We start from the raw sequence: 115,343 nt of genomic DNA, 5'->3' as shown, positions 1-115,343 counted from the left end.
TGCCGCTTCGGAAATGATCTGGTCCGACGCCGGGTAGACGTAATCGGCGAACTGGATCTCGGCCACCGGCCGCAAACCGTAAGCGCCCATGCCCACGGCGACGCCAACGATCCCGCTTTCGGAGATCGGCGCATCGAATACCCGGGAGGTGCCGTACTTGTTCTGCAGGCCTTCGGTGCAACGGAACACGCCGCCGAAATAACCGACGTCCTGGCCGAACACCACGACATTGTCGTCACGCTCAAGCATCACATCCATGGCCGAGCGCAGGGCCTGGATCATGGTCATGGTGGTCGTGGTCATGGCGGTTTCCAACTGAATATTATTGTTGTGATCGTTCATGTCAGATCCCCAACTCCTGACGCTGGCGCTTCAAGTGCTCCGGCATCTCTTTGTAGACGTCTTCGAACATGGTCGCGGCGCTCGGAATCTGGCCGCCGGCGAGGGTGCCGTACTGCTCGGCTTCTTTCTGTGCGGCGATCACTTGAGCTTCCAGCTCGGCGCTGACGGCGGCGTGTTCCTCTTCGGACCACTGACCGATTTTGATCAGGTGCTGCTTGAGGCGCGCAATCGGGTCGCCCAACGGGAAGTAGCTCCAGTCGTCGGCAGGACGATATTTGGACGGATCATCGGAGGTGGAGTGCGGGCCGGCGCGGTAGGTGACCCATTCGATCATGGTCGGGCCGAGGTTACGGCGCGCACGTTCAGCGGCCCAGGCGGAAGCAGCGTAAACCGCGACGAAGTCGTTGCCATCGACCCGCAGGGAGGCGATGCCGCAACCGACGCCGCGCCCGGCGAATGTGGTGGCTTCACCGCCGGCAATCGCCTGGAACGTGGAGATCGCCCACTGGTTGTTGACCACGTTGAGGATCACCGGCGCACGGTAGACGTGGGCGAAGGTGAGGGCGGTGTGGAAGTCCGATTCAGCGGTAGCACCGTCGCCGATCCAGGCCGAGGCAATTTTGGTGTCGCCCTTGATCGCCGAGGCCATGCCCCAGCCCACGCCCTGGACGAATTGAGTGGCGAGGTTGCCGGAAATGGTGAAGAAACCGGCGTCCTTGACCGAGTACATGATCGGCAACTGACGGCCCTTGAGCGGATCGCGCTCGTTGGACAGCAGTTGGCAGATCAGGTCCACCAGCGGCACTTCGCGGGCCATCAGAATGCTTTGCTGACGGTAGGTGGGGAAGCACATGTCGTCGATGTTCAGAGCCAGGGCCTGGGCGCTGCCGATGGCTTCTTCGCCAAGGCTCTGCATGTAGAACGACATTTTTTTCTGCCGCTGGGCGACCACCATGCGGTTGTCGAAGATCCGCGTCTTGAGCATGGCGCGCATGCCTTTACGCAGGATCTCGACTGGCACGCCTTCGGCCCATGGACCGAGGGCATTGCCCTGGTCGTCGAGCACGCGAATCAGGCCCTTGGCCAGATCAGCCGTGTCGGCCGGTTCTACATCGATTGGGGGTTTGCGCACCAAGCCTGCATCGGTCAGATGCAGGTAGGAGAAGTCGGTTTTGCAGCCGGGGCGGCCCGAAGGTTCGGGAACGTGCAGGCGCAGCGGTTCGTACGCTTGGTTCATGGCTTCTACGCTCGATCTTGTGAATTTCTTGTAGTGAGCTGGCAGTCATTCTTCGGTAGAAGAAATCTTGTCCTACAACAATCATAGGCCGGGCCCAGAAGAATATTTCTCTGTGTTTCGTTGCGCTTGAGGTTATTTAAGGATAAAAATTCTGCATAAACATAAAAAGCAGGTGGTTTTGTCTCATGCGCAAACTGGACCGTACCGATATCGGCATTCTCAACAGCCTTCAGGAGAACGCGCGCATCACCAACGCCGACCTCGCGCGCTCGGTGAACCTGTCGCCGACGCCGTGCTTCAATCGGGTCAAGGCGATGGAAGAATTAGGGCTGATTCGCGAACAGGTGACGCTGTTGGATGCCGATCTGCTGGGGCTGCATGTGAATGTGTTCATTCACGTCAGTCTGGAGAAACAGGTGGAGGAGGCGTTGCAGCATTTCGAGGAGGCGATTTCGGATCGCCCGGAAGTGATGGAGTGCTATTTGATGGCCGGCGATCCGGACTATTTGATCCGCGTGCTGGTGCCGACTATTCAGTCGCTGGAGCGCTTCATGATGGACTTCCTCACCAAAGTCCCTGGCGTCGCCAACATCCGCTCGAGCTTTGCGCTCAAGCAGGTGAGGTACAAGACGGCGTTGCCATTGCCGGCGAATGGGTTGACCCTCAACAACTAAACGCAAATCTCCTGTAGCAGCTGTCGTTGTGGCGAGGGGGCTTGCCCCGTTGGGTGGCGAAGCCGCCCCCTGCAATCTATCAGACCAACCGTGTTGTTCGGATTTGCGACTGCTGCGCAGCCGAACGGGGTGATGCGGCATTCCGACAAGCCCCCTCGCCACAAGGTGGTGCTCGACAGCTGCTAAAGGGTTTACGGCGTTTAGAGTTGGTTCAGGGGGATTTTCAGGTAGGTCACGCCATTGCCTTCCGCCGGCGGCAAATTCCCTGCCCGCACATTCACCTGAATCGCCGGCAGCAACAGCGTCGGCATGCACAACCCGGCATCGCGTTGGGTGCGCATGGCGACGAAAGAGCCTTCATCGATGCCATCGTGAATGTGGATATTGTTTTTGCGCTGCTCGCCAACCGTGGACTGGCATTGCGGGGCGCGGCCCTCGGGCGGGTAATCGTGGCAGACATAGAGGCGCACGCTGGCGGGGAAGGCCAATAGTTTGCGGATCGAGGTAAACATCTGGTTGGCGTTGCCGCCGGGAAAGTCGCAACGCGCGGTGCCAACGTCTGGCATGAACAACGTATCGCCCACCAGAATCACATCGCTGTCGATCAAATAAGCCATGTCTGCCGGAGTATGCCCGGGAACGTGCAGGGCCGTGGCCTTGAGGTTGCCGATCCGGAACGACTCGTCCGGCGCAAACAGGTGATCGAACTGCGAACCGTCGACGCTAAATTCCGGTTCCAGATTGAACAAGGTTTTGAACACCCCCTGAACCTTGCTGATCGACTGACCAATCGCAATCTTGCCCCCCAGTTCCCGACGCAGATACGGTGCGGCCGACAGGTGATCGGCATGGGCGTGGGTTTCCAGCAGCCACTGCACCTGCAACTGGTGTACGCGCACGAAGGCGATGATCCTGTCGGCCTGAACCGTCGCGGTTCGACCGGCTGCCGGGTTGTAATCGAGTACCGGGTCGACAATCGCGCATTGCCCGCCATCCTGTTCGTAGACTACGTAGCTGTAGGTCGATGAGGCGGGGTCGAGGAAGGCTTCAATCAAGGCGGGCATGGTGGCTGTTTCTTTTGGGACAGGCTTTGAGGGTAGTTTCATTTTCCCTGCGTTGACCAGCCCCGCATCAAATCAATTAATGAAAAAAGCTGTGCGGGCTCTATCCTGTCACTCAATCGATACCGGGCGTTCCCGGCTTTTTTTCGCGGATCATGAGTGTTTTATGTTGTTGGCAAGTTTTTTTGGCCTGGTCATGGGCCTGGTACTCGGCTTGACCGGTGCCGGTGGCGGCATCCTTGCAGTGCCGGCCCTCGTGCTTGGGCTGGGTTTTAGCATGACTCAGGCCGCTCCCGTCGCCTTGTTCGCGGTGGGCAGTGCGGCGGCGGTCGGGGCGATCGACGGTTTGCGCCATGGCCTGGTGCGCTATCGCGCGGCGTTGTTGATTGCACTGCTCGGCGCGGTGTTTTCGCCGGTGGGTATCTACTTCGCCCATCAGTTGCCGGAAAAGGTCCTGATGATTCTGTTCAGTCTGCTGATGGTCATGGTGGCCTGGCGGATGTTGCGCCGGGAAAAGCACGACGATGGCCCCAGCGACCACGGCCATGCCAACTGGGGCCAGAAAAACTGCATGCTCGATCAGCAGACCGGGCGTTTTTCCTGGACCGCCAAATGCACCGCGACCCTTGCGGCGCTCGGTGCGGTGACCGGTGTGGTTTCGGGGTTGCTCGGGGTGGGTGGCGGCTTTCTGATAGTGCCTGCGTTCAAGCAGCTGACCGATGTGCAGATGCGCGGGATCATCGCCACATCATTGATGGTGATCAGCCTGATTTCGGTGATCGGGGTGATCGGCGCGTTTCACGCCGGGGTGCGGATCGATGGTTTGGGTGTGGCGTTCATTGTCGCCAGCATCGTCGGGATGATCCTGGGGCGAAAGCTCTGCGCGCGAGTGCCGGCCCGGGCGTTGCAGATGGGCTTTGCCAGCGTCTGCGTGGTGATCGCCGTTTACATGCTGTTTAGAGCGCTCGCCTAGCGGCCCCCGATTCTGATCGCGCACCGGCCAGTTTTGGGGACTGCTGCGCAGTCCAGCGGGAGCAAGCTCCCTCGCCACAAAAGTGTCAGCCATCAAACGATCAATCCGCCGGCTCTCATCCCATCGAACCACCCACCCGCTACCCAAGTAGCATACGTCCCCGCCCGCAGGCTTCGTACACTCGTGCCTCATACAGGCGCACCGGCGAGGGGCGAGGATGCAGCAGGTTCAGAACGACGGTGTAGTCAGTGCCATGTCCCAGGCCACCGATGCCCAGCAAGCGGCCCAGGATCTGGCGCGACAACTCTTGCACCCGCATCTGGGCTTTGTGCTGTTCTTCTGTTCCGCCGAGTACGACTTGCAGGCGCTGGGCCAGGCGTTGCAACAGAGCTTCGGCGGCATTCGGCTGGTGGGCTGCACCAGTGCCGGCGAAATCACCCCCCAAGGTTATGGCCGCAGCTGCGTGACGGCGGTGGGCTTCGATCATCGGCACTTTTCCATCGCCACCGAACTGATCGACGAGATGGAGCATTTCAGCCTGATCGATGCCCAGCAAATGGTCGAGCGCCTGGTCAGTGGCTGTCGCAGCAACACCCTGGCGCCGATCAAGGGCAACAGCTTTGCCCTGACCCTGCTCGATGGTTTGTCCAGCCGTGAAGAGATGGTGCTTGCTGCCTTGAGCGCGGCGTTGGGCGACATTCCGCATTTCGGCGGTTCGGCCGGCGACGACAACTACCTGACCCACACCCACGTGTATTTCGGCGGCGAGTTTCACAGCGGCGCGGCGGTGGTGGTGCTGGTCAACACCTGGCTGGACTTCGAAGTCTTCACCACCCACCACATCCTGCCCAGGGCCGAAAAACTGGTGGTCACCGCTGCCGACAGCGCTTCGCGCCGGGTGTTCGAGCTCAACGCCGAACCGGCGGCCGAGGAGTACGCCCGGCACATCGGCGTGCCGGTGGCCGAACTCGACTATCGGATCTTCGCCGCGCACCCGTTGGCGGTACGGATCAACGATCAGTATTACGTGCGGGCGATCCAGCAGGTTCATCCAGACCTGAGCCTGAGTTTCTACTGTGCGGTGGAAAACGGCATCGTCCTCACCGTCATGACACCCGGCCCCATGCTGCCGAATCTGCAAAGCCTGTTCGACGGTTTGCAAGAGCGTCTCGGGGACCTTCTGCTGACCATCGGCTGCGACTGCTTTCTCCGGCGTCTGGAGCTGGAAGACAGCGGCAGCCTCGAACAGATCGGCGCGTTTTTGCGGGACCAGCGGGTGATGGGTTTCAATACCTACGGAGAACAGTTCAATGGCATGCACATCAACCAGACCTTCACCGGGGTTGCCATTGCCCGAGGCCGCTCCCCTGGACAGCGCTGACCTGCAGGCGCAGATCGCCAGCCTGCGGCACGAAAACCTCAAACTGCAGCGCATCAATGGCGCGCTGATCGAGCGCATTGAATCCGGCATCACCCGGGGCAACGACCCGTACGCGGCATTCCAGCATTCGGTGGTGCTGGCTGAACAGGTGCGTGAGCGCACCGACGCCCTGAACCAGGCCATGGCCGAACTCAAGGCCGGCAATCATTTGCTCAGCGAAGCGCGGCTGCGGGCTGAAACCGCCCATCAACACTTGATCGACGCCATCGAAAGCATTTCCGACGCCTTTGTGCTGTTCGACGCCAAGCAGCGGATCGTGCTGTTCAACAGCCGCTTCAAGGCGTTTTGGAACAACAGCCGGGTGCGGATCAATGCCGGCATGCGCCTGAGCGAGGTCAAACGCTTGATGACCTCGACCGGGTTGTTCAGCGAAGAGCCCCGGGGTCATGTCGACGAAAACCTGCTCTACCGCCTGCACAACGGGCGCTGGTTGCAAGTCAGCGAACGGCCGACCCAGGAAGGCGGACGGGTGATCCTGTTCACTGACATTACCGACGTCAAACTCAGCGAAACCTTGCGCCGCGAACAAGCTGTGGCGCAGAAATCACACTTGCTGCAACGGGCGGTCGACAACCTGTCCCAGGGGGTGGCGATGGTCAACGCCGAGGGCATTCTGGAGCTGTGGAACCGGCGCTTCCTGGAACTCAGCGGCCTGGCCCCGGTGGCAGCCCATCGACCGTTCGCCGAAGTGATCGCCGACAGCGAACTGAACCTGCTGACGCCGGCCAGTCGCGACCGGAACGGGCGGCTGCTGCAGGAGTGCGAACAGCGCCTCGATGATGGCCGGGTGCTGGAAATTCGCACCCATCCGTTGCCCACGGGCGGTTTCGTCAACACCTTCAGCGACATCACCGAACGCTACCAGCACGCCGAAGCCCTCAGTGAAAGCGAGCGCTGGATTCGCCTGATCACCGACCATGTGCCGGCGCTGATCGCCTACCTGAATGCCGATCTGGTCTATGAATTCACCAACAAAGTCTATGAAGAATGGTACTGCTGGCCCCGGGGCGTGATGCTCGGGCAGAGCCTGCGCGAAGTCCACAGCGAGCAGCACTATCAGCGCCTCGAAGCGTACGTGGCCCGGGCGTTGGCCGGCGAGAGTGTGACGTTCGAATTTGCCGAAACCAACATCAACAATCAGGAACGCTACATGCTGCGCTCCTACGTGCCCAATCGCCTGGCCAGCGGGGAAGTGGTGGGGATTTTCGTGTTGATCCGCGACATCACCGAGCGCCGCCGCACCGCCGAGGCGCTGCATCAGGCCTATCAGAATCTTGAATTGCGCGTGCGTGAACGCACCACCGAGCTGACCACCCTCAATGACCAGTTGCTGCGGGAAATCGACGAGCGTCGCCGCGTCGAGTCACGCTTGCGCGAGGCCAAGCTTGAGGCCGAGCAGGCCAACCTGTCGAAGACCAAGTTTCTCGCCGCCGTCAGCCACGATCTGTTGCAGCCGCTCAACGCCGCACGGTTGTTCACCAGCGCGTTGCTGGAGCGCAGGGAGCCGGTGGTCAACGAGATTCTGGTACGCAATGTCAGCAATTCCCTGGAAGACGTGGAAAACCTGTTGGGCACGCTGGTGGATATTTCCAAACTCGATGCCGGGGTGATCAAAGCCGATATAGCCTCGTTTGCCTTGTGCGAATTGCTGGAAAACCTCGCCGCCGAATACACCCAAGTGGCCCGCAGCGAAGGCCTTGAGTTGCATTTCATTGCGTGTTCGGCGCTGGTGCGCAGCGACATTCAGTTACTCGCGCGGATCCTGCGTAATCTGCTGAGCAATGCCATTCGCTATACCAGCAGCGGGCGGGTGGTACTCGGTTGCCGACGTCATCACCAGCGGCTGACGATCGAAGTCTGGGACAGCGGCATGGGCATTGCCGAAAACCGTCTGGAGGAGATTTTCCAGGAGTTCAAACGCGGTGACGTGCAGCGCCCGGATCAGGATCGCGGCTTGGGGTTGGGGCTGGCGATTGTCGAGAAAATCGCCCGTATTCTCGGCCACCGGATTCATGTGCGTTCGTGGCCGGGCAGGGGCTCGATGTTTTCCGTCGAAGTGCCTTTGAGTGCCACGGCGCCCAAGCCTCAGGCGAGCCTGCTGATGAGCGAACCGATGCTTGAGCGCCTGCGCGGTGCACGGGTGTGGGTGCTGGATAACGACGCGGCGATTTGCGCCGGGATGCGCACCTTGCTCGAAGGTTGGGGCTGCCGGGTGGTCACGGCGCTGTCGGAGGAGGACCTGGCGCGGCAAGTGGATAACTATCATGCCGAAGCCGACCTGCTGATCGCTGACTATCACCTGGATGACGAGAAAAATGGTGTCGACGCCGTGGCCCGCATCAACGCCCGTCGTGCCTCACCGATCCCGGCGATGATGATCACCGCCAACTACAGCAATGAGCTCAAACAGCAAATCCGCGAACTGGGCCACACCCTGATGCACAAACCGGTGCGGCCGATGAAACTCAAGACGGCGATGAGTCATTTGCTCGGCCCATCTAGATAACACCGTACTTGTGGCGAGGGAGCTTGCTCCCGCTGGGGCGCGAAGCGGCCCCCTACAAACTTTCAAATACACCGAGCCGCCTGGATTTACGACTGCTTCTCAGCCGAGCGGGAGCAAGCTCCCTCGCCACAGGTCAGCTTTCAGACCGGGTTGAGGCAGTCAGCGCCGCAAATACGACCCGAAATCAATATCCCCGGCACTCAATATCGCCTGCACCCGATTGTGCACATTGAGTTTGCGCAATATCGCCGAGACGTGGGCCTTGACCGTGGTTTCGGCGATTTCCAGGGTGTAGGCGATCTGTTTATTCGATTCGCCCTTGGTCATGCGTTCGAGTACCAGCAACTGCTTGCGGGTCAGTGCCTGGAGCAGTTCGGGCGGGAAGCTCGGGGTATCGTTCATCCGGCGTTGGGTGCCGCTTTTTTGTGTGCGGATGATGTCCGGCGGCAGGTATACATTGCCATTGAGAATCTGCTGAATGGCCTCGGTCATCTGTACCCGCGGCGAGGACTTGGTGATGAACCCCACCGCGCCATAAGTGATGGCTTGCAGCACGATTTGTTTGTCCTGTTCGGCCGAGACGATCACCACCGGAATGGTTGGCGCCTCGTTGCGCAGGTTGATCAGACCATTGAGGCCATGCATGCCGGGCATGTTCAGGTCGAGCAGGATCAGGTCCAGGTCATCATGTTCCTGGGTCAGGGCCAGGGCACTGTCGAGGTCGGCGGTTTCCATGACCTCGCTGCCGGGAAACCCATCGCTGATGACGTTATGAATCGCTTCGCGAAACAGCGGGTGATCGTCGGCAATCAGAATTTTGTACATGGCCTTTCACCTCATTATTTTTTTGATCCGGGTGTGGCAACAACACGCAAGCGCTCACGTCAGGGAAAGGGCTCGGGCCGGGCCGGCGTCACGGGCAGATTCGCCGCTTGCCATGCATCCAGCCCGTCGCGGTACCAATACAGTGTTTTATAGCCCATGGTGGCCGCGCGTTTTACCGCGTTCCAGCTCAACCAGCAATCGGAGCGGCAGTAAAAGACCAACGGTCGGGCCCGATCGCCCGCCGTCAATTGCTGCAGGTAGCGCGCGAAATACGCCTGCCAGGGCGGCGTCAGGTCGCCGTCACCGGTATTGGCCAACCAATGGCTGCCGGGCAGGTTTTCGTGAGGCTGGTCTTCGATGAAACGGCCCTGTAGCCATTGCCGGCGGTAGACATCGATCAGCACCGGATGCGGGGTTTGCTTGAGCAGGTTTTGCAGGGCGGGTGTGTCGATGATGCTCGCGCCCCGGAGCTGAGTCGGGGTCGGGCTGCGGTACAAGCCGATGCGATAACCGTCGGCGGAGAACAGCGCTGTTTCGGCCTGTGCGGCGCCCAGCAACAGGCTCAGCGACAGCGCAGCGAGAGAAGGGCGCAACAGAACACGTCGGGCACGCGGCATGGGGGGCAGTCCTTATAGTTATGAACCCATTACATGCCAGTAGCGGTGCGTTGTGAATGCGACGATAGACAGGTAAACCCGTACTAAAGTAGTAATTTTGCCCGGATTGCCACAGGGATTAGTGTTGTCAGCTGGATTTGCGCAGGGCCGCGTGCTGCGGGTTGAAGGTGAGTACGGCGAGCAGAGCGAATATCAGTGTCAGCCCTATACACACCGTCAGCGCCACCGGGTTGAAGCGTTCATACAGCGCAAACCGCACCAGTTCCACCGCATGGGTGAATGGGTTCAAGGCGCACAGCCAATACAGCCACTCGCTGGAGTCGCGCATTTTCCACAGCGGATACAACGCCGACGACAGGAAAAACAGCGGGAAGATCACGAAGTTCATCACCCCGGCAAAGTTCTCCAACTGACGAATCGCATTGGACAGCAACAGCCCCAGCGCGCTGAGCATCAACGCCACCAGCAGCAACGCCGGCAACGCCAGCAACAGGCCCAGGGCCGGCGGTTGCACGCCGTACAACCAGGCAATCGCCAGAAAGGCGTACACCTGCAACAGCGAAATCAGCGACGTTGCCAGCAATTTGCTGCACAGCAGGAAGGTCCGGGGCAGGGGGCTGGTCAGCAGCACGCGCATGCTGCCCATCTCCCGGTCGTAGACCATCGACAGCGAACCTTGCATGCCGTTGAACAACAGGATCATGCAGGCCAGGCCCGGGATGATGTAAACCTCGTAGGGAATGTAGGTGTCGTAGGGCTCGATGATGGCGATGCCGAGTGCCGCGCGAAAACCGGCAGCGAACACCAGCAGCCACAGCAACGGCCGCACCAGGGCGCTGAGAAAACGCGTGCGCTGCAACACAAAACGCAGCCATTCGCGCAGTACGATACCGCTGAAACATTGCCAGTAAGCGTTCATCTGACGGCTGCTCCTGAAGAAGTCAAAGTAGTCAGGCGAGTGAAGGCCGAACTGAGATCGCCGCCATGTTCCAGGCTCAGCGCCTCAGCCTGTCCGCTGGCCACCAAACGGCCTTGATGGAGGATCAGCAAGTCGTCACTGGGCTGCACTTCATCCAGCAAATGAGTGGTCCAGAGTACGCTGATGTTGTGCTCGCGGCATAGGCTACGGATGTGTTGGTTGAGCGCCAGGCGACTGGCCGGATCGAGGCCAACGCTGGCCTCGTCGAGCAGCAGCAGGCGTGGCTCATGCAACAACGCGCGGGCGATTTCCACCCGCCGACGATGGCCGCCGTTGAGTTCACGCACCCGTTCGCGACGGCGCTCGGTCAGGGCCTGGCGCGCCAGTTCGGCATCGACTCGAAGCCCGGTCTGGCGCCGGGACAGACCATGCAGCGCGGCGTGGTAACGCAGGTTTTGCTCGACGCTGAGGTCCAGGTCCAGCGTGCTTTGCTGAAACACCACGCCCAATTGCTTCAGCGCCGGCCGCGCTGCGTTACGCAAACAACAACCGCCGACCCGGATGTCTCCGCGCTGCACATCATAGAGGCGGGTGAGCAGCGCAATCAGCGTCGACTTGCCCGCACCGTTCGGTCCCAGCAACGCCGCAAAACGCCCCGGTGCCAGGCTGAAACTGACCTGGCGCAAGGCCTCGCGCGGGCCGTAGGCGAAACTCAAATCGCTGACGTCGAGAGTGTTCATGGCGTTACCACCACGCCCCACGGATAGCGTCCGACTTTCACCGACTGGGTGACTTTGAGGCTGGCCACATCGATCACCGACACGTCGCCGCTGACGCCATTGGTGGCCAGCAATTGCCGTTGGTCCGGGGTGAACGACATCTGCCAGACCCGCCGGCCCACCAGCAGATAATCGAGGATTTCGAAGGTTTTGGCGTCGATTACCGCTACATGATTGGCCGGGCCAAGGGCGACGAAACCGTACTTGCCGTCGGCGCTGAGTTTGATCCCCACCGGCTGGACCTTGTCCGGGTGCACGCCTTTGATCTGGAAGGTCAGGGTCTTGAGGACCTTGCGGCTGGCGACGTCGAGAATCGTCACCGTGCCGCCGATTTCTGCCGAAGCCCAAAGCTGCGAACCGTCCGGGTTGAACTCGACGAAACGCGGCCGCTGGTCCACCAGGGTGTTGTCGGCCAGGGTCTGGGTGCCGGTGTCGATCCAGTGCAGCATGTTCGTGGTTTCACTGGTGTTCACCGCCCATTTGCCATCGGGGCTGACGGCCATGCCTTCGGGCTCGACACCGACACTGATCTGCCCGAGCACCTTGGAGGTTTCGGTGTCGATCACCGTCACCAGTGCATCGTCCTCGTTGGAGACATACAACCAGCGATTGTTCGGATGCAGGGCGAATTGTTCAGGGTCTTTGCCCGAGGGCAGCTCCTTGATGATCTTGCGCGTGGCGACGTCCATTACCTGGACCCGGTCCGAATCGCTGGCGCAGATGTACAGCAGCTTGTTGTCGTGGGACAGCAACAGACCACGCGGGCGCTGGCCGACGGGCAGGGTGTCGGTGACTTGCAGGGTCTGCATGTCGATCAGGCTCAGGCTGTTGTCCTTTTCGTTGGAGACCCAGGCGGTGCTGGCCACGGCATGCCCGGTGGCGAGCAGCAGGGCGCATGAAAGCAGGGTGCGGCGCATGGCGAGTTCCTTGTTGTTGTCGTTGTTGTGGAAAAAGGATCAGGGAAAGCGGCAGCTGACCTCGGCTTTGTCGTAACCCAGGCTGTCCATTTCATTGAAGGGGTGCAGGAAACCGTCTTGCGGCGAAGTGCTGACCAGTGCCCGGGGCTGCACGATGGGGATCGGCTGGCGCAACTGGCCGTTCCACGAGCGATAACTGAGCTTGCGACCCTTGAAGCCGTCCAGCGGCGATTGATCGCTGATCTCAAGCGCACGGATCGCCATCGGCTCCGTTTGGCGCAATTTGCCCACGGCGCTGGCGATGCTGCGCACAGCGATCCAGGCGGCGAAATCCCGGTCATTCATCCAGCGTCCGGTCAGGGCTTCGAAGCGTTTCTGCAACTGCGCGGCGCCGTAGGTTTCCACCGTTTTGTGCCAGCCCACCGGGGTCAGGCCCTGGGTGCCGGCGACCGGCCGTGGGTACCAGGTCTGATAGGGCACGTATTCACCGAAATCGCCACGTTCATCGGCCACCAGCACCACGTCGTACTCGGCAGTCTGGGTGAACAGCGGCATGTCGGCCTGGGCGCTGCGCCGCTGGTCGTTATCGAAGCTCCAGGCTTTCTCTGCCACCAGTTTCAATCCGAAGCGTTTGGCTGCCCGGCGCAGGGCCGCGGCATAGGCTTGATCGTCTGCGGTCGGGCCGACGATCAGCAACGCCCGTTGCCATTTACGCAGCACCAGAAATTGCGCCAGCGCATCGGCCAGCATCGCCCGGCTTGGCAGGCTGTGCAGCACGTTCGGCAAGCAATCGGTGCTGCGCAGGCTGTCATCCGGGCTGCCGGCGTTGAACAGCAAACTGTCGGGTAGCACGGCACTGAGCCGGCGCAGGGTTTGCACTGGCGCATTCACCACAAACAGACGCAGGCCTTGTTTGTGTTGGGCCTTGGCTGCTTCGATCAACGCATCCGGACTATCGACGCTGGCGCTGACCAGGTTGTAGCTGTGGTTGAGAAAACGCCCGGTGCTATTGCTGTCGGTGATCGCCAGTTCCGCGCCTCGTAGCCCGGCATCGGCTGGTTCGGGAATGATGTTCGACAGCAACGGCCCGGGGTCGGGGCGATAACCCAGGTAGCCGATATGCACCTGCAACGGCGCATCCGCCGCCTGACTCTGGGTCGCCACCCCGGCAGCGCAGGCAATCGCCAGCAGGTAGATCAAGGCATAAGGGGCAAGCTGGCGCATAAGCTTCTCCATCACAGGTAGCGTCAGCATAGGAACCCTGGACGAGCGGGGAAATATGCAGAAAGTACCGATGGGCCAGTACCAAGGTAGTAACGACGCCTGAAACGCACCTGGGCTGTTCGCCACAAGCCCTACTACCAAGGGACTAGATCGCGGCCACCAAAGCAGCATGGGGCTGACGCGATGCCGTTCCTAAGATGAGTGCCATGGCCTCTGTGAAGAGGTTTTGCGTGCAATCTTGAGGGCATAACAATGACAACAAAACGCAACGCCTTGCTCGTTGCCGGACTGCTGGCCGGCTTCATCAGCGCAGGTTCCGTCTGGGCCCACGGTAATGTGGTACCCCAGGCCGTGGAAACCAAGGGACTGACCCCGATCAAGGATGCCGGTGTGCAGGTCAATGCCGATGGTTGGGCGGCGGCGAACCCGTATCGTTCCTCCCCGGAGCACGATAAAGCCTTGGAAATCGGCTCTTCAGCCTACAACCAGAACTGCGCGGCCTGTCATGGCCTGGAGGCCAAATCCGGCGGCATAGCCCCTGATTTGCGCATGCTCGACGTCGGCGAGGCCGGTGATGAGTGGTTCGTCGAACGCGTGCGCAACGGTGCTGTGCGTGATGGCCGGGTGTACATGCCGAAGATGGCTGACTACTTGAGTCAGGAAGCCTTGTGGGCGGTACGCACCTACCTGGACAGCGTTCACGTCGAGGAGTGACCCATGCGCCTGTTCGCGGTGTTGATCAGTGCTGTGTGGTTGTGCTGCCAGGCAGCGCAGGCACAGGTCCGGACCTATGACGAAATGATCGCCGCCGCCGAGCTGAAAGTCGCGATCTACAAGGACTTTGCGCCCTACAGTTTTGAAGACGCCGGCCAGCCTCGCGGAGTCGATGTCGAACTCGCCCAGGCCTTGGCCAAGGCCATGGGGGTACGCCTGAAACTGATCTGGGCGCCCGCCGGGGAGAAGCTCGACGACGACCTGCGCGATTACATCTGGCGGGCCAGTCAGCTGCACAATCAGCAACTGGCCGACCTGATGATGCGCGTCCCCTACGACCGCGATTACTCACAGAAGCGCAATGAGCTGGGCGAACTGGAGAACGGCCATGTGGTGATGTTCGGGCCGTACCAGACCGAGCAATGGCAAGTGGCTTATGACCGTCGTCGGCTGGACTCGGTGGCCAGCGTCGCGGTGTTCCAGCAGCACCCGATCGGCGTCGAAGTCGACAGCGTGCCGTCGTTTTACCTGACCTCGGTGTTCAACGGCATGCTCGCCGCCAAAACCCACCATTACCCCGGCGTGGCCCAGGCGTTTACCGCGATGAAGGCGGGTGAAGTCGACGCGGTGATGGCTATGCGCGGCGAGATCGACTGGCAAGTTCATCAGGCCGCCGACCCGCAAGTGGCGCTGGCGGAAAACGCCTACCCGAACATGGGCAAGCAACGCTGGGAGATCGGCATGGCGGTGCATGAAAGCAACCGGCAACTGGCCTATGCGGTGGAAGAGGCGCTGGAAGCATTGATTAGCGAGGGTGCAGTCAAAAGCATTTATGCCCATTACGGCCTGCGCTATGACGTGCCCGAGATGTATCAACAATGAACTGGCGCGCGCGTTGGCTGTTGGCCTGTTGGTTGCCCTTGGCCGCGCAGGCGGTTGAGGTCGATCCGGTGCCGTCGGTGATGTGGGCGTTCTATCACAAGCAGATGCTTGGCGACGCGCCGTTCGTGTTCGACGAGCGGGTCAAGCTGCTGGCACCGCCGTTCGCCGAAGACGCCCGGCAAGTGCCGCTGGAAATCGACGCCAGAGCGTTCAACGGCGAGGTGGTGCGAATCCTCGCTTGGGCCGAACTCAATCCGCTGCCGAAAATCGTCGACTTCGAGCCTTTGACCGGGGTGCTGCCGTGGCTGTCGATCCGCATCCGCGTCGAACAGGCCACGCCGTTGCGCGCGGCGGTGTTGACCCGTGATGGGCTGTGGCATGTCGGCTCGACGCTGATCGATGCGGCCGGCGGCGGTTGCACAGCGCCGAGTGTGGTGCGCACCCAACCGGGTTGGGAAGAACACATCGGCGAAGTGCTCGGCGGTCGCTATCCCCGTGGTGAATTCAGTCGCGTGCGTTTGCAGGTGGCGCATCCGATGGACAACGGCATGGTCAGCGGCATCCCGGAATTCTTCCTCAACCAGGCCGAGCTGCGGGACCCAGACGACCGGGTGTTGGCGCGTCTGGAACTGTTCCCGGCGGTCAGCGAAAACCCCAACCTGGCTTTCGACATCGAAGGCGCAGGGCAGACGCGCCTGATACTGCGCGACAACAGCGGCAATCAATTCGATGCGGCCATACCCTGACCCAAGGAGCGTGTGATGCGCTGGATGCTGCTGTTGTTCATCTGTGTGAGCCTGCCGACCCTGGCCGATCCTGATTACACACTCAAGCCCCGGCAGATTGCCGAAGACACCTGGTTGCTGGAGGGCAGCACCGATAACTTCGCCAAGAACAACGGCGGCAACATCGTCAACACCGCGTTCATCGTCACCGGGCAAGGGGTGGTGGTGATCGACACCGGGCCATCGAAGCGCTACGGCGAAGCCCTGCGCAGAGCGATTGCCGCAACCACCGATAAACCGGTGATCCAGGTGTTGCTGACCCATCACCATCCTGATCATGTGCTGGGCAATCAGGCTTTCACCGATGTGCCGATTGGTGCACTGGCTGGCACCACCGAGCTGTTGCGCCAGCAGGGTGATGCGATGGCCGAGAACATGTATCGACTGGTGGGTGACTGGATGCGCGGCACCGAAGTGGTGTTGCCGACGCAGACGCTGACGCCTGGTATGCAAAGTTTTGGGAACCACGATCTGCGGCTGCTGAGTCTGGGTGGGCACACCGGCGCGGATCTGGCTATTCTCGACCAGAAAACCGGCGTGCTGTTTGCCGGGGATCTGGTGTTTTATCAACGGGCCCTGACCACGCCGAATAGCCCGGGGTTGTCGATGTGGCTGGCGGATATCGCCACACTTCAGGGGTTGCCGTGGACGCTGATTGTGCCCGGGCATGGGCCCGTGGCAACGGACAGCAAACCGTTCGAGCAAATGCGCGATTACCTCTCCTGGCTCGATCAACTCATGCGCGACGGTGCGGCGAACGGCAGCGACATGGCCGAGATGATCCGCAGCCCCATCCCCGAACGTTTCGCCGGGATCAACCTGAGCCGCTATGAGCTGATTCGTAGCGTCAGCCATTTGTACCCGCGTTACGAGCGGGGGCAGATGAAGCGGGTGGATTCCGGCACGCGCCAGTGACGCTGATCGTTCATCTCCTCCGACCCGCTACCAAGGAACTAGAAATCTCCGCACTGCGGGTAATTGTTGCAAGGGCGGCGGCGCCCAAGAATCTGCACCAGACCGGGAAAATTTCCCGGGTATAACAAAAACCGCAGAGGTAGCCGCCATGACCCAACCCGCACGTCGCCAACCCTTCGTCTTGAGCGTGCTGCTCAGTGCCATGCTGTTGTCCGGCCAGGCATTGGCCGCAGTCTCCGATCAAGACATCCTCCAGGATCCGAAGAATCCGGAACAGGTCGTCACCAATGGCCTGGGCGTCCAGGGTCAGCGCTACAGCCCGCTGGACACCCTCAATGTCGACAACGTGAAGGATCTGCGCCCGGTCTGGGCCTTTTCGTTCGGCGGTGAAAAACAGCGCGGCCAGCAGGCGCAGCCGATGATCAAGGACGGCGTGATGTACATGACCGGCTCCTACTCACGGGTGTTCGCCGTGGATGCGCGCACCGGCCGCAAGCTCTGGCAATACGATGCGCGCCTGCCCGATGACATCCGCCCGTGCTGTGACGTGATCAACCGTGGTGTCGCGCTGTATGGCGACCTGGTGATCTTCGGCACCCTCGACGCCAAGCTCGTGGCCCTGAACAAGGACACCGGCAAAGTGGTATGGAGCAAGAAAGTCGCCGACCACAAGGAAGGCTATTCGATCAGCGCCGCACCGTTGGTAATCAACGGCAAGCTGATCACCGGTGTGGCCGGTGGCGAATTCGGAGTGGTCGGCAAGATCGAAGCCTACGATCCGAAAAACGGTGATCTGCTGTGGACCCGGCCCACCGTCGAAGGCCACATGGGCTATGTCTACAAGGACGGCAAAGCCGTAGAGAACGGCATTTCCGGCGGCGAAGCGGGCAAGACCTGGCCGGGTGATTTGTGGAAAACCGGCGGCGCCGCGCCTTGGCTGGGTGGCTACTACGACCCGGAAACCAATCTGCTGCTGTTCGGCACCGGCAACCCGGCGCCGTGGAACTCGCACCTGCGCCCGGGCGACAACCTGTACTCGTCGTCGCGCCTGGCGCTGAACCCGGATGACGGCACCATCAAGTGGCACTTCCAGAGCACCCCTCACGATGGCTGGGACTATGACGGCGTGAACGAACTGGTGTCGTTCAACTACAGCGAAGGCGGCAAGGAAATCAAAGCCGCAGCCACCGCGGACCGTAACGGTTTCTTCTACGTGCTGGATCGCACCAACGGCAAATTCATCCGCGGCTTTCCGTTCGTGGACAAGATCACCTGGGCCAGTGGCCTGGATAAAAACGGCCGGCCGATCTACAACGAGGCCAGCCGTCCGGGTGCGCCGGGTTCCGAGGCCAAAGGCAGTTCGGTGTTTGTAGCGCCTGCGTTCCTGGGGGCGAAAAACTGGATGCCGATGGCCTACAACCGCGACACCGGCCTGTTCTACGTGCCGTCCAACGAATGGGGCATGGACATCTGGAACGAAGGCATCGCCTACAAAAAAGGCGCGGCGTTCCTTGGTGCCGGTTTCACCATCAAACCGTTGAATGAAGACTACATCGGCGTGCTGCGCGCCATCGACCCGAAAACCGGCAAGGAAGTCTGGCGCCACAAGAACTTCGCACCGCTGTGGGGCGGAGTGCTGACCACCAAGGGCAACCTGGTGTTCACCGGTACGCCGGAAGGTTTCCTGCAGGCATTCAATGCCAAGACTGGCGAGAAAGTCTGGGAATTCCAGACCGGTTCCGGCGTGCTCGGCTCGCCCATCACCTGGGAAATGGACGGCGAACAATACGTCTCGGTGCTGTCCGGTTGGGGCGGCGCGGTACCGCTGTGGGGCGGCGAAGTGGCCAAGCGCGTCAAGGACTTCAACCAGGGCGGCATGCTCTGGACGTTCAAGCTGCCGAAGGATCTGGTCGCCAAGCACTGATCTAAATACCTACACAACCTGTGGCGAGGGAGCTTGCTCCCGCTCGGCTGAAGCAGTCGTAAAACCAGCCAATGCGGTGTGACAGATGAACCGCAGCGTCTGGGTTTGGGAGCGCTTCGCACTCCAGCGGGAGCAAGCTCCCTCGCCACAAAAACCTGCTGATACCGAGGCGTTTTCTACTACCAAATAACGAGAGCCCCCCTGCCAACGGCGCATTCGTCTGGCGCATGGGGCTCTCTACTATCGGTTCATCGCCTGTTGGCCTGACAGGCATCGACCCAGACAGAGGCCCATCATGATCTACGCACAACCTGGAACACCCGGCGCCATCGTTTCCTTCAAACCACGCTACGGCAATTTCATCGGCGGCGAGTTCGTTGCCCCAATCAACGGCGAGTACTTCACCAACACCTCACCGGTCACGGGTGAAGTGATCGCCGAGTTCCCGCGCTCCAGCGCTGCCGACATCGAAAAAGCCCTCGATGCCGCCCATGCCGCCGCCGATGCCTGGGGTAAAACCTCGGCCCAGGATCGTTCGCTGGTGCTGCTGAAAATCGCTGACCGTATCGAGCAGAACCTGGAAATCCTCGCCGTCACCGAAACCTGGGACAACGGCAAGGCCGTGCGCGAAACCCTCAACGCCGACGTGCCGCTGGCTGCCGACCACTTCCGTTATTTCGCCGGGTGCATCCGCGCCCAGGAAGGCGGCGCCGCCGAGATCAACGAACTGACCACCGCCTATCACTTTCACGAACCGCTGGGCGTGGTCGGGCAGATCATCCCGTGGAACTTCCCGCTGCTGATGGCCGCCTGGAAACTCGCCCCGGCCCTGGCTGCCGGCAACTGCATCGTGCTCAAACCCGCCGAACAAACGCCGCTGTCGATCATGGTGTTCGCCGAGCTGATCGCCGATTTGCTGCCGGCCGGCGTACTGAACATCGTCCAGGGCTTCGGTCGCGAAGCCGGTGAGGCGCTGGCCACCAGCAAGCGCATCGCCAAGATCGCCTTCACCGGTTCCACCCCGGTGGGCGCGCACATCATGCATTGCGCGGCGGAGAACATCATTCCAAGCACCGTCGAACTGGGCGGCAAGTCGCCGAACATTTTCTTCGAAGACATCATGAAGGCCGAACCTGCGTTCATCGAGAAAGCCGCCGAAGGCCTGGTGCTGGCGTTCTTCAACCAGGGCGAAGTCTGCACCTGTCCGTCCCGGGCGCTGGTGCAGGAGTCGATCTACGAGCCGTTCATGGCCGAGGTGATGAAGAAGATCGTCAAGATCAAGCGCGGCAACCCGCTGGACACCGAGACCATGGTCGGTGCCCAGGCGTCCGAGCAGCAATACGACAAGATCCTCTCGTACCTGAAAATCGCCCAGGAGGAGGGCGCCGAGCTGCTTACCGGCGGCGCGGCCGAGCGTCTTGAGGGCGACTTGTCGAGCGGTTATTACATCCAGCCGACCCTGCTCAAGGGCCACAACAAAATGCGCGTGTTCCAGGAAGAAATCTTCGGTCCGGTAGTGGGGATCACCACCTTCAAGGACGAAGCTGAAGCCCTGGCGATCGCCAACGACAGCGAATTCGGCCTCGGCGCCGGCCTGTGGACCCGCGACATCAACCGCGCCTACCGCATGGGCCGGGCGATCAAGGCCGGACGCGTCTGGACCAACTGCTACCACCTGTACCCGGCCCACGCCGCGTTCGGTGGCTACAAGAAATCCGGTGTCGGCCGTGAGAACCACAAGATGATGCTCGACCACTATCAGCAGACCAAAAACCTGCTGGTGAGCTACGACATCAATCCGCTGGGGTTCTTCTAACCCCATAAGCACACCACAAACCCTGTGGGAGAGAGCCTTTGTAGCGAGGGGCTTGCCTGTGGCGAGGGAGCTTGCTCCCGTTGGGTCGCGAAGCGGCCCCAAAAGCTTCGCGACTGCTTCGCAGCCGAACGGGAGCAAGCTCCCTCGCCACAGGCAAGCCCCCTCGCCACATTAGCCCGTTCCCACATTGGTTTTGTATGGTTCCAGGATCTGCGCGACACCCCCTACCAACGCACGCCGCCACCTCCTTCGAAAGTAGCATTCGGGCACTCGGCGCCCCGTGCATTAATGGCTTTACCGGAATTGCCCGGCACAAGAAGAGGATTGACCCCATGTGGCATAAACCCGCGTTTACCGATCTGCGCATTGGCTTCGAAGTGACGATGTATTTCGCCAACCGTTGATTGATCGCCCGGCCAGCCGATGCGTTGGCCGGGCCCGCCTTCTGGAGCATCCCATGCACATTTGCGTCCTCGGTTCCGCCGCTGGTGGAGGTTTTCCGCAATGGAACTGCAACTGCCGTCAATGCGCCGCCATGCGCAGCGGCAAGCTGCGCGCGCAATACCGCACGCAGTCGTCCATTGCCCTGAGCGACGACGGTGTGGAGTGGGTGCTCTGCAATGCTTCACCGGACATTCGCGCGCAACTCGAGAGTTTCCCGGCAATGCAACCGGCCCGTCGGTTACGTGACACGGCGATCGGCGGCGTCGTTCTGCTGGACAGTCAGATCGACCATTGCACTGGCCTGTTGAGCCTGCGCGAAGGCTGCCCGCATGCGGTCTGGTGCACCGAGCGGGTTCATCAAGACCTGAGCAGCGGCTTTCCCTTGTTCACCATGCTCAAGCACTGGAACGGTGGCTTGCAGTGGCAACCCATCGACCTGGACCGCAAGCCGTTCAACATCGCAGCCTGCCAACATCTGCAATTTCGTGCGATTCCATTGGTCAGCAATGCGCCGCCGTATTCGCCCAACCGTGGCAACCCGCAACCGGGGGACACCATTGGCCTGTTCATCGAAGACCTGCGCAGCGGTGCATCGGTGTTCTATGCGCCGGGCCTGGGGCAGGTCGACGCCGAAGTATTGAGCTGGATGCAGCGCGCCGACTGCTTGCTGCTGGACGGCACGCTGTGGCGCGACGATGAAATGCGCGTGTGCGAAGTCGGCCAGAGCCTGGGCCGCGAAATGGGCCACCTGCCGCAAAGCGGCCCCGGCGGCATGCTCGAAGTGCTGGAGGGCTTTGGCCGCCAGCGCAAGGTGCTGATCCACATCAACAACACCAACCCGATTCTCGATGAAGACTCGGCCGAACGGGCGTTGCTGGAGCGGCTCGGGATTGAAGTGGCCTATGACGGCATGAGTATTGAGCTGTAGCGGATGGCCCCATTGCGAGCAGGCTCGCTCCCACAGGATTTGTGCACACCGCAGAACCCTTGTAGGAGCGAGGCTTGCCCGCGAAGGCGCCAGGCCAGACACCGCAAAATCGGGAGAACCGTAATGACCGACACCCCCATGACCCCCGCCGAATTCGAACAGGCGTTGCGCGCCAAAGGCGCCTGTTACCACATCCACCACCCATTCCACCAAGCCATGTACGCCGGGCGCGCCACCCGCGAGCAGATCCAGGGCTGGGTCGCCAATCGCTTCTACTATCAGGTGAACATTCCCCTGAAGGACGCGGCAATCCTCGCCAACTGCCCGGACCGCGAGGTGCGTCGGGAATGGCTGCAACGGATTCTCGACCATGATGGTGCCCCCGGCAGTGAAGGCGGCATCGAAGCGTGGCTACGATTGGGCGAAGCCGTGGGGCTGGATCGCGAACAGATCCTCTCGCAAGAACTGGTGCTGCCCGGCGTGCGTTTCGCCGTGGACGCCTACGTCCATTTCGCCCGCCGCGCTTGCTGGCAGGAAGCAGCCAGCAGCTCGCTGACCGAACTGTTCGCGCCGCAGATCCATCAGTCCCGGCTCGACGTCTGGCCCACCCATTACCCGTGGATCGACCCCACCGGTTATGACTATTTCCGCAATCGCCTGAGCCAGGCGCGGCGTGATGTCGAGCATGGTTTGCGCATTACCCTGGCGCATTACGTCACTGGCGAAGGCCAGCAACGCATGCTGGAGATTCTGCAGTTCAAACTCGATGTGCTGTGGAGCATGCTCGATGCGATGAGCATGGCCTATGAGCTGGACCGTCCGCCGTATCATACCGTCACCACCGAGCGGGTCTGGCACCGGGGGATTGCCCTGTGAACGCGGTCGAACAGCGCCCCGGTCCACCGCTGTGGTTGTTGGCGGAGTTGACCTATCGCTGCCCGCTGCAATGCCCGTATTGCTCTAATCCGCTGGACTTTGCCCAACAGGGCGAAGAGTTGAGTACAGAAGAGTGGATTCGGGTATTGCGCGAGGCGCGGGAGATGGGCGCTGCGCAACTGGGTTTTTCCGGTGGTGAACCGTTGGTGCGCCAAGACCTGGCCGAGCTGATCAAGGCCGCGCGGGACATGGGCTACTACACCAACCTGATCACCTCGGGCATCGGCCTGACCGAGCAAAAAGTCCGCGACTTCAAGATCGCCGGGCTGGACCATATCCAGATCAGTTTTCAGGCCGCCGATGAAGCGGTGAACAACCTGCTCGCCGGCTCACGCAAGGCCTTCGCCCAGAAACTGGCGATGGCCCGGGCGGTGAAGGCCCAGGGTTACCCGATGGTGCTGAACTTCGTCACCCATCGGCACAACATCGACCAGATCGCGCAGATCATTGAACTGTGCCTGGCGTTGGAGGCGGATTTCGTCGAGTTGGCTACCTGCCAGTTCTATGGCTGGGCTGAACTCAACCGCGTCGGCCTGTTACCGACCCGCGAGCAGTTGCAACGCGCCGAGAGCATCACCAATGAATATCGCCAGCGACTTGAAGCCGAAGGCCACCCGTGCAAGCTGATTTTCGTCACCCCGGACTACTACGAAGAGCGCCCCAAGACCTGCATGAACGGCTGGGCCAATCTGTTTCTCGACATCACCCCGGACGGCACGGCGTTACCTTGCCACAGCGCACGCCAGTTGCCGGTGCAGTTTCCCAACGTGCGTGAGCACAGCGTCGAACATATCTGGAACGACTCCTTCGGCTTCAATCGTTTTCGCGGTGATGACTGGATGAAAGAGCCATGCCGTTCCTGCGATGAAAAGCACAAGGACCTGGGCGGCTGCCGCTGCCAGGCGTTCATGCTCACGGGGGATGCGAGCAACGCCGACCCGGTGTGCAGCAAGTCGCCGCACCACAGCGTTATTCTCAAGGCCCGGGACGAAGCCGACGCGCCGGGGCAGGGCATGGAACACCTGACCTTGCGCAACGAGAAGGCTTCGCGGCTGATCTATCGCGGATGAATCGTGAGCTGACACAAATCCCCTGTGGGAGCGGGCTTATGTGGCCAGAGGGCTTATGTGGCGAGGGGGCTTGCCCCCGTTCGGCTGCGAAGCAGTCGCAATCCGGACAACTCGTATGCCGGAAAAATTATAGGGGCCGCTCCGCGACCCAACGGGGGCAAGCCCCCTCGCCACATAAGCCCGCTCCCACAGTTGATCTCCAGTGGACGCAAATCCGAGTACCCCCCAGCTCGCTACCCATTGGTCTGATTGCATTCGCAGCCGGATGCTTTAGTGTTGGCTTTACCTTTCAAAACAATAAAAAACAGGCTTTCCAATGAGCCAGAATCTCAGTCAACTGCGTAAATTCGTTTCGCCTGAAATCATCTTCGGTGCCGGCTGTCGGCATAACGTCGGCAATTACGCCAAGACCTTCGGCGCCCGCAAGGTGCTGGTGGTCAGCGACCCCGGTGTGATCGCCGCCGGTTGGGTCGCCGATGTCGAGGCCAGTCTGCAAGCCCAGGGCATCGATTACTTCGTGTACAGCGACGTTTCGCCCAACCCGCGGATCGAAGAAGTGATGCTCGGTGCCGAGTTGTACCGGGAAAACCATTGCGATGTGATCGTCGCGGTCGGCGGCGGCAGCCCGATGGACTGCGGCAAAGGCATCGGCATTGTCGTCGCCCACGGGCGCAACATCCTCGAGTTCGAGGGCGTGGACACCCTGCGCATGCCCAGTCCGCCGCTGATCCTGATCCCGACCACCGCCGGCACGTCGGCCGATGTGTCGCAGTTCGTGATCATCTCCAATCAGCAAGAACGCATGAAATTCTCCATCGTCAGCAAGGCTGCGGTGCCGGATGTGTCGCTGATCGATCCGGAAACCACCCTGAGCATGGACCCGTTCCTGTCGGCCTGTACCGGCATCGACGCGTTGGTCCACGCCATCGAAGCCTTTGTCTCCACCGGCCACGGGCCGCTCACCGACCCCCATGCGCTGGAGGCGATGCGGTTGATCAACGGCAATCTGGTGCAGATGATCGCCAACCCGAACGACATCGCCCTGCGGGAAAAAATCATGCTCGGCAGCATGCAGGCCGGGCTGGCGTTCTCCAACGCGATCCTCGGCGCGGTGCATGCCATGTCCCACAGCCTCGGTGGATTCCTCGATCTGCCGCATGGCTTGTGCAACGCGGTGCTGGTGGAACACGTGGTGGCGTTCAACTACAGCTCGGCGCCGGAGCGCTTCAAGGTGATCGCCGAGACCTTCGGCATCGATTGTCGCGGCCTGAACCACCGGCAGATCTGCGGGCGTCTGGTCGACCACTTGATCGCCCTCAAACACGCCATCGGCTTCCACGAAACCCTGGGCCTGCACGGGGTGAGTACGTCGGACATTCCGTTCCTGTCGCAACATGCCATGGATGACCCCTGCATCCTTACCAACCCGCGCGAGTCCAGCCAGCGCGACGTCGAGGTCGTCTATGGCGAAGCCCTCTGACGAACAGCAACGGGCGCTGACTGGGTTACTCGGCCTGGGCAATCACTCGGCGCGCAAGAGTCATTACCCGGAACTGGCCGCGCGCCTGGATGAACTGGAGGCCGAGCGCAATCGCTACAAATGGCTGTTCGAAAACGCGGTGCACGGAATCTTCCAGGCCAGCCTGCAGGAGGGCATGCGCGCCGCCAACCCGGCACTGGCGCGGATGCTTGGCTATCAGGACCCGCAAGAGGTGCTGTTTTCCCTGACGGACCTGGCGGGCACGCTGTTCGTCGGCGGGGCGCAAGAGCTGGAAACCATCGGCGAAATCCTTCAGCGCGAGGGCAGCCTGCTGGGCTATGAAACTCAGCTAAGGCGCAAGGACGGCAGCGTTCTCGACGTATTGATGAACTTGCTGCTCAAACCGGATCAGGAAGGCCTGGTGGAAGGTTTTGTCGCCGACATCACCGAACGAAAATTGGCTCAACAGCGCCTGCAACAACTCAATGACGAACTGGAGCAGCGGGTCACCGCGCGCACCAACGAGTTGCTGGACGCCGCAGAAGCCTTGCGCGATGCCCGTGATGCCGCCGAGGCCGCCAATCGCAGCAAGGACAAATACCTCGCCGCCGCCAGTCACGATCTGCTGCAACCGCTCAACGCCGCGCGCTTGCTGATCTCGACCTTGCGTGAACGTAAACTGCCCGACGTCGAACAAGTGTTGGTGGAGCGCACCCATCAGGCGCTGGAAGGGGCCGAAGACTTGCTCACCGACCTGCTGGATATTTCCCGGCTCGATCAGGCCGCGGTCAAGCCGGATATCGCCCTGTACCGCCTCGACGAATTGCTCGCACCGCTGGTCTCGGAGTTTCAGTCGGTGGCCGCGGCGGCCGGGCTGAACCTGCGGGTGCACATGGGCGATTACGCCATTCATACCGACTTGCGCCTGATGACGCGGATTTTGCGCAACTTCCTCAGCAATGCCTGCCGCTACACCGATGACGGCAGCATCCTGCTGGGCGCCCGGCGGCGGGGCAATGCGTTGCGCATTGAAGTCTGGGACACCGGGCGCGGGATTGCGGCGGATCGGCTGGAGTCGATCTTCCTCGAGTTCAACCAACTGGATGTCGGGCGTGCCGCCGATCGCAAGGGCGTGGGCCTGGGGCTGGCGATTGTCGAACGCATCGCCAAGATCCTCGACTACAAAATTGAGGTTTATTCGCGGCCGGGGCGCGGTTCGATGTTCAGCATTGAGGTGCCGATTTCCCATGAAATCCCACTGCCGATCAGTCAGGCCGCGCCGCAGCCGAGCACCGGCAACCCGCTGCCGGGGCGGCGCCTGCTGGTGCTGGACAACGAAGTCAGCATCCTTGAAAGCATGAGCGCACTGCTCGGGCAGTGGGGCTGCGAGGTGGTCACCGCCACCGACGAGGCCACCGCGCTGGTGGCTTTGCAGGGGCAGGCGCCGGAACTGATTTTGGCGGATTACCACCTGGATCACGGGGGGTGGTGGGCTGTGAAGTGGTCCGGCATCTGCGCGAGCATTTCAGCCGGACGATACCGGCGGTGATCATCACCGCCGACCGCACCGACCAGTGTCGACGCTCGTTGCAGCGACTCGACGCGCCATTGCTGAACAAACCGGTGAAGCCCGGCAAGTTGCGCGCGGTGCTCACTCAGCTGTTGGCGTAGCTCAAGGCGTGGCGGTCGCAGTGGCGCAAAAGCGGTTGGCCGGTGCTGCGCACGGTCCAGTTGACGATGCTCGCCCCGAGTTCGGGGACGAGGGTGAGGCGGGTGAGTTCGTCTTCGAGTTCGAGGAGTGTTGGCGTCATGGTGATTTTCATTGGCTGCATGAAGTTTTTTGTGGCGAGGGAGCTTGCTCCCGTTCGGCTGCGAAGCAGTCGTAAATCCAGATAACTCGGTCCCTCTGGAAGATTGCTGGGGCCCGCTGCGCGAGCCAACGGGAGCAAGCTCCCTCGCCACAGGGAGATTTGCCACCCGTTGTTACAACACCAAATGCGGCAACCACAGCGAAATGGCGGGGATGTAGGTCACGGCCATCAGCACCAGGAACAGCACGCCGTAGAACGGCAGCAGCGCTTTCACGGTGCTTTCGATGCTGACCTTGCCCACCGCCGAGCCGACAAACAGCACCGCGCCCACCGGCGGTGTGATCAGGCCGATCCCCAGGTTCACCAGCATGATCATGCCGAACTGCACCGGGTCCACGCCGATGCCCAGAATCACCGGCATCAGAATCGGCGTGAGGATCAGGATCAGCGGCGCCATGTCCATCACCGTGCCGAGCAACAGCAGCATCACGTTGATGCACATCAGGATCACGTAACGGTTGTCCGACAGGGTCAGGAACATCGTGGTGATCTTCGCCGGGATCTGCATCAGCGTCATGATGTAGCCGAAGCTGGCAGCGAAGCCGATCAGGATCATTACGATCGAGATGGTGCGCACCGTGCGGTGCATCAACTTGGGCAGTTCGCGCCATTTGTAGTCGCGATAGATGAACATGGTGACGAAAAACGACCAGAGTACCGCGATCGCCGCTGATTCAGTGGCGGTGAAAATGCCGGAGAGAATGCCGCCGAGGATGATGACCATCGCCATCAAGCCCCACATCGCTTCACCGCAGATTTTCAGCGCCTGGCGCATGGGGATGACTTCGCCCTTGGGGTAGTTGCGCTTTCTGGCGAAGAGCAGACACAGCACCATCAGGCACGCGCTCATCAACAGCCCCGGCACCACGCCGGCCATGAACAGCGAAGCGATCGAAACGGTACCGCCAGCGGCCAACGAGTACAGCACCGAGTTATGGCTAGGCGGCGTCAGTAGGGCTTGCACCGAACCGCTGACCGTCACTGCGGTGGAGAAATCCCGCGGGTAGCCGCGACGCTCCATTTCCGGAATCAGCACCGAACCGACTGACGCCGTGTCCGCCACCGAAGAGCCGGAAATCGCCCCGAAGAAGGTCGAGGCCATGATGTTCACCAGCGACAACCCGCCCCGCACGAACCCCACCAGCACGCCGGCAAAAGCCACCAATCGCCGGGACATGCCGCCCTCGGCCATGATCGCCCCGGCGAGTACGAAGAACGGAATCGCCAGCAACGAGAATTTGTTCACGCCACCCGCGACCTGAATCATCAGCGCCTGGAACGGAATGTCGATCCACCACGCACCGATCAGGGCCGAAAGCCCCAGGGCGTAGGCGACCGGCATGCCGATCAGGATCAACGCGATAAAACTGCCCAACAGGATCAATGCGTCCATTCATGCCGCCCCTTCGCTTTCTTCAACCAGGTCGAAACGCACGACCCGACGGTTGCTCTGGTCACCGAGCAAGAGTTTTTCCAGCACGAAAATCAGCGTCAGTACACCGCCCACGGGGATCGGCATGTAGGTGATGCCCACGCGCAGGGTGGGCAGAGAGCTCATAAACTGGTTCCAGGTGGACAGGCAGAGCTTGGTGCCCCAGATGGCCATGAACAGGCAAATGGTCGCCATCAGCAGCTGCGAAACGATGCTCATGGTCTTGCGCAGTTCGGGGGCCATGCGGTCGGTGAGCATGGCCACGGCCATGTGCGCACCGGCGCGATAACTGGCGGCGGCACCAATGAAGGTGAATAGCATCATCAGCAGAATCGCGGTGGGCTCCGGCCAACTCGAACCGGTGCCCAGGACGTAACGGGCGAAGACGCCCCAGGGAATGATCAGAGAAATAGCCAGGACCGACAGGCCGGCAACCCAGATGCAGGTCATGTAAATCCTGTCGTTGATACGCAGCAGCAGATTCTTCATCGGGTTTCACCGTAACCGGGCGCCGCTGACGATCCACTCGTCAGCGGCGCCGGGCCTTTCATGAATGTTAGGGAGGGTTACTGAACGGCTTCGATGCGCTTGATCAGGTCGGCGTAAGGCGCGCCGTATTTTTCCCGGACCGACGCCGTGGCTTCATAGAAAGGCTTTTTGTCGACGGTGATGAACTCGACGCCGGCAGCCTTGAGTTTTTCTTCACTGCTGGCCGACTTCGCATCCCACAGCGTGCGCTCTTGGGCCTGTGCGGCTTTGGCAGCTTTTTTCACCAGCACTTGCTGGTCGGGGGTGAGTTTTTCCCAGGTGATTTTCGACATCACGATTGGCTCGGGCAGGATCAGATGCCCGGTCAGGCTGTAGAACTTGGCGTTCTGGTAGTGGTTGTGTTCAAGCAGGGTCGGCGGGTTGTTTTCCGCGCCGTCGATCACCCCGGTCTGCAATGCACTGAAGATCTCGCCGGTGTCCATCGCGATGCCGTTGCCGCCCATGGCGTTGATGGTATCGATGAACATCGGGTTGCCTTGCACGCGGATTTTCATGCCCTTGAGGTCGGCGAGGCTGCGCACCGGTTTCTTGGTGTAGATATTGCGCGTGCCGCCGTCCATCCAGGCCAGGGCGACCAGGTTGAATTCGGAGTTAGTGATCTTGTCGAGGATCTCGTCACCGACCTCGCCGTCGATGACTTTGCGCATGTGCGCCTGGTCGCGGAACACGAACGGCATGTTGAACACGTTCACGTCCGGCACCACTGGCCCGACGATGCCAAGGCTGACCCGGGCCATCTGGATGGCGCCGACCTGAGCCTGTTCGATCACCTCTTTTTCCGAGCCGAGCACACCGCCGGCGAACATCTTGAAGGTCAGTTTGCCGTCGCTGTCGGCCACCAGGGTTTTACCCAGCTGTTCTTCGGCGACCACGGTCGGGTAACCGGCGGGGTGGATGTCGGCGAATTTGATTTCCAGCGCCTGGGTGGCGCTACTGAGGGTGAAGGTCAGTGCTGCAGTGATGGGAAGCGCAGCGGCGAGCAACGTGCGTTTGAAGTCCATGGGGTGGTTCTCCAGTCTTGTTATTTTTTTATTCAAGGCACAGCGGTGCGGCGGGAGCGGTTAAAGCGAGTCGTTGAACAGGGGTTCCGGTAAACCTTGAACGCCGGGGTTGAGGGCGAATACGCCGCCGGCCAGGGACTGTTCGTCATGGTCGTCAGCGGGGCGGATCGAGGTCACGAACAGCGTGTCGAGCCGGCTGCCACCGAAGGCGCACATGGTCGGTTTCTTCACCGGCACGGCAAGGGAACGGTCCAGTCGACTATCGGGGGTGAAGCGGTGAATCAGCCCGACGTCGTTGGCGCAGATCCAGTAGCAACCTTCGGCATCCACGGCGGCGCCATCGGGGCGGCCAAGGACGTGATGCATGTCGACGAACAGTCGACGGTTGGACGGTGTGCCGCTGTCGATGTCGTAATCGAAGGTCCAGATCCGTTGCACGTTGGGGTGCGAGTCCGAGAGGTACATCGTCTTGCCGTCCGGGCTGAAGCCCAGGCCATTGGGCACGATGAAACCGCTGAGTCGGGCGGCGAGTGGTCCGGGTTGCCCGGCGCTGTAGCGATAGAGCCGACCGTCAGCGGCGTTGGCGCCCATGTTCAGCACCATGCTGCCGGCCCAGAACCGGCCCTGACGATCACAGCGCCCATCGTTCAGGCGCATGTCGGGGCGGGTGTGATCGACGTGGGCCAGCAGTTCGCTGTCGAGGCTGCCATCGTTGTGCGGGTGCAGGTGAAAGAATCCGCTTTCCATGCCGGCGATCCAGCCACCAGCGCTGTGGCGGGCGATGCAGGCGAGCATTTGCGGGGCTTTCCAGACGTGAACGTGCCCGCTGTCGGCACTCCAGCGCTGCAACCTTCCGGCCGGAATATCGACCCAGTACAGGGCGCTTTCCTCGGGGACCCAAACCGGGCTTTCACCGACCGCATTGCGGGCATCGACAATCAATTCGGCTTGCATGGCAACTCATTCCCTTGGGTTGTGATGGGGGGAGTGGCAAGGGTTCAGTCGCCGAACGGCCCGGCCGCGACAAAGGCTCCGCCCTGATAGACCCGGGCCGGATCATCCTCGGCGGGCATCGGCTGGGCTTCGACTGTTTCGCGGAACACTTCGGACGTGTCTTGCGGCGCATAACCCAGGTGCGCGGCGAAACGGTTGTCCCACCAGACGTGCTGGTTGTCGGACATGCCATACACCACGGTGTGGCCGACATCCGGGGTGTACAGCGTGCGTTCGAGCAGCTGGGTCAGGTCGCCGAAGCTCAGCCAGGTGCTCATCATTCGACGGTTTTGCGGTTCCGGGAACGAGGAGCCGATGCGGATGCTGACGGTTTCGATGCCATAGCGATCGAAATAGAAACTGGCCATGTCTTCGCCGTAGGACTTGGACAAGCCGTAATAGCCATCCGGGCGGCGAGGGGAGTGGGCGTCGAGGGTTTCGTCCTGCTTGTAAAAGCCAATGACGTGGTTGGAACTGGCAAAAATCACCCGTTTCACGCCATGGCGACGGGCCGCTTCGTAGATATGGAACACGCCGCAGATGTTGGCGCCGAGAATCTCTTCGAACGGACGCTCCACCGACACGCCGCCGAAGTGCAGGATCGCATCCACGCCTTCGACCAGTTGATGTACTGCTTGCTTGTCGGCGAGGTCGCACGGCACGACTTCTTCGCGATCATCGATTGCCGGTGTCATGGCGGCGATGTCCGACAGACGGAGAACGTTGGCGTAAGGTCGCAGGCGTTCGCGCAGGACTTTACCGAGGCCACCGGCGGCGCCGGTCAGGAGCAGGCGATTGAAAGGCGCACGGACTGGGGGTGTGGTCATCATGAAAGTCCCTGTACATGAAGTTGTTGTTATTGGTTTGTTGTAGGTTGTCGTATGACTTGGCGAAGTATTGGTAGGCTTTCCGGTGCTTGTCAACGCGACTTTGGTTGAAAATGACGGAGGGTCATGTTCATCCCGATGACTGCACTGAACCTGTGGCCAGAGAGGGAAGCCCTAATACCCGTCAGTAGTAATTTCAACCGCGACACTCTTTGTAGAAGCTGGCGAAGCCTGCGTTCGGGGCTGTAGCAGCTGTCGAGCTCGCGAGGCTGCGTTCGGCTGCGCAGCAGTCGTAAAATCAGGCACTGCTGTCCGTCATGCCCACTGTGCAGGCTTCGCCAGCTGCTACAGATCGCATGACGGCTTAACTGATCCGCATTAGGGCAAGCCCCTCACCCCAAGGTTTTATTCCAGCCTGCAAAAGAGGCTCGCCTTACGGGTAGCTGATGAAAATCCGGTTTTCATCGAATTCGTTGGTGCTCACAAGTTATATGATGACTTCGGTGGAGGGCTTTCCCTCAACCCTGGAATCTCCCACAAGGGATTTGTGTTTCAGCTGTGGCAAACTGACAACACTCCTTGAACCCAGGCCATCGAATGGATCACTACACCCCGCGCGACTGGCAGCCCCACGAACGGCCCAGCCTGCCCGGATCGCCCTCGACGCCGTTGCACTCCAACCCCAGGCGGCTGGCCTACGCGCTGGTGGGGGTGCTGGTGGCATTGACCGGTGGTCTCGGCAATTCGCTGGTGGTCGCCAACCTGCCTTACCTGCAAGGCGCGCTGGGGGCGACCACCGCCGAGATGGCTTGGCTGCCGGCGGCCTTTGTCATGACCAACGTGTCGATGAACCTGCTGCTGGTGAAGTTTCGTCAACAGTTCGGCCTGCGGGCGTTCACCGAAGTGTTTCTGATGCTCTATGCGCTGGTAACTTTCGGCCATTTGTTCGTCAATGACTTGAGTTCGGCGATCGCCGTGCGCGCGGCCCACGGCATGGTCGGTGCGGCGCTGAGTTCGTTGGGCCTGTATTACATGATCCAGGCCTTCCCGGCGAAATGGCGGATGAAGGCGCTGGTGTTAGGCCTCGGCACCTCGCAACTGGCGTTGCCCATGGCGCGGTTGTTCTCCGAAGACCTGTTGCAGATCGCCGAATGGCGCGGGCTGTATCTGTTCGAGCTGGGTATGGCGCTGTTGTCCCTGGGCTGCGTGTTTCTGTTGAAACTGCCGCCGGGTGACCGTTTTAAAACCTTCGAAAAACTCGACTTCCTGACCTTCGCCATCCTCGCCAGCGGCGTGGCCTTGCTCTGCGCGGTGTTGTCTTTGGGGCGGATCGACTGGTGGCTGGAAGCGCAGTGGATCGGGGTGGCCTCGGCGGCTTCTATCGTGTTGATCCTCACGGGCCTGGCCATTGAGCATAACCGCAGCAACCCGATGCTGATGACCCGCTGGCTCGGCAGCGGGGCGATGATTCGCCTGGCCCTGGCGGTGATCCTGATTCGCATGGTGACGTCGGAGCAGTCCACCGGCGCGGTGGGGTTCATGCAGGCGCTGAACATGAGCAGTCAGCAGCTGCACAGCCTGTATGTGGTGATGTTGATCGGCAGTATTGCCGGTCTGGCCACCAGCGCCCTGACCATCGACCCCAAACACCTGATCATGCCGCTTAACATCTCCTTGGCGCTGATGGCGGTCGGTTCGGTGATGGACAGTTATTCGAACAACCTGACCCGCCCGGAAAACCTGTATTTCAGTCAGTTTCTGCTGGCTTTTGGTGGGACGTTTTTCCTCGGTCCGACCATGGTCTATGGCATGCGTAACGTGCTGTCCAGCCCGCGCAACCTGGTGAGTTTCTCGGTGCTGTTCGGTATCTGCCAGAACCTCGGCGGCTTGATCGGCGCAGCACTGCTGGGGACGTTCCAGATTGCGCGCGAGAAGTTTCATTCCAGTCACATCGTCGAGCAGCTGACGTTGCTCGACCCGCGTGTGACGGCGCGGGTGCAGAGCGGCGGCAACGCGGTCAGCTCAATGATCGCCGACCCGAGCCTGCGCAACCTGCAGGGCATTCGCAGCCTGGCCGCCGCGGCCACCCGCGAAGCCAATATCCTGGCCTACAACGATGTGTTCATGCTGATTGCCGTGATCGCGGTGCTGACCATGATCTGGATTTCCATTCGCGCCCTGTGGCTGATGAGCACTACCCAAGCCATTACCCCGGCGCCTGCCACTCCAACCAAACCACCCAGCGGTGCCACTTCTTCATGACCGAACCGACCACCAACACCATTGCCGCCACCCCCGAAGGCGTGACGCCGCCATCCTCGCCGGGCACCGAACCGCGTTCGCTGCGGGTGCGGATCATCTCGTCCCTGGGCTTTGCGGCGATTGCTCTCGTCGGTGTACTGATCGTGTTGTACGCCTGGCAATTGCCACCGTTCAGCAGCGCGGTCGAGACCACGGAAAACGCCCTGGTGCGCGGGCAGGTGACGATCATCGGCCCGCAACTCAGCGGTTACGTGTACGAAGTGCCGGTGCAGGATTTCCAGTTTGTGAAGGCTGGGGATTTGCTGGTGCGCCTCGACGACCGCATCTACAAGCAGCGTCTCGATCAATCCCTGGCACAACTGGCGGTGCAGAAAGCCGCGCTGGCCAACGTGGTGCAGCAACGCAACAGTGCCGAAGCAACCATCAAGCTGCGTCAAGCCGCGGTCGCCGACGCCCAGGCGCAATTGCGCAAAAGTGAAGCGGATTTGCGCCGTAACAAAGAGCTGGTCGGTGATGGCTCGGTGTCGAAACGCGAGCTGGACGTGACCCTGGCCGCCAACGCCCAGACCGTTGCCGCCGTGGCGCAAGCCCAGGCCAATCTGGACATCGCCCGGCAGGATCTGCAAACGGTGATCGTCAATCGCGGCTCGCTGGAAGCGGCGGTGGCCAGTGCTGAAGCGGCGGTGCAACTGGCGCGGATCGACCTGTCGAACACCCGCGTGGTGGCGCCGCGTGACGGTCAACTCGGGCAGATCGGCGTGCGCCTCGGCGCCTACGTCAACTCCGGCGCGCAGCTGATGGCACTGGTGCCGAACCAGTTGTGGGTGATCGCCAACATGAAGGAAACCCAGATGGACAACGTGCGGGTCGGCCAGCCGGTGAGCTTCACGGTCGATGCGCTGAACCACCGTAAATTCCACGGGCGAGTGCAGCGGATTTCGCCGGCCACGGGGTCCGAGTTCAGCCTGTTGCAGGCCGACAACGCCACCGGCAACTTCGTCAAGATTGCCCAGCGGGTGCCGGTGCGGATCACCGTCGATGCCGATCAGGAACAGAGCGAGCGGTTGCGACCGGGGATGTCGGTGGTGGTGAGTATCGATACCGCCGCCGCGATCACCGCTGATTAACACGGTCCCCGTAGGAGCAACCTGTGGCGAGGGGGCTTGTCGGAACGCCGCACCGCCCCGTTTGAGTGCGTAGCACTCACAAGATTTTTGGTACAACAGAGATTTTGGGGCTGCTTCGCAGCCCAACGGGGGCAAGCCCCCTCGCCACAGACCGCTCCCACATTGGATTTGTATTCAGGTGGCGATCATCGGGGGCATTGTGCCCAGTAGCGAAACCGCTGCCACCGCGCCTATTCCCAGCAACCATTCCAGCGCAACGCTGGTACGCAGCAGGCCCGGGCGCTGTTGGCAATCCTCGATCCGCAGCCGGTTGAACAGCGCCAACCCCAGCATCGCGATCACCAGCACAACCTTGATCAACAGAATCAGCGCAAACCCGGACAGCAACGGTGTCGGCCAGAACGCCCCGGTCAATACCCGCACGTTGATCAAGCCAGTCATCACCAGCCCCGCCACCAGGGCGTAGCCGATTCCGCTGAAGCGTCGCAGTATTGCGCTCAAGGGATGATCGGCCGGTTGGCGCAGGATCATCACCAGCAACATCAACCCACCGAGCCAGGCGCCGACGCAGGTCAGGTGAATGATCTGGTTGAGGATCAGCAACTGGCCTTGCAGGCCATCGAGCATGGCGCCATGACCGACCGGGGCCAGTGTCGCCAGCAGCAGGCTGGAAAGGCTGATGCGCAAGGGCAGGTTTGTACGCCAAGGCGTCAGCAGCAATGCCATGAGCAACAGATTGAGCAGCAGATGCCAACGCCAGACCTGACCGAAAAAGGTATTGCTCAGCACCAGACTCAGCGTCGCCGGGTCGAATGCCGCCTCCGGGGAACTGGCCATGCTGGCGGTGATCAGCAGCAACCAGCCGACGCCGCTGAGCAACGCCACCACGCTGAGCCAGCGAGTCACTCGCGCCAGGGCCGGATCCTGCCACTTCGTTTCGCGGCCCAACAGCAAAGGCCTGAACGCCCAGGCCCCGAACAGCATCAACACCACGGTGAAATGCACAAAGCGGCACAGCACCAGCGCATCAGTCATGAATCACTGACCCACCTTGAAGCGGTAGGCGCCTTCACTTTTATGGGTGTCGACCGACACGGCATGCCATTCGACTTTGTAATCGCCAGCGGCCAATGGTGCTGCCGGAGTGACGATCAGGGTTTTCTTGTCGCTACCTTCGGTGGCCAGGCTTTTCACCGGCACGTCGGCACCGTCCTTGCTGATCATCACTTTGGTGAACGTCGCTTCAACCCCTTCGGAAAATACCAGGCGCAGTTCCGAAGGCGCGGCGACGGTGCTGTCGGCCGCCGGAACCTGGCTTTTCAGGTGGGCGTGGGCAAACACCGACGAGGCGGCGAGCAGCGAGCCGAGGAGGGCGGTGGCGGTCAGGGCGTTCTTGAGCAGCATCGTGGATACCTTGCAGGCAAGTTCAAAGTGGCGGCCAGTTTACCTGCCCCAAGACTGCTGTACGAAGTTTCGTTTTCCCCTGTCGCCCCGATCCAGAGCGGATGCTAGTCTTGACCAACGCTGTTGTCAGGGAGCCCTCATGGGCAATCACAAGATCGAGATTCGTCGCAGTAACGTCGAAAAAATCCTGTTGGCGGCCGAAAAGGTCTTCGCCGAAAAAGGCTTCGGCAGCACCGCCATGGCCGACATCGCCGCCGAAGTGCAACTGCCGCGTTCCAACCTGCATTACTACTTCAGCACCAAGAGCGAGCTGTACAGCGCGGTATTGCTGGGCTTGCTGGAGGTCTGGAAGCAGGACGCCTTGTGCTTCGAAATGTTCGACGACCCGCGAGTGGTGCTCAGCAGCTACATCCGCGCCAAGATGAACCATTCCCGCAGCCGGCCTTACGGTTCGAAAGTCTGGGCCAACGAAATCATCCACGGCGCACCGACCCTCGGTGAGAAGCTGGACGCGAGCCTGTACGACTGGGCCAAGATGAAAGAAGCGAAAATTCGCCAGTGGGTGGAGGACAAACGCATCCTGCCGGTAGAGCCTTCCAGCCTGCTGTACATGATCTGGGCCTCGACCCAGCACTACGCCGACTTCGATCATCAGGTGAATATTCTTAATGATCATCAGCCGTTGTCGGATATGCAGTTCGAGCGGGCGGTGCAGACGGTGACCAGTGTGATCTTGCGGGGGATCGGATTGGAGCCATAAATCAAAGGATCGCAGCCTCGTTTCACTCCGTAGGTGCTGTCGAGTGAAACGAGGCTGCGATCTCTTGATCCTCAACGATCAAACGGAAACGTGATACGGATTCCTCGGATCATGGTTCCAATCCAGAAACGGCTTACCGGTATCCATAGGCACCATCTCAATACAATCCTGCACCGGACACGTGATCTGACACAGATTGCAGCCCACACACTCATCATCAATCACTTGATATTTATGCGTGCCGTCCGCCTGTTTGAGGCTGGCAATCGCCTGGTGCGAGGTGTCTTCGCAAGCGATGTGGCAGCGACCGCAACCGATACACGCCTCCTGATCAATCTTCGCAATCACTTGATAGTTGATGTCCAGGTATTTCCAGTCCGTGGTATTGCCCACCGCACGCCCGGTAAAATCCGACACGCTGGCGTAGCCTTGACTGTCCATCCAGCGCGACAACCCGTCCTTCATCTCCTCGACAATCCGGAAACCATGCAACATCGCCGCCGTGCACACCTGCACCGAACCGCTGCCCAGGGCAATGAATTCCGCGGCATCGCGCCAGCTGCCGATGCCGCCGATACCCGAGATTGGCAGGCCTTGGGTCTGCGGGTCGCGGGCGATTTCGGCGACCATGTTCAGCGCGATCGGCTTCACCGCCGAGCCACAATAACCGCCATGGGTGCTTTGGCTGCCGACGGCGGGGTTGGCGACCATGCGTTCCAGATTGACGCTGGTGATCGAGTTGATGGTGTTGATCAACGACACCGCATCGGCCCCGCCCCGGTGCGCGGCACGGGCGGCGACGCGGATGTCGGTGATGTTCGGCGTGAGCTTGACGATCACCGGCAGCGAGCAATAGGTCTTGCACCAGCGAGTGACCTGCTCGACGTACTCCGGCACCTGGCCGACCGCCGCGCCCATGCCCCGTTCCGGCATGCCGTGGGGGCAGCCGAAATTCAGCTCGATGCCGTCGGCCCCGGTGGCTTCCACCAGCGGCAGGATGCTTTTCCACGATTCTTCGACGCAGGGCACCATCAGCGAGACGATCAGCGCGCGGTCCGGCCAGTCCTTTTTGACCTGGGTGATTTCCCGCAGGTTGATTTCCAGGGAACGGTCGGTGATCAGCTCGATGTTGTTAAAACCAAGCACCTCCCGATTAGCCCCGAAGTGTGCCGAGTAGCGTGACGATACGTTGACCGCCGCCGGGTCTTCACCCAGGGTTTTCCAGACCACACCGCCCCAGCCGGCTTCGAATGCACGGACCACGTTGTAGGCTTTGTCGGTCGGCGGCGCAGAGGCGAGCCAGAACGGATTGGGGGCCTTGATGCCGGCGAAGACAATCGAGAGATCGGCCATTTACGCAGCCTCCACGTTGAGCATGAGTTGAGCGTTGATGGCCTCAGCGGCGAGCTTGCCGTGCTGCACGGCCTGCACGGTGAGGTCCTGATCGAGGCTGGTGCAGTCGCCGCCGGCATAGACGCCGGGGATGCTGGTGCGCAGCTGTTCGTCGACGAGGATGCGGTCGCCCTGACGCTTGAGTTCACGGGCTAGCGGATCGGCGAGGGCGCTGCCGTCGAAAGCCTGGCCGATGGCTTTGAAGATCGCATCAGCGGCCAGTTCGAAGGTTTCGCCGGTGGTTTGCAGGCGACCTTCCACCAACCGCGTGCGGGCAAAGCGCATGCCACGCACCTGGCCGTTCTCATCGAGCAGGACTTCGTCGGGTTGTGCCCACGTCAGCAAACGCACTTGATTGGCCTTGGCGATGTCCTGTTCGTGACCGGTGGCGCCCATGTCGGGGGCGCCACGGCGGTACACCAGATTCACGTCACGGGCACCGAGGCGGGCCATTTGCACGGCCATGTCGATGGCGGTGTTGCCGGCGCCGAGGACGATGCAATGCTCGGCCAGCGGTAGTTGCGTCAGGTCATCGGCCTGGCGCAGTTCACGGATGTAATCGGTGGCGGCGAGCAGGCCAGGGGCGTCCTCGTGGGCCAGCCCCAACTGTTTGCTGGCGGCCAGGCCGAGGCCGAGGAACACCGCGTCGAATTGCTGATGCAATTCGCTGAGGGTCAGGTTGTCGCCGAGTTTCTGGCCGTGGCGAATCTCGATCCCGCCAATCCCCATCAGGAACTCCAGCTCCTTCTGCGCGTAATCGTCCACCAGTTTGTACTTGGCGATCCCGTATTCGTTGAGGCCGCCAGCCTTTTCCCGGGCCTCGAAAATCACCACGTCATGACCGTGCATGGCGCTGCGATGCGCACATGACAAACCGGCCGGGCCGGCGCCCACCACGGCGATGCGCTTGCCGGTCGGGGCGGCGCGCTGGAACGGGTGTTCGCTGAAGTTCGCGTTGTCCACGGCATAGCGTTGCAACAGGCCGATCAGCACCGGCGCGCATTCCTGAGCGTTGTTACGCACGCAGGCTTGCTGGCAGAGGATTTCCGTCGGACAGACCCGGGCACAACTGCCGCCGAGGATGTTGGCCGAGAGGATTTTCTGCGCGGCGCCCTGAACGTTTTCCTGATGGATATTGCGGATGAACGACGGAATATCGATGTCGCTCGGGCAGGCGTTCACGCATGGTGCGTCGTAGCAATACAGGCAGCGCGAGGCTTCCAGATGCGCCTGACGGTCGTTGAGCGGCGGCGCCAGATCGGTGAAATGGCCGGCGAGGGTTACCGCGTCCTCATGGGGACGGGGGAGGTGGTTCAGGGTCTTGATCACGGTGTTTGGCCTCACGGTTATTGAGGTACTGCCTCTGGTGGGCATTGGTTTTTACGCATCATCCTGTGGCGAGGGGAGCTTGCTCCCGCTGGGTAGCGAAGCCGCCCCGGTTCCTGACAATTCGGTTGTCCTGACACTCCGAGCCGACTGGTTTTGGGCCTGCTGCGCAGTCCAGCGGGAGCAAGCTCCCTCGCCACAGGTGGTCAGGTCAGCGTTTCACTGCTGTCGGCTTATGCAACTCAGCCCGCTTACTCAGCAAATCAAACACCGCCGGATACGCCGGCCGTTCGATGTAGCGACCGGCACCACGCTCGGCCCGCAGGTCACCATCGGCCCACACCACTCGGCCCTGGCTGACGGTGTGGCTCGGCACGCCGCGTACGGTCTTGCCTTCGAAGATGTTGAAGTCGACTTGCTGATGATGAGTCTTGGCTGAAATCGTCCGCGTGCCTTGCGGATCCCACAGCACCAGATCCGCATCGGCGCCCACACGAATCGCACCCTTGCGCGGGTAGAGGTTGAAAATTTTCGCGGTGTTGGTGGAGGTGAGGGCAACGAAGTGCTGCATCGACAAGCGCCCGGTGTTCACCCCTTCATCCCAGAGCACCGCCATGCGGTCTTCGATACCGGCGGTGCCATTGGGGATCTTGCTGAAGTCATCACGACCGGCGGCTTTTTGCTCGGCGCAGAAGCAGCAGTGGTCGGTGGCGGTGGTGTGCAGGTTGCCCGATTGCAGGCCGTGCCAAAGCGCCTCTTGATGGCCGCGAGGACGGAAGGGCGGGCTCATCACGTAACCGGCGGCAGTCTGCCAATCCGGATGTTGGTAAACGCTGTCGTCGAGCAGCAGATGCCCGGCCAGCACTTCGCCATAGACCGGTTGCCCCTTGGCGCGGGCGTAGGTGATTTCGTCGAGCGCTTCCTTGGTCGAGACGTGAACCAGGTACAGCGGTGTGCCAAGGGTTTCGGCAATGCGGATCGCCCGGCTCGCGGCTTCACCTTCCACCTGCGACGGGCGCGACAGCGGGTGCGCTTCCGGCCCGGTGATGCCTTGCGCCATCAACTTGCGTTGCAGGTGATAGACCAACTCGCCGTTTTCCGCGTGCACGGTCGGCACCGCGCCCAATTCCAGGCAACGCTCGAAACTCGCCACCAGGGTGTCGTCAGCGGCCATGATCGCGTTCTTGTAGGCCATGAAATGCTTGAAACTGTTGACCCCGTGCTGGCTGACCAGCTCGGCCATTTCCTCGCGAACCTGCTCGCTCCACCAGGTGATGGCAACGTGGAAGCCATAGTCCGAAGCCGACTTCTCGGCCCAGCCGCGCCATTGATGAAAGGCCTCCATCAACGATTGCTGCGGGTTGGGAATCACGAAGTCGATGATCGACGTGGTGCCGCCGGCGAGCCCCGCCGCAGTGCCGCTGAAGAAGTCTTCGCTGGCCACCGTGCCCATGAAGGGCAGTTGCATGTGCGTGTGTGGATCGATGCCGCCGGGCATCAGGTATTGGCCGCTGCCGTCGAGCACTTGCGCATCGGCGGGAACATCGAGGTTTTCACCGATGGCTTTGATCACGCCGTCGGCGCAATAGACGTCGGCGCGATAACTTTCATCATGGGTAATAACTGTGGCGCCACGGATCAACAGAGACATTCCGAGTTCCTCGCAGGCATGACCGGCTATTGCCGGTTCTAGATGTTTTATATGAAGCAGACGCCAATCGATGTATTCCTGTCAGCGCTGTCAAGAATAGACGCTAGCTGCAGTTTGTGGATTGAGCAAGAATATTTTTTATAAGCTTATTACCGTTTTAACTTATTGAAAAATAACGATTAAAAATGAAAATCACCAAAATGGTGAGGCCTCTCACCATTTTGACGCACTTGACAGGTTCGAAATATGGTCAAGATTTTCTATGTGAAATCAGCTGCTTGAGAATGGTCTATGGTTGAGGCGCAACCTTTGAAAAAAACAGGAATGCACCAGATTGAGTCCTGACTGTTCGGACAACTTGCCTGACATTCGGCCTGAGTGGCATGGCAACTCGCCGCGGATTCAATAGTTGAATAAATAAAGCTGATTAACATCAGTTGGTTAGCGAAGTTTTATGGCACTGCCCAATGCGCCAGCGGAGCCCCCGGCACGTTTATTGATGCCGCCGCAGACACCTTGGCCGGTCCATGAACGTTGTCAGTTTCTCCGGCCATCGTCCGGCTCGCGCACCTCGCGCCAGCCGCTGATGAGCAAAAATAATCAAAAGAACAGTGGAGCGGCCATGCAACAGATCAGATCGCAAGTGACCGAGCGCGACGGCTTGTTTGAGCTCGAAGCCGGCAGCGATGTCCTCGATAGTCCCCGTTACAACCACGACATGGCACCGACCAAGGTGCGCGAACGAACCTGGAACAAATGGCACATCACCGCGCTGTGGGTCGGCATGGCGATCTGCGTGCCGACCTACACCCTCGGCGGCGTACTCACTGCCTACTTCGGCCTGACTGTCGGCGAAGCGCTGCTGGCGATTCTGTTCGCCAACATCATCGTGCTGATCCCGCTGACCCTGAATGCCTTCCCCGGCACCAAGTACGGCATTCCGTTTCCGGTGCTGCTGCGCTCGTCCTTCGGCATCCTCGGTTCGAACATTCCGTGCCTGATCCGTGCCCTGGTGGCGTGTGGCTGGTTCGGCATCCAGACCATGTTCGGCGGGCTGGCGATCCACCTGTTTCTCGGCTCGGTGTTCGATGACTGGAAAGCCCTCGGCGGTACCGGCGAAGTGATCGGCTTCATGGTGTTCTGGGCCTTGAACCTGTGGGTGGTGATTCGCGGCGCGGACTCGATCAAATGGCTGGAAACCCTCTCGGCGCCGTTGTTGGTGCTGGTGGGCGTGGGGCTGTTGGTGTGGGCCATGCCGAACGTATCGATGACCGAGTTGCTGGCGATCCCGGCCAAGCGTCCGGAAGGGGCCAGCGTGGTCAGTTACTTTGCCGCCGGGCTGACCGCCATGGTCGGGTTCTGGGCCACCTTGTCGCTGAACATTCCAGACTTCAGCCGCTACGCGAAAAGCCAGAAGGATCAGATCGTCGGGCAGATCATCGGCTTGCCCCTGACCATGTTCCTGTTCGCCTCCCTCGGCGTGGTGATGACCGCCGCCTCGGTAAAACTGGTGGGCGTGACCGTCTCTGATCCGGTCACCCTGATCGGCCATATTCAGAGCCCGGTCTGGGTTGCACTGGCCATGGCGCTGATCATCATTGCCACATTGTCCACCAACACCGCGGCCAACATCGTGTCGCCAACCAACGATTTCCAGAACGTCGCGCCCAAGTACATCAACCGCACTACAGCGGTGATGCTCACGGGGTTGGTCGGGTTGGCGCTGATGGCCCATGAACTGCTGAAGAAGCTCGGGCTGATCGTCTCGGATCTAAGCCTGGAGACGGTGTATTCCAACTGGTTGCTGGGTTATTCGAGCCTGTTGGGCCCGATCGCCGGGATCATGGTGGTGGACTATTTCCTGATCAAGAAACAGCAGCTGGACCTGGCAGGTCTCTATCGTGATGACGTTTACCCGGCATGGAACGGGTTCGGTTTTATCGCGTTCGGCGTGCCGGTGGTGTTGACGCTGCTGTCGCTGGGCAGCGATGCATTCAGCTGGTTCTACAGCTACGGCTGGTTCACCGGCTCGGCCCTTGGTGGGCTGATTTATTACGGGTTGAGTGCGATGCGGCCGAGTCCTACTGCCGTGAAATCTGCGGTGTGAGGGATGGCCTCATCGCGAGCAGGCCTCGAATACACCAAAGAAATGCCTGAAAAAACATAACAACTGCCTGAGGAGATCATCATGAACGCTGCCGTAGACGTTCTGCAGTCCACCCATCAGCACATCAACCGCGACCGTCTGTGGCAGTCGCTCATGGACCTGGCCAAACTCGGCGCCACGGTCAAGGGCGGCGTCTGCCGGCTGGCCCTGACTGACCTCGACCGCCAGGCCCGGGACATTTTCGTGAACTGGTGCGAGGAGGCCGGCTGCACCGTCAGCATCGACGCCGTCGGCAACATCTTCGCCCGCCGTGCGGGGCGCAACCCGAACCTGCCGCCGGTGATGACCGGCAGCCACATCGACACCCAGCCCACCGGCGGCAAGTTCGACGGCTGCTTCGGCGTGCTGGCCGGGGTCGAAGTCTTGCGCACCCTCAATGACCTAAAGGTGGAAACCGAAGCGCCACTGGAAGTGGTGGTCTGGACCAACGAAGAAGGCTCGCGCTTCGCCCCGTGCATGATGGGCTCCGGTGTGTTCGCGGAAAAATTCACCCTCGAAGAAACCCTGGCCAAGGTCGATGCCGAGGGCGTGACCGTCGGTGAAGCCCTGAACGCCATCGGCTATGCCGGGCCGCGCAAGGTCAGCGGCCATGCCGTCGGCGCGTATTTCGAGGCCCACATCGAGCAAGGCCCGATTCTTGAAGACGAACACAAAACCATCGGCGTGGTAATGGGCGCCCTCGGGCAAAAATGGTTCGACCTGAAACTGCGCGGCGTCGAAGCCCACGCCGGCCCGACGCCGATGCACCTGCGCAAGGACGCGCTGGTTGGCGCTTCGGTGATCGTCGGCGCGGTCAATCGTGCCGCCCTCGGCCATCAACCCCACGCCTGCGGCACCGTCGGTTGCCTGCAAGCCTATCCCGGTTCGCGCAACGTGATTCCTGGCGAAGTGCGCATGACCCTGGACTTTCGTCACCTGGAGCCGGCACGACTCGATTCGATGATTGCCGAAGTCCGCGAAGTCATCGAAACCACCTGCGAGGAACACGGCCTGACCTTCGAGCTGACACCCACCGCCGACTTCCCGCCGCTGTACTTCGACAAGGGCTGCGTCGAAGCAGTACGCGGTGCGGCGCAAGGGTTGGGGCTGTCGCACATGGACATCGTCAGCGGGGCAGGGCACGACGCAATCTTCCTCGCCGAACTCGGCCCGGCGGGGATGATTTTCGTGCCTTGCGAGGGCGGCATCAGCCACAACGAAATCGAAAACGCCGCGCCCGATGACCTGGCTGCCGGGTGCGCAGTGTTGTTGCGGGCGATGCTGGCGGCTTCGGAGGCGATCGCCCGCGGTGAACTCGCGGCCTGAAGTTGCCGACGTGCGCTGAAAAAGTCAGCGCACGTCACAAACCCGAATGCTTGATCGTCCTGGAAAGAGCTGGAGGAATTTATCAAGGATGCATTCACCGAAGATGGATGAGGGAAAGCCGATTCCGTGCGGCTTTCCTGTCAACTACTCCGGGACTGTCGACGGGCCGGAAACTACCAAAGCGCCAAGGTATAGCTGACGATCAGGCGGTTCTCATCCAGATCGTTGCCGAAGTTCGAACGCACCGAGGCGTTGCGCCATTTAAAGCCCAGGCCTTTCAACGTACCGTCCTGCACCATGCCCCCGGCTGCATGCTGGTGACAGATTTATTGAATAGTGCTTTGTAGAGGCCGTACGGGCTCATGTGTAAGAATCATGTGAGCCTCGGATGAGGCTGTTCTCAACCAGGTATGGATACAACGGACAAACAATGAACACGGCTCAACTATCGATTCGTCAGTACATAAACGCCAAGGACGGCAACCGTCCACATTTGTTACACCAGGCCTTTGCGCCAGACGCATTGCTGGACATGGTCGTGCGCACCGGGTCTATCTCGTTTCCACCCCACGTTGAAGGCCTTGGCGCCATCGGCGATGTGCTGGTGAGGCGATTCGGCCAGACCTTCGAAAACGTCTATACGTTCTGCCTGGGCCCCCCACCTGAGCGGGAGGCGAAAACATTCCAGTGCAAATGGCTGGTTGGCATGTCCGACAAAAACTCCGGCGAAGCCCGAGTCGGTTGCGGTCTATATGAATGGCAGTTCAGCCCCGAGTCGGGACTTGTCGAAAAACTCACCATCACCATCGAGCACATGAAAACCCTGCCGGCGACTGATCTGCCCCGCATCATGGCGTGGGTATCGCAGCGGGATTACCCATGGTGCGGCCCGCAAGCGTTGGTGAGCAATGCTCCAGATATCGACGCCCTTGAAGAGGTGATCCAGTACGTGATGGCCGATATTCCAACCTGACCCTCGCAGGTGTGCGGGTAATACCGTCAGTCGTCAGCGCCGCTATCTGCACTATCCCAACCGCCCGCGGTCGTAATCTTCACAGAGCGGCGCATGACTGCGCCGCCGCAGGCGTGGAGATCCAATGAGCCAGGACGTCCTGACCACCGAAACCAATCGCCGCCAGTTGCAACAGATCATCGCCGGCCTGTCCGATGGGGTGATTCTGCTGGAACTCGACCAGACGATCCTCTGGGCCAATGACGCCGCGCTGGCCATGCACGGCGTCAGCGAACTCGGCGAGTTGGGAGCCAATGCCAGGGCGTACGCACAGCGTTTTGCCTTGCGTTATCGCAACAATCACCCGGTGCCGACAAATAATTATCCGATCAGCCGTGTCGCCCGCGGCGAGACATTCAGCGATGTGCTGGTTGAATTGACGCCGGTCGAAAACGATGAACGCACATGGGTTCACAGTGTGCGCAGCATGGTGCTGGCGGATCGCAACGGCGAGCCGGAATCGCTGGTGCTGATCATGAACGATGTCACCGAATGGGCCAGCGCCGAGCAGCGTTTTGAAAAGACCTTCAACGCCAACCCGGCCCCGGCGGTGATCTGTCGCCTCGACGATTTACGCTATATCAAAGTCAACCAGGGCTTCCTGGAAATGACTGGCTATACCCGAGATCAGGTGATCGGCGCCTCGGCCTATGAACTGGACGTACTGGCGCAGGCCGAAAATAAAGACCTGGCCAAGCAGCGTTTACGTGACGGCGCAACCATTGCGCAGATGCAGGCCGAGCTGCAATTGCCCGACGGTGGCAGCAAACAGGTGATCGTTGCCGGACAACCGCTCGAGCTCAACGACGATGCATGCATGCTGTTTTCCTTCGTGGACATGGAGCCTCGGCACAAGGCCGAAATTGCTCTGCGCCAGAGCGAGGAGCGGTTCGCCAAAGCCTTCCGTCTCACCCCGGTGCCGATCCTGGTGTGCAGCGCCAACGATCAGGTGGTGATCGACGTAAATGAAGCTTTTCTCGACACGCTTGCGTACCCCAGTGAAGAGGTACTCGGCAAAACAGTGGCGCAACTCGGTTTCATTGAAGACTCGAGCGCGGGTAAGCGGCTGTTTGCAACCCTGGAGAAAACCGGCAGCGTCGATCGCATCGATGTCCGCGTGCGCAGGAAGGATGCCGGGCTGATCGATTGCGCGCTCTCGGCAGACACCGTGAACATTCAGGACGGTCTTTGCTACTTGCTGGTATTGATGGACATCACCGAGCGCAAACGCACCGAGCTTGAGTTGGTGTCGGCGATCGAAGAAGTGATGAAAGACGCGTCCTGGTTTAGCCGCACGCTGATCGAGAAACTGGCCAATGTGAAGCACGTCAAATCGCCCCAATGGCCCCGCGTGTCATTCGCTGACCTGACCGCCCGGGAGCGCGATGTACTCGGCCTGATCTGTGAAGGCCTGGCCGACAAGGAAATCGCCGCGCGCTTGAAACTGGCGCCCAATACGGTGCGCAATCACGTTTCGACGGTGTATTCCAAGCTTGACGTGCACAGCCGTAGCGAAGCGATTGTCTGGGCTCGCGAGCGGGGTCTGTTTGCTGGCGAGAGACGGCCCAAGGGCCAACGTTAAGGTGCAAATGCACTAGTGGGGCTGGTGCAATTTCATGTGTTTGTCCGATGGGGCTTTTTCTAGGCTGACAAGGCCGATACGTGACTTCGGGTCGGTATCGCGTCCTCTTCGATGCAGCTAAAGGAACAGCCACATGGGCATGAACAGATCAGGCAAACGTTCGGTTTTGCATCGTCGCCAAGGTGAATCGAGATGATTTACCTGACGCAATTGCGTACGCAACTGGAGCGTAGTTTTTCGCCATTGGCCTGCGAGTGTGTGCTCACGGGGGATAATTCGTTGACGGTGAAGCTTTATCACCCGGCGACGGGGCAGGTGGATCTGGTGGTCAGCGGGTTGAACGCAACGACGCTCAGGACATCGGAGGCGGTGACGGCGTTGATTGAAGAGTTGCGGTATGAGCTTGAGAACAGTGGGCTTCATCGGTCCAGTGCTGTGTAGGCGCTGGCTAGAGAAGCCGACCCGTCTCTTGCAGATGTCCCTGGTTCAAACTGTGGGAGCGGCCTTGCCTGCGATGGCGGCTTTATAGCCGGCCGGGATTTTGATGGTGTACCTATCCATCTCCTGCGATAACGGCCACTTAGGGGGCGGGCTCGGTGTTTTCCTGGCATTGGCGTGTGGCTGGGCTATAAGGAATGCGAGGTATTTCTTTTCTGCGACGGGGCCGCGGGTGCGCGGTGTGGTTTTCGTGTCGTGGAAAATGTCGACTACTTACCGCGGGTCAGTCTATGAACAGTCTTGGGAAACGTGCTTTTTCGCTCATGCTTTTCGCGGCGATTCTGGGTGGTTGTGCCAGTCCGCCACCTCCAACACCCGCTGCGCCGCCACCGCCACCGGTTCGTACCTGTCAGACCTCCGAGAACACCGACGTCCAGGGTGATATGAGGGCTGAGGGTCAGGTGACCCGGACCACGACACTGACTCGTTGCGTCACTCAGTAAGCCTGGTCTGGTGTAACGGTGTGTACCGCCAGCGCCCATTCGTGCGACTGGCGGCTATGGCCTGAACGGCGGTTCAGACTTCCTCGATGCTGACCCACCGCGACTCGCGTGCTGCCAGGCGAATCGCTGTCGCCAGGCGTTCGACTTCCCATGCTTGCTCGAAATCTGTCCCGTCCTGACCGAGACCAGCCAGCGCCATCACCAGCTCATGCACTTCAAGGGTCTTGAGTTCGTTGTAACCCAACTGGTGCCCCGGCGCCGGGCTGAAGGCCGCATAACCCGGCAAGTCCGGCCCTGCCAGCAAGCGTTGGAAACCGCCTTGCCCCGCGCGATACAACCGCAGTTCATTCAGGCGTTCCTGATCGAACGCCAGGGTGCCGCGGGTGCCGCTGATTTCAAAACTCAGGTGATTCTTGTAACCGTGCTTCAGCCAGCTGCTGCTGAACGTCCCTCGCGCGCCGTTGGCGAACCGCAGCAACGCGTGGACCTGATCGTCGACTGCGACCTCGCGTCGTTCCTGACCCCCCAACGTAACGGGACGTTGTGCGTGAACGGTCTGGGTGTCGGCGCATACCGCCTGCACATCGCCCAACAGATGACGGGCCATGGCCAGCAAGTGACTGCCCAGGTCCGCCAAGGCACCGCCGGCGTAATCAGCGTCGCAGCGCCAGGACCAGGGTGAAACGGGATCGGCCATGAAGTCTTCGCTGAATTCACCCTGGAAACTGATGATCTGCCCCAACTCGCCGTTTTGGATCAAATCGCGAGCCAGGCCGATGATCGGATTGTGCTGGTAGTTGTAACCGACCCGCGTCACTACGCCTGCGACTTTGGCGGCAAGACGCATCGCGTTGGCCTGTTCAAGATTCACGGCCAACGGTTTTTCGCAGTACACCGGTTTGCCAGCGGCAAGCGCGGCCATGGCCATGGGGTAGTGCAGATGATTGGGGGTGGTGATGGCGATCAGGTTGACCTTGGGGTCATCGATCAAGCGTTGCCAGTCGCTATGAGCGGTATCGAAGCCCCAGGCGTCAGCGCAGTGCCGGGCGCGCTGGGGATCGGCGTCGGCGAGGGCGGCAAGCCTGAGCTTCAGCGGCAATTCAAAAACCGCGCTGACGTTGCGGAAGGCCAAGGCGTGGGCGCGGCCCATGAAACCTGTGCCGATGAGTCCGATACCGAGTTCGCGCATAGCCGGGGTCCTTTTGGATTTCTGTTTTCAGGAGGGCTATTTATGGAATAAAAATTCTCAATGCGCAATCGGGTGGAATAAATATTCTTTTATTGTGCGGCGTCAGCAGTGGCAGGAATGGTGCCTTGACGCACGCCTTGTAGCAGCTGGCGAAGCCTGCGTTCGGCTGCGTAGCAGCCGTAAAACCAGAGATTGTGGTGTGTCAGGCAGACCGCATTCGCCGGGTTGACGACTGCTTCGCAGCCGAACGCAGCCTCGCTGGGGCTCGACAGCTGCTACAGAACGCAGGCTTCGACAGCTGCTACAGATCGCGTTACGGCTGCCTTTGGTTCATTCCCAGATCCGAATCAGGACAAGAACCCGCCATCCACATTCAGCGAAACCCCAGTCGTATAACTGGAAGCATCACTCGCCAGATACAACACCGCACCGGCCATTTCACTCGGGTTCGCTACGCGCTTGAGCGGAATCTGCTGCAGTGCGGTTTTCAGAATGGCGTCGTTCTTCACCAGTGCCGAAGCGAACTTGGTATCGGTCAGGCCTGGCAGCAGGGCGTTGCAGCGGATGCCGAATTGCGCGCATTCCTTGGCGAAGACTTTGGTCATGTTGATCACCGCTGCCTTGGTCACCGAGTAGATGCCCTGGAAGATCCCCGGCGAGATGCCGTTGATCGAGGCAACGTTGATGATGCTGCCGCCGCCGTGTTCGCGCATCAGCTTGCCGGCTTCCACCGACATGAAGAAGTAGCCGCGAATGTTCACGTCGACGGTTTTCTGGAAGGCGCTGAGGTCGGTGTCCAGTACGTTGCAGAACTGCGGGTTGGTCGCCGCGTTGTTGACCAGAATGTCCAGGCGCCCGAACTGTTCGCGGATGCCGGCGAAAACCTGGGTGATCTGTTCCATCTCACCAATGTGGCAGGCGATGGCGGTGGCCTTACCGCCGGCGGCGATGATCGCGTCGGCGACGTGCTGGCAACCGTCGAGTTTGCGGCTCGAGACGATCACGTGGGCGCCTTGCTGAGCCAGCAGTTTGGCAATCGCTTCACCAATGCCGCGGCTGGCGCCGGAGACGAAAGCGATCTTGCCGTCGAGGTCGAACAACTGAGTCTTGGACATGATTTTTCCTTGTTATGGGGCGCGATCAGAGGCTGGATTTCTGGATGACTTGCAGGCTCATCTGCTCCAGCAGTTTGTTCATATGAATGAACTGCGCGAAGCGTTTGTCCTGGGTCTGACCATGGAAGAAGCGGTAGTAGATCTGTTGCACGATGCCGGCCAGGCGGAACAGGCCGTAGGTGTAATAGAAGTCGAAATTGTCGATCTGGATGCCTGCGCGCTCGGCGTAGTAATCGACGAATTCACGGCGGGTCAGCATGCCAGGAGCGTGGCTTGGCTGGCGGCGCATTAGTTGCACCGGTGCCGGGTCGTCGGCTTCGATCCAGTAGGCGAGGGTGTTGCCCAGGTCCATCAGCGGGTCGCCGAGGGTGGTCAGTTCCCAATCCAGCACACCAATGATCTGCATGGGGTTGTCGGAGTCGAGGATCACGTTATCGAAGCGGTAATCGTTGTGGACGATGCTCGATATCGGGTGGTCGGCCGGCATCTTGTCGTTGAGCCAGGCCTTCACCGCTTCCCATTTTGGCGCGTCCGGGGTCAGGGCTTTTTCGTAACGCTCGCTCCAGCCTTTGATTTGCCGTGCCACATAGCCTTCGGGTTTGCCGAGGTCGCCCAGGCCATAGGCCTTGTAGTCGACCTGGTGCAGTTCGACGAATCTGTCGATGAAGCTCTTGCACAGGGTTTCGGTCTTCGCTGAATCCAGGCCCAGTTCCGGCGGCAGTTCGGAGCGCAGGATGATGCCCTTGACCCGTTCCATCACATAGAACTCGGCGCCGATCACCGATTCGTCGGTGCAGTGCACATAGGCCTTGGGGCAGTACGGAAAGCCGTCACGCAGTTGATTGAGGATGCGAAATTCGCGGCCCATGTCGTGGGCGGACTTGGCCTTGTGGCCGAACGGTGGCCGACGCAGGACGAATTCCTGTTCGGGGTATTCCAGCAGGTAGGTCAGGTTCGATGCACCGCCTGGAAACTGGCTGATTTTCGGTAAGCCGCTCAGGCCCGGAATGTGCGCCTTGAGGTACGGATCGATCAGGCTGGCATCGAGTTCTTCGCCGGAGCGGATACGGGTGGACTGGTCAGTAAGCGCCATGCTTATCCCTTCTGCTTATTTTGGAGGCCAGACTTCATTGGTTAATCTAATGATGCGCCGGGGTCGCCACAAGCGTGACGCGGTCTTATAGGTTAGCGTGTTGCCGGATAATCAGCGTTCCTGATGTGCGCGAACAGGCTCGGCGGACTATGGTTCAGGGAGCACTGCTTCCAGGAAGGATATTCGACATGGGCTGTCCGCAAGTTTGCGCCACCGCGACTCTGCAATGCAGTTTTGGCGCGGCGCCGGCGCTACTCAATGTGCTGCCAGCATTTGCTGGAGCTGATCGACAAGCGTTTGCCGGTGGCGCAGGCCGGGTTGCAGTTGAGTCAGACCCCGGAGCGCCTGGCCGCTGAAGACTTTCTCAATCGTCTGAAGCTAGCCGGCACCTGGCTGGGCCCGATGTTTGTGCGCGACAAGAGCGGTTAATGATTGTGCTGGATGGTTGCTGTCGGCGGCGGTAAGGCAATGGGCGTCAGTACCGGCTGACCGGAAAAAAACGCCATCAGGTTTTTGCCGACCAGTTCCACGGTGCCTTGCGTGGCCTCCGGGGACAATCCCGCGACATGGGGGGTCAGAATCACGTTGGTCAGCACCTTGAGGGCGTCCGGTACCTGGGGTTCGTTATCGAACACATCCAGCGCGGCCCCGGCGATCCGCCGCTGTTCCAGTGCGCTGATCAAGTCCGCCGTGACGATGACGCTGGCCCGGGCGATGTTGACGATGAATCCATTGGGCCCCAGGGCGTTGAGTACCTGCCTGTTGATCAGGTGTTGGGTGCCGAGCCCGCCTGGCGCGGCGACTATCAGAAAGTCCGAGTGGCGTGCCAGCTCGGTAGGTGTCGAGCAGAAGCTATAGGGCACGTCGCTGCGATGCTGGCGGTTGTGGTAACTGACCCTCATGTCGAAGCCATTGGCGGCACGTTTGGCGATAGCAATGCCGACCGCCCCGAGACCGAGGATGCCCAGATGTTTACCGGCCAGGGACGGACGCATGATTTTCGGCCACTCGCCCCGACGCACGGCGGCATCGGCCCGAGGGATATCGCGCACCAGTGCCAGCAGCAACGCCATGGCGTGGTCGGCGACGGAAGAGGCATTGACGCCGGCCCCGTTGGTGACGGTAATGCCGCGATCGGCGGCGGCTTGCAGATCGACATGTTCGAAGCCGGCGCCGATCACACAGATGATCTTGAGGTTGGGCAGGGCGGCGATTTCATCGGCGTGCAAGCCCAATGGACCGCGCGTCAACACCGCATCGATCTGACCTCCCTGTCGGGTAATGGCGGCGGCGCGCTCGGCCGGGGTTGGAGCCAGGATCAAATGAAACCCCTGATGTTCGAGAATCGGCAGGTATTCATTGATGGTTTCAACCAGTACCAGAACAGTTGCGGTCATGCTGGGCTCCTGAGGGCAGTGGAATATTGCGGCTTGAACGTCGCTTCAGGTTGCTGAGTCCAGAGCGGTTTGGCAATGGCCAGGTTTTTTGGCTCCCGGTGTCGGAGCTGGCGAAGCCTGCGATCCCTCTAATGACAACACTAGATCAAGCGCGGCAGATGGAGAGGATTTGTCCGCACCGCTCGCTCCTACAGGAGAATGCAGGCGCCAGCTGCATCTGATCCGTATAACCGTTGCTCAGCTAAGTCTTTGCTTCTGCTGATGAATCCCGGACAATCGCGCCCCTGTTTCGGTCAGGGCGCTGCCTGTCGGGTTTTCCGACTCGTCCTGACCGGGTGGCAAGTGACCGGAAAGCGGAGATCCGACCGGATGAATGATCAGGCCAATAGCGTCGACGAACGCTATGTAGCGGCAACACCAGCGAGCCTAGAAAGCTGGAATCGCCAAGACACCACCTGGATGCTGGGCCTGTTTGGCACGGCGATCGGGGCTGGTACCCTGTTTTTACCGATCAACGCGGGGCTGGGCGGTTTCTGGCCGCTGTTGATCCTGGCGCTGCTGGCGTTCCCCATGACGTTTTACGCGCACCGTGGCCTGACCCGCTTCGTACTGTCCGGTCGCGAAGGCGCGGACATCACCGAAGTGGTGGAAGAACACTTTGGCATCAAGGCCGGTGCGCTGATCACGTTGCTGTATTTCTTCGCGATCTTCCCGATCCTGCTGATCTACAGCGTGGCCCTGACCAACACCGTGGGCAGTTTCCTCGAGCATCAGTTGCACATCATGCCGCCGCCGCGCGCCGTGCTGTCGTTCGTGTTGATCCTCGGCCTGCTGGCGGTGGTACGTTGCGGCGAGCAGGTGATCGTCAAGGCCATGAGCCTGATGGTGTATCCGTTCATCGTCGCGCTGCTGTTTTTGGCGGTGTTCCTGATTCCTCACTGGAATGGCGGCATCCTCAGCACCGCCTCCACGCTGCCTGAGTCGTCAGCGCTGCTGCACACCCTGTGGCTGGCGATTCCGGTGATGGTGTTCTCGTTCAACCATTCGCCGATCATTTCGGCGTTCGCAGTGGACCAGAAGCGTCGCTACGGTGATCACGCCGAAGAGCGCAGCTCGCAGATCCTGTCCCGTGCCCATGTGTTGATGGTGGTGATGGTGCTGTTCTTCGTCTTCAGCTGCGTGCTGACCCTGTCGCCGGCGCAACTGGCGGAGGCCAAGGCACAGAACCTGTCGATCCTGTCGTACCTGGCCAACCACTTCAGCAACCCGACCATCGCCTTCGCGGCGCCGTTGATTGCCTTCGTGGCCATTTCCAAGTCGTTCCTGGGCCACTACATCGGTGCCAGCGAAGGCTTGAAGGGCCTGATCGTCAAAAGCGGCAAACGTCCGGCACCGAAGACCCTGGACCGCATGACCGCCGCGTTCATGCTGGTGGTCTGCTGGATCGTCGCCACCCTGAACCCGAGCATTCTCGGCATGATCGAAACCCTCGGTGGCCCGGTCATCGCGGCGATCCTGTTCCTGATGCCGATGTACGCGATCCGCAAGGTTCCGGCGATGGCGCGCTTTCGTGGTCAGGCCTCGAACGTCTTCGTGACGGCGGTGGGCCTGGTGGCGATTTCGGCGTTGATCTACTCCCTGACTGCCTGACGCATACCCTGGGAGCGAGGCGTGCCCGCGAAGAACGATAACGCAGTATGCCTGATGGACCGAGGCGACTGATTCGCGGGAAAGCCTCGCTCCGGGGGGGGCAGGGCAACCTGATCCAGAGCACACCATTCCAAGGTATTAACGGCTAAGCTGCGGGTTGCATTAGCGTATCATCGTGGAGCGCTTTCTCTGGAGACGCTTTATGGCAGGTGCCACTGGCGCAACGGTGCAACCCCGTGCCGATATACCCAATCGCTGGCTGGACGTATTGGCCGGCTTGTCGATTGCCGGTTTGTTGTTGCCCGAGGCGGTCGCCTATTCCAGCATTGCTGCGTTACCGCCACAGGCCGGGGTCATTGCGTTGTTCGCCGGTCTGCTGTGCTACGGGCTGTTAGGCACCAGCCGTTTTGCCATCGTTTCCGCGACCTCTTCCTCCGCCGCCGTTCTGGCTGCCTCCACCGCCACGCTGGCCAACGGTGATTCCGCCCTGCGTATGAGCCTGGCGATCGGTCTGGTGCTGGTGACCGGAGGGTTCTTTTTGCTGGCCGGTCTGCTCAGGTTCGGCAGCGTGACTTCGTTCATTGCCAAACCGGTGTTGCGCGGCTTTGCCTTGGGCCTGGCGATGACCATCATCCTCAAGCAGGTGGCGAGCGCCGTCGATGTGCACTTGAACAGCGGCAATCTGATCCACCTCATGCCGCAGTTGCTGGAGCAGTTGCCACAGTGGAATCGCGTCGGCGCGCTGGTGGCGGCTGTGTCATTGGTGGTGCTGTGGCTGTGCGCGCGGGTCCGGCGCTTGCCCGGAGGTTTGCTGGTCGTGGCACTCGGCATTGCGGCCGGCCAGTGGCTGAACTTACCGGCCTACGGGGTGAAACTGATCGGTGTGATCGACCTGAGCCTTGAAATGCCTCGGCTGCCAGTATTGCCGTTTACCGACTGGGCTGCGTCTGGGGGAATTGGCGTTTGCCATGGTGATGATTCTGTATGCCGAGTCTTATGGATCGATCACCTCGTTTGCGATCAAGCACGGTGACCGCGTCTCCTCGAACCGTGATCTGCTGGCTCTCGGTGCGGCCAATTTGCTGTCCGGGCTATTCCATGGCATGCCGGCGGGCGCCGGTTACTCCGCGACGTCGGCCAATGAGGCAGCGGGGGCCGGTTCGCGTCTGGCCGGCGCGGTGGCGGCGGGGGTGGTCTTGCTCATCGTATTGACGGTACTGCCCTACATCGCCCTGACTCCCGAGCCGGTGCTGGCCGCCATCGTCATTCATGCCTTGGCGCGCGGTTTGAGCCTGCAGCCATTGGGGCGCTATTTCATCTGGCGTCGCGACCGCTTGCTGGTGATCTGCGCGGTGGCGGCGGTGCTGGTGTTGGGGGTGCTGGATGGCTTGCTGGTAGCGGTGGTGATCAGCGTGATGCTGATGCTGAAACAGATGTCTTCGGCGGATATTCAAGTGCTGGGGCAAATGGGCAGTGGTCACGATTACGTCGATCTGCAGCGTCATCCTCACGCCGTGCAAACCCCCGGCATATTGATCCTCAGACCCAGCGAGGCACTGTTTTTCGCTAATGTGGAACGCATTCTGGGTGGTGCGCTGCACCTGGCCCGGCACTCAGAGCCACTGGTGCATACGATTATTCTCAGTCTCGAAGAGTCGCCCGATCTGGACGGTACCAGCATCGAAGCGCTGGAAGCGTTCTTTTTGCAGGTGCGGGCGCTGAACATGTTGTTGATCCTGGCGCGGCTCAAGGACCAGGCTCAGGCGGTACTCTCGATATTGCCCGCCCAGGAACGCGAACAGGTCATTCTCAGCGACCTGAGTGTCGACGTTGCCGTACACCAAGCGCTCACGTTGGCCGGGCAGGTGTCGCAGGCATAAAAAAACGCCGCTCATCTCACGATGGGCGGCGTTTTTTATTGCTTTGTAGCGTTAGGCTTGAACGACCGGGATGTTGGCGTTCGCAGCAGCTTCACGGAACTCGGCGATCTGGTCGAAGGACAGGTAGCGGTAAACATCGGCCGCCATGCTGTCGATCTTGCCAGCGTATTCCATGTACTCCTCGACGGTCGGCAGGCGACCCAGGATGGACGCAACGGACGCCAGCTCGGCCGAAGCCAGGTAGACGTTCGCGCCGTCACCCAGACGGTTCGGGAAGTTACGGGTCGACGTCGACACCACGGTGCTGTTCGGCTCTACACGTGCCTGGTTACCCATGCACAGCGAGCAGCCTGGCATTTCCATGCGTGCGCCGGCTTTGCCGTAGATGCCGTAGTAGCCTTCTTCGGTCAGTTGGTGAGCGTCCATTTTGGTCGGCGGCGACAGCCACAGACGGGTTGGCAGCTGACCCTTGACCTGATCCAGCAGTTTACCGGCAGCGCGGAAGTGACCGATGTTGGTCATGCACGAACCGATGAACACTTCGTCGATCTTCTCGCCAGCAACGCTGGACAGCAGACGGGCGTCGTCCGGATCGTTCGGCGCGCAGAGCACAGGCTCTTTGATGTCGGCCAGGTCGATTTCGATGACTTCAGCGTATTCGGCGTCAGCATCGGCCACCATCAACTCAGGGTTGGCGATCCAGGCTTCCATCGCTTGAGCACGACGTTCCAGAGTACGTACATCGCCGTAGCCTTCGCCGATCATCCAGCGCAGCAGGGTGATGTTGGAGCTCAGGTACTCGGTGATCGACTCTTTCGACAGCTTGATGGTGCAACCGGCAGCCGAACGTTCGGCCGAGGCGTCGGACAGCTCGAAAGCCTGTTCGATGCTCAGGTTGTCCAGCCCTTCGATTTCCAGGATGCGGCCGGAGAAGGCGTTCTTCTTGCCTTTCTTCTCGACGGTCAGCAGGCCAGCCTGAATCGCGAAGTAAGGAATGGCGTGAACCAGGTCACGCAGGGTGACGCCCGGTTGCATTTCGCCTTTGAAGCGCACCAGGATCGATTCCGGCATGTCCAGCGGCATGACGCCAGTGGCAGCGGCGAAGGCGACCAGACCGGAACCGGCCGGGAACGAAATGCCCATCGGGAAACGGGTGTGCGAGTCACCACCGGTACCGACGGTGTCCGGCAGCAGCATGCGGTTCAGCCAGCTGTGGATGATGCCGTCACCCGGACGCAGGGAAACGCCGCCGCGGGTCATGATGAAGTCTGGCAGGGTGTGGTGGGTGGTCACGTCGATCGGCTTTGGATAAGCCGCGGTGTGGCAGAACGACTGCATGACCAGATCGGCCGAGAAACCCAGGCACGCCAGGTCTTTCAGTTCGTCGCGAGTCATCGGGCCAGTGGTGTCCTGAGAACCGACGGTGGTCATCTTCGGTTCGCAGTAGGTGCCTGGACGCACACCGGCTACGCCGCACGCCTTGCCGACCATTTTCTGCGCCAGGGTGAAACCCTTGGTGCTTTCAATCGGGGCATCCGGCTTCTTGAACAGGTCGAACGCTGGCAGACCCAGTTCGGCGCGAGCCTTCTCGGTCAGGCCACGGCCGATGATCAGCGGAATACGACCGCCGGCACGGACTTCGTCCAACAGCACTGGGGTCTTCATTTCGAAGGTGGTGATGACTTCGTCGGTACCGTGCTTGCAGACTTTGCCTGCGTGCGGGTACAGGTCGATCACGTCGCCCATGTTGATGTTGGATACATCGAATTCAATCGGCAGTGCGCCGGCATCTTCCATGGTGTTGTAGAAGATCGGAGCGATCTTGCTGCCGAAGCAGAAACCGCCGGCACGCTTGTTCGGCACGTAAGGAACGTCGTCGCCGAAGAACCACAGCACCGAGTTGGTGGCCGATTTACGCGAAGAACCGGTACCGACCACGTCGCCGACGTAGGCGATCGGGAAGCCGGAGTTGCGCATTTCTTCGATCTGCTTCATCGGACCGATGGAGCCTTGTACGTCCGGCACGATGCCGTCGCGAGCCATTTTCAGCATGGCCAGGGCGTGCAGCGGGATGTCCGGGCGGGACCAGGCATCAGGGGCAGGGGACAGGTCGTCGGTATTGGTTTCGCCGGTGACCTTGAACACGCGCAGGCTGATCTTGTCGGCCAGCACAGGGCGGTTCTTGAACCACTCGCCGTCGGCCCAGGATTGCAGCACGCCTTTGGCGTGAACGTTACCGTTCTTGGCGCGTTCAGCCACGTCGTGGAAGGCATCGAACATCAGCAGGGTGTGCTTGAGTTCTTCGGCCGCTACTGGTGCCAGTTCGGCGTCGTCCAGCAGGTTTACCAGCGTCACGATGTTGTAGCCGCCCTGCATGGTGCCGAGCAGTTCAACAGCGCGCTTCTTGTCGATCAGAGGGGATTTGGCTTCGCCTTTGGCGAGGGCAGACAGGAAACCGGCCTTTACATAGGCCGCTTCGTCCACACCTGGCGGAACGCGATTGGTGATCAGGTCAACGAGGAAAGCTTCTTCGCCAGCCGGGGGATTTTTCAGCAGCTCGACCAGGCCTGCAGTTTGTTCGGCGTTAAGCGGCTGGGGAACGATACCCAGTGCTGCGCGCTCTTCGATATGTTTGCGGTAGGCTTCAAGCACAGTTATTACCCTCATCAGTGGTCCCAAATGGGTGTCCGGGACGCTCATCCCGAAATTGCCGTACTCATGCGCTGCGTGGCGTTGTGGGCCGCTTAGCCAGAATTACCGGCAATTCCTTACAGAAGCTGCTTTCAAAGTTTTACGCCTGCAGAACGGGAGCTGATGAGGGTTGGCGTTGGGCTTTTCCCCGCTGGAAAAACCCGTCGCCAACACCGCTCTGAAGGAACGACTGTGCTCGTGACGCTTTGAAAACAGCTTCTAACGGACATTGGCGCCTTAAAAGGCTGGCTGATTCTACGGCAAAAAAAATTTAAAGGTAAGTTAGCCCCAAAATTTTGAGGGGTGATGAATGTTAGACAAAGGGCTAACATGCCGACCTGTTCTGCTTTTCCGTGTTTTGCCTACCTATGCCCAATCAGACCATCAAGACCCCCTGCGTCGGCCTCTGCTCCACTGTTTACGGTGACTTGGTGTGCCGTGGCTGCAAGCGTTTCCACCATGAAGTGATTCACTGGAACGGTTACAACGAGGAAGAAAAACGCGCGGTGTGGTTGCGTCTTGAGCAGCTGTTGTCGCAGGTGATGGCCGCCAAGGTGGAAATTTTCGATCCCGCGCTCCTGCGCCTGCAGCTGGAACAGCGCAAGATCCGCTTTGTGCCGCATCAGTCGGAGTATTGCTGGGCTTATCAGCTGATCGCCCGGGGCGCGCGGGTCATCAATAATCTGGAAGCCTACGGGATGGTGCTGCTGCCGGAGTTTCGCGACTGGAACCTGCCGGAGCTGCGGGACGCCATTGATCGGGAGTTTTTCCTGCTCTCGGAGGCGCATTACCAGCGCTATATTGCGCCGGGGTTCCTCAAGGACGCTTTCGGCGGCTGATTGTTTAACCTGTGGCGAGGGAGCTTGCTCCCGCTCGGCTGCGCAGCAGTCGTCAATCGGCCAATGAATTTTGTCTGACACACTGCGCCGACCGAATTGGGGCCGCTTCGCAACCCAACGGGAGCAAGCTCCCTCGCCACAAGTGTTTCGTGGCCTCAATGCTGGGTCACGATCTCTTCCAGATGATCCATGACCGTCTCCGGCTTGAGCACCAGCACATCGCTTTCCAGCGCATCCAGCACCACTTCCGCCGTATTACCGATCAACGCCCCGGACAACCCGGTACGGGCCACGGTGCCGATCACCGTCACAGAGGCCCCCAACTTATGGGCCATAAACGGAATCAACACATCCGCCGGGCCTTCCTCGATGTGCAGGTGGTCGTCGTCGATGTCGAACTCGGCCTGGAACGCCTGGCACTGCTCGCGGTAACGGGCCTCGATGGTTTCCTTGAGCTGCATCGTCGGATCGGCCGCCGACAGCATCGGCGAGGGATGGGCGCTGATCACGTGCAGATGGGCCTTGGCCAGGCTGGCAATGTCGTAGCCATGATCGATGATGCTGGCGTGCAAGGTGCGGTGTTCGCCATCCATGTTGCCGACATCAATGGCCGCCAGGATCACGCCACCGGCCCAGGGTTTGGCGGTTTTCACCAGCAGCACCGGAGTAGGGCAATAGCGCAGCAGTTTCCAGTCCGCCGGGGTCAGCAGGGCCTTTTTCAGTGGGCTATCGGGGAAGTGCTGCTTGACCACCAGGCCGCAACCTTCAGCCTGCTGCACATCGACGATGGTTTCATGCAAGCTTTCATTCCAGGCCTGCTCGGTGGTGACGCTGTAGCCGTCCGCCACCAGCGCAGCCTTGAGTACGCCGAGCATGCCAGCGTGATCATGCTTTTTATCGCAGACCAGCAGGTGCAGATGGGCCTGGGTCACGCCAGCGATCAGTTTGGCCCGTTTAAGCGCCAGGCTTTCCGAGTGTTCGGGTTCGATGACCACCAGGATGCTGCGAATGGCTTGCATGATCGGGATCTCCGTGAAGATAAAAAACACTGCGTTGGACAACTATAGTTGCTGGTCGCGCATTCGGGACTTGATGCATATCAACGGTCGCGGCTGGTGGTCTGTCGGCAGGCCGGTATAATCGGCGCCCTTCGTTTTCAACCTTTTATCCGTGAGCCCCATGATCCTTCCCGAAATTCACGAGTTCCTCGGCTGCCGCACCCCTGACGGCTGGGTCCAGGCCGCGCTGGCCGATCAGGAAACCTTGCTGATCGACCACAAGAACTGCGAATTCAAGGCGGCCAGCACGGCGTTGAGCCTGATTGCCAAATATCACTCCCACGTCGACCTGATCAACCTGATGTCGCGCCTGGCCCGGGAAGAGCTGGTGCACCACGAGCAGGTCATGCGCCTGATGAAAAAGCGCAAGATCGAGCTACGGCAGCTGTCTGCCGGGCGATACGCCTCGGGCCTGCGCAAAGTGGTGCGCAGTCACGAACCGGTGAAACTGGTGGACACGCTGGTGGTCGGCGCCTTCATCGAAGCCCGCAGTTGCGAGCGTTTCGAGGCGCTGGTGCCGCATCTGGATGAAGAGCTGGGCAAGTTCTACTTCGGTCTGCTGAAAAGTGAGGCCCGGCATTTTCAGGGTTACCTGAAACTGGCCTATCAGTACGGTGACGCCAAGGACATTGCCCAGGTGATCGACAAGGTCCGTGACGCCGAGCAGGAACTGATCGAGTCGCCAGACGTGGAATTTCGCTTCCATAGCGGTGTGCCGGCAGCGGCGTGAGTTGTTTGCCGTGGGGGCATCAGCAACACCGCCTCTTCAAAAGGCATTAAATCGTCTTCGTCCAAGCCCGAGCCCTTTTTGCGAAACTTTCAAAGACTGTAAAGCGACCTAACGACTCAAACCCAGGCGCTCATGCCACTGGGCAATGGACTCTTCGGGATAGACCTCGAACTGCTGGTCGCCCGGATGCGCCTCGACTTCCACCCACGGCGCCTTGGAGCCGAGCATCAGGTGCGTATGCTCGGGCGGCACCGGCAACGGCGTGTCGATGGCCGAGGCAAACGGGTGAATCAACTCTGGCCATTCAGGGCTGAACAGCCATAGTCCCGAACCGCAAAGGGAACAGAAATGCCGCTCGGCGGTGCTGCGACGGGCGCGTTTATCACCTTCGTCCTTGAGTCGTGCATGGTAAATCGAGATGTGTTTGCGGCCGCGTACCTTCAGGCTTTCGGCATCGCCCCCCAGGTTTATCGTATAACCGCCGCCACCCTGGGTCTTGCGACAGATCGAGCAATAGCAACGTTGATAAGGGTAGGGGTTGGCGCTGGTCAAGCTGAACGACACCGCGCCGCAATGGCAGGAGCCTTCGAGTTGCATGGGAGCCTCCGATGGGGTTGGGATGACTCAAGACAGCCTAGACCGTAAGCGTTCCTGGACTTGAATTTATGCTGCAAGTGCCGGCGCTATCGCGGTCTACCGGTTGGGCACCCGCCACAAGTACCACGCCGCTACCGTCCGATAGGGGCTCCACGCCAACCCGATCTCAATCATCTGCTTGCGACTCGGCTGAACCTCTAGCCCTTTAAGCCGCCGATAACCCTCACGCACGCCAAAGTCATCGGCCGGTAAAATGTCCGGCCGCTCCAGGCTGTAGATCAACAGCATTTCCACCGTCCAGCGCCCGACCCCGCGCAAAGTAATCAAACGCTCGATCAACGCTTCATCGTCCATGGCCAGCGCCGTGGCGTAATCCGGCACCACGCCGTCCAGAGCGGCCTGAGCGATGCCCTGAATGGTCGCGATCTTGCTGGCGGAAAAGCCGCAACCGCGCATCTGCTCGAAGTCTGTCGCCAGAATCTGCTCGGGCCTGGGGAAGGTGCTGGCAGGAAACAACGCCAGCAGCCGTCCGACAATTGCATCGCCGGCCTTTGCATGCAGCTGCTGATAGGCAATCGCCCGCACCAGCGATTCATAAGGATCGCGAGCCGCATGGGGCTGATGCAGGCAGGGGCCGATGGCGCTGATGTGGCGCTGCCAGTCGGCATCGAGGGCCGAGAGAAATTCGCTGGCCGGTTGATAGGTGTCGGGCATGGAGCATCTCTGAGGTCGCGGGGGCTGCGGGAAGATTAGTCGTCCCCCCGCAGCGCCGCACTCCATTGCTTGCGGTCAAACTTTTCCGCTCAGCAAGGCGTTTACTTCTCCATACGTGAAGGGTTTGGGATCGCTGCTATCAAGCTTTCCGGTTTGCAGAAAGCTCTTGGCCAGGGAGGCCATGGCGCCATAGAGGAATTCGGCGATGCTCGAGCCGGCGCTCAAACGGCGCACGCCGAGGGCTTGCAGTTCTTCAGGCGAAGGCAGGCCCGTGAAGCCGAGTACGTTCACCGGCAGCGTCGTGCCGTGGCAGAGGGCGTCGATCTCATACGCCGCCGTGACGCCAGCGGCGAACAGCCCGTCGGCACCGGCCGCTTGATACAGGGCGGCTCGCTTGAGCGTTTCTGCCACGCGATCTTCAGCGGGCACCAGGCCTTTGAGGTACACATCGGTGCGGGCATTGATGAACAGCTTCACGTTACGACGATCGGCGACCTGGCGCGCGATCTCGATCTTGCGGGCCAGCAGGTCGGGCGGTGCGGCACCGTCCTCGATATTGATCCCCACGGCACCGGCAGCGATGACGGCGTCGATCACCTGCGCAACCCGCTCCAGGTCATCGGAATAACCCGCCTCGATGTCCACGGTCAACGGCACCGTGATGACCCGGGCGATGGACTCGACGGTGGAAATCAACCGTTCCAGCGGCAAGGTGTTGCCATCCGGATAACCATGAACCCAGGCCACGGCCGCGCTACTGGTGGCGACGGCCTTGCTGCCCAGCTGTTCCACCAGTCGCGCCCCAGTGGCATCGGCAACATTGGTCAGAATCAGCAGGCCGCTCTGGTGCAGTTGGTGGAATTGATTGTCGAGTGTGTCCATCGAATGTCCTTCCTTATGACTTTTTATTGGAAAACAGTGGAGTGATCAGAATACGAGTTGTTCGGTGATTTGCACCGCGGCGCTTTCCAGTCGGAGCAGAAACGCTTTGCGCGGTTGTCCACCACCATAGCCGGTCAATGAGCCGTCTGCGCCGATCACCCGATGACAGGGCAGCACAATCGCCAGACGGTTTTGTCCGTTGGCCATGCCCACGGCACGACTGGCTCCGGGCTTGCCCAATTGCGTGGCGATGGCGCCATACGTGCTGGTCTGGCCATAGGGGATTTTCATCAGTTCGGCCCACACTTGCCGGGCGAAAGCGCTGCCGGGCAGGTGCAGCGGCACGTTGAATGCGCTCCGTTTGCCAGCAAAGTATTGCGCCAGTTCTTCTTCGATCTGCTGCAAATGCCCGTTATGACCGGGTGCCACGGCATAGCCAAAACGGTTCTGCAGTTCTTCGATTTCCCTGGTCAATGCCGGTCGATCGAGAAACTCCAGCAACACCAGCCCACGCCGTTCGGCCATGGCGATCATCGGCCCCAGCGGCGTGGTCAGTCGGGTGAACAGCAGTGGCTCGCTATGGGTGGCGCGGCCGGGGGTGATGTGGAATGACTTTTGAAACGCATCGCGAAAACCGCTCAGGGACTCGTAGCCGGAGTCGAACGCCGCGTTGTCGATGGATTCGCCCTGTTTGATGCCACCCAAGGCGATGCCCAGACGTCGGCTGCGTAGCCAGGCGTGAAAGGTCATGCCGAAATGCTGCTTGAACCAGCGACGCAGTTTCAGCGGCTCGATGCCCTCGGCCAGCAATTGGGCATCGGTCCAGCGCAGGTCGGGGTCGGCGTCGACGGATTTGAGCAGCCGCTGCACCCAGTCCGGTGCGATGGCCGCGGCGTCCAGCGGTTTGCAACGCAGGCAAGCGCGATAGCCCGCCGACATCGCCTCATCGGCATGGGCGAAGAACTCGACGTTTTCCGGCTTCGGCTTGCGCGCCGTGCAACTGGGACGACAGAAAATGCCGGTGGTTTTGACCGCGGTAAAGAACACCCCCTCGTAGGCGGTGTCGCGTTCGAGCATGGCGCGAACCATCTCGGCGTGGGGCGGCAGTAAGGCGTTTTGTAGGTTCATGGGCCGAGCATAAGCCGCGTCGCGCAGTGCCTCCACCGGAAAATCGACAGAGAATTCCGTAGGCTTTTATTGCTGGCGCACAAATCATCAGGCCCGACGTGCCATCAACAACACTGAAGCCGCCGCCGACAACAAACCCGCACAGCAACGGTTGAAAATCCGCTTGCCGCGCGGCTCGGCGAACCAGCGACGCATGTGCAGGCCCATGTAGGCGTAGGCGCTGATGGCGATCCATTCCAGCATCAGGAACAACGCGCCGAGTACGGCGAATTGCTGGGGCACGGCTTGGGTCGGGTCAACGAACTGCGGCAGGAATGCGGTGAAGATCAGGATTGCCTTGGGGTTGCCCGCCGCGACCAGAAACTCCTGTCGCGCCAATGCCAGCACGCCAACCGGTGCGCCTGCCACCGTATTTTCCGCCCCGGGATCGGCTCGCCACAATTGCCAGGCGAGATAAAACAGATACGCCGCCCCAAGAATCTTGATCCCGTAAAACAGCATCTCGGACGTTTGCAACACCACAGCCAACCCGGCCGAGGCCAGTGCGATCATCCCGGCGAATGCCAGCAATCGACCGATACCGGCGATGCAGGAGGTGCGGTAGCCATAGCGGGTCGAGTTGCTGACCGACAGCAGGTTATTCGGGCCGGGGGCCATGTTCAGGGCGAAACAGGCCGGCAGAAACAGCGAAAGGGTGGCGAGGTCCATGACAGGGCTCCAGGAACGAGAGCGCTATTTTTATCACGCACGGGCAGTGGCCTGCCCATACAGCGCTGCACGCAAACGACCGTACACTGCGGGAGCGGGCTTGCTCCGACAGGGACGCATTTGCCCTTAATCGTGGTCTGTCCCTATTTATGACTATTTATGAAAAACCGAGGAACGACAGGATAACCACGACGATCACAACAACCCCGACGATGTAGATGATGTTGTTCATGAAATCGACCTCTCGTAGAAACAGCGGACAGACTACGATTGCTCGGCATTTGCCTAAAATCGTGGTCTGTCCCATTTATGCTAAGCAGAACGCGGTGCTTCAACAGGTGGGGTACCGTCGTGAAACATCGTTTTCAGTTGAGCACGCAGTTCTGGTGAGTCAGTGTGTTTGTGAACGCTGACCGCATGCTGTGCCGCGGCCTCGAGCAATTCGTTTTCAGAGTCTGCGGACAGCGCGACCGAGCATTTGGAATCGCTTGGAAACTCGCGGCAGTCGATGTATTTACGCGCCATGATCTTCTCCTCCCTACGACGAAGGCAGGCCGTGGCCTGCGTGAATGATCACTCGACGCGTCACCCCCTACATCCTGTCGCATCGAATGTGCTGACTTTTAAAGTATAGGCCCACTACAAGGTGCATCGAGACGGGCTCGTAACCTATCTGGTCACTCAAGCGCTCCAAGGGCATTTTCTTCAATACAGCCGCGCAGCTTGAACTTTACCTTGAGAGCTCCTCCCGCTGATTTTGAAGAAGGTTACCGATGACTCTGATTCTTTCCATGGCCGCGTTTGCGTTGGTGGCGTCAATTACCCCGGGGCCGGTGAACATTGTGGCGTTGAGTTCCGGAGCGCAGTTCGGCTTCCGTGCCAGCCAGCGGCATGTGGCCGGTGCGACGCTGGGGTTCGTGTTGCTGCTGGTGTTGATGGGACTGGGGCTGCATGAGCTGCTGAAACTGTGGCCGTTCATGACCCGGGTGGTGCAATTGGCCGGCGTGGCATTCCTGTTGTTCATGGCTTACAAACTGGCCACCGACGACGGACGTCTGGATGCGAAAGAGTCGGGGCGGGCACCGTCGATGCTCTATGGCGCGGTGATGCAGTGGCTCAACCCGAAAGCCTGGCTGGCCTGCGTGGCGGGAATGGGCGCGTTTGTCGCCGACGGTGAGGCGCGGCTGGTTTGGCAGTTCGCCGCGGTTTACCTGGTGATCTGCTATTTGTCGGTGGGTTGCTGGGCGTATGCCGGCACGTTTTTGCGCAGCTACCTGAGCAACCCGGCGGGAATGCGCTTGTTCAACCGGGTCATGGCGTTATTGCTGGCGGTGAGTGCGGTGTACTTAGTATTGCCTTGAGTCAAACCCGCTGTTATGGCCAGAGAGCTTTTTGTGGCGAGGGAGCTTGCTCCCGCTCGACTGCGCAGCAGTCGCCCGGATTTGGGGCCGCTTCGCAGCCCAGCGGGAGCAAGCTCCCTCGCCACAGAAGTGGGTGTTTCGGCATCAACCGCGATACTGCCCCGGTGTCGCCGCCAGATGCTGTTTGAACGCGCGCTGAAAATGCGCCTGGTCGGCAAACCCCGCTTCCAGCGCCACATCGGCGATCAACCTGCCGCTGCGCAGTCGATCCCGGGCGAACTGAATGCGCCGGTTGATCAGAAACGCATGGGGCGTCATGCCGTAATGCTGCTTGAAGGCGCGGATCAGGTAGGACGGTGACAATTGCGCCGCCTCGCAAATGTCTTCGAGCTTGAGCATGTGCGTGCAGTTGTCGCGGATATAGTCGGCGGCCCGTTCCAGCTTGAAATTGGGTTCACGCAGCGGTTGCTCTATGGGGTTGAGCCGCTGTTGCACCTCGGTGAAAAACTCCACTGCCGCACTGTGCTTGTGCAGCACGTCTTGCTGCGGATCGACCAATACGTTGTACAAATCCTGCAAGCCGGCGAACAGCTCAACGTCACGATGGTGGGTGATGGAAAACCGGCGAAACGTCGAGTCCTGGCTGAACCCGAGCTGATGCTGCAAGTCGGTCAGCCAAGGTGTCTCGACGTACAGCATCAGGTACGACCAGGGCTGGTCGTCGATCGGGTTGCAGGCATGCACATCGCCCGGATTCATCAGCACCACGGTGCCGGCACTGACCTGAAACTCCGACTGCTCGTGGATATAAGTGCTGTGCCCGGCGGTGATCGCGCCAATGGAAAAGTGTTCGTGGGAATGCCGACTGTAGCAAACCTCGCGACCGTCGGCGATGGAGCGGGCTTCGATGAAGGGCAGGGCGTCGTCACGCCAGAAGCGCGGGGCTTTGTCTGCATCTTTGGCGACGGTGTGCTTCATCTCGGTTTCCTCGGCAAGCCAGCGTCCCGAGTGTATTAGCTCTGGCCGGCAAAGGCTCGCTCCAGTTCAGCAATATCGAGTTTTTTCATCTGCAACATCGCTTGCATGGCTCGCTGGGATTTTGCCGTGTCGGGGTCTTGCATCATGTGCATCAGCGCCACCGGTACGATCTGCCACGACACTCCGAATTTGTCCTTGAGCCAGCCGCATTGCTGCGCCTGCACAGGCCCGCCGGCAGACAGGTTGCCCCAGAAGTGATCGACTTCCTCCTGGTTCTGGCAGTTGACCTGGAACGACACCGCTTCGTTGAAGGTGAACACCGGCCCGCCATTGAGTCCGGTGAAGGTCTGGCCATCGAGTTCGAAACTGACGGTCATCACCGAACCTTCCGCACGGCCATGGATTTCCTGGCCGGCCTTGCCGTAATGGGTGATGGCGGTGATTTTCGAGTGATCGAAGATCGAGCAATAAAACTTCGCCGCCGTTTCAGCCTGATCGTCGAACCACAGGCAGGGGGTGAGTTTTGGAAAGCGTTGCATGGCGGTTGTCCTCGGCAGGTTGAACACGCTGGATTATCAGCGTAGTCAGTCCGCGGGCGACCGGTGGCGCCGTAGATCGACAATTCCGTAGCAGCTGCCGAGCTACTACGGGACGGGAGTGACCGGTGGTCGATGAACATGGCTTGCGGGTCAAATTGCGCTTAGCTGTAGGGATAACCAAGGCGCGCAAACCCTCCTACGAAAAATAACGGTCTCGAGGCAGAGGCGCCCCTTCAGAACACCGTGAGTCTGAGGAAACCCGCATGCTGACCCTTAATATCAATGGCAAGGACCAGGAACTGGATGTCCCCGCGGACATGCCGTTGCTCTGGGTGTTGCGCGATGTCGCGCACCTGACGGGCACCAAATTCGGTTGCGGCATGGCCCAGTGTGGCGCTTGCACCGTACACGTCGACGGCGCGCCGCTGCGCTCCTGCATCACGCCCGCCACGGCAGTGGCCCATGGGCAGAAAATTCTCACCATCGAAGGCCTGTCCAGCGACGGCTCGCACCCGGTGCAACAAGCCTGGGCCGAACTCGACGTGGTCCAGTGCGGTTATTGCCAGTCGGGGCAGATCATGTCGGCAGCAGCGTTGCTGGCGAAGATCCCCAAGCCCACCGACAGCGACATCGACCAGGCGCTGTCCGGCAATATTTGCCGCTGCGGCACCTATCCCAGGATCCGTGCAGCGGTCAAACGCGCCGCCGAAATCGGTTGAGGCCACGTCGAAAGGAGTCTGAGTCATGGACAACATCAATCCTGTCTCGCGTCGCGGCTTTCTCAAGGGCAGCGCATTGCTGGGCGGCGGTCTGGTGGTGGCGTTTGTCATTCCCGGTGCCCACCGCTTAGCCTTCGGTGCCGAGAATCAAGGAAACGCCTTCGCCCCCAATGCCTTTTTACGCATCGGCAATGACAACAGCGTCACCGTGCTGCTTGGCCATTCGGAAATGGGCCAGGGCATCTGGACCGGTCTGACCATGTTGATCGCCGAAGAACTGGACGCCGACTGGTCGAAAATCCGCGTCGAACATGCGCCGGCCTCGGCCGCCGATTATGGCCTGCCGGGGTTTGGCGGGATGCAGATCACCGGCGGCTCGACCTCGACCTGGATGGAGTTCGATCGCTATCGCCAGGCCGGGGCGGCGGCACGCTTGATGTTGATCGAGGCGGCGGCCAAGCGATTCGACGTGGCGCCTTCGCAGATCCGCACCGAGTCGGGCGTGGTCATTGCCGGCGACAAACGCGCCACTTACGGCGAATTGGCGGATGACGCCGGCAAGTTGCCGGTGCCGGATCCGGCCTCGATAAAATTCAAGGAGGCCAAGGACTGGAAGGTCATCGGCAAACCCACAAAACGCCTCGACACCCCGGAGAAAATCACCGGTCAGGCCAAGTTCGGCATCGACGTGCAATTCGACGGGCTGATGACCGCGATGGTCGCTCGCCCGCCGGTGTTCGGTGGCAGCGTCAAATCCTTCGAGGGTGCCGAGGCGCTGGCGGTGCCGGGCGTGCAGAAAGTGGTGCAGGTGCCCACGGGTGTCGCGGTGATCGCGGATCATTATTGGGCGGCGAAGCTGGGGCGCGATGCGCTGAAGGTCGAATGGGATCTGGGGCCGAACGCCGGGCTCGACAGTCAGAAACTGTTGGAAAGCTTCCGTAAACTCGCCGCCACCCCCGGCACCTCGGCCAGTCAGGCCGGCGATGTCACGGCGACGCTGGGCAAAGCGGCGAAGACGATCGAGGCTGAATACAGCGTGCCCTACCTGGCCCACGCGCCGATGGAACCGCTCAACTGCACAGTGAAAATTTCCAAGGACAAATGCGAAATCTGGACCGGCACGCAGTTCCAGACGCTGGATCAGATGATCGCGGGGAAAATCACCGGGCTCAAACCCGAACAGGTCGAGATCCACACCCAATTCCTCGGCGGTGGCTTCGGGCGTCGGGCCAATCCGACCTCGGATTTTGTCAGCGAAGCCGTGTACGTCGCCAAGGCAGCGGGCGCGCCGGTGAAAACCGTCTGGGCCCGAGAGGATGACATTCGCGGCGGTTACTACCGCTCGGCGTTCCTGCATCAGGCGCGCATCGGGCTGGATGCCGACGGCATGCCGATGGCCTGGAAGCATGTGCTGGTCGGGCAGTCGATCCTGACAGGTACGTCGTTCGCGGCGACCATGGTCAAGGATGGCATCGACAAAACCTCCGTCGAAGGCGTGGCCGACAGCCCTTACCTTGAGGGGCTGGCCAACCACCAAGTCGAACTGCATTCACCGCAAACCGGCATCAGCGTGCTGTGGCTGCGCTCGGTGGGGCACACGCATACGGCCTTCGTCATGGAATCGTTGATCGATGAGTTGGCAGACGCGGCCGGCAAGGATCCGGTGGAATACCGACGAACCTTGCTCAAGGCGCATCCACGGCATCTGGGCGTGCTGAATCTGGCGGTGGAGAAGGCCAACTGGAAGGCGCCATTGCCGGACGGCCACGCCTTGGGCGTGGCGGTGCATGAGTCCTTTGGCAGTTACGTCGCCCAGGTGGCCGAAGTGTCGCAGGATAACCTCGCCATTCGCGTGCACCGGGTGGTGTGCGCGGTGGATTGCGGCATTGCGGTCAACCCGCAGGGGATCGCCGCGCAGATGGAGTCAGGCATCACCTTTGGCCTCGGATTTACCTTGCACAGCAAACTGACGTTCAAGGACGGTCAGGTGGTGCAGTCCAATTATCACGACTATCAGGTCCTGCGCCTGAACGAGATGCCCGTGGTCGAGGTGCATATCGTCCCCAGCAGCGACAAACCGGGCGGTATCGGCGAGGTGGGTGTTCCGCCTGTGGCACCGGCCGTGGCGAATGCGGTGTTTGCCCTGACCGGGCAGCGCCTGCGGGAACTGCCGCTGCAACTGTCGGGGGTGTGAGATGAGACGACATCTGGTGCTTGGTGCTGTGGTGTTGATCGGGCTGAGTGGCTATGCCTCGGACCTGTTCGCTGACGATCAAGAGGCGGTAAAGGCGTTCGAGACGGTGCAGAAGGTGTTCCAGAGCCCGCGTTGTCAGAACTGCCATATCCCCGGCGATTCGCCGTTGCAGTTCGACGCCGGCATGCCTCATGCGATGAATGTGGTTCGCGGCCTGGATGGCAAGGGCTCGGCCGGTTTGCCGTGCGCTACGTGTCATGCCGAAAGCAATCCACCGGCCAGTTATGGGCCTCATGCACCGCCCGGGGCGCCGCATTGGAGCCTGCCGCCAGCCGCACACAAAATGGCCTGGATCGGTCTGCCACCCGACAAGTTGTGCGCGATGATCAAGGACCGCTCCAGCAATGGCGATCGTGATTTTGCGGCACTGATCAAGCATGTCAGCGAGGACAAACTGGTGCTCTGGGGCTGGCGTCCGGGTGAGGGGCGGGCGCCGGTGCCGGTGCCCCACGATATTTTTGTCACCCAGTTCAAACTCTGGGCCGACGCTGGAGGGCCGTGTCCGCTGGCGGGTAGCTGACCAGCGGCGCGTTTATAGGGAGTTAAACCGGGTACGAACGACTCTAACGTTTATATCCATCAAGGAGTGAGTGATGCTAAATCCAGGCAAACCGGTCAAACCCGGCGCTGGCGCCGACCTGCGCACGCCGAACGTCCTCGACAGTGCCGCGCAGGATCGCGATTTGCTGCGCGACCTGGCACGCAAGGCCGAGCAAGAGCTGACAGGGGTGCAAATGGCGAGCATGGATGAGCTGACGCTGCTCCCCAATTGTCATGGCTTCGAGGCCTTGGCCCGGTTGGGGCTGGAGGCCTGTCAGCAGTTGGGCAAACCCGCGACCCTGCTGTTTTTCGACCTTGATCACTTCAAGCACATCAACCAGCTGTATGGTCGCGCCGAGGGCGACAATGCCCTGAAAACCTTCGCTGATGTGCTACGCATCGCGTTTCGCGAGAGCGATGTGATCGGCCGGTTGGGCAGTGATGAGTTTGCCGCGTTGTTGATCGGCTCCGACGCGGTGGAGATGGCCGCGATCAGAGCGCGGCTTGAAGAAATACTCGATGAGCGCAATGCCACGGTGCATCGCGGGTACGACATTCGTTTCAGTCTCGCGCAAATCGAATTCGATCCCGACCATCACAAAACAATCGATGGCCTGATGCGGGCGCTCGATGAGGTTCGGCATCAAGGCCAGGTCGAATTTTGAGGGCTACCGTGCAAGTCTGCTGCAACCCGGGATGGCCGATCATTTGGCGAACAACTGATCGATATTCTTGAACGCCTTGAACTCCAGCGCATTGCCGCAGGGATCGAAGAGAAACATCGTGGCTTGTTCGCCAACCAGTCCCTGGAAGCGAATCCCCGGTTCGATCACAAAGTGCGTGCCCAGAGACTTCAAGCGCTCGGCCAGGTTTTCCCATTCCTCCATTCCCAGCACCACACCAAAGTGCGGAACCGGTACGTTATGCCCGTCCACGGCATTGGTGTGGGCGGCCTCCTGAGAAGCATTTTTCGGCGCCAGGTGGATGACCAGCTGATGGCCGAAGAAATTGAAGTCGACCCAATGATCGCTGGAGCGACCTTCTTCCAGACCGAATACTTCACCATAGAAGCGCCGGGCAGCGGCCAAGTCGTAAACCGGGATAGCCAAGTGAAAAGGGGACAGTTGCATCGGATATATCTCGACGGGTTGGGCGTTGAGACCGAGTTTAGCCCTGTGCTTTTTGATTGAAAGACGATAGTTTTTGTGGCGAGCTCAAATTATTTCGATCAATCGAGAAATCTATGCTGCGGGAACTGAAAACTTTCATCGCCGTGACGCGCTATGGCACCTTCGCCGCGGCGGGCATGCACATCGGCCTCACGCAGTCGGCGGTCAGTGCGCAGATCCGCAATCTGGAACAGGCGCTAGGTATTCGCTTGTTCGACCGCACGGGGCGCCAGGCGCTGCTCAATGCCGCAGGGCAGCGAGCCTTGCCGATGGCCAGGGAGATGCTGGAAACCTTCAGTCGCATGGCCGTCAGCGAGGACGCCAGCGACTATCGCGGCGAATTGAAGATCGGCGCGGTGGCCACGGTACAGACCGGGCTATTGCCTCAGGCGCTGTTGCGCTTGCGGCACCAAGCGCCGCGGCTGGAGCCGAAACTGGTGCCGGGGGTATCACTGAATCTGTTGAGCCAGGTCGACACCGGTGAGGTGGATCTGGCCATCCTGATCAAGCCGCCATTCGACTTGCCCAAGGAGTTGTCGGCGCAGGTGATTCGCAAGGAACCGTTCGTGCTGGTCGTTCCGGCAGCGCTTGAGGGGCATGATCCGTTGCAATTACTCGCCGCGCACCCCCACGTGCGCTATGACCGCAATTCGTTTGGCGGGCGATTGGTGACGCAGTTTCTGCGCGAGCAGCAGATCGACGTGCAGGTCGCGCTGGAGCTGGATGAGCTGGAAGCGATCGTGAAAATGGTCGAGTGCGGATTGGGCATTTCATTGCTGCCCAAGGCCGGGCTGTGGCTTGAGCATGGCGCCAGGGTGAGGGTGATCGAACTGGGCGAACTGACGTTCTATCGGGAGATCGTGCTGTTGCAGCGTTACAGCCAGCGGATGCAGCCGATCCATCAATTGTTTGCCAGTTGTCTGACACAGATCGATGGTTAAACACAAATCCCACAGGGAACTGCGTCGCGCGTGAAATTACGGGTACAAAAAACCCGCCTCCAGAGGCGGGTTTTTCATTGCAACCGGAAGATTACTCTTCGATGTTGCCCATGGCGGTGGTGTTGAAGCCGCCGTCTACGTACATGATTTCACCGCTGATGCCGGACGCCAGGTCCGAGCACAGGAAGGCGCCGGCGTTGCCGACTTCTTCGATGGTGACGTTACGACGCAGCGGAGTTTGCGCTTCGTTGGCCGCCAGCATTTTGCGGAAGTTCTTGATGCCGGAAGCGGCGAGGGTGCGGATCGGGCCGGCCGATACGCAGTTGACGCGAGTGCCGTCCGGGCCCAGGGAGCCGGCCAGGTAACGTACGCCAGCTTCCAGGGAAGCCTTGGCCATGCCCATCACGTTGTAGTTCGGCATGGTGCGCTCGGCGCCCAGGTACGACAGGGTCAGCAGGCTGCCATTGCGGCCTTTCATCATTTCGCGGCCAGCCTTGGCCAGGGCCACGAAGCTGTAGGCGCTGATGTCGTGAGCGATGCGGAAACCTTCACGGGTGGTGGCTTCGGTGAAGTCGCCGTCCAGTTGGTCGCCCGGGGCAAAGCCGACGGAGTGCACGATGCAGTCCAGGCCGTCCCATTTCTTGCTCAATTCTTCGAAGACCTTGGCGATTTCTTCATCGCTGGCCACGTCGCACGGGAAGCACAGCTCAGGGCTCGAACCCCAGCCTTGTGCGAACTCTTCGACACGACCCTTGAGTTTGTCGTTCTGATAAGTGAAGGCAAGCTCAGCGCCCTCGCGATGCATGGCGGCAGCAATGCCGGATGCGATGGACAGCTTGCTGGCGACACCGACGATCAGTACGCGCTTACCGGCGAGAAAACCCATGTGTTGCTCCTCTTTCAGGTTATTGCGCAGTGGCCGGGGCCAGAAAAGCGGCTTCCAGCAACTGCTGTGTATACGGATGTTGGGGGGCGGCAAAGATACTTTGCGCGTCTCCCTGTTCGACCACTTGGCCATGCTTGACCACCATCAACTGGTGGCTCAGCGCTTTGACGACAGCCAGGTCATGGCTGATAAACAGATACGTCAGGTTGTACTTGGTTTGCAGTGAACGCAGCAGCTCCACCACTTGGCGTTGCACTGTCCGGTCGAGGGCCGACGTCGGCTCGTCCAGCAGAATCAACGCCGGTTTTAGCACTAATGCCCGGGCAATGGCGATTCTTTGCCGTTGCCCACCGGAAAATTCATGGGGGTAGCGGTGCCGGGTTTCCGGGTCCAGGCCTACCTCCTTGAGTGCCGCAATAATCGCTTGTTCCTGTTCTGCCTCGGTGCCCATCTTGTGAATCCGCAGGCCTTCGCCAACGATCTGGCTCACGCACATCCGTGGGCTCAGGCTGCCGAAGGGGTCCTGGAACACCACCTGCATTTCCCGACGCAGCGGCCGAACTTCGCTCTGCGTCAGGCAGTCTAGCTGCTTGCCTTCAAAACGTATGGCGCCTTTGCTGCCGATCAACCGCAAAATCGCCAGACCGAGCGTCGACTTGCCGGAACCGCTTTCTCCCACAATCCCCAGGGTCTGGCCCTGGGGCAGGCTGAAATTGATACCGTCCACCGCTTTGATGTAATCCACCGTGCTTTTGAAAAAGCCTTTTTTGATCGGGAACCAGACTTTCAGGTCCTCGACCGCGAGCAAGGGCGGGCCAATCACATTGGTCGCCGGTTTGCCGCTGGGCTCCGCTGCCAACAGTTCCCGAGTGTACGGATGCTGCGGCGCGCGGAACAATTCTTCGCACGATGCCTGTTCGACGATGCAACCGCGCTGCATGACACATACCCGATGCGCAATTCTTCGTACAAGGTTCAAATCGTGACTGATCAGTAACAACGCCATGCCCAGACGGGCCTGTAATTCCTTGAGCAGTTCGAGAATTTTCAGTTGAACGGTCACGTCCAGGGCCGTGGTCGGTTCGTCGGCGATCAGCAATTCCGGCTCATTGGCCAGGGCCATGGCGATCATCACCCGCTGGCGCTGGCCGCCGGACAATTCATGGGGCAGGGCCTTGAGGCGCTTCTCGGGCTCGGGGATGCCGACCATTTCCAGCAACTCCAGCGTGCGTTTGGTCGCTACTTTACCGGTCAGGCCCTTGTGGATGCCCAGTATCTCGTTGATCTGCTTCTCGATCGAATGCAGCGGATTGAGCGAGGTCATCGGCTCTTGAAAGATCATCGCGATCCGGTTGCCGCGGATGTGGCGGATGGTTTTTTCTTTCAGGCCCAGCAGGTTCTGCCCGGAATACTCGATGGTGCCGGACGGATGCCGGGCCAGCGGATAGGGCAGCAGCCGCAGGATCGAGTGGGCGGTCACCGATTTGCCGGAGCCGCTTTCGCCCACCAGCGCCAGGGTTTCGCCGCGCTTGATATCGAAGCTGACGCCTTCGACCACCCGCTGAACGTGCTCGCCGACGACAAATTCGACGGCCAGGTCGCGCACTTCGATCAGATTGTCCTGATTCATTTCACTTCCTCGGGTCGAAGGCATCGCGAGCGGACTCGCCGATGAACACCAGCAGGCTCAACATCAGCGCCAGCACCGCAAACGCACTCATACCCAGCCACGGCGCTTGCAGGTTGGATTTGCCCTGGGCCACCAGTTCCCCCAGGGATGGAGCGCCCGGCGGCAGGCCGAAGCCGAGGAAATCCAGGGCGGTCAGGGTGCCGATGGCGCCGGTCAGGATGAACGGCATGAAGGTCATGGTCGAGACCATGGCGTTGGGCAGAATGTGGCGGAACATGATCGCCCCGTTCTGCATGCCCAGCGCCCGGGCCGCGCGCACGTATTCCAGATTCCGCCCGCGCAGGAACTCGGCACGCACCACGTCCACCAGGCTCATCCACGAGAACAGCAGCATGATCCCCAGCAGCCACCAGAAGTTTGGCTGCACGAAACTGGCGAGGATGATCAGCAGGTACAACACCGGCAGCCCGGACCAGATCTCCAGGAAACGCTGCCCGGCCAGGTCGACCCAGCCGCCATAGAAGCCCTGCAAGGCCCCGGCGATCACGCCGATGATCGAGCTGAGAATGGTCAGGCTCAAAGCGAATAGCACCGAAATACGAAAGCCATAAATCACTCGGGCCAGCACATCGCGGCCCTGGTCGTCGGTGCCCAGCAGGTTGTCTGCGGACGGCGGCGCGGGGGCCGGGACTTTCAGGTCGTAGTTGATGCTTTGGTAGCTATAGGGGATTGGCGCCCACAAGACCCAGGCGTCCTTGGCCTTGAGCAGTTCGCGGATGTACGGGCTCTTGTAGTTGGCTTCCAGCGGGAATTCGCCGCCGAAGGCGGTTTCCGGGTAGCGCTTGAGTGCCGGGAAGTACCAGGCGTTGTCGTAGTGCACCACCAGCGGTTTGTCGTTGGCGATCAGCTCGGCACCGAGGCTTGCGCCAAACAGGATCAAAAACAGCCACAGCGACCACCAGCCACGCTTGTTGGCCTTGAACAGCTCGAAACGTCGGCGATTGAGAGGGGACAGGTTCATCTCAATGCTCCCGGCTTTCGAAGTCGATGCGCGGATCGACAAAGGTGTAAGTGAGGTCACCGATCAATTTCACCACCAGCCCCAGCAGGGTGAAGATGAACAGCGTGCCGAAGACCACCGGGTAATCGCGGTTGATCGCCGCCTCGAAACTCATCAGCCCCATGCCGTCGAGGGAGAAGATCACCTCCACCAGCAACGAGCCGGTGAAGAAGATACCGATGAATGCCGAGGGGAAACCGGCGATCACCAGTAGCATGGCGTTGCGGAACACATGGCCGTACAACACGCGGTGGCGGGTCAGGCCCTTGGCCTTGGCGGTGACCACGTACTGCTTGTTGATTTCGTCGAGGAAGCTGTTCTTGGTCAGCAGTGTCATGGTCGCGAAGTTGCCGATCACCAGGGCGGTCACCGGCAGTGCCAGGTGCCAGAAATAATCGAGAATCTTGCCGCCGGTACTCAGCTCGTCGAAGTTGTTCGAGGTCAGGCCGCGCAGCGGGAACCAGTCGAAATAGCTGCCGCCGGCGAACACCACAATCAGCAGGATGGCGAACAGGAACGCCGGGATTGCGTAACCGACGATGATCGCCGAACTGGTCCAGACGTCGAAGTGGCTGCCGTGTCGCGTCGCCTTGGCGATCCCCAGCGGAATCGATACCAGGTACATGATCAGCGTGCTCCACAACCCCAGGGAGATCGACACCGGCATCTTTTCCTTGATCAGGTCGATGACCTTGGCGTCACGGAAGAAGCTGTCGCCGAAATCCAGGGTGGCGTAGTTCTTGATCATGATCCACAAGCGTTCCGGCGCCGATTTGTCGAAGCCGTACATGTGCTCGATTTCCTTGACCAGCGCCGGGTCCAGGCCCTGGGCGCCGCGATAGGCCGAGCCTGCCACCGAGACTTCGGCACCGCCGCCGGCAATGCGGCTGGTGGCGCCTTCGAAGCCTTCGAGTTTGGCGATCATCTGTTCCACCGGCCCACCGGGGGCGGCCTGGATGATCACGAAATTGATCAGCAGAATGCCGAGCAGGGTCGGGATGATCAGCAGCAGTCGCCGAAAAATATACGCCAGCATCTGATTACTCCGTGCCCGCAGGGTCGGCTTGCAGTTTGGTTTCGACTTCTATCGCAGGTGTCGCGTTGGGCTTGACCCACCAGGTATTAATGCCGATGTCATATTTGGGCGAAACCTTCGGGTGGCCGATGTGGTTCCAGTACGCCACGCGCCAGGTCTTGATGTGCCAGTTGGGGATCACGTAATAGCCCCATTGCAGCACCCGGTCCAGCGCCCGGGCGTGGGCCACCAGGCTTTTACGCGAATCGGCGTTGATCAGTTGCTCGACCAGTTGGTCCACCACCGGGTCTTTCAGGCCCATGGAGTTGCGGCTGCCAGGCTTGTCGGCCGCGGCGGTCATCCAGAACTCGCGCTGTTCGTTACCGGGTGAATTGGACTGCGGGAAGCTGCCGACGATCATGTCGAAGTCCCGGGAGCGCACGCGGTTGATGTACTGCGAAACATCGACCCGACGGATCACCAGGTCGATGCCCAGGTCGCTGAGATTGCGCTTGAACGGCAGCAGCACCCGCTCGAACTCGGTTTGGGCCAGCAGGAACTCGATGCTCACCGGTTTGCCGGTGGCGTCGACCATTTTGTCATCGACGATCCGCCAGCCGGCCTCTTGCAGCAGTTGATAGGCCTTGCGCTGCTGGGTGCGGATCATGCCGCTGGCGTCCGTTACCGGGTTCTGGAAGGCTTCGCTGAACACCGGCTCGGGAATCTTGCCGCGGAACGGGTCGAGGATCGCCAGCTGATCGGCGTCCGGCAGGCCGGTGGCGGCCATTTCCGAGTTTTCGAAGTAACTGCGGGTGCGCGCGTAGGCGCCGTTGAACAGTTGCTTGTTGGTCCACTCGAAGTCCAGCAACAGGGTCAGCGCCTGACGCACGCGCACATCCTGGAACACCGGGCGGCGCAGGTTGAACACGAAACCTTGCATGCCGGTGGGGTTGCCGTTGGGGATTTCTTCCTTGATCAGTCGGCCTTCGGTCACCGCTGGAATGTTGTAGGCCTTGGCCCAGTTTTTCGCGGCCATCTCCAGCCAGTAGTCGAACTGACCGGCCTTGAGGGCTTCCAGCGCGACGGTGTTGTCGCGGTAGTAGTCGGTGGTCATCACGTCGAAGTTGTAGAAGCCGCGATTGACCGGCAGGTCCTTGCCCCAATAGTCCTTGACCCGTTCATATCGCACGGAGCGCCCGGCCTTCACTTCGGTGACTTTGTACGGGCCGCTGCCCAGCGGCAGCTCCAGGTTGCCCTTGTTGAAGTCACGGGTGGCCCACCAATGCTTGGGCAGCACCGGCAACTGGCAGAGGATCATTGGCAATTCGCGGTTGTTGTTGTGCTTGAACTTGAACAGCACTTTGAGCGGGTCTTCGGCGATCGCTTCTTCCACGTCGCTGTAATAGCCGCGGTAGAGCGGGGCACCGTCCTTGATCAGGGTCTGGAAGCTGAACACCACGTCTTCGGCACGCACGGGGTGGCCGTCGTGGAAACGTGCTTCGGGGCGCAGGTAGAAGCGCACCCAGCTGTTGTCCGGGGCTTTTTCGATTTTGCCGGCGATCAAGCCATATTGAGTGAACGGCTCATCGAGACCCTGTTTGGCCAGGGTGTCGTAGATCATGCTGATATCGTCGGCCGGTACACCTTTGTTGATGAACGGGTTGAGGCTGTCGAAGCCACCGAACCCGGCCTCACGGAAGATCCCGCCCTTGGGTGCATCGGGGTTTACGTAATCGAAGTGCTTGAAGTCGGCCGGGTATTTTGGCGGCTCGTTGTACAGGGTCAGAGCATGTTGCGGGGCGGCGCAGGCCAGCCCGGCGAACAGCAGACCGCTGGCCTGCAAGAGCAGGGCGCGTACGGGTTTCATCGATCTTTCTCCGAAGATGTCACCCACCATGCGCTCAGGCCCAGTGTGTAGGGCGGCGTCGTGACGAAGGCAAACCGGTTACGGTAGGCCAGGCGGTGATAATTGAGGTACCAGTTGGGAATGATGTAGTGCTGCCACAGCAGCACCCGGTCCAGCGCCTTGCCGGCGGCGACTTGTGCGTCGCGGGTCTGGGCGGCGAGCAGTTGTTCGAGCAGGTGGTCGACCACCGGGTTGGCGATGCCGGCGTAGTTCTTGCTGCCCTTGACCCCGACCTGGCTGGAGTGGAAGTACTGCCATTGCTCCAGACCCGGGCTGAGGGTCTGGTTGAGGGTCATCAGGATCATGTCGAAATCGAACTGATCGAGGCGTTGTTTGTACTGGGCACGATCGACCGTGCGTAGCCGTGCGTCGATGCCGATGCTGGCGAGGTTCTCGACGTAAGGCTGAAGAATGCGTTCCAGGTTCGGGTTGACCAGCAGAATCTCGAAGCGCAAAGGTTGGCCGATGCTGTTCTGCAGCCGCTGACCGTTGAGCTTCCAGCCGGCCTCGGCGAGCAGTCCCAGGGCCTTGCGCATGGTTTCCCGTGGGATGCCGCGTCCATCGGTCTGCGGCAGGCTGAACGGCTCGGTGAGCAGTTTGGCGGGCAACTGATCGCGATAGGGCTTGAGCAGCAGCCACTCGTGACCGACCGGTAGCCCGGTGGCGGAGAACTCGCTGTTGGGGTAATAACTCATCGCGCGCGTGTAGGCGCCGCTGAACAGCGTGCGGTTGGTCCACTCGAAATCGAACATCAGCCCCAGCGCTTCACGGACCTTGATCTCGGCGAAGGTTGACCGCCGAGTGTTCATGAACAGGCCCTGACTCTGTGTCGGGATCTGATGCGGGATCTGCGCCTTGATCACATCGCCACGGCGCACGGCGGGGAAGTTGTAGCCGTTGTCCCAGTTCTTCGCCTGGTGTTCGATGTAAATGTCGAACTCCCCGGCCTTGAACGCTTCGAAAGCCACGTCGCTGTCACGGTAGAACTCGACCTCCATGCGGTCGACGTTGTACTTGCCGCGATTGACCGGCAGGTCCTTGCCCCAGTAATCCTTGACCCGTTCAAAAACGATCTGTCGCCCGGGCGTTACCGAGGTGATGCGATACGGTCCGCTGCCCAGTGGCGGCTCGAAGGTGGTGGCCTTGAAGTCGCGACCTTTCCAGTAATGTTGGGGCAACACCGGTAACTCGCCCAGGCGCAGGATCAGCAGAGGGTTGCCGGACCGTTTGAAAACGAAACGAATGCGCTGCGGGTTGAGGATGTCGACTCGCGAGACTTCCTGAAGGTTGGTGCGGTATTGCGGATGACCTTCCTTGAGCAGCAAGCGGTAAGAGAACGCGACATCGTAAGCGGTGATCGGCGTGCCATCGTGGAAGCGCGCTTCGGGGCGCAGGTTGAACACCACCCAGCTGCGGTCCTCGCTGTATTCCACCGATTGGGCGATCAGGCCATAGCTTGAGGTCGGCTCATCACCGGACGGCGCGTACTGGCCGGTGCCGACCATCAACGGTTCGTTGAGCTCGTTGATGCCGTATTGCAGGAAGTTGGCGGTGGAAACCGGGCTCGAGCCTTTGAAGGTGTAAGGGTTGAGCGTATCGAAGGTGCCAAACGCCATCACCCGCAACGTGCCGCCCTTGGGCGCTTGCGGGTTGACCCAGTCGAAGTGGGTAAATCTGGCCGGGTACTTGAGCGTGCCGAACTGCGCATAACCGTGGCTTTCGCTGATCGTCGCGCTTGCGGGGGAGTTCAAGGCCAGGCAGATCAGGAACAGGAGGAGGGGACGCTTCAAGTCAGAGATCCGATCCAGGCGGCTTGGGCTTTGTGGCCCGTACAGTAACAGCTTGTATCGACAGGAAAAAGACGGGGGCTTAATGCGTTGTTAATTGTTGTGTGAAGGGTCGGCGGATCGCAAAATCTGTGGTGAGGGAGCTTGCCTGTGGCGAGGGGGCTTGCCCCCGTTGGGTCGCGAAGCGGCCCCAGCATTTTTTCAAATCCACCGCATTCGCAGGATTTACGACTGCTGCGCAGCCGAACGGGGGCAAGCCCCCTCGCCACAACAGCCCTTCGACAGGGCGTGTTGCTTAATTCGGAGAAGCAACCGTCAGCATCTGCCCCGGCTTCAGCGCCTGGCCGACACGCGGGTTCCAGCGCTTGAGGTGTTGCATTTCCACGTTGAAGCGCTTCGCCACCATGTACAGCGAGTCGCCTTGCTGGACCTTGTACTGGGTCTGTTGCGTCTTGTTGGTTGCCTTGCCGCTGGTCTTGCTATTCGCCGCGATCACGGTATTGACGCGCCCGGAACTGCGTTTGGTGGTGTCCTGCATCACCAGGGTCTGGCCGACCTTGAGGTTCTTGCCATTCAGCTTGTTCCAGCGTTGCAGGTCCTTGATGTCGACCTTGTTGGCCTTGGCAATGGTGCCCAGGCTGTCGCCGCGTTTGACCCGGTAAGCGCGCTTGAGGCTAGCGACTTCTTCGCTGTTGTCAGCACCCTCGAACACCGGCTTGAGCGGTCGCTGGCTGATCAGCTCCTCAGGACGCATGGTCGAGAGGCTGGCGGTGAGCAGTTGCGCCTTGGACGTCGGCACCAGCAAGTGCTGGGGGCCGTCGATGGTGGTGCGTTGCTTGAAGGCCGGGTTGAGCTGGAACAGTTCGTCTTCGTCGATGTTGGCAACGGCGGCAACCTTGGACAGGTCCATGCGCTGGTTGATTTCGACGACCTGGAAGTACGGTTCGTTGGCGATCGGATTGAGGTTCACGCCATAGGCGTCGGGTGCCAATACCACTTGAGACAGGGCCAGCAACTTCGGCACATAGGCCTGGGTTTCCGCTGGCAGCGGCAGGTTCCAGTAATCGGTCGGCAGGCCGAGTCGTTCGTTGCGCTCGATGGCCCGGCTGACCGTGCCTTCGCCAGCGTTATAGGCTGCCAGGGCCAGCAGCCAGTCGCCGTTGAACATGTCGTGCAGGCGGGTCAGGTAATCCATGGCCGCGGTGGTCGAGGCGGTGATGTCGCGACGGCCATCATAGAAGCGGGTCTGACGCAGGTTGAAGTAACGCCCGGTGGAGGGGATGAATTGCCAAAGACCCACCGCGTCGGCCCGGGAATAGGCCATCGGGTTGTAGGCGCTTTCAATCACCGGCAACAGCGCCAGTTCCAGCGGCATGTTGCGTTCTTCAAGGCGTTCGACGATGTAATGGATGTAGAGGCTGCCGCGTTCGCCGGCATTTTCGAGAAAGGACGGGTTACTGGCGAACCACAGGCGCTGTTGCTCGATGCGCGGGTTGACACCCAGGTTGTCCTGCAACTGGAAGCCCTGGCGCATGCGCTCCCAGACATCCTGTGGTATTTGCGGTGTTGGTTTTTCGCTGAGCCAGATGGGCTTCTGCTTGGCTCGAGCGGCGATGTTTGGTGTGTGTGTCGCCTCGGTCTGCGGCACATGGCTGGAACAGCCCGCCAGAGTGGCGGACACAGCCACCGCGATGGCTTGAGCCAAGCGGGTCAATGCGTCTGAATTGATGGCTTTTCGAATAGATGACGACATTGGCTGGAAGTAAGTTCCGGGCAAAAATGTCGGGGGATTCTAGAAAGCGCACCCCCCTGCGGTCAACCATTCAGAATTTTTGTACCAGCGTGATGGCTACTTAGAACTTATCTTTCCAAGCCCGTAGAGCAGCAAAAACCGCACTCGGAGCCCGGTTTTGGGTTCCATTCCGTTCGTCCACTTTTTCTTTAACGGATGTTTCGTCGACACGCAAAAACGGGTTGGTAAGCTTTTCAAGCGCCAGAGTAGAGGGCAGCGTCATGATTCCGGCTTCACGTTGTGCGGTGACTTTTTCCAGACGTGCGGCGGTGTCCGGATTGCCCGGTTCGACCGCTGCGGCAAACTTCAAGTTGCTCAAGGTGTATTCGTGAGTGCAGTAGACCAGCGTATCCTCAGGCAACGCGGCGAGGCGGCTCAGCGAGTGATGCATTTGCTCGGGCGTGCCTTCGAATAACCGCCCGCAACCGGCAGCGAACAGGGTGTCGCCGCAAAACAGATGGCCGTGGTGATAAAAGGCGATGTGCCCGAGGGTATGGCCCGGTACCGAGAGTACAGCGAAGTCCCAGCCCAGCACGCTGATACGGTCATTGTCCTTGAGGGCCACGTCTCGCGCCGGGATGGTTTCGCTGGCCGGGCCATAGACCGTCGCGTCTGTCGCTTTTTTAAGCCGCTCGACGCCGCCGACATGGTCATGGTGGTGATGAGTGATCAAAATATCGCTTAATACCCATCCCGGGTGCGCCGCGAGCCAGGCCTGTACTGGCGCGGCATCGCCCGGATCGACCACGGCGCAGCGCTGGGTGCTGTGATCTTGTAACAACCAGATGTAGTTGTCGGTGAAGGCGGGCAGGGCACTGATCTGTATCATCGTCGGATTCGCCAAGCGGAAAACATTGGCGCATCTTAGAACTTCCTGGCGCGTTGGAGAATGCAATGACCGATAAAGCGTTCGCTCAGGCGGATCCTGACTGGCTGGCATTGATAAGTGCGGCCCGTGAATGGCTGTCCGGCCCCATCGGGCAATTTCTGCTGGACGAAGAACGACGCATGCTCGAAGACGAATTGGGTCGTTTCTTCGGCGGCTACCTCGTGCATTACGGTCCCTCGGCGCAGACGCCGCCTTCGGCGCCGCAAGTCCAGCGCAATGTGCGCCTCGGTGCGCCGTTGCCGGGGGTAGAGATCGTCTGCGAAGAGCAGGCCTGGCCCTTGAGCGAGCATGCCGCCGATGTGGTGGTGTTGCAGCACGGCCTGGATTTCTGTCTATCGCCCCATGGTCTGCTGCGCGAAGCGGCGAGCAGCGTACGCCCCGGCGGGCACCTGTTGATTGTCGGCATCAATCCCTGGAGCAGTTGGGGCCTGCGTCGTGTGTTCGCCCATGACGCCTTGCGCAAGGCCCGCTGCATCTCGCCATCGCGAGTCGCCGACTGGCTGAACCTGCTGGGGTTCGCGCTGGAGAAACGTCGCTTCGGGTGCTATCGTCCGCCGCTTGCGTCCCCCTCCTGGCAAGCCCGTCTGGCCGGTTGGGAGCGCAAGGTCGGTGACTGGCAGTTGTCCGGTGGCGGCTTCTATTTATTAGTCGCACGCAAGATCGTGGTAGGCCTGCGGCCAGTGCGTCAGGAACGGCGTGAACCGATGGGCAAGCTGATTCCGTTGCCGATGGCCAAGGTCAACCGTCGTCACCTCGAGCCGTAATACACTTTTTATATTCCCGGTCGGGTTCGTCCCGGCCTCGGGCATCGTCGGTCACCGATCGGCGAGCCACCGCATTTTCTGGATTGATTGGCATGAGCGATAGCGTAGAACTCTTCACCGATGGAGCCTGTAAGGGCAACCCTGGCCCCGGCGGCTGGGGGGCGTTGCTGGTGTGCAAGGGCGTTGAAAAGGAACTGTGGGGCGGCGAAGCCAACACCACCAACAACCGCATGGAGTTGATGGGCGCGATCCGTGGCCTGGAAGAACTCAAGCGCTCCTGCGACGTGCTGCTGGTGACCGACTCCCAATACGTGATGAAGGGCATCAACGAGTGGATGGCCAACTGGAAGAAGCGCGGCTGGAAAACCGCAGCGAAGGAACCGGTGAAAAACGCCGATCTGTGGAAGTTGCTCGACGAGCAGGTCAACCGTCACAACGTCACCTGGAAATGGGTGCGCGGGCACATCGGCCATCATGGCAACGAACGGGCCGACCAACTGGCCAACCGTGGCGTGGATGAAGTGCGCGGGTACAAGCAGGCTTGATTCCGGCGCTACACGGTGTATCTGAAAGACCCCCGCGAGCGTGTTAACATCGCCGCTTTTGCACGATTGACCCGTTGAGAGCTGAGCACTGATGGCCACCAGATCCGTTGTACTCGATACCGAAACCACCGGCATGCCGGTGACCGACGGCCACCGGATTATCGAAATCGGTTGTGTCGAGTTGATCGGTCGGCGCCTGACCGGCCGGCATTTCCACGTTTACCTGCAACCGGATCGCGAGAGTGACGAAGGCGCCATCGGCGTCCACGGCATCACCAACGAATTTCTGGTGGGCAAACCGCGTTTCACTGAAGTGGCCGATGAGTTTTTCGAATTCATCAAGGGCGCGCAGCTGATCATCCATAACGCGGCGTTCGACGTTGGCTTCATCAACAACGAATTCGCCCTGATGGGTCATCACGATCGCGCGGACATCACGCAACACTGCTCGATCCTCGACACCCTGATGATGGCCCGGGAACGTCACCCGGGGCAGCGCAACAGCCTCGACGCCTTGTGCAAACGCTATGGCGTCGACAACTCCGGCCGTGAGCTGCACGGCGCCTTGCTCGACTCCGAGATTCTCGCCGACGTCTACCTGACCATGACCGGCGGGCAAACCAGCCTGTCGCTGGCCGGTAATGCGTCCGATGGCAATGGTTCGGGCGAGGGCGCGGACAACTCGGCTACGGAAATCCGTCGCCTGCCGGCCGATCGTCAGCCGGCCCGGATCATTCGTGCCAGTGAAGAGGACCTGGCCCAGCACGTCGCGCGCCTGGAAGCCATCGCCAAATCCGCCGGTGCCCCGTCGCTGTGGCAGCAACTGGCCGAGGCCAAGGCTCAGGCCTGAGTCCCTTCGAGCGAAGGGCTTTTGTGGCGAGGGAGCTTGCCTGTGGTTAGGGGCTTGCCTGTGGCGAGGGGGCTTGCCCCCGTTGGTCGCGAAGCGACCCCGGCATTTCGTCAGATTCACCGCATTGGCAGGATTTACGACTGCTGCGCAGCCGAACGGGGGCAAGCCCCCTCGCCACAGAAAAACCTGCCCCTCCAAAATCTCCATCAGAAATCCTCTCTCATCCGGGTTGTCAGGCCATATGATGGTGCGTCGGCCGACCCACTTCAGGGCATCCCCCTCGCCACATGCGCTCCAACCCTCTACCCTGAGGTTATTGGCAGGCCACGGTCTGCCGCCTCAGGACGCCGAGCCTCATGTATAAAGATCTGAAATTCCCGGTCCTGATCGTCCACCGCGACATCAAGGCCGACACCGTTGCCGGTGATCGTGTGCGTGGCATCGCCAGGGAGCTGGAGCAGGAAGGCTTCAACATTGTCTCGGCGGTCGATTACACCGAAGGACGGATGGTCGCCTCGACCCATCACGGCCTCGCCTGCATGTTGATTGCTGCCGAAGACGCCAGCACTAACGCCCATCTTCTCCATAACATGGCCGAGCTGATCCGCCTGGCACGGGTTCGGGCGCCGGACCTGCCGATCTTCGCGCTGGGTGAACAGGTAACCCTGGAAAACGCCCCGGCCGATGCCATGGCTGAGCTCAATCAGCTGCGCGGCATTCTCTATCTGTTCGAAGACACCGTGCCATTCCTCGCGCGTCAGGTCGCCCGTGCCGCGCGCAAGTATCTGGACGGTCTGTTGCCGCCATTCTTCAAGGCACTGGTGCAACACACCGCCGATTCCAATTATTCCTGGCATACCCCCGGCCATGGCGGCGGCGTGGCGTATCACAAGAGCCCGGTGGGGCAGGCGTTTCACCAGTTTTTCGGAGAAAACACTCTGCGATCGGATTTGTCGGTGTCGGTACCCGAACTCGGTTCGCTGCTCGATCACACGGGGCCGCTGGCCGAAGCGGAAGCGCGAGCGGCGCGCAACTTCGGTGCCGATCACACTTTTTTCGTGATCAATGGCACTTCGACCGCCAACAAGATCGTCTGGCATTCCATGGTTGCCCGCGATGACTTGGTGCTGGTGGATCGCAACTGCCATAAATCGGTGTTGCATTCGATCATCATGACCGGCGCGATCCCGCTGTACCTGTGCCCGGAGCGCAATGAGCTGGGGATCATCGGCCCGATTCCGCTCAGTGAGTTCAGTCGTGAATCAATCCAGGCCAAGATCGACGCCAGCCCGCTGACCCAGGGCCGCGAGCCCAAGGTCAAGCTGGCGGTGGTGACCAACTCGACTTACGACGGCCTCTGTTACAACGCCGAACTGATCAAGCAGTGCCTGGGCAACAGCGTCGAGGTGCTGCATTTCGACGAAGCCTGGTACGCCTACGCGGCGTTTCACGAGTTCTTCGCCGGTCGCTACGGCATGGGCACTTCGCGCAGCGAAGACAGCCCGCTGGTGTTCACCACCCATTCCACGCACAAATTGCTGGCGGCGTTCAGCCAGGCGTCGATGATTCACGTCCAGGATGGCGGTGCGCGGCAGCTGGATCGCGACCGTTTCAATGAAGCGTTCATGATGCACATCTCGACTTCGCCGCAGTACGGCATCATTGCCTCGCTGGACGTGGCGTCAGCAATGATGGAAGGGCCGGCCGGTCGTTCGCTGCTGCAGGAAATGTTCGACGAGGCCCTGAGTTTTCGCCGGGCCCTGGCCAATCTGCGACAGCATATCGCCGCCGATGACTGGTGGTTTTCGATCTGGCAACCACCCTCGGCGGAAGGTATCGAGCAGGTGGTCACCGAAGACTGGCTGCTGCAACCCGACGCCGATTGGCACGGCTTTGGCGGCGTGACCGACGACTACGTGCTGCTCGACCCGATCAAGGTCACGCTGGTGATGCCGGGTTTGACGGCAGGCGGAGCCCTGAGTGCGCGCGGGATTCCGGCGGCGGTGGTCAGCAAGTTTCTCTGGGAACGTGGGCTGGTCGTGGAAAAGACCGGGCTGTATTCGTTCCTGGTGCTGTTCTCCATGGGCATCACCAAGGGCAAATGGAGCACGTTGCTGACCGAGTTACTGGAATTCAAGCGCAGTTACGACGCCAACGTCAGTCTGGCCACCTGCCTGCCGTGCGTGGCGCAACAGCACGTTGCCCGTTATCAAGGCATGGGTTTGCGGGATCTGTGTGATCAGTTACACGCCTGTTATCGCAGCAATGCCACGGCCAAACACCTCAAACGCATGTACACGGTGCTGCCGCAAGTCGCGATGAAGCCGGCGCACGCCTATGATCAATTGGTACGTGGAGAAGTGGAGGCCGTTTCGATCGATGCCCTGGATGGGCGGATCGCTGCAGTGATGCTGGTGCCATACCCGCCGGGGATCCCGTTGATCATGCCCGGTGAGCGGTTCACCGAGTCGACCCGTTCGATCATCGATTACCTGAAGTTTGCCCGTACGTTCGACAGCAGCTTCCCCGGATTTGTCGCCGATGTGCATGGTTTGCAACACGAAGACGAGGGCAATGGACGGCATTACACCGTCGATTGCATCAAGGAATGAGGACCTTTGCGAGTATGCAACCAGTCATGAATCCCAAATACCCAGGCCTCTCGGTGCGTGTCGCCGATGAGGGGTTTGCGGCTTATATCTGGGGCAGTGATTTCAGTTTTGAAGTCGCCGCCTATGGTGCCGCGCAAATCGGTAAGCCGGTGGCGCAGTGGCCGGTGACGCCAATCACCCCGTATCGCAAGTGTTACGGCATTGATCCCGAGGAATTCAGCAGTTTTCGCGATGCCGCAGACAGCGCGATTTTCATGGCCTATCTGGATGACGAGCCAGTAGGCCACCTGGTGGTCAGCACCAACTGGAACGGCTTCGCCCATATCGATGAATTGGCAGTGCATGCACCGGCGCGCCGTCATGGCGTGGCCAAGGCGCTGCTGGACGTGGCGCAGTTCTGGAGCCGCAAGAAGAAACTGCCGGGCATCATGCTGGAAACCCAGAACAATAACCTGGGCGCCTGTCGGCTTTATGAGCGTTGCGGCTATGTGGTGGGCGGGATCGACCACCTGCGCTATCGGGGTATCGACCCGAACACCGCCGAAGTGGCGTTGTTCTGGTATCGACTGTTCGATAATCCGCTGGAAAACCTGCTCAGCTCGCCAGCATCGCCACGGCTTGTTCCGTGATGATGTCCAGCAACGCCTGAACGGCCGGCGACGGCTCGGCATTCTTCAGGCTCAAGGCATAGACGCTGATTGGTACGGCAGGCGCCAGCGGGCAGACATCGAGCCCTGCCGATTTGGCGCCGAGGGCGGTAAACGGATCGACGATCGCCAAACCTTCGCCGGCCTCGACCATGCTGCGCATCATTTGATGCGTCTGGACCCGGGTCTGGATGACCGGGGCAGGGCGCAACGCATGCAGCTTGTTGTCCAGCGCCGGGCTGAGCGGGTCGTGACCTTCGAGGCCGACCATCGACTGGCCGGCCAGGTCCTGCAGCGAGATGTACTTCTGTTTCGGTTGCAGCCAGCCATGGGGCGCCAGCAACTGGAGCTTGCCTTGAGCGATGACTTGGCAATGGATGTCGGCGTGGTCCGGGTCGTGCAGGCTCAGGCCCAGATCGCTTTCACGCAGCAGCAGGCTTCTGACAATCTCGCGGGTCGGTTGGCTCAGGAGGGTACAAGGTGCATCGGGCAGGCGCCGACGCAGGGCCGCGATGCTCTGCGGCAACAATTGTTGCGCCAAAGGCGGGGTGCAGATGATGCGCAGGGGTGGCGCCAAATATTGCTTGAGGCTGCTGGCCAGCCGCTGAACCGGCTCAAGGGCTTCGTAGACGTGGGCGATCTCGACCTGCAACTCCCGCGCCTCGCGGGTGGCTTGCAGGCGTCCACGCACGCTGGCGAACAGCATGAAACCCAACTGATCCTCGGCGTCACGCAGCGTGCGTTCAACCTCGGCCACCGGCAGCTGCAGCCATTCGGCGGCGGTGCCCAGATGACCGGTCTGCAGGAGCGCCTGGATCACTTCGATATGACGTAAACGCATGCGTGAAGTCCATGTTCAGCAGGTGAGGGAGTCAGTAACTGAATCCTAACTCAAGTGCGCGCATATGACTTCTGCTCATAACAGCGGGTTATGAGGCGACGTTCGTATCAGGTTCGCGGATGAGGGTGACGCCCGATTGCACCAGCATAAACTCGTTGTTGTCGAGTTTGTTGACCCGGTCGCCGATGGCCAGTTTATAGGTGGTGACAGGCACGGAGCCGGCGAGGCCGTCGTGCGACGGGGTGGATTCCTGGAACTCATGCACGGAATAAATACGGCCTTCCGCATCTCTTGCATGGAACTGACTGACGAGTACTGCTGCCATCTGCTTAGAACCTCTGGGGATAAATCACTCAATTTGCGGCTCTGTAGACCGTGGTTGGGCGAGGTAAGTTTTCCTACAGGAAAAAAATAGTCAGGGGCAGCGATTTTCCGTCGCCCACTGGTTGAATCGTCATTTGATCATCTATAACTAGAAGCTCTTTCCATCGGACAGTCGAGATTTCTCCATGAGCAACGTCTACGAGATTGCCGTTCTGGTCGGCAGCCTGAGAAAAGCATCGATCAACCGCAAGGTCGCGCTGGCGCTGGCCGAGCTGGCGCCTGCCAATCTGAAGCTGAATATCGTCGAAATCGGCGATTTGCCACTCTACAACGAGGACATTGATGGCGAGTCACCGCCGGCAGCCTACAGCACTTTCCGGCAACGAGTGAGCTCATCCGACGCGGTGCTGTTCGTGACCCCGGAATACAACCGTTCGGTGCCGGCGCCGTTGAAGAATGCGATCGACGTGGGGTCGCGCCCCTATGGCAAAAGTGCCTGGAACGGCAAGCCGGGCGCGGTGATCAGCGTTTCACCAGGCGCCGTCGGCGGATTTGGGGCCAACCACAATATTCGCCAGTCCATGGTGTTTCTCAATGTACCGTGCATGCAGCAACCGGAAGCCTACCTGGGCAACGCCGGTTCAGCGTTTGACGAGGCGGGCAAGTTGTCGGAGTCGGTGAAGCCGTTCTTGCAGAAGTTCATCGATGCGTATGCGCAATGGGTCGAGCAGCATAAAAAGCAATGACCATCCCCTTGTAGCTTGTGTAGCAGCTGCCGAGCCTGCGAGGCTGCGTTCGGCGGCGAAGCCGTCGTGAAATCAAACAACGCGGTGCTTCAGGAAGACCGTGCATACAGGGTTTGCGACTGCTTCGCCGCCGAACGCAGCCTCGCAGGCTCGGCAGCTGCTACATAGGGCCCCACCCAGACGCTACAGAATTCAACCATTGCCCGGCACATTCGGCCAAAGATCGGACACCAGAAACAGCCGCTCGGCCTCTTCCCAATCCCCTTTGCCATTCTTGGTCAGCCGCACCATCAATTGCGCCGGTGCCAGCGGGTCCAGATCAGTCAGCCACGCATTCAACTGCTCAGCGTTCCAGGTCTGCTCCTCGGGATAGTGAGCCGGCGCTAGCCAGGCGTGGCGGGGCAGGGGTTGCCAGCGACCGAATGGACGCTGAACGACAAAGTCCGCCCAGTCCTTCTGATGCAACCAGCTACCGCGCAAATGCTGAGGGTGCGCGCCGCTCGGTGGCTCGGACTGCCCTGGCCACGGGTAGAGCAGATAGCCGCCCAGCCACAGATGCGCACTGAACTGCTGGATGTCCAGCGACGCCAGCGCTTCACGGCTTTCCGCCCGCGCGGAAATCGGTAACTGATGGCGGCTCAGGTGTTCCAGTTTGCGGTCCAGCCGATCATGACAACCCGGTCCGAGCCATTTCGCGGTGTCATGGCCATCACCGTTCTGTGGCCCAAGATAGAGTTTGATCGCCAGCTCCAGATGATGCACGCCATCGCGATCACGCAGCAGCATGTCCAGCTCACCCAAAGTGTGGCCTTCACGGCGGATCGGCAAGTTGGCGGCAATCAGCTCGATCCCCGGCGCGTGTTGCACGGCGTACTGCCATAGCCGCTCATAGTACAAACCCAGGCGCCGGGTCCTGGCCTGGGCCAGCCAGTGCAACAAATCGTAGCTGTCACGGTCCAGTTGCCTGAGCCAGTGTTCCAGACGTTGCGGGGCTTGTACCCAATCGCTGCCAGCCAGTGGATGACGCTGTGGCCACGGGGTGACGCTGAGCATCGGCGGCGCGAGGATGACCCAAGCCAGGTCGCGCACTTCAGGGTGGCGCAACTGATGGGGTAACTGGAGCAAGTCTGGAAATAGGATCATCTTGCGAGCATAGCCCGAAACGCGAGCACACCGTTGTAGCTGAAAGGGTTTTGTCTACACCGCGCTTTCGCCCATAATCGTGTTTTTCGCCGTCGCAGGCCCCCGCATCCTAATAGGAACCCCATGGAGCAATTTCGTAATATCGGCATCATCGGTCGCCTGGGCAGTTCTCAGGTGCTGGATACCGTCCGCCGACTGAAACGGTTTCTGCTCGATCGTCACCTGCACGTGATCCTCGAAGACACCATCGCCGAAGTCCTGCCGGGCCATGGCCTGCAAACCTCGTCGCGCAAGATGCTCGGTGAAGTCTGTGACATGGTGATTGTGGTCGGCGGTGATGGCAGCCTGCTGGGCGCGGCCCGGGCGCTGGCCCGACACAATATTCCGGTACTCGGCATCAACCGTGGCAGCCTGGGGTTCCTGACCGATATTCGCCCCGATGAGCTGGAAGTCAAAGTCGCCGAAGTACTCGACGGCCACTATCTGGTGGAAAACCGCTTCCTGCTGCAAGCCGAAGTCCGGCGCCACGCCGAAGCCATCGGCCAGGGCGATGCGCTGAACGACGTGGTGCTGCACCCCGGCAAATCGACGCGAATGATCGAGTTCGAGTTGTACATCGACGGCCAGTTCGTCTGCAGCCAGAAGGCCGACGGCCTGATCGTCGCCACGCCGACCGGTTCGACCGCCTACGCGTTATCGGCGGGTGGCCCGATCATGCATCCCAAGCTCGACGCTATTGTGATTGTGCCGATGTACCCCCATACCTTGTCAGGCAGGCCGATAGTGGTCGATGGCAACAGTGAGCTGAAAATCGTCGTGTCCAAAGATATGCAGATTTACCCGCAAGTTTCCTGTGACGGGCAGAATCACTTCACCTGCGCGCCCGGTGACACCATCACCATCAGCAAGAAAGCGCAGAAGCTGCGGCTGATTCATCCGCTGGACCACAACTACTATGAAGTCTGCCGGACCAAGCTCGGCTGGGGCAGCAAGTTGGGTGGTGGAGGCGACTGATGCTCGATCCCGCGCGTAGCTACGACCTGATCGGTGACGTGCACGGTTGCGCTCTGACCCTTGAGCACTTGCTCGACCGGCTCGGTTACCACAAGCAGGCAGGCGTCTGGCGGCATCCGTCGCGCATGGCGGTGTTCCTCGGCGACATCATCGACCGTGGCCCGCGGATTCGCGAGGCGCTGCACATCGTCCACGACATGGTCGAGGCCGGCCAGGCGCTGTGCATCATGGGCAACCATGAATTCAACGCCCTGGGCTGGAGCACGCCGGCGCCGCCGGGCAGTGGCAAGCAGTTCGTGCGTGACCATACGCCGCGCCACGCGCGCCTGCTCAAGGAAACCCTGACTCAGTTCGAAGATCATCCCGAGGATTGGCACGACTTCCTGCAATGGTTCTATGAGCTGCCATTGTTCGTCGATGCCGGGCGCTTCCGGGTGGTGCATGCGTGCTGGGACGCCGGCCTGATCGAACCGTTGCGCGGGTTGTTTCCCGATGGCTGCATCGATGAACACTTTCTCCAGGCCTCCGCGGTGCCGGGCAGTTTCGCCTGTACTGTGTTCGATCGCCTGCTGCGCGGCACCGACATGCGCTTGCCCCACGGCTTGACCATGACCAGCGGCGACGGCCTGACACGCTCGTTTTTCCGCACCAAATTCTGGGAAGACGACCCGCAAACCTACGGAGACATCGTGTTCCAGCCCGACGCCTTGCCTGAACCGGTGGCCCGTACGCCGCTGTCGTCCACCGAAAAAGACAACCTGCTGCGTTACGGCATCGATGAGCCGCTGTTGTTTGTCGGCCATTACTGGCGCAGCGGCAAACCGGCGCCGATCCGCCCGAACCTGGCGTGCCTGGATTACAGCGCGGTGCTCTACGGCAAACTGGTCGCTTATCGCCTGGATCAGGAAACCCGCCTCGATCCGCATAAATTTGTCTGGGTCGATGTCGAACGGCCGGAGGTGCTGCAATGACGGCGGTTGCGGTATTGCGCCTGCCTCTGGCGGTGGATTTGAGCGGGTTCGTCAAGCTGCTGCAGCGCATGCAAGTGCCCCATCGGGTCAGCGAAGAGGCGGGCGAGCAAGTGCTGTGGGTGCCGGCCAGCATCAGCGAGGACGTGCGTTCGTTGTACGAACGCTTTCCTGCCGGCGACCCCGATCAACAACTGGATATCCCGATGGCGCCGGCGCAGTCGCGTCCGGGTTTCGTCGAACAGTTGCGCCACAGCAAGGCCACAGCGTTTGTGCTGTTGCTGAGCCTGATCGTCGGCATGGTGACGCTGCTTGGCGATAACCTCGAGACGATGCACTGGCTGACCTTTCTCGATTTTCGCGTGGTCGGCGAATACATCCATTTCACACCACTGGCCGACAGCCTGGCGGCGGGGCAGTGGTGGCGTCTGGTGACACCGATGCTGATCCACTTCGGCATCCTGCACCTGGCCATGAACGGCATGTGGTACTGGGAACTGGGGCGGCGCATCGAGTCGCGGCAGGGCAGCATCAACCTGATTGGCCTGACGCTGCTGTTCAGCCTGGTGTCCAACTACGCCCAGTTCCTTTTCAGTGGCCCGACCCTGTTTGGCGGGTTGTCCGGGGTGCTGTACGGCTTGCTCGGGCATTGCTGGATCTTCCAGCTTCTGTCGCCCAACCCGGCTTATCGCCTGCCGCGTGGGGTACTGGTGATGATGCTGGTGTGGTTGCTGCTGTGCCTGACCGGGCTGGTTTCGATGATCGGTTTTGGCGAAATTGCCAACGCAGCCCATGTCAGCGGGTTACTCATCGGATGCTTCACCGGTTTGTTGGGTGGTTTGTACAACCGCCGTAAACTGGCCCTCTAAAACTGTTATGTGAATAAAGAGCGCGGAGCCCTTGATGTCCTCTTTTAACGAAATGATCAAAAACATCACCCCGGATATCTACCAGAGCCTGAAACTGGCGGTGGAAATCGGCAAATGGTCCGACGGCGGCAAACTCACCGCCGAGCAGCGCGAATTGTCGCTGCAAGCGATGATCGCCTGGGAAATCCAGAACCTGCCGGAGGAAGAGCGCACCGGTTACATGGGCCCGCAGGAGTGCTCGTCGAAGTCGATCGAAGTGCCAAACATCCTGTTCAAATCGGATGCCATCCATTGATCGAGATTGGCCGCGGTGCAATCAGCAAAATGTCGGCGCGTCTTGACGGGCCGAACGTGCAGTACGCTTTTCGTCTGGGCGACGCCGAGGTACCGGTCAATCCGTTGATCGGCAGCACGGTGCGCCTGGAATACCTGGGGGCGATCCATTGCACCCATTGCGGACGCAAGACCAAAACCAGCTTCAGCCAGGGCTACTGCTACCCGTGCATGACCAAACTGGCCCAGTGCGACATCTGCATCATGAGCCCGGAGCGTTGTCACTTCGACGCCGGCACCTGTCGCGAGCCTGAGTGGGGCGAAAAATTCTGCATGACCGACCATGTGGTTTACCTGGCCAATTCGTCAGGGATCAAGGTCGGGATTACCCGCGCCACCCAGCTGCCGACCCGCTGGCTCGATCAGGGCGCTAGCCAGGCCTTGCCGATCGTGCGCGTCGCGACCCGCCAGCAGTCGGGCTTTGTTGAGGATCTGTTCCGTAGCCAGGTTGCCGACAAGACCAACTGGCGTGCTTTACTCAAGGGCGATGCGGTGTCGGTGGATCTGGTGCAGGTTCGCGATCAGCTGTTCGAGAGCTGTGCGGACGGTTTGCACAGTTTGCAGGAACGATTCGGCCTACAAGCAATCCAGACAATTACCGATGTCGAACCTCTGGAAATCCGCTATCCGGTCGAGCAATACCCGGCCAAGATTGTCAGCTTCAACCTGGACAAGAACCCGATTGCCGAAGGCACGCTGCTGGGGATCAAGGGCCAGTACCTGATTTTCGACACCGGCGTGATCAATATTCGTAAATACACGGCCTACCAGCTCGCCGTGCATCAGTAAGGACTCCAGCATGCGCACCGAACAACCGAAGATGATCTACCTGAAGGACTATCAGGCGCCCGAGTACCTGATCGACGAGACGCACCTGACCTTCGAGTTGTTCGAGGACCACAGCCTGGTCCATGCGCAACTGGTGATGCGCCGCAACCCTGAACGTGGCCCGGGCCTGCCGCCGCTGGTGCTGGATGGTCAGCAACTCGACTTGTTGTCGGTGACGTTGGCTGATCGCGAACTGAGCGCTGCCGACTATCAACTGACCGAGAACCACCTGACCCTGCACCCGGCCAGTACAAGCTTCACGGTCGACACCAGCGTCCGGATCCACCCGGAAACCAACACGGCCCTGGAAGGCCTGTACAAATCCGGCACGATGTTCTGTACCCAGTGCGAAGCCGAAGGTTTCCGCAAGATCACCTATTACCTCGACCGCCCGGACGTGATGAGCACGTTCACCACCACGGTGGTCGCCGAGCAGCACAGCTATCCGGTGTTGCTGTCCAACGGCAACCCGATTGCCTCGGGCCCCGGCGAAGACGGCCGGCACTGGGCGACCTGGGAAGACCCGTTCAAGAAGCCTGCCTACCTGTTCGCGCTGGTGGCCGGTGACCTGTGGTGCGTCGAAGACACCTTCACCACCATGACCGAGCGCTCCGTGGCGCTGCGCATTTACGTCGAGCCGGAAAACATCGACAAGTGCCAGCACGCGATGAACAGCCTGAAGAAGTCCATGCGTTGGGACGAAGAAGTCTACGGTCGCGAGTACGACCTGGACATCTTCATGATCGTCGCGGTCAACGACTTCAACATGGGCGCCATGGAAAACAAGGGCCTCAACATCTTCAACTCCAGCGCCGTGCTGGCCCGCGCCGAAACGGCTACCGACGCCGCGCACCAGCGTGTAGAAGCGATCGTTGCCCACGAATACTTCCACAACTGGTCGGGCAACCGTGTGACCTGCCGCGACTGGTTCCAGTTGTCGCTGAAAGAAGGCTTCACCGTGTTTCGCGATTCGGAATTCTCTGCCGACATGAACTCGGCCACGGTCAAGCGCATCCAGGACGTGGCGTACCTGCGCACCCACCAGTTCGCCGAAGACGCCGGCCCGATGGCCCACGCCGTGCGCCCGGACAGCTTCATCGAGATTTCCAACTTCTACACCCTGACCGTGTACGAAAAGGGTTCGGAAGTGGTCGGCATGATCCACACCTTGCTTGGCGCCGACGGTTTCCGCAAAGGCAGCGACCTGTACTTCGAACGCCATGACGGCCAGGCCGTGACCTGCGACGACTTCATCAAAGCCATGGAAGACGCCAACGGTGTTGATCTGACCCAATTCAAGCGCTGGTACAGCCAGGCCGGTACACCGCGTCTGGCGGTTAGCGAGTCCTACGACGCAGCGGCAAAAACCTACAGCCTGACCTTCCGCCAGAGCTGCCCGGAAACCCCGGACAAGGTTGAGAAGTTGCCGTTCGTGATTCCGGTGGAGCTGGGCCTGCTTGATTCGAAAGGCGCGGCGATTGCATTGCGTCTGTCCGGTGAAGCCAGTGCTCAAGGCACTTCGCGGGTTATCTCGGTGACTGAAGCCGAGCAGACCTTCACCTTCGTCGACATCGCTGAAAAACCGCTGCCGTCATTGCTGCGCGGTTTCTCGGCACCAGTGAAACTGAGCTTCCCGTACGACCGCGATCAACTGATGTTCCTGATGCAGCACGACAGCGACGGTTTCAACCGTTGGGATGCCGGCCAGCAATTGTCGGTGCAGGTGCTGCAAGAGCTGATCGCCCAGCAGCAGAAGGGCGAGGCGCTGGTGCTGGATCAGCGTTTGGTTGCAGCGCTGCGTACCGTGCTGTCCGACGAAACACTGGATCAGGCGATGGTCGCGGAAATGCTTTCGCTGCCGGGCGAGGCATATCTGACTGAGATCAGTGAAGTGGCTGACGTAGACGCCATTCATACGGCTCGCGAGTTTGCCCGTAAGCAATTGGCTGAAGGTTTGTTCGAGGCATTGTGGCTGCGTTATCAGGCCAATCGCGATCTCTCGAAGAAAACGCCGTATGTGGCCGAGGCCGAGCATTTCGCCCGCCGCGCGCTGCAAAACATTGCGTTGTCGTACCTGATGCTCAGCGGCAAGCCGGAAGTTTTGGCGGCAACCCTTGAGCAGTTCGACACCAGCGACAACATGACCGAGCGCCTGACCGCATTGGCAGTGTTGGTGAATTCGCCGTTCGAAGAACAGAAAGCCACGGCGTTGGCGAGCTTCGCCGAGCACTTCAAGGACAATCCGCTGGTCATGGATCAGTGGTTCAGCGTTCAGGCTGGCAGTGTATTGCCAGGCGGCCTGGCGCGGGTCAAAGCCTTGATGCAACACCCGGCGTTCAACATCAAGAACCCGAACAAAGTGCGGGCACTGATCGGTGCGTTTGCCGGGCAGAACCTGATCAACTTCCATGCGGCGGATGGTTCCGGGTATCGGTTCCTGGCGGATTTGGTGATCGAGTTGAACGGGTTTAACCCGCAGATCGCCTCTCGCCAACTGGCTCCGCTGACTCGGTGGCGCAAGTACGATGATGCTCGTCAGGCGTTGATGAAAGGTGAGCTGGAGCGCATTCGTGCTTCGGGTCAGCTGTCCAGCGATGTGTTTGAAGTGGTCAGCAAGAGCCTGGCCTGAGTTTGGCCTTGCTCCTTCAGGGTCCACTCGGACCCCGTAGGAGCGAGGCTTGCCCGCGAAGGCGGCCTGATAGCCGACCGGGCTCTTTGATCGTGTACATATCCGTTTCTGCGGTAACGGCTACTTATGGTTTCGCCCTTACGGCGAGTCCCTTTTGGCAAACGCCCGGAGTGCCGGCCCAGCCAAAAGGAACCAAAAGGTCTCGCCCCAAACGTACGGCCCCTCGCTAAGGCTCGGCGTTCCTTCGCTCCGGTATCCATCTGGGGGCATCGCCCTACGGTCTGCTTCGCTACGACCTACATGCGATGAGTTCGACTGCGTCGAACGGCGCTGCGCGCCAATCCCCAGATGAACACCTCCACTCAGCCTCCCGAAGGGGCGGGTAGATCAAGATCAAAAGCCAAAGCAAAGCAAATGCAAGATCAAAAGATCGCAGCCTCGCTTCGCTCGACAGCTCCTACAGGGAAATGCGTTCGCTTGAGATCAGGCCGGCCTGTAGGCCGCCTTGCTTTTGATTTTGACGCACCGCCCCCTCGAGAGGCCGAGTGGAGGTTCTGTGTAGTGGGCAACCCGGCATGGATGCCGGGTTAGCCGCGTACGGCCATGGATGGCCGATCGCGGCGGGCCCACGGAGCAGGACCGGAGCGAGGGCATGCCGAGCCTGGGCGAGGCACCGAACGAAAGGGGCAGAAGCCCTTTGGTTACTTTGGGGCTTTTCCAAAGTGACCCGCTGTAAGAGCGGAACCAATAGCCGCCGTTACCGCAGAAACGGATATGTACACCAATCACCCCACCTGATACCCAATCATTCACCCACAACCCATTCCCCCTCCAGTTAACAAAACATAACGTGGCGTCGATTGTCAGACCTTTCCAAACCCCGATAGGATAAGCCCAGCTTCCGAAGGGGCTCTGGATTGCGGGTTTCAGGACTATGCTTCTTAATAGGCCAATCCGGTGAGCACCCCCTACGGCGCCCTGAAAGGTTGAACGGCCTAACAATAATAATGGGGGAAGGTCTATGAGTGAGCCTGTCATGGGTGTGAGTATTTGCCGCCCGCCGGCGTTACGCAGGTTCGCGTTGCTGGCTACAGCGCTCTCGCTGTTGGGCTGTACCGTGCTGTCGGCACCTGTGCTGGCTGCTGCCGCGTCGGCGTCCGACGTGGTCTATTCCGTTGAATCCGCCAAGGCCAGCAAAGGCCTGATGCTCGATGTCGTGCACGCCGGCAAGCGCCTGGTGGCGGTCGGCGATCGCGGGCACATTCTGTATTCCGATGACCAGGGCGCGACCTGGACCCAGGCCAAGGTGCCGACCCGGCAACTGCTGACAGCAGTGTATTTTGTCGATGACAAACACGGCTGGGCCGTCGGCCATGACGCGCAGATCCTCGCCAGTGAAGACGGCGGCGTCACTTGGACCAAGCAATTCGAAGACTTGAAACGCGAGTCGCCGCTGCTTGATGTCTGGTTCAAGGACGTCAACAGCGGCTTTGCCGTGGGCGCTTACGGTGCCTTGCTGGAAACCACCGACGGTGGCAAAAACTGGGAAGACGTCAGCGATCGCCTGGACAACGAAGACCAGTACCACCTCAATGCTATTGCTGCAGTCAAGGATTCCGGCATTTTCATCGTCGGCGAGCAGGGCAGCATGTTCCGTTCCGCCGATGACGGGCAAACCTGGGAAAAGCTGGAAGGCCCCTACGACGGCTCGCTGTTCGGTGTGATCGGCACCGCGCAACCGGCCACGCTGTTGGCCTATGGATTGCGCGGCAATCTTTACCGTTCCACTGATTTCGGCAGCACCTGGGAGCAGGTCGAACTCAAGGCTGCACGCGGTGCGCTGGAATTCGGCCTGTCTGGCGCCACGCTGCTTGAAGACGGTTCCATCGTGATCGTCGGCAACGGCGGCAGCGTCATTCGCAGCAGCGACGACGGTGAAACCTTCAGCGTGTTCAACCGCCCGGATCGCATCTCCGTCTCGGCGGTCACGGCCGCGGGCAACGGCAATCTGATTCTGGCAGGACAGGGTGGCGTTCGCGTCACTTCGCCCACCGGCGCAGAGAATGGAAAAAACGGGTCGTCCAAATGAGCCGGGCAAATAATAAGAAGGCGGGTCTATGACATCCTTACGCACTCCTCATCAGGACAAGGCGACGTTTCTTGAGCGCCTGATCTTCAACAACCGCCCAGCGGTGATCGTCATCTGTCTGCTGGTCAGCATTTTCCTGTTCTGGCAGGCGACGCTGATCCGACCGTCCACCAGTTTCGAAAAAATGATCCCGCTCGAGCATCCGTTCATTGAAAAGATGATGGAGCACCGCAACGATCTGGCGAACCTGGGCAACACGGTACGGATTTCCGTGGAGGCCACCGATGGCGACATCTTCTCCAAGGAGTACATGGAGACCCTGCGCCAGATCAACGACGAGGTGTTCTACATCTCCGGCGTCGACCGTTCCGGCCTCAAGTCGCTGTGGAGCCCGAGCGTGCGCTGGACCGAGGTGACGGAGGAGGGCTTCGCCGGCGGTGAAGTGATTCCCCAGAGCTATAACGGCTCCCAGCAAAGCCTCGACCTGCTGCGCAACAACGTGCTCAAGTCCGGGCAAGTCGGGCGGCTGGTGGCCAACGACTTCAAGTCGAGCATCGTCGACATCCCGCTGCTGGAGTCCTACCCGGACCCGCAGGACCAGGGCAAGTTGCTGGCACTGGACTACCGCAAGTTCTCCCACGAACTCGAAGACAAGATCCGCAACAAGTTCGAAGCCCAGAACCCCAACGTGAAGATCCACATTGTCGGGTTCGCCAAAAAAGTCGGCGACCTGATCGATGGGTTGGTCATGGTGGTGATGTTCTTCGGTGTCGCCTTCGTCATTACCCTGATTCTGCTGTACTGGTTCACCAACTGCATGCGCAGCACCGTGGCGGTATTGAGTACGACGCTGGTGGCGGTGGTCTGGCAACTGGGCTTGATGCACTTCTTCGGCTTCGGGCTTGATCCGTACTCGATGCTGGTGCCGTTCCTGATTTTCGCCATCGGGATTTCCCACGGCGTGCAGAAAATCAACGGTATCGCCTTGCAGTCCAGCGAAGCGGACAACGCTCTGACCGCTGCGCGCCGCACATTCCGTCAGCTGTTCCTGCCGGGGATGATCGCGATCCTGGCGGATGCAGTGGGCTTCATCACCCTGTTGATCATCGACATCGGCGTGATTCGTGAGCTGGCCATCGGCGCGTCCATTGGCGTGGCGGTGATCGTGTTCACCAACCTGATCCTGCTGCCGGTGGCGATTTCCTACGTCGGTATCAGCAAACGCGCCGTCGAACGCAGCAAGAAAGACGCGCACCGCGAACATCCGTTCTGGCGCCTGCTGTCGAACTTTGCCAGTCCGAAAGTCGCACCGATCTCCATTGCCCTGGCGTTGATCGCCTTCGGTGGCGGCCTCTGGTACAGCCAGAACCTGAAAATCGGCGACCTCGACCAAGGCGCACCGGAACTGCGTCCGGACTCGCGTTACAACAAGGACAACAGCTTCATCATCAACAACTACTCCACCAGTTCCGACGTGTTGGTGGTGATGGTCAAGACCAAATCCGAAGGGTGCTCGCGTTATGAGGCCATGGCGCCGATCGACGAGCTGATGTGGAAGATGCAGAACACCGAGGGCGTGCAGTCGGCCATTTCCCTGGTGACCGTGTCCAAGCAGATGATCAAGGGCATGAATGAGGGCAACCTGAAATGGGAAACCCTGTCGCGCAACCCGGACGTGCTGAACAACTCCATCGCCCGTGCCGATGGTCTGTACAACAACAATTGCTCCCTGGCGCCGGTGCTGGTGTTCCTCAACGACCACAAGGCCGAAACGCTGGACCGCGCCGTCCATGCGGTGCAGGACTTTGCCAAGGACAACAACAAGGAAGGTCTGGAATTCATCCTCGCCGCCGGTAACGCCGGGATCGAAGCGGCCACCAACGAGGTGATCAAACGCTCCGAACTGACCATTCTGGTTCTGGTGTACATCTGCGTCGCGACCATGTGCATGATCACCTTCCGCTCCTGGGCGGCGACCTTGTGCATCGTGCTGCCGCTGGTGTTGACCTCGGTACTTGGCAACGCCCTGATGGCATTCATGGGGATCGGCGTGAAAGTCGCGACCTTGCCAGTGGTGGCGCTCGGGGTGGGGATCGGCGTGGACTACGGGATCTACATCTACAGCCGTCTGGAAAGCTTCCTGCGTGCCGGCCTGCCGTTGCAAGAGGCGTACTACCAGACGCTGAAGTCCACCGGTAAAGCCGTGCTGTTCACCGGCCTGTGCCTGGCGATTGGCGTGTGCACCTGGATCTTCTCGGCGATCAAGTTCCAGGCCGACATGGGCCTGATGCTGACCTTCATGCTGCTTTGGAACATGTTCGGCGCATTGTGGCTGCTGCCAGCGCTGGCACGGTTCCTGATCAAACCAGAGAAACTGGCGGGGCAGAAGGGCAACTCGCTGTTTGCTCACTGATCCCTGGCTGAAACAGAAAAGCCGCAATCATGGGTTGCGGCTTTTTTTATCGCGTGTTGTTCAGGGTTGGAAACTTGATTCAGAGTTTTAAGAACAGTGTTTCATCCAGTGGCGGTTTGATCAGCGATTTCTCCAGATTGGCCACGGCACGGTTGTCGGCGGCGGCCTGCCGGATAAGATCCTTGCGTGTCAGAAAGCGCTGCTCCGGTAGTTTTAAATGGCCAATGCTGTAGTCCGGTCGAGGCATATCAAGGCTGGCGTAATGAAAGTGCGCATACCATAAAACGTTAAATGTGTTCTTTTCGCGTACCGCATATTCGGTGAGATAGTCTCCGGCAGCCGTCGGTATCAAACGCCCCACCAGATTGATGTCAACGAAACCGTTCTTCCATAAGTAGTGGATGTTTTCTGCCTTGGGCAGCTGTTTTTTGTAGCCCTCGCAGCAATACAGACGTGCCTGGCGAGTTGTTATGAGCGCCTCGTCACGAAGGGTTTTGCTCAGTTGTGCTGCCTCGGTCTCGGAAGGGTGGGTGCTATCAATTTCATAGGCAAGGGCGTCGAGTTTTTCGGCATGCTGGATCAGCATGTCATTCCAGTCCAGGGGGTTGAGGCTTTCGAGCCGACCAGGGTCCTGTAGCTTTTTCTGTTGGAAGCGTATCGAGTTTTCGATTCCCGCCCGTTGGCCAATCAGCGCGTGCATTTCCTTTTTTATTGCCGATAAAGGTCGCGACCCTGGCGGCAATGTTGGTTGAGTGGGCAGGCCCTGCACGACTTCAACCCAGACACCTTCCTCGGGGTGTTCCATGTAGCTGGCAATCTTCTGTTCGGTAATCGGATCTTGAACATCGATGAAACGACCTTGATTGTTTTCCCGAGAGGGTCTGATGTCGCCGATCAGGGTGCCTTTGTTGCGGGACTTGAATACCCTTTTGGTGGACGGCTTGGTCCTGATCGGTTTGGTATGTGCGGACTGGGGCGCGACCCCTTCGTTTTCTCGAATCAGTGCAGCCAGCTGCTCTTCGGCGCTGACGTGCGCTTCATTGAGTTGCTTCAGAAACGGTGTTTGATATTCAGTGCGCACAAAGCCAGATGCCATTTCATTCAACGAACGGACAGCATTGTCGATTTCCTCGTAGTGCTTGAGGATGTTTTCTAGGACGGCTATCTGCTCGGAGGTTGCGTAGCCGGAGCTACTGCAGATCTCCATGTGGGACAGCACTGTGCTGTCCATTGAAGAGCCGACGAGTCGCATTACAAAGGGATACTCTGCCGGATCTCTGGAGCGGCAACTGCGTTCCAGAACCAATTCTTTAAGCGACAGCAATTGATGTAACTTGATGGAAGCGGGGAGGTAGTTTTCGGCATTGAACAAGTGCTTCACTATTTTTCGACTGCGCAGTTTTTCACCTGCCTGTTCCTGAGTCGTTTCAAGTGTTTTGGCGGACTCGATGAGCCTGTTGGTTATCTCGACTTCTGCCCGCCGGTTGTCGACAAATTCGAAATAGGCTGTCGGTATTTCCTGACCCAGTTCTTCAGGAAAACGGGCGACGAGTTCATTGAGGTATTCCCCATTCCTGGTCTGAAGGAGATCGCGCCCCAACAGCTTTATTTGCTCATGAACGATATCCAGAGCGTCCCAGATGAGTAAAAGCCCATTATCACGTTCGCTCTCGTAAGGCCTGGTTCTGTCGACTTCGATCAAGGCGTTGTACGCGTCGGTCAACTTCGGCATCTCTGCGTTCAACGTGTCAATGCGCTCCTTGTAAATATTCAGCTCTCTGTCATGTATAGCGGCGGCCTCTGCTGTCTTGAGCACTTCCTGGCTATGACGCGAGGTCAGCTGGACCTTTTGCTCTGGTGTAGCCTTGCCGAGCAACTCCCATACGATCCTGAGCTTTTTCTTTTGTGCGTCGAGCATTTCCCTCGCGGAAAACAATGATCTCCTCGCCTCTGATTGAGAGAGTACCAATGGCGCGAGGGCCTGCTTCAGGCGATCCTTATTAGTGGTCAGTTCATGTAGCCGGAGCCGGTTTTCATCGCGCACCGCCTGGAGTCGCCCCCTCATGCCGCCTTCAAGCTTCAATCCCCGATCCAGTCGCCAGTTCCCCTTGCCGTCGCTGGCGAGTTTGAAACCGGGGTGATCGGAATGGGCCGGATCTGCCAGGTAGACCTCTGCGAAGCCCGGCACGACGCTGACCTGGAAAAAAAGTCCGCCAATGCTGGCGTGCCAGGTATCGTCGATCCGGAAAAGTCCCTTCAGAGAACCGTTTTTCTCGGCCGGTGGCAACTTCTGCGGCCATGGCACGTGAAAGTCCAACAAGGCATTGAGCAGCTTGTCGGCCGCTTTAGAGGTGGCAATGGAACTGGTGAAATCCAGCACCGTATGGCTGCCACCTACTGGTTCCTGTGGGATGCCCGGCGAACCTTGATGAACGAGGGCGGCAGGCATCGGTTCTGCGTGATTTGCCAGTCTGCGCCAGGGTTTCAGGCGCGGGGCGGTTTGTTCAGGATTTTTCGATGGCAATGGCTGATGGGCGCTCTCCGAGCTGGCTCCCAGGTGCAACAGCACCATCGCGGTATTGAGTAGCAGATCAATCAGCGCTAACTCTTTGGCTTTCGGATCGTCGCTGTCGAGGGCGGGCAGGTCCTGTTTGAGGCTGGTGATCAGTACCGTCATCCATCCGGCAAGCATCAGCGGCCCTCGCGTCAGCGGTAGCAGCAGCGTATTGAAGAGTAACCATGCACCCTCCATGAGAATGGCCCAACGGCTTTCACTGTTGGACACCGATTCACGCTCGCCCAGATCGACCAAGGTGCGAGCGGTGCTGGTGAATAGGTAGTTGAGCAGTCGACCGTCGTGCAGCGACTGGCGCAATACTTCTGCACCATCATTGCTGGCCAAGGTTGTGGGGGCAGGTTTTCGTGGGCGTTCGAATTCGTCGCCCAAGTGAAAGCGAACAATGTGCGGTTCCTTGAACCCGTCATTGTCGTAAATGTCTCGTACATTGTCCTCCATCCATGTAAGCACGCTGGCTTGCAATGCGCCGGATTCGGCAATGGCCGCGAGGACGGCCTGGCGCGACGGGTACTCCAGCAGGGCTTCGGCGTACAACGGACGATAAAGAAGATGTGGGCCAACGTTCGGATCAAGGGGTTCGATCAGGAACATATTGTCCACCGTATCGGGTTTGGCACCGGACTTTCTGTGAAACGCCAGCGGACGGATGACGATGTCCTGTTCGTCGACTTTGCGCTCAGAAGGTGTCTGCCCCATCAGCGCTTTGACGTAGCGATAACCCTTGTCGGTCAAGCCACATTGTTTTCTAACCTTGTACTCCAGCGCGCGCATCGGTAACTGGACTCGCAGTTCGCGGGTAAACAGGGCTTCTCGGCGCCGGGCATCCACGGTGTCCGATAGTAATAACGTCTTGATCCTTTGCGGATAGACCGTACCGATGTCGACGCGCTGGATCAGGCCTTTGCTGCCGAGTATATAGTCCTCGTTCAACCAGTCTTCGGGAGTCTGTCCGTCCTTGCGCAAAACCCGCAGGCGGCCACGGGGCTTGCCGGCGAGATTCTTCAGGGCCAGATCAGTCAGGGACATGCGCACATGTTCGATAAAACCGGCACCTCCCGGATAGCCAGCAGCGACGGCGAAGTCCAGCACCAGCTCGTCGGGGTTGTAGTCGACGTTGTGATCTTGCTTTATCTGCGCTCGCAGCGCCTCGCGGCTGAAGCTTCGGATATCTTCGATGCCTTCATTAAATGACTGTCCATGGCTTTGAGCGGTGACGTTTGCGAGGTCGAACAGGTGCTGTCGATAGGCGAAGCGATCAGTGACCGAAGCCTGTTTCAGCCAATCGGGCAATTGCGAGTGTAGCTGTGCCAGCATCGCTGGTTGCGCTGTCGATTGTCGGATGAATAACGTTGTCGGGTCTGTGAGGGTGTCCAGACGTTGCGTCAGGTCTTTCTCGCTCGTGGCGCCGGAAAAGGATAATGCGGCCAGGTCTTTGAGCTGCCGATCAAAGATCAGACCCGCCTGGAGCTCGAACAGATCACCATTGGGCTCATAGCGTTTCCAGGTGAGACGGTCGATCAAAAACTCGCTTTGCATCTTCTTCCCCCAGGCGCTGCCGAAGTCATCCAGGGAATCGAAAGGTTGGACGCGGCCGTCAACGCTGCACAGCAATACTTGTTTTTCACGCATCAGCAGAATTTCAGGCCCGAGCAGAAGTATTTCGTTATCGTCTTTGCCGAGTGTCGTTTCCAGAAAGCAGGCGTAAACGGTTCTGCTGGTCTTGGGCGAGCGCTCGACTCTGTCGGGCCAGTCCGTGACCTGCCGCACCATGTCTCGCTGTTCGTCACTCAGATTCGAGGCGTATAAGGCTGCAGCTTTCAACTGGTCATGGAGGAACTCGCTGAACCATTGCCAGCGACAGATGCCGCTGTCGTCGGTCAGGCTCCAGTAGTCAGCCAACGCCTGCTGATAATCGAGGTAAAGCGTCGATGGCAGCTCGGCAATGATGCTGGCAATGATTTGCATGTCCACGTGAGGCTTGGCTGCGGTGTCCAGGCGTTTGGGTGGTAGTTGCGTGAGGAAAAACGCCCTTGAGTCCTGTGGGGTGAAGTCCAGCATCTGCGGGTTGACCAGATGGTCGATAACCACTTGGCTCAACGGCTTCAGATCCCAATGTCCACCGACAGCGGGGCTGGCCAGCTTGATCTTTATCGGATCGAAATCCAGTGTGGGGTAATGCTCCAGCAACCTGTCGCGTAATGCATTGATAATCACAGAAAGCAGTGTCGGTCGACTGGCGAATCGCTGCTGAACCGCCCGGGCGGGCAGTTGGCTGAATGGAGGAGATACCGGTGCAACAGGGTTGAGCATGACGAAATCCTTTTCGTGTTATAGGTCGGCGCTGTCATAGCGTCCGTGCCTCTGGGCCGGATCATCGGCCCTGAGCAGGAAATCTCATTCTGTCACCGCCTGTGCGGAATGGGTTATGGCATGCGGTTACAAGACTTGACCGAGTACCGTGCTTAGCGCACTGCGCGCATCATCCAGTTGCACCAGCGTTGCATGCCGGGCACCGAGGGCGTCACGGTTTTCGATAGCCGTCAGGATCGCCTTGTGCCGTGGCAGTGCCAGTTCATGCAGGTTTGGCCGTTGGTTGGAATGCTTCAGGGCTTCGGCAATCGCCACCGACAACATGTTGCACAGGTTCGCCAGCAAGTCATTGTGGGTCGCGTCGGCGATGCGGCTGTGGAAATCCAGGTCCGGCTGCAGCAAGGCTTCCGGCGTCGGCGCCGCTTCCATGCGTTGATAGGCTTCACCGATGGAGGCGATGTCTTCGTCGGTGGCGAACTGCGCGGCCAACGCGGCGGCGGCCGGCTCAATGATACTGCGCACGCTGGTCAGCAGATCAAAGAATTCATTTTGCGGACTGCTTTGCATCAGCCAGTGCAGCACGTCCGGGTCAAGCATGTGCCATTCCTTGCGCTGCTTGACCACCGTGCCAACCCGCGGACGGGAATACACCAGGCCCTTGGCAACCAGCACTCGAGTGGCTTCGCGCAGGACCGGACGGCTGACTGCATACTCCTCGCACAACAGGGCTTCGGCGGGCAGTTTGTCGTCAGGTTTGAAACGTCCCGAGACGATCTGCATGCCCAATTCCTGGACGATGCGCGAATGCATGCTTTTGCGGTCAGAGGGTTTGCGGTAATCCATGGGGAACGGCGCGATCCTGTGCGAGGGAGTGCCGCGCATGATAGCAGGCGCGGCGGGCACAATCATTGTGGCGAGGGAGCAAGCTCCCTCGCCACAGGTTCTGCTTTGGTTACAGAATCCAGAGGGTCAGTGAGAGTGACGCGGCACCTCGGCCCCACGACAACCGACGAGGAAGTCGAAGTCGCAGCCCTGATCCGCTTGCAGTACATGGTCGATGTACAGTTGGCGATAGCCGCCCACCAGCAACTGTTGCGGCGGTTGCAGGTCGGCCATGCGTGCTGCCAGCTCCGCATCCGGAATGTCCAGATGCAAACGTCCATTGGCGCAATCAAGCTCGATCCAGTCGCCTTCCTTCACTGCTGCCAAAGGCCCGCCGGCCGCGGCTTCCGGTGCCACATGCAAGACCACCGTGCCGTATGCCGTGCCGCTCATGCGCGCATCGGAAATGCGCACCATGTCGGTCACACCCTGGGCCAGCAGCTTGGCCGGCAAGCCCATGTTGCCGACTTCGGCCATGCCCGGATAACCCTTCGGCCCGCAGTTCTTCATCACCAGAATCGAGTTGGCATCCACGTCCAGTTCCGGGTCGTTGATCCGCGCCTTGTACATGTCGAAGTTCTCGAACACCACGGCACGGCCACGGTGCTGCATCAACTCGGCACTCGCGGCCGAGGGCTTGAGCACCGCTCCGAGTGGCGCCAGGTTGCCGCGCAATACACAAATGCCGCCGTCGGCCCGGATCGGTTTGTCGAGGGTACGGATCACTTCGTCCTGGCCGTAGATAGGCGCGTCCTTGGTATTCTCGCTGATGGTTTTGCCGTTGACGGTGAGGGCGTTCGGGTTCGGAATCAGGTTGGCTTCGCCGAGGCGACGCAGCACTGCGGGCAAGCCGCCGGCGTAATAGAACTCTTCCATCAGGAAGCGCCCGGACGGTTGCAGGTCGACAATGGTCGGCATGCCGCGACCGATGCGCGTCCAGTCATCCAGGTCCAGCTCTACACCAATGCGCCCGGCGATGGCTTTCAAGTGGATCACCGCGTTGGTCGAGCCGCCGATGGCGGCGTTCACCCGAATGGCGTTTTCGAAGGCTTCCTTGGTGAGGATTTTCGACAGTTTCAAATCTTCGCGAACCATCTCTACCGCGCGCATGCCGGACATGTGAGCGAGTACATAACGACGCGCATCGACCGCCGGAATCGCCGCGTTGTGGGGCAGGGAAGTGCCGAGTGCTTCGGCCATGCAGGCCATGGTCGAGGCCGTGCCCATGGTGTTGCAGGTGCCTGCCGAGCGCGACATGCCACCTTCGGCCGCAAGGAAATCATCGAGGGTGATGGTGCCAGCCTTGACCTGTTCGCTGAGCTGCCAGACCACCGTACCCGAACCAATGTCCTGGCCCTTGTGCTTGCCGTTGAGCATCGGCCCGCCGGTGACGACGATGGCCGGCACGTCGCAACTGGCCGCGCCCATCAGCAGCGCCGGGGTGGTTTTGTCGCAGCCGGTGAGCAGCACCACGCCATCGATCGGGTTACCGCGAATGGCTTCTTCGACGTCCATGCTCGCCAGGTTACGGGTGAGCATGGCGGTGGGGCGCAGGTTCGATTCGCCGTTGGAGAACACCGGGAATTCCACTGGAAAACCGCCGGCTTCGATCACCCCGCGTTTGACGTGCTCCGCGATCTGGCGGAAATGCGCGTTGCACGGGGTCAGTTCCGACCAAGTGTTACAGATGCCGATGATCGGCTTGCCGTGGAACTGATGGTCGGCGATGCCCTGATTCTTCATCCAGCTGCGGTACATGAAGCCGTTCTTGTCGGCGGTGCCAAACCATTGGGCGGAGCGCAGGGTGGGTTTCTTATCAGACATGATCGGTTCTCTTATTGTATGACTATATTGTTCGAGCTACGGCGTAACATAAGCGCAAGTTCCGCTGTTTGGAAGTGTTGTTGCTAAAATAGTATTACTATATAGTCGATTTCAACGGAGGGATGGCCCTGGTGGTTTTCCGCGAGAGGCGTCCCCCGAGGTTCTATAACAACAACAATCGGAGACCGAACTCATGAGCCAGGAATTGCGGCTTATACGTCGCATCACGTTGAAACTGATTCCCTTCCTGATCCTGCTGTACCTGATCGCCTATGTGGATCGCTCCGCCGTGGGGTTCGCCAAGCTGCACATGGGCGCCGACGTCGGCATCGGTGACGCGGCTTACGGATTTGGCGCCGGGCTGTTCTTCATTGGCTACTTTCTGCTGGAGATCCCCAGCAACCTGATGCTCGACCGCTTCGGCGCCCGACGCTGGTTCGCGCGGATCATGGTCACCTGGGGCGCCATCACCATCGGCATGGCGTTCGTCCAGGGACCGAACAGCTTCTATGTGATGCGCTTTCTGCTCGGCGCGGCCGAAGCCGGGTTCTTTCCGGGCGTGCTGTACTACATCACCCAATGGTTCCCGATTCGCCATCGCGGCAAGATCCTCGGGTTGTTCATCCTTTCCCAACCCATTGCGATGATGATCACCGGCCCGGTGTCCGGCGGCTTGCTCGGCATGGACGGCATTCTTGGGCTGCACGGTTGGCAGTGGCTGTTCATCGTCATCGGTACGCCAGCGATCCTGCTGACCTGGCCGGTGTTGCGTTACCTGCCGGACGGCCCGCAACAGGTGAAATGGATGGACCAGGCCGAGAAGGACTGGCTGACCGCTGAGCTGCAAAAAGACCTCGCCGAATACGGCCAGACCCGCCACGGCAATCCGCTGCATGCGTTGAAGGACAAACGTGTGTTGCTGCTGGCGCTGTTTTATCTGCCGGTAACCCTGAGCATCTACGGTCTCGGTTTGTGGCTGCCGACCCTGATCAAACAGTTCGGCGGCAGCGACCTGGTGACCGGGTTCGTGTCGTCGGTGCCGTACATCTTCGGGATCATCGGTTTGCTGATCGTGCCGCGCAGTTCCGACCGTTTGAATGATCGCTACGGGCATCTGGCGGTGTTGTATGTGTTGGGTGCCATCGGCCTGTTCCTCAGCGCCTGGCTGTCGGTGCCGGTGCTTCAACTGGCAGCGCTGTGCCTGGTGGCGTTCGCGCTATTTTCCTGCACCGCGGTGTTCTGGACCTTGCCGGGGCGCTTCTTTGCCGGCGCCAGTGCGGCGGCGGGAATCGCCTTGATCAACTCGGTGGGCAACCTCGGCGGCTACATCGGTCCGTTCGTGATTGGTGCGTTGAAGGAATACACCGGCAACCTGGCGTCGGGGCTGTACTTCCTGTCTTGCGTGATGGTGTTCGGCCTGGTTCTGACCGGTGTGGTTTATCGGCTGCTGGAGCGCAAGCATGTGCTGCCGGCCGAGCAGTTCGCCGCCAGCGCCCGGGGCGCTACCCGTACCTGAGGTCAACACGATTCAAATGTGGGAGCGGGCTTGCGGCGTTTTCGGGTTTGTTTACAGGAGAAAGACATGCGTTTAGTTCAGTTCGAATTGAGTAATGGCGAACGCCGCGTCGGCGTGGTCGACGACGGCCTGGTGCGCGAAGTGCGGGATGCGCACACGGTGCGGGATCTGGCGCTGGCGGCGATCGAGGCGGGGGTCAATCTTGAGCGGCAGGTTCAAACCTTGGGGCTGGGCATCAGCCATGACTATTCAGCGCTGCTGGCCAATCTGCAAATCCTCCCGCCGCTGGATCACCCCGATCCGGCGCACATGCTGGTCAGCGGCACCGGCCTGACCCACTTGGGCAGTGCGTCGGCCCGGGACAAGATGCATCAACAGGCCGGCGACGAAGCCGCCATGACCGACACCATGCGCATCTTCAAGTGGGGCGTGGAGGGCGGTAAGCCCGCAGCCGGCCAAGCCGGCGTGCA

The 115,343-nt window shown here is 60.3% G+C and carries 97 protein-coding genes and 5 pseudogenes (2 of these 102 cut by a window edge); 52 read left to right on the top strand and 50 right to left on the bottom strand.

Annotated features, from left to right (window positions below; translation table 11 throughout):
* Together ACZ9BB_RS11890 and ACZ9BB_RS11885 are read right to left on the bottom strand one after the other, a co-directional pair.
* On the bottom strand, positions 1–342 hold the start of the coding sequence (locus ACZ9BB_RS11890; RefSeq protein ID WP_476213946.1) for an alpha-ketoacid dehydrogenase subunit beta. The gene continues 717 nt to the left of window position 1, outside the view; 342 of the gene's 1,059 nt are visible here — the first part of the coding sequence; the start codon lies at positions 340–342; its stop codon lies beyond the left edge, outside the window.
* 1 nt (position 343) lies between these two features.
* Entirely contained in the window at positions 344–1,579 is a 1,236-nt protein-coding gene (locus ACZ9BB_RS11885) for a thiamine pyrophosphate-dependent enzyme (protein ID WP_476213945.1), read from the bottom strand.
* 185 nt (positions 1,580–1,764) lie between these two features.
* Between ACZ9BB_RS11885 and bkdR the strand changes: the two genes are divergently transcribed.
* On the top strand, positions 1,765–2,253 hold the full coding sequence (bkdR, locus tag ACZ9BB_RS11880; protein WP_008005367.1) for a Bkd operon transcriptional regulator BkdR: 489 nt from the start codon (positions 1,765–1,767) through the stop codon (positions 2,251–2,253).
* A gap of 200 nt (positions 2,254–2,453) precedes the next feature.
* Here the strand turns inward: bkdR and ACZ9BB_RS11875 are convergent, their stop codons facing one another.
* Complete coding sequence (locus ACZ9BB_RS11875; RefSeq protein ID WP_476213944.1) at positions 2,454–3,317, bottom strand: MBL fold metallo-hydrolase; 864 nt, start codon at positions 3,315–3,317, stop codon at positions 2,454–2,456.
* 163 nt (positions 3,318–3,480) lie between these two features.
* Between ACZ9BB_RS11875 and ACZ9BB_RS11870 the strand changes: the two genes are divergently transcribed.
* The 3 genes from ACZ9BB_RS11870 to nahK all read left to right on the top strand — a co-directional run bounded on the left by ACZ9BB_RS11870 (position 3,481) and on the right by nahK (position 8,234).
* Entirely contained in the window at positions 3,481–4,287 is an 807-nt protein-coding gene (locus tag ACZ9BB_RS11870) for a sulfite exporter TauE/SafE family protein (RefSeq protein WP_476213943.1), read from the top strand.
* Between the two features lie 217 nt (positions 4,288–4,504).
* Positions 4,505–5,668 carry a nitric oxide-sensing protein NosP gene (nosP, locus tag ACZ9BB_RS11865; RefSeq protein WP_476213942.1) on the top strand — a complete coding sequence of 388 codons (1,164 nt, stop codon included), beginning with the start codon at positions 4,505–4,507 and terminating at the stop codon, positions 5,666–5,668.
* Positions 5,598–8,234 (top strand): hybrid sensor histidine kinase/response regulator NahK/ErcS', encoded by a 2,637-nt coding sequence (nahK, locus tag ACZ9BB_RS11860; protein WP_476213941.1) that lies wholly within the window; start codon positions 5,598–5,600, stop codon positions 8,232–8,234. Before nosP ends, nahK begins: the two co-directional genes overlap by 71 nt.
* A gap of 159 nt (positions 8,235–8,393) precedes the next feature.
* Here nahK and ACZ9BB_RS11855 read toward each other — a convergent pair whose 3' ends face one another.
* From ACZ9BB_RS11855 to ACZ9BB_RS11830, 6 genes are all read right to left on the bottom strand, one after another.
* Positions 8,394–9,059, bottom strand: coding sequence for a response regulator (locus tag ACZ9BB_RS11855; RefSeq protein WP_476213940.1), 666 nt, complete (start codon positions 9,057–9,059; stop codon positions 8,394–8,396).
* 59 nt (positions 9,060–9,118) lie between these two features.
* Positions 9,119–9,676, bottom strand: a complete 558-nt coding sequence (locus tag ACZ9BB_RS11850) for a PQQ-dependent catabolism-associated CXXCW motif protein (RefSeq protein WP_476213939.1) — start codon at positions 9,674–9,676, stop codon at positions 9,119–9,121.
* Between the two features lie 127 nt (positions 9,677–9,803).
* Positions 9,804–10,595 carry an ABC transporter permease gene (locus ACZ9BB_RS11845; RefSeq protein ID WP_476213938.1) on the bottom strand — a complete coding sequence of 264 codons (792 nt, stop codon included), beginning with the start codon at positions 10,593–10,595 and terminating at the stop codon, positions 9,804–9,806.
* Entirely contained in the window at positions 10,592–11,335 is a 744-nt protein-coding gene (locus tag ACZ9BB_RS11840) for an ATP-binding cassette domain-containing protein (RefSeq protein WP_476213937.1), read from the bottom strand. Before ACZ9BB_RS11840 ends, ACZ9BB_RS11845 begins: the two co-directional genes overlap by 4 nt.
* Positions 11,332–12,291: a YVTN family beta-propeller repeat protein gene (locus ACZ9BB_RS11835; protein ID WP_476213936.1), complete on the bottom strand. Its 960-nt coding sequence runs from the start codon at positions 12,289–12,291 to the stop codon at positions 11,332–11,334. Before ACZ9BB_RS11835 ends, ACZ9BB_RS11840 begins: the two co-directional genes overlap by 4 nt.
* A 39-nt stretch (positions 12,292–12,330) precedes the next feature.
* A complete protein-coding gene (locus ACZ9BB_RS11830) occupies positions 12,331–13,515 on the bottom strand; it encodes an ABC transporter substrate-binding protein (RefSeq protein WP_476213935.1) in 1,185 nt (394 codons plus the stop codon).
* Between the two features lie 252 nt (positions 13,516–13,767).
* On the opposite strand from ACZ9BB_RS11830, the gene pedF reads away from it, so the two are divergent.
* From pedF to ACZ9BB_RS11770, 12 genes and pseudogenes are all read left to right on the top strand, one after another.
* Positions 13,768–14,229 carry a cytochrome c-550 PedF gene (pedF, locus tag ACZ9BB_RS11825; protein WP_476213934.1) on the top strand — a complete coding sequence of 154 codons (462 nt, stop codon included), beginning with the start codon at positions 13,768–13,770 and terminating at the stop codon, positions 14,227–14,229.
* Positions 14,230–14,232: 3 nt separating this feature from the next.
* On the top strand, positions 14,233–15,111 hold the full coding sequence (locus ACZ9BB_RS11820; RefSeq protein WP_476213933.1) for a substrate-binding periplasmic protein: 879 nt from the start codon (positions 14,233–14,235) through the stop codon (positions 15,109–15,111).
* Positions 15,108–15,857, top strand: a complete 750-nt coding sequence (locus ACZ9BB_RS11815; RefSeq protein WP_476213932.1) for a quinoprotein dehydrogenase-associated SoxYZ-like carrier — start codon at positions 15,108–15,110, stop codon at positions 15,855–15,857. Before ACZ9BB_RS11820 ends, ACZ9BB_RS11815 begins: the two co-directional genes overlap by 4 nt.
* Before the next feature lie 15 nt (positions 15,858–15,872).
* Complete coding sequence (locus ACZ9BB_RS11810; protein ID WP_476213931.1) at positions 15,873–16,811, top strand: quinoprotein relay system zinc metallohydrolase 1; 939 nt, start codon at positions 15,873–15,875, stop codon at positions 16,809–16,811.
* A gap of 148 nt (positions 16,812–16,959) precedes the next feature.
* Complete coding sequence (locus tag ACZ9BB_RS11805; RefSeq protein WP_476213930.1) at positions 16,960–18,735, top strand: PQQ-dependent methanol/ethanol family dehydrogenase; 1,776 nt, start codon at positions 16,960–16,962, stop codon at positions 18,733–18,735.
* Positions 18,736–19,030: 295 nt separating this feature from the next.
* A complete protein-coding gene (gene exaC, locus ACZ9BB_RS11800) occupies positions 19,031–20,551 on the top strand; it encodes an acetaldehyde dehydrogenase ExaC (RefSeq protein WP_476213929.1) in 1,521 nt (506 codons plus the stop codon).
* A 332-nt stretch (positions 20,552–20,883) separates the two neighbouring features.
* A complete protein-coding gene (pqqA, locus tag ACZ9BB_RS11795) occupies positions 20,884–20,955 on the top strand; it encodes a pyrroloquinoline quinone precursor peptide PqqA (protein ID WP_081499480.1) in 72 nt (23 codons plus the stop codon).
* 53 nt (positions 20,956–21,008) lie between these two features.
* Complete coding sequence (gene pqqB, locus ACZ9BB_RS11790; protein WP_476213928.1) at positions 21,009–21,923, top strand: pyrroloquinoline quinone biosynthesis protein PqqB; 915 nt, start codon at positions 21,009–21,011, stop codon at positions 21,921–21,923.
* Positions 21,924–22,046: 123 nt separating this feature from the next.
* A complete protein-coding gene (gene pqqC, locus ACZ9BB_RS11785) occupies positions 22,047–22,799 on the top strand; it encodes a pyrroloquinoline-quinone synthase PqqC (protein ID WP_476213927.1) in 753 nt (250 codons plus the stop codon).
* The gene (gene pqqE / locus ACZ9BB_RS11780; protein ID WP_476213926.1) at positions 22,796–23,929 is read left to right on the top strand and encodes a pyrroloquinoline quinone biosynthesis protein PqqE; all 1,134 of its coding nucleotides are present in this window, start codon (positions 22,796–22,798) and stop codon (positions 23,927–23,929) included. Before pqqC ends, pqqE begins: the two co-directional genes overlap by 4 nt.
* Positions 23,930–24,245: 316 nt before the next feature.
* On the top strand, positions 24,246–25,409 hold the full coding sequence (ercA, locus tag ACZ9BB_RS11775) for an alcohol dehydrogenase-like regulatory protein ErcA (protein WP_018929698.1): 1,164 nt from the start codon (positions 24,246–24,248) through the stop codon (positions 25,407–25,409).
* A pseudogene (locus ACZ9BB_RS11770) lies at positions 25,393–27,080 on the top strand (PAS domain-containing hybrid sensor histidine kinase/response regulator). Before ercA ends, ACZ9BB_RS11770 begins: the two are co-directional and overlap by 17 nt.
* On the opposite strand, the pseudogene ACZ9BB_RS11765 reads toward ACZ9BB_RS11770, so the two are convergent.
* The 6 genes and pseudogenes from ACZ9BB_RS11765 to ACZ9BB_RS11740 form a co-directional block, all read right to left on the bottom strand.
* Positions 27,080–27,220: pseudogene (locus ACZ9BB_RS11765) on the bottom strand (aldose 1-epimerase); the annotation flags it as partial. The pseudogenes ACZ9BB_RS11770 and ACZ9BB_RS11765 overlap by 1 nt on opposite strands.
* A 172-nt stretch (positions 27,221–27,392) precedes the next feature.
* Complete coding sequence (locus ACZ9BB_RS11760; protein ID WP_018929696.1) at positions 27,393–28,673, bottom strand: TRAP transporter large permease; 1,281 nt, start codon at positions 28,671–28,673, stop codon at positions 27,393–27,395.
* Entirely contained in the window at positions 28,674–29,201 is a 528-nt protein-coding gene (locus tag ACZ9BB_RS11755; protein ID WP_476213925.1) for a TRAP transporter small permease, read from the bottom strand. It lies immediately after the preceding gene.
* A 77-nt stretch (positions 29,202–29,278) separates the two neighbouring features.
* Entirely contained in the window at positions 29,279–30,262 is a 984-nt protein-coding gene (locus ACZ9BB_RS11750) for a TRAP transporter substrate-binding protein (protein WP_476213924.1), read from the bottom strand.
* 60 nt (positions 30,263–30,322) lie between these two features.
* Positions 30,323–31,216 carry an SMP-30/gluconolactonase/LRE family protein gene (locus tag ACZ9BB_RS11745; RefSeq protein WP_476213923.1) on the bottom strand — a complete coding sequence of 298 codons (894 nt, stop codon included), beginning with the start codon at positions 31,214–31,216 and terminating at the stop codon, positions 30,323–30,325.
* 44 nt (positions 31,217–31,260) lie between these two features.
* Entirely contained in the window at positions 31,261–32,085 is an 825-nt protein-coding gene (locus ACZ9BB_RS11740) for an NAD-dependent epimerase/dehydratase family protein (protein ID WP_476213922.1), read from the bottom strand.
* A gap of 594 nt (positions 32,086–32,679) precedes the next feature.
* On the opposite strand from ACZ9BB_RS11740, the gene ACZ9BB_RS11735 reads away from it, so the two are divergent.
* Entirely contained in the window at positions 32,680–34,344 is a 1,665-nt protein-coding gene (locus tag ACZ9BB_RS11735; RefSeq protein ID WP_476213921.1) for an MFS transporter, read from the top strand.
* Positions 34,341–35,471, top strand: a complete 1,131-nt coding sequence (locus ACZ9BB_RS11730; RefSeq protein ID WP_476213920.1) for an HlyD family secretion protein — start codon at positions 34,341–34,343, stop codon at positions 35,469–35,471. Before ACZ9BB_RS11735 ends, ACZ9BB_RS11730 begins: the two co-directional genes overlap by 4 nt.
* A gap of 174 nt (positions 35,472–35,645) precedes the next feature.
* Here ACZ9BB_RS11730 and copD read toward each other — a convergent pair whose 3' ends face one another.
* Entirely contained in the window at positions 35,646–36,506 is an 861-nt protein-coding gene (gene copD, locus ACZ9BB_RS11725; RefSeq protein ID WP_476213919.1) for a copper homeostasis membrane protein CopD, read from the bottom strand.
* A gap of 3 nt (positions 36,507–36,509) precedes the next feature.
* A complete protein-coding gene (gene copC, locus ACZ9BB_RS11720) occupies positions 36,510–36,875 on the bottom strand; it encodes a copper homeostasis periplasmic binding protein CopC (RefSeq protein WP_476213918.1) in 366 nt (121 codons plus the stop codon).
* Positions 36,876–37,014: 139 nt separating this feature from the next.
* Between copC and ACZ9BB_RS11715 the strand changes: the two genes are divergently transcribed.
* Positions 37,015–37,635, top strand: coding sequence for a TetR/AcrR family transcriptional regulator (locus ACZ9BB_RS11715; RefSeq protein ID WP_007937670.1), 621 nt, complete (start codon positions 37,015–37,017; stop codon positions 37,633–37,635).
* 78 nt (positions 37,636–37,713) lie between these two features.
* On the opposite strand, the gene preA is transcribed toward ACZ9BB_RS11715, so the two are convergent.
* The 3 genes from preA to hydA all read right to left on the bottom strand — a co-directional run bounded on the left by preA (position 37,714) and on the right by hydA (position 42,004).
* Positions 37,714–38,988: an NAD-dependent dihydropyrimidine dehydrogenase subunit PreA gene (gene preA, locus ACZ9BB_RS11710; RefSeq protein ID WP_476213917.1), complete on the bottom strand. Its 1,275-nt coding sequence runs from the start codon at positions 38,986–38,988 to the stop codon at positions 37,714–37,716.
* Positions 38,989–40,356, bottom strand: a complete 1,368-nt coding sequence (locus ACZ9BB_RS11705; RefSeq protein WP_476213916.1) for an NAD(P)-dependent oxidoreductase — start codon at positions 40,354–40,356, stop codon at positions 38,989–38,991.
* 208 nt (positions 40,357–40,564) lie between these two features.
* Positions 40,565–42,004, bottom strand: coding sequence for a dihydropyrimidinase (gene hydA, locus ACZ9BB_RS11700; protein ID WP_476213915.1), 1,440 nt, complete (start codon positions 42,002–42,004; stop codon positions 40,565–40,567).
* A gap of 622 nt (positions 42,005–42,626) precedes the next feature.
* Here hydA and ACZ9BB_RS11695 point away from each other — a divergent pair.
* Positions 42,627–44,111: an NCS1 family nucleobase:cation symporter-1 gene (locus ACZ9BB_RS11695; RefSeq protein WP_476213914.1), complete on the top strand. Its 1,485-nt coding sequence runs from the start codon at positions 42,627–42,629 to the stop codon at positions 44,109–44,111.
* A gap of 81 nt (positions 44,112–44,192) precedes the next feature.
* Positions 44,193–45,476 carry a Zn-dependent hydrolase gene (locus ACZ9BB_RS11690; protein WP_476213913.1) on the top strand — a complete coding sequence of 428 codons (1,284 nt, stop codon included), beginning with the start codon at positions 44,193–44,195 and terminating at the stop codon, positions 45,474–45,476.
* A 173-nt stretch (positions 45,477–45,649) separates the two neighbouring features.
* Here ACZ9BB_RS11690 and ACZ9BB_RS11685 read toward each other — a convergent pair.
* A pseudogene (locus ACZ9BB_RS11685) lies at positions 45,650–45,781 on the bottom strand (OprD family outer membrane porin); the annotation flags it as partial.
* A gap of 125 nt (positions 45,782–45,906) precedes the next feature.
* Here ACZ9BB_RS11685 and ACZ9BB_RS11680 point away from each other — a divergent pair.
* The 3 genes from ACZ9BB_RS11680 (at position 45,907) to ACZ9BB_RS11670 (ending at position 48,511) form a co-directional block, all read left to right on the top strand.
* The gene (locus tag ACZ9BB_RS11680) at positions 45,907–46,449 is read left to right on the top strand and encodes a hypothetical protein (RefSeq protein ID WP_476213912.1); all 543 of its coding nucleotides are present in this window, start codon (positions 45,907–45,909) and stop codon (positions 46,447–46,449) included.
* Positions 46,450–46,573: 124 nt separating this feature from the next.
* Complete coding sequence (locus ACZ9BB_RS11675; protein WP_476213911.1) at positions 46,574–48,070, top strand: helix-turn-helix transcriptional regulator; 1,497 nt, start codon at positions 46,574–46,576, stop codon at positions 48,068–48,070.
* 192 nt (positions 48,071–48,262) lie between these two features.
* The gene (locus tag ACZ9BB_RS11670) at positions 48,263–48,511 is read left to right on the top strand and encodes a DUF1652 domain-containing protein (RefSeq protein WP_476213910.1); all 249 of its coding nucleotides are present in this window, start codon (positions 48,263–48,265) and stop codon (positions 48,509–48,511) included.
* A 573-nt stretch (positions 48,512–49,084) separates the two neighbouring features.
* Here ACZ9BB_RS11670 and ACZ9BB_RS11665 read toward each other — a convergent pair.
* From ACZ9BB_RS11665 to ACZ9BB_RS11655, 3 genes are all read right to left on the bottom strand, one after another.
* Positions 49,085–50,200 (bottom strand): Gfo/Idh/MocA family protein, encoded by a 1,116-nt coding sequence (locus tag ACZ9BB_RS11665; protein ID WP_476213909.1) that lies wholly within the window; start codon positions 50,198–50,200, stop codon positions 49,085–49,087.
* Positions 50,201–50,547: 347 nt separating this feature from the next.
* The gene (locus tag ACZ9BB_RS11660) at positions 50,548–51,315 is read right to left on the bottom strand and encodes an SDR family oxidoreductase (RefSeq protein WP_476213908.1); all 768 of its coding nucleotides are present in this window, start codon (positions 51,313–51,315) and stop codon (positions 50,548–50,550) included.
* A gap of 25 nt (positions 51,316–51,340) precedes the next feature.
* Positions 51,341–52,408, bottom strand: a complete 1,068-nt coding sequence (locus ACZ9BB_RS11655; protein WP_476213907.1) for a phosphotransferase family protein — start codon at positions 52,406–52,408, stop codon at positions 51,341–51,343.
* Between the two features lie 188 nt (positions 52,409–52,596).
* Between ACZ9BB_RS11655 and ACZ9BB_RS11650 the strand changes: the two are divergent.
* Positions 52,597–52,677 (top strand): annotated as a pseudogene (locus ACZ9BB_RS11650) (DUF4280 domain-containing protein); the annotation flags it as partial.
* Complete coding sequence (locus ACZ9BB_RS11645; RefSeq protein ID WP_476218452.1) at positions 52,667–52,837, top strand: hypothetical protein; 171 nt, start codon at positions 52,667–52,669, stop codon at positions 52,835–52,837. The pseudogene ACZ9BB_RS11650 and the gene ACZ9BB_RS11645, both read left to right, overlap by 11 nt.
* Here ACZ9BB_RS11645 and ACZ9BB_RS11640 read toward each other — a convergent pair.
* Positions 52,834–53,805 (bottom strand): 2-hydroxyacid dehydrogenase, encoded by a 972-nt coding sequence (locus ACZ9BB_RS11640; protein WP_476213906.1) that lies wholly within the window; start codon positions 53,803–53,805, stop codon positions 52,834–52,836. The two genes, ACZ9BB_RS11645 and ACZ9BB_RS11640, sit on opposite strands and share 4 nt — an antisense overlap.
* A gap of 369 nt (positions 53,806–54,174) precedes the next feature.
* Here ACZ9BB_RS11640 and ACZ9BB_RS11635 point away from each other — a divergent pair, with 369 nt between their 5' ends.
* Both ACZ9BB_RS11635 and ACZ9BB_RS11630 read left to right on the top strand, forming a co-directional pair.
* Positions 54,175–55,455 carry a serine/threonine transporter gene (locus tag ACZ9BB_RS11635; protein ID WP_476213905.1) on the top strand — a complete coding sequence of 427 codons (1,281 nt, stop codon included), beginning with the start codon at positions 54,175–54,177 and terminating at the stop codon, positions 55,453–55,455.
* Between the two features lie 202 nt (positions 55,456–55,657).
* A pseudogene (locus ACZ9BB_RS11630) lies at positions 55,658–57,335 on the top strand (SulP family inorganic anion transporter).
* Between the two features lie 51 nt (positions 57,336–57,386).
* Here the strand turns inward: ACZ9BB_RS11630 and acnB are convergent.
* Entirely contained in the window at positions 57,387–59,987 is a 2,601-nt protein-coding gene (gene acnB, locus ACZ9BB_RS11625; protein WP_476218279.1) for a bifunctional aconitate hydratase 2/2-methylisocitrate dehydratase, read from the bottom strand.
* Between the two features lie 407 nt (positions 59,988–60,394).
* Between acnB and ACZ9BB_RS11620 the strand changes: the two genes are divergently transcribed.
* A complete protein-coding gene (locus ACZ9BB_RS11620; RefSeq protein ID WP_476213904.1) occupies positions 60,395–60,865 on the top strand; it encodes a DUF1289 domain-containing protein in 471 nt (156 codons plus the stop codon).
* A 155-nt stretch (positions 60,866–61,020) separates the two neighbouring features.
* Here ACZ9BB_RS11620 and ACZ9BB_RS11615 read toward each other — a convergent pair whose 3' ends face one another.
* Positions 61,021–61,884 (bottom strand): universal stress protein, encoded by an 864-nt coding sequence (locus ACZ9BB_RS11615; protein ID WP_476213903.1) that lies wholly within the window; start codon positions 61,882–61,884, stop codon positions 61,021–61,023.
* A gap of 160 nt (positions 61,885–62,044) precedes the next feature.
* On the opposite strand from ACZ9BB_RS11615, the gene ACZ9BB_RS11610 reads away from it, so the two are divergent.
* On the top strand, positions 62,045–62,653 hold the full coding sequence (locus ACZ9BB_RS11610) for a MiaE family protein (RefSeq protein ID WP_476213902.1): 609 nt from the start codon (positions 62,045–62,047) through the stop codon (positions 62,651–62,653).
* A 108-nt stretch (positions 62,654–62,761) separates the two neighbouring features.
* Here ACZ9BB_RS11610 and ACZ9BB_RS11605 read toward each other — a convergent pair whose 3' ends face one another.
* The 6 genes from ACZ9BB_RS11605 to ACZ9BB_RS11580 all read right to left on the bottom strand — a co-directional run bounded on the left by ACZ9BB_RS11605 (position 62,762) and on the right by ACZ9BB_RS11580 (position 67,207).
* Positions 62,762–63,250: a GFA family protein gene (locus tag ACZ9BB_RS11605; protein WP_476213901.1), complete on the bottom strand. Its 489-nt coding sequence runs from the start codon at positions 63,248–63,250 to the stop codon at positions 62,762–62,764.
* Between the two features lie 96 nt (positions 63,251–63,346).
* Positions 63,347–63,964 (bottom strand): DNA-3-methyladenine glycosylase family protein, encoded by a 618-nt coding sequence (locus tag ACZ9BB_RS11600; protein ID WP_476213900.1) that lies wholly within the window; start codon positions 63,962–63,964, stop codon positions 63,347–63,349.
* A 75-nt stretch (positions 63,965–64,039) separates the two neighbouring features.
* The gene (locus tag ACZ9BB_RS11595; RefSeq protein ID WP_476213899.1) at positions 64,040–64,846 is read right to left on the bottom strand and encodes an isocitrate lyase/PEP mutase family protein; all 807 of its coding nucleotides are present in this window, start codon (positions 64,844–64,846) and stop codon (positions 64,040–64,042) included.
* Positions 64,847–64,891: 45 nt separating this feature from the next.
* On the bottom strand, positions 64,892–65,974 hold the full coding sequence (locus ACZ9BB_RS11590) for a bifunctional transcriptional activator/DNA repair enzyme AdaA (protein ID WP_476213898.1): 1,083 nt from the start codon (positions 65,972–65,974) through the stop codon (positions 64,892–64,894).
* 87 nt (positions 65,975–66,061) lie between these two features.
* Positions 66,062–66,682, bottom strand: a complete 621-nt coding sequence (locus ACZ9BB_RS11585) for a LysE family translocator (RefSeq protein WP_476213897.1) — start codon at positions 66,680–66,682, stop codon at positions 66,062–66,064.
* A 312-nt stretch (positions 66,683–66,994) separates the two neighbouring features.
* Positions 66,995–67,207 carry a DUF1059 domain-containing protein gene (locus ACZ9BB_RS11580; RefSeq protein ID WP_476213896.1) on the bottom strand — a complete coding sequence of 71 codons (213 nt, stop codon included), beginning with the start codon at positions 67,205–67,207 and terminating at the stop codon, positions 66,995–66,997.
* A 248-nt stretch (positions 67,208–67,455) separates the two neighbouring features.
* On the opposite strand from ACZ9BB_RS11580, the gene ACZ9BB_RS11575 reads away from it, so the two are divergent.
* Positions 67,456–68,043, top strand: a complete 588-nt coding sequence (locus tag ACZ9BB_RS11575; protein WP_476213895.1) for a LysE family translocator — start codon at positions 67,456–67,458, stop codon at positions 68,041–68,043.
* A gap of 144 nt (positions 68,044–68,187) precedes the next feature.
* Here the strand turns inward: ACZ9BB_RS11575 and ACZ9BB_RS11570 are convergent, their stop codons facing one another.
* Positions 68,188–69,021 carry an AraC family ligand binding domain-containing protein gene (locus tag ACZ9BB_RS11570; protein WP_476213894.1) on the bottom strand — a complete coding sequence of 278 codons (834 nt, stop codon included), beginning with the start codon at positions 69,019–69,021 and terminating at the stop codon, positions 68,188–68,190.
* Positions 69,022–69,056: 35 nt separating this feature from the next.
* Complete coding sequence (locus ACZ9BB_RS11565) at positions 69,057–69,560, bottom strand: VOC family protein (RefSeq protein ID WP_476213893.1); 504 nt, start codon at positions 69,558–69,560, stop codon at positions 69,057–69,059.
* Positions 69,561–69,823: 263 nt separating this feature from the next.
* Between ACZ9BB_RS11565 and ACZ9BB_RS11560 the strand changes: the two genes are divergently transcribed.
* The 4 genes from ACZ9BB_RS11560 to ACZ9BB_RS11545 all read left to right on the top strand — a co-directional run bounded on the left by ACZ9BB_RS11560 (position 69,824) and on the right by ACZ9BB_RS11545 (position 73,738).
* The gene (locus ACZ9BB_RS11560; RefSeq protein ID WP_007937751.1) at positions 69,824–70,279 is read left to right on the top strand and encodes a (2Fe-2S)-binding protein; all 456 of its coding nucleotides are present in this window, start codon (positions 69,824–69,826) and stop codon (positions 70,277–70,279) included.
* Between the two features lie 25 nt (positions 70,280–70,304).
* Entirely contained in the window at positions 70,305–72,473 is a 2,169-nt protein-coding gene (locus ACZ9BB_RS11555; RefSeq protein WP_476213892.1) for a xanthine dehydrogenase family protein molybdopterin-binding subunit, read from the top strand.
* 1 nt (position 72,474) lies between these two features.
* Positions 72,475–73,053, top strand: coding sequence for a hypothetical protein (locus ACZ9BB_RS11550; RefSeq protein WP_476213891.1), 579 nt, complete (start codon positions 72,475–72,477; stop codon positions 73,051–73,053).
* Positions 73,054–73,126: 73 nt separating this feature from the next.
* The gene (locus ACZ9BB_RS11545) at positions 73,127–73,738 is read left to right on the top strand and encodes a GGDEF domain-containing protein (RefSeq protein ID WP_476213890.1); all 612 of its coding nucleotides are present in this window, start codon (positions 73,127–73,129) and stop codon (positions 73,736–73,738) included.
* Positions 73,739–73,777: 39 nt separating this feature from the next.
* On the opposite strand, the gene ACZ9BB_RS11540 is transcribed toward ACZ9BB_RS11545, so the two are convergent.
* The gene (locus tag ACZ9BB_RS11540) at positions 73,778–74,203 is read right to left on the bottom strand and encodes a VOC family protein (RefSeq protein ID WP_476213889.1); all 426 of its coding nucleotides are present in this window, start codon (positions 74,201–74,203) and stop codon (positions 73,778–73,780) included.
* Positions 74,204–74,316: 113 nt separating this feature from the next.
* Between ACZ9BB_RS11540 and ACZ9BB_RS11535 the strand changes: the two genes are divergently transcribed.
* Complete coding sequence (locus ACZ9BB_RS11535; protein ID WP_476213888.1) at positions 74,317–75,183, top strand: LysR family transcriptional regulator; 867 nt, start codon at positions 74,317–74,319, stop codon at positions 75,181–75,183.
* A gap of 91 nt (positions 75,184–75,274) precedes the next feature.
* Here the strand turns inward: ACZ9BB_RS11535 and fabI are convergent, their stop codons facing one another.
* From fabI to gloB, 8 genes are all read right to left on the bottom strand, one after another.
* Positions 75,275–76,069: an enoyl-ACP reductase FabI gene (fabI, locus tag ACZ9BB_RS11530; RefSeq protein ID WP_003202751.1), complete on the bottom strand. Its 795-nt coding sequence runs from the start codon at positions 76,067–76,069 to the stop codon at positions 75,275–75,277.
* Between the two features lie 19 nt (positions 76,070–76,088).
* Positions 76,089–77,699, bottom strand: coding sequence for an ABC transporter ATP-binding protein (locus ACZ9BB_RS11525; protein ID WP_476213887.1), 1,611 nt, complete (start codon positions 77,697–77,699; stop codon positions 76,089–76,091).
* A 1-nt stretch (position 77,700) separates the two neighbouring features.
* A complete protein-coding gene (locus tag ACZ9BB_RS11520; protein WP_476213886.1) occupies positions 77,701–78,720 on the bottom strand; it encodes an ABC transporter permease in 1,020 nt (339 codons plus the stop codon).
* Between the two features lies 1 nt (position 78,721).
* The gene (locus ACZ9BB_RS11515) at positions 78,722–79,795 is read right to left on the bottom strand and encodes a microcin C ABC transporter permease YejB (RefSeq protein ID WP_123495110.1); all 1,074 of its coding nucleotides are present in this window, start codon (positions 79,793–79,795) and stop codon (positions 78,722–78,724) included.
* Between the two features lie 4 nt (positions 79,796–79,799).
* Entirely contained in the window at positions 79,800–81,641 is a 1,842-nt protein-coding gene (locus ACZ9BB_RS11510) for an extracellular solute-binding protein (protein ID WP_476213885.1), read from the bottom strand.
* Positions 81,638–83,452, bottom strand: a complete 1,815-nt coding sequence (locus ACZ9BB_RS11505) for an extracellular solute-binding protein (RefSeq protein WP_476218277.1) — start codon at positions 83,450–83,452, stop codon at positions 81,638–81,640. The genes ACZ9BB_RS11510 and ACZ9BB_RS11505 overlap by 4 nt, the downstream gene beginning before the upstream one ends.
* Positions 83,453–83,762: 310 nt before the next feature.
* Positions 83,763–85,220: a transglycosylase SLT domain-containing protein gene (locus tag ACZ9BB_RS11500; protein WP_476213884.1), complete on the bottom strand. Its 1,458-nt coding sequence runs from the start codon at positions 85,218–85,220 to the stop codon at positions 83,763–83,765.
* A 100-nt stretch (positions 85,221–85,320) separates the two neighbouring features.
* A complete protein-coding gene (gene gloB, locus ACZ9BB_RS11495; protein WP_476213883.1) occupies positions 85,321–86,088 on the bottom strand; it encodes a hydroxyacylglutathione hydrolase in 768 nt (255 codons plus the stop codon).
* A gap of 65 nt (positions 86,089–86,153) precedes the next feature.
* On the opposite strand from gloB, the gene ACZ9BB_RS11490 reads away from it, so the two are divergent.
* The 5 genes from ACZ9BB_RS11490 (at position 86,154) to ACZ9BB_RS11470 (ending at position 91,548) form a co-directional block, all read left to right on the top strand.
* Entirely contained in the window at positions 86,154–86,912 is a 759-nt protein-coding gene (locus ACZ9BB_RS11490; RefSeq protein WP_476213882.1) for a class I SAM-dependent methyltransferase, read from the top strand.
* A gap of 92 nt (positions 86,913–87,004) precedes the next feature.
* Positions 87,005–87,457, top strand: coding sequence for a ribonuclease HI (rnhA, locus tag ACZ9BB_RS11485; protein ID WP_003180633.1), 453 nt, complete (start codon positions 87,005–87,007; stop codon positions 87,455–87,457).
* A gap of 91 nt (positions 87,458–87,548) precedes the next feature.
* Positions 87,549–88,307, top strand: a complete 759-nt coding sequence (gene dnaQ, locus ACZ9BB_RS11480; protein WP_007906768.1) for a DNA polymerase III subunit epsilon — start codon at positions 87,549–87,551, stop codon at positions 88,305–88,307.
* A gap of 356 nt (positions 88,308–88,663) precedes the next feature.
* Positions 88,664–90,919: an Orn/Lys/Arg family decarboxylase gene (locus ACZ9BB_RS11475; RefSeq protein WP_476213881.1), complete on the top strand. Its 2,256-nt coding sequence runs from the start codon at positions 88,664–88,666 to the stop codon at positions 90,917–90,919.
* 14 nt (positions 90,920–90,933) lie between these two features.
* Entirely contained in the window at positions 90,934–91,548 is a 615-nt protein-coding gene (locus tag ACZ9BB_RS11470) for a GNAT family N-acetyltransferase (RefSeq protein WP_476213880.1), read from the top strand.
* Here the strand turns inward: ACZ9BB_RS11470 and ACZ9BB_RS11465 are convergent.
* Together ACZ9BB_RS11465 and ACZ9BB_RS11460 are read right to left on the bottom strand one after the other, a co-directional pair.
* Positions 91,514–92,407 carry a LysR family transcriptional regulator gene (locus ACZ9BB_RS11465; protein ID WP_476213879.1) on the bottom strand — a complete coding sequence of 298 codons (894 nt, stop codon included), beginning with the start codon at positions 92,405–92,407 and terminating at the stop codon, positions 91,514–91,516. The genes ACZ9BB_RS11470 and ACZ9BB_RS11465 overlap by 35 nt on opposite strands.
* Before the next feature lie 88 nt (positions 92,408–92,495).
* The gene (locus ACZ9BB_RS11460) at positions 92,496–92,732 is read right to left on the bottom strand and encodes a hypothetical protein (protein ID WP_476213878.1); all 237 of its coding nucleotides are present in this window, start codon (positions 92,730–92,732) and stop codon (positions 92,496–92,498) included.
* Between the two features lie 184 nt (positions 92,733–92,916).
* On the opposite strand from ACZ9BB_RS11460, the gene ACZ9BB_RS11455 reads away from it, so the two are divergent.
* On the top strand, positions 92,917–93,477 hold the full coding sequence (locus ACZ9BB_RS11455) for an NADPH-dependent FMN reductase (protein ID WP_476213877.1): 561 nt from the start codon (positions 92,917–92,919) through the stop codon (positions 93,475–93,477).
* Positions 93,478–93,669: 192 nt separating this feature from the next.
* Here ACZ9BB_RS11455 and ACZ9BB_RS11450 read toward each other — a convergent pair whose 3' ends face one another.
* Entirely contained in the window at positions 93,670–94,620 is a 951-nt protein-coding gene (locus tag ACZ9BB_RS11450; protein WP_476213876.1) for a DUF1853 family protein, read from the bottom strand.
* A gap of 123 nt (positions 94,621–94,743) precedes the next feature.
* On the opposite strand from ACZ9BB_RS11450, the gene ACZ9BB_RS11445 reads away from it, so the two are divergent.
* The 8 genes from ACZ9BB_RS11445 (at position 94,744) to ACZ9BB_RS11410 (ending at position 105,763) form a co-directional block, all read left to right on the top strand.
* Positions 94,744–95,634, top strand: a complete 891-nt coding sequence (locus ACZ9BB_RS11445) for an NAD(+) kinase (protein ID WP_007906781.1) — start codon at positions 94,744–94,746, stop codon at positions 95,632–95,634.
* Complete coding sequence (locus ACZ9BB_RS11440) at positions 95,631–96,605, top strand: metallophosphoesterase (RefSeq protein ID WP_476218275.1); 975 nt, start codon at positions 95,631–95,633, stop codon at positions 96,603–96,605. The genes ACZ9BB_RS11445 and ACZ9BB_RS11440 overlap by 4 nt, the downstream gene beginning before the upstream one ends.
* On the top strand, positions 96,602–97,471 hold the full coding sequence (locus tag ACZ9BB_RS11435; RefSeq protein ID WP_476213875.1) for a rhomboid family intramembrane serine protease: 870 nt from the start codon (positions 96,602–96,604) through the stop codon (positions 97,469–97,471). Before ACZ9BB_RS11440 ends, ACZ9BB_RS11435 begins: the two co-directional genes overlap by 4 nt.
* Before the next feature lie 34 nt (positions 97,472–97,505).
* A complete protein-coding gene (locus ACZ9BB_RS11430) occupies positions 97,506–97,766 on the top strand; it encodes a YeaC family protein (protein WP_007906784.1) in 261 nt (86 codons plus the stop codon).
* Entirely contained in the window at positions 97,763–98,593 is an 831-nt protein-coding gene (locus ACZ9BB_RS11425) for a DUF2797 domain-containing protein (protein WP_476213874.1), read from the top strand. Before ACZ9BB_RS11430 ends, ACZ9BB_RS11425 begins: the two co-directional genes overlap by 4 nt.
* Positions 98,594–98,603: 10 nt before the next feature.
* On the top strand, positions 98,604–101,261 hold the full coding sequence (gene pepN / locus ACZ9BB_RS11420; protein ID WP_476213873.1) for an aminopeptidase N: 2,658 nt from the start codon (positions 98,604–98,606) through the stop codon (positions 101,259–101,261).
* A gap of 1,021 nt (positions 101,262–102,282) precedes the next feature.
* The gene (locus ACZ9BB_RS11415) at positions 102,283–103,350 is read left to right on the top strand and encodes a WD40/YVTN/BNR-like repeat-containing protein (RefSeq protein ID WP_476213872.1); all 1,068 of its coding nucleotides are present in this window, start codon (positions 102,283–102,285) and stop codon (positions 103,348–103,350) included.
* Positions 103,351–103,378: 28 nt separating this feature from the next.
* Positions 103,379–105,763, top strand: coding sequence for an efflux RND transporter permease subunit (locus tag ACZ9BB_RS11410; protein ID WP_476213871.1), 2,385 nt, complete (start codon positions 103,379–103,381; stop codon positions 105,761–105,763).
* Positions 105,764–105,842: 79 nt separating this feature from the next.
* Here ACZ9BB_RS11410 and ACZ9BB_RS11405 read toward each other — a convergent pair whose 3' ends face one another.
* The 3 genes from ACZ9BB_RS11405 to ACZ9BB_RS11395 all read right to left on the bottom strand — a co-directional run bounded on the left by ACZ9BB_RS11405 (position 105,843) and on the right by ACZ9BB_RS11395 (position 113,357).
* A complete protein-coding gene (locus ACZ9BB_RS11405; RefSeq protein WP_476213870.1) occupies positions 105,843–110,651 on the bottom strand; it encodes a dermonecrotic toxin domain-containing protein in 4,809 nt (1,602 codons plus the stop codon).
* 126 nt (positions 110,652–110,777) lie between these two features.
* A complete protein-coding gene (locus ACZ9BB_RS11400; protein ID WP_476213869.1) occupies positions 110,778–111,494 on the bottom strand; it encodes a FadR/GntR family transcriptional regulator in 717 nt (238 codons plus the stop codon).
* 126 nt (positions 111,495–111,620) lie between these two features.
* A complete protein-coding gene (locus ACZ9BB_RS11395; protein WP_476213868.1) occupies positions 111,621–113,357 on the bottom strand; it encodes an IlvD/Edd family dehydratase in 1,737 nt (578 codons plus the stop codon).
* 193 nt (positions 113,358–113,550) lie between these two features.
* Here ACZ9BB_RS11395 and ACZ9BB_RS11390 point away from each other — a divergent pair, with 193 nt between their 5' ends.
* Both ACZ9BB_RS11390 and araD1 read left to right on the top strand, forming a co-directional pair.
* On the top strand, positions 113,551–114,873 hold the full coding sequence (locus ACZ9BB_RS11390) for an MFS transporter (protein WP_476213867.1): 1,323 nt from the start codon (positions 113,551–113,553) through the stop codon (positions 114,871–114,873).
* A 66-nt stretch (positions 114,874–114,939) separates the two neighbouring features.
* Positions 114,940–115,343: the 5' end (the start) of an AraD1 family protein gene (gene araD1, locus ACZ9BB_RS11385; RefSeq protein WP_476213866.1), read on the top strand. 589 nt of this gene lie beyond the right edge of the window; 404 of the gene's 993 nt are visible here — the first part of the coding sequence; its start codon is at positions 114,940–114,942; the stop codon falls past the right edge of the window.

This window comes from Pseudomonas sp. TE3552, from assembly GCF_056278945.1.
This window is presented reverse-complemented; position numbering and strand designations above follow the sequence as displayed.

Bases quoted from the DNA above. Each gene is read 5' to 3' on its own strand.
- ACZ9BB_RS11885 (WP_476213945.1), bottom strand. From the start codon at position 1,579: ATGAACCAAGCGTACGAACCGCTGCGCCTGCACGTTCCCGAACCTTCG.
- bkdR (WP_008005367.1), top strand. From the start codon at position 1,765: ATGCGCAAACTGGACCGTACCGATATCGGCATTCTCAACAGCCTTCAG.
- ACZ9BB_RS11875 (WP_476213944.1), bottom strand. From the start codon at position 3,317: ATGCCCGCCTTGATTGAAGCCTTCCTCGACCCCGCCTCATCGACCTAC.
- ACZ9BB_RS11870 (WP_476213943.1), top strand. From the start codon at position 3,481: ATGTTGTTGGCAAGTTTTTTTGGCCTGGTCATGGGCCTGGTACTCGGC.
- nosP (WP_476213942.1), top strand. From the start codon at position 4,505: ATGCAGCAGGTTCAGAACGACGGTGTAGTCAGTGCCATGTCCCAGGCC.
- nahK (WP_476213941.1), top strand. From the start codon at position 5,598: ATGGCATGCACATCAACCAGACCTTCACCGGGGTTGCCATTGCCCGAG.
- ACZ9BB_RS11855 (WP_476213940.1), bottom strand. From the start codon at position 9,059: ATGTACAAAATTCTGATTGCCGACGATCACCCGCTGTTTCGCGAAGCG.
- ACZ9BB_RS11850 (WP_476213939.1), bottom strand. From the start codon at position 9,676: ATGCCGCGTGCCCGACGTGTTCTGTTGCGCCCTTCTCTCGCTGCGCTG.
- ACZ9BB_RS11845 (WP_476213938.1), bottom strand. From the start codon at position 10,595: ATGAACGCTTACTGGCAATGTTTCAGCGGTATCGTACTGCGCGAATGG.
- ACZ9BB_RS11840 (WP_476213937.1), bottom strand. From the start codon at position 11,335: ATGAACACTCTCGACGTCAGCGATTTGAGTTTCGCCTACGGCCCGCGC.
- ACZ9BB_RS11835 (WP_476213936.1), bottom strand. From the start codon at position 12,291: ATGCGCCGCACCCTGCTTTCATGCGCCCTGCTGCTCGCCACCGGGCAT.
- ACZ9BB_RS11830 (WP_476213935.1), bottom strand. From the start codon at position 13,515: ATGCGCCAGCTTGCCCCTTATGCCTTGATCTACCTGCTGGCGATTGCC.
- pedF (WP_476213934.1), top strand. From the start codon at position 13,768: ATGACAACAAAACGCAACGCCTTGCTCGTTGCCGGACTGCTGGCCGGC.
- ACZ9BB_RS11820 (WP_476213933.1), top strand. From the start codon at position 14,233: ATGCGCCTGTTCGCGGTGTTGATCAGTGCTGTGTGGTTGTGCTGCCAG.
- ACZ9BB_RS11815 (WP_476213932.1), top strand. From the start codon at position 15,108: ATGAACTGGCGCGCGCGTTGGCTGTTGGCCTGTTGGTTGCCCTTGGCC.
- ACZ9BB_RS11810 (WP_476213931.1), top strand. From the start codon at position 15,873: ATGCGCTGGATGCTGCTGTTGTTCATCTGTGTGAGCCTGCCGACCCTG.
- ACZ9BB_RS11805 (WP_476213930.1), top strand. From the start codon at position 16,960: ATGACCCAACCCGCACGTCGCCAACCCTTCGTCTTGAGCGTGCTGCTC.
- exaC (WP_476213929.1), top strand. From the start codon at position 19,031: ATGATCTACGCACAACCTGGAACACCCGGCGCCATCGTTTCCTTCAAA.
- pqqB (WP_476213928.1), top strand. From the start codon at position 21,009: ATGCACATTTGCGTCCTCGGTTCCGCCGCTGGTGGAGGTTTTCCGCAA.
- pqqC (WP_476213927.1), top strand. From the start codon at position 22,047: ATGACCGACACCCCCATGACCCCCGCCGAATTCGAACAGGCGTTGCGC.
- ercA (WP_018929698.1), top strand. From the start codon at position 24,246: ATGAGCCAGAATCTCAGTCAACTGCGTAAATTCGTTTCGCCTGAAATC.
- ACZ9BB_RS11760 (WP_018929696.1), bottom strand. From the start codon at position 28,673: ATGGACGCATTGATCCTGTTGGGCAGTTTTATCGCGTTGATCCTGATC.
- ACZ9BB_RS11755 (WP_476213925.1), bottom strand. From the start codon at position 29,201: ATGAAGAATCTGCTGCTGCGTATCAACGACAGGATTTACATGACCTGC.
- ACZ9BB_RS11750 (WP_476213924.1), bottom strand. From the start codon at position 30,262: ATGGACTTCAAACGCACGTTGCTCGCCGCTGCGCTTCCCATCACTGCA.
- ACZ9BB_RS11745 (WP_476213923.1), bottom strand. From the start codon at position 31,216: ATGCAAGCCGAATTGATTGTCGATGCCCGCAATGCGGTCGGTGAAAGC.
- ACZ9BB_RS11740 (WP_476213922.1), bottom strand. From the start codon at position 32,085: ATGATGACCACACCCCCAGTCCGTGCGCCTTTCAATCGCCTGCTCCTG.
- ACZ9BB_RS11735 (WP_476213921.1), top strand. From the start codon at position 32,680: ATGGATCACTACACCCCGCGCGACTGGCAGCCCCACGAACGGCCCAGC.
- ACZ9BB_RS11730 (WP_476213920.1), top strand. From the start codon at position 34,341: ATGACCGAACCGACCACCAACACCATTGCCGCCACCCCCGAAGGCGTG.
- copD (WP_476213919.1), bottom strand. From the start codon at position 36,506: ATGACTGATGCGCTGGTGCTGTGCCGCTTTGTGCATTTCACCGTGGTG.
- copC (WP_476213918.1), bottom strand. From the start codon at position 36,875: ATGCTGCTCAAGAACGCCCTGACCGCCACCGCCCTCCTCGGCTCGCTG.
- ACZ9BB_RS11715 (WP_007937670.1), top strand. From the start codon at position 37,015: ATGGGCAATCACAAGATCGAGATTCGTCGCAGTAACGTCGAAAAAATC.
- preA (WP_476213917.1), bottom strand. From the start codon at position 38,988: ATGGCCGATCTCTCGATTGTCTTCGCCGGCATCAAGGCCCCCAATCCG.
- hydA (WP_476213915.1), bottom strand. From the start codon at position 42,004: ATGTCTCTGTTGATCCGTGGCGCCACAGTTATTACCCATGATGAAAGT.
- ACZ9BB_RS11695 (WP_476213914.1), top strand. From the start codon at position 42,627: ATGCAACAGATCAGATCGCAAGTGACCGAGCGCGACGGCTTGTTTGAG.
- ACZ9BB_RS11690 (WP_476213913.1), top strand. From the start codon at position 44,193: ATGAACGCTGCCGTAGACGTTCTGCAGTCCACCCATCAGCACATCAAC.
- ACZ9BB_RS11680 (WP_476213912.1), top strand. From the start codon at position 45,907: ATGAACACGGCTCAACTATCGATTCGTCAGTACATAAACGCCAAGGAC.
- ACZ9BB_RS11675 (WP_476213911.1), top strand. From the start codon at position 46,574: ATGAGCCAGGACGTCCTGACCACCGAAACCAATCGCCGCCAGTTGCAA.
- ACZ9BB_RS11670 (WP_476213910.1), top strand. From the start codon at position 48,263: ATGATTTACCTGACGCAATTGCGTACGCAACTGGAGCGTAGTTTTTCG.
- ACZ9BB_RS11665 (WP_476213909.1), bottom strand. From the start codon at position 50,200: ATGCGCGAACTCGGTATCGGACTCATCGGCACAGGTTTCATGGGCCGC.
- ACZ9BB_RS11660 (WP_476213908.1), bottom strand. From the start codon at position 51,315: ATGTCCAAGACTCAGTTGTTCGACCTCGACGGCAAGATCGCTTTCGTC.
- ACZ9BB_RS11655 (WP_476213907.1), bottom strand. From the start codon at position 52,408: ATGGCGCTTACTGACCAGTCCACCCGTATCCGCTCCGGCGAAGAACTC.
- ACZ9BB_RS11645 (WP_476218452.1), top strand. From the start codon at position 52,667: ATGTGCTGCCAGCATTTGCTGGAGCTGATCGACAAGCGTTTGCCGGTG.
- ACZ9BB_RS11640 (WP_476213906.1), bottom strand. From the start codon at position 53,805: ATGACCGCAACTGTTCTGGTACTGGTTGAAACCATCAATGAATACCTG.
- ACZ9BB_RS11635 (WP_476213905.1), top strand. From the start codon at position 54,175: ATGAATGATCAGGCCAATAGCGTCGACGAACGCTATGTAGCGGCAACA.
- ACZ9BB_RS11620 (WP_476213904.1), top strand. From the start codon at position 60,395: ATGCCCAATCAGACCATCAAGACCCCCTGCGTCGGCCTCTGCTCCACT.
- ACZ9BB_RS11615 (WP_476213903.1), bottom strand. From the start codon at position 61,884: ATGCAAGCCATTCGCAGCATCCTGGTGGTCATCGAACCCGAACACTCG.
- ACZ9BB_RS11610 (WP_476213902.1), top strand. From the start codon at position 62,045: ATGATCCTTCCCGAAATTCACGAGTTCCTCGGCTGCCGCACCCCTGAC.
- ACZ9BB_RS11605 (WP_476213901.1), bottom strand. From the start codon at position 63,250: ATGCAACTCGAAGGCTCCTGCCATTGCGGCGCGGTGTCGTTCAGCTTG.
- ACZ9BB_RS11600 (WP_476213900.1), bottom strand. From the start codon at position 63,964: ATGCCCGACACCTATCAACCGGCCAGCGAATTTCTCTCGGCCCTCGAT.
- ACZ9BB_RS11595 (WP_476213899.1), bottom strand. From the start codon at position 64,846: ATGGACACACTCGACAATCAATTCCACCAACTGCACCAGAGCGGCCTG.
- ACZ9BB_RS11590 (WP_476213898.1), bottom strand. From the start codon at position 65,974: ATGAACCTACAAAACGCCTTACTGCCGCCCCACGCCGAGATGGTTCGC.
- ACZ9BB_RS11585 (WP_476213897.1), bottom strand. From the start codon at position 66,682: ATGGACCTCGCCACCCTTTCGCTGTTTCTGCCGGCCTGTTTCGCCCTG.
- ACZ9BB_RS11580 (WP_476213896.1), bottom strand. From the start codon at position 67,207: ATGGCGCGTAAATACATCGACTGCCGCGAGTTTCCAAGCGATTCCAAA.
- ACZ9BB_RS11575 (WP_476213895.1), top strand. From the start codon at position 67,456: ATGACTCTGATTCTTTCCATGGCCGCGTTTGCGTTGGTGGCGTCAATT.
- ACZ9BB_RS11570 (WP_476213894.1), bottom strand. From the start codon at position 69,021: ATGAAGCACACCGTCGCCAAAGATGCAGACAAAGCCCCGCGCTTCTGG.
- ACZ9BB_RS11565 (WP_476213893.1), bottom strand. From the start codon at position 69,560: ATGCAACGCTTTCCAAAACTCACCCCCTGCCTGTGGTTCGACGATCAG.
- ACZ9BB_RS11560 (WP_007937751.1), top strand. From the start codon at position 69,824: ATGCTGACCCTTAATATCAATGGCAAGGACCAGGAACTGGATGTCCCC.
- ACZ9BB_RS11555 (WP_476213892.1), top strand. From the start codon at position 70,305: ATGGACAACATCAATCCTGTCTCGCGTCGCGGCTTTCTCAAGGGCAGC.
- ACZ9BB_RS11550 (WP_476213891.1), top strand. From the start codon at position 72,475: ATGAGACGACATCTGGTGCTTGGTGCTGTGGTGTTGATCGGGCTGAGT.
- ACZ9BB_RS11545 (WP_476213890.1), top strand. From the start codon at position 73,127: ATGCTAAATCCAGGCAAACCGGTCAAACCCGGCGCTGGCGCCGACCTG.
- ACZ9BB_RS11540 (WP_476213889.1), bottom strand. From the start codon at position 74,203: ATGCAACTGTCCCCTTTTCACTTGGCTATCCCGGTTTACGACTTGGCC.
- ACZ9BB_RS11535 (WP_476213888.1), top strand. From the start codon at position 74,317: ATGCTGCGGGAACTGAAAACTTTCATCGCCGTGACGCGCTATGGCACC.
- fabI (WP_003202751.1), bottom strand. From the start codon at position 76,069: ATGGGTTTTCTCGCCGGTAAGCGCGTACTGATCGTCGGTGTCGCCAGC.
- ACZ9BB_RS11525 (WP_476213887.1), bottom strand. From the start codon at position 77,699: ATGAATCAGGACAATCTGATCGAAGTGCGCGACCTGGCCGTCGAATTT.
- ACZ9BB_RS11520 (WP_476213886.1), bottom strand. From the start codon at position 78,720: ATGAACCTGTCCCCTCTCAATCGCCGACGTTTCGAGCTGTTCAAGGCC.
- ACZ9BB_RS11515 (WP_123495110.1), bottom strand. From the start codon at position 79,795: ATGCTGGCGTATATTTTTCGGCGACTGCTGCTGATCATCCCGACCCTG.
- ACZ9BB_RS11510 (WP_476213885.1), bottom strand. From the start codon at position 81,641: ATGAAACCCGTACGCGCCCTGCTCTTGCAGGCCAGCGGTCTGCTGTTC.
- ACZ9BB_RS11500 (WP_476213884.1), bottom strand. From the start codon at position 85,220: ATGTCGTCATCTATTCGAAAAGCCATCAATTCAGACGCATTGACCCGC.
- gloB (WP_476213883.1), bottom strand. From the start codon at position 86,088: ATGATACAGATCAGTGCCCTGCCCGCCTTCACCGACAACTACATCTGG.
- ACZ9BB_RS11490 (WP_476213882.1), top strand. From the start codon at position 86,154: ATGACCGATAAAGCGTTCGCTCAGGCGGATCCTGACTGGCTGGCATTG.
- rnhA (WP_003180633.1), top strand. From the start codon at position 87,005: ATGAGCGATAGCGTAGAACTCTTCACCGATGGAGCCTGTAAGGGCAAC.
- dnaQ (WP_007906768.1), top strand. From the start codon at position 87,549: ATGGCCACCAGATCCGTTGTACTCGATACCGAAACCACCGGCATGCCG.
- ACZ9BB_RS11475 (WP_476213881.1), top strand. From the start codon at position 88,664: ATGTATAAAGATCTGAAATTCCCGGTCCTGATCGTCCACCGCGACATC.
- ACZ9BB_RS11470 (WP_476213880.1), top strand. From the start codon at position 90,934: ATGCAACCAGTCATGAATCCCAAATACCCAGGCCTCTCGGTGCGTGTC.
- ACZ9BB_RS11465 (WP_476213879.1), bottom strand. From the start codon at position 92,407: ATGCGTTTACGTCATATCGAAGTGATCCAGGCGCTCCTGCAGACCGGT.
- ACZ9BB_RS11460 (WP_476213878.1), bottom strand. From the start codon at position 92,732: ATGGCAGCAGTACTCGTCAGTCAGTTCCATGCAAGAGATGCGGAAGGC.
- ACZ9BB_RS11455 (WP_476213877.1), top strand. From the start codon at position 92,917: ATGAGCAACGTCTACGAGATTGCCGTTCTGGTCGGCAGCCTGAGAAAA.
- ACZ9BB_RS11450 (WP_476213876.1), bottom strand. From the start codon at position 94,620: ATGATCCTATTTCCAGACTTGCTCCAGTTACCCCATCAGTTGCGCCAC.
- ACZ9BB_RS11445 (WP_007906781.1), top strand. From the start codon at position 94,744: ATGGAGCAATTTCGTAATATCGGCATCATCGGTCGCCTGGGCAGTTCT.
- ACZ9BB_RS11435 (WP_476213875.1), top strand. From the start codon at position 96,602: ATGACGGCGGTTGCGGTATTGCGCCTGCCTCTGGCGGTGGATTTGAGC.
- ACZ9BB_RS11430 (WP_007906784.1), top strand. From the start codon at position 97,506: ATGTCCTCTTTTAACGAAATGATCAAAAACATCACCCCGGATATCTAC.
- pepN (WP_476213873.1), top strand. From the start codon at position 98,604: ATGCGCACCGAACAACCGAAGATGATCTACCTGAAGGACTATCAGGCG.
- ACZ9BB_RS11415 (WP_476213872.1), top strand. From the start codon at position 102,283: ATGAGTGAGCCTGTCATGGGTGTGAGTATTTGCCGCCCGCCGGCGTTA.
- ACZ9BB_RS11410 (WP_476213871.1), top strand. From the start codon at position 103,379: ATGACATCCTTACGCACTCCTCATCAGGACAAGGCGACGTTTCTTGAG.
- ACZ9BB_RS11405 (WP_476213870.1), bottom strand. From the start codon at position 110,651: ATGCTCAACCCTGTTGCACCGGTATCTCCTCCATTCAGCCAACTGCCC.
- ACZ9BB_RS11400 (WP_476213869.1), bottom strand. From the start codon at position 111,494: ATGGATTACCGCAAACCCTCTGACCGCAAAAGCATGCATTCGCGCATC.
- ACZ9BB_RS11395 (WP_476213868.1), bottom strand. From the start codon at position 113,357: ATGTCTGATAAGAAACCCACCCTGCGCTCCGCCCAATGGTTTGGCACC.
- ACZ9BB_RS11390 (WP_476213867.1), top strand. From the start codon at position 113,551: ATGAGCCAGGAATTGCGGCTTATACGTCGCATCACGTTGAAACTGATT.